This window comes from Rhizobium sp. AN80A, from assembly GCF_030053015.1.
Taxonomy (GTDB): Bacteria; Pseudomonadota; Alphaproteobacteria; order Rhizobiales; family Rhizobiaceae; genus Rhizobium; species Rhizobium metallidurans.
On the sequence record NZ_JASJPX010000003.1, the window covers coordinates 283,655 to 396,065 of the forward strand.

The 112,411-nt window shown below is 63.2% G+C and carries 101 protein-coding genes and 6 pseudogenes (2 of these 107 cut by a window edge); 46 read left to right on the forward strand and 61 right to left on the reverse strand.

The window, feature by feature from the left end; translation table 11 throughout:
• Positions 1-2, reverse strand: partial view of a TIGR00645 family protein gene (locus P3R82_RS12970; protein WP_283194133.1) — a 2-nt sliver only. It extends 511 nt beyond the left edge of the window; only 2 of the gene's 513 nt are visible here; its start codon straddles the left edge of the window (only 2 of its three bases are visible, at positions 1-2); its stop codon lies off the left edge, out of view.
• Between the two features lie 149 nt (positions 3-151).
• On the opposite strand from P3R82_RS12970, the gene P3R82_RS12975 reads away from it, so the two are divergent.
• Entirely contained in the window at positions 152-1,831 is a 1,680-nt protein-coding gene (locus P3R82_RS12975; protein WP_283194134.1) for a formate--tetrahydrofolate ligase, read from the forward strand.
• Between the two features lie 73 nt (positions 1,832-1,904).
• Here the strand turns inward: P3R82_RS12975 and P3R82_RS12980 are convergent, their stop codons facing one another.
• Complete coding sequence (locus tag P3R82_RS12980) at positions 1,905-2,894, reverse strand: extensin family protein (protein ID WP_283194135.1); 990 nt, start codon at positions 2,892-2,894, stop codon at positions 1,905-1,907.
• 250 nt (positions 2,895-3,144) lie between these two features.
• On the opposite strand from P3R82_RS12980, the gene P3R82_RS12985 reads away from it, so the two are divergent.
• Together P3R82_RS12985 and P3R82_RS12990 are read left to right on the forward strand one after the other, a co-directional pair.
• Positions 3,145-5,430 (forward strand): TonB-dependent hemoglobin/transferrin/lactoferrin family receptor, encoded by a 2,286-nt coding sequence (locus P3R82_RS12985; RefSeq protein WP_283194136.1) that lies wholly within the window; start codon positions 3,145-3,147, stop codon positions 5,428-5,430.
• 249 nt (positions 5,431-5,679) lie between these two features.
• A complete protein-coding gene (locus P3R82_RS12990) occupies positions 5,680-7,869 on the forward strand; it encodes an anthranilate synthase (protein ID WP_283194137.1) in 2,190 nt (729 codons plus the stop codon).
• Positions 7,870-8,103: 234 nt separating this feature from the next.
• Here the strand turns inward: P3R82_RS12990 and P3R82_RS12995 are convergent, their stop codons facing one another.
• The gene (locus tag P3R82_RS12995) at positions 8,104-8,784 is read right to left on the reverse strand and encodes a GNAT family N-acetyltransferase (RefSeq protein ID WP_283194138.1); all 681 of its coding nucleotides are present in this window, start codon (positions 8,782-8,784) and stop codon (positions 8,104-8,106) included.
• 278 nt (positions 8,785-9,062) lie between these two features.
• On the opposite strand from P3R82_RS12995, the gene P3R82_RS13000 reads away from it, so the two are divergent.
• Both P3R82_RS13000 and P3R82_RS13005 read left to right on the forward strand, forming a co-directional pair.
• Complete coding sequence (locus P3R82_RS13000) at positions 9,063-9,299, forward strand: hypothetical protein (protein WP_183899375.1); 237 nt, start codon at positions 9,063-9,065, stop codon at positions 9,297-9,299.
• Positions 9,300-9,309: 10 nt separating this feature from the next.
• Positions 9,310-9,993 carry a DUF2161 family putative PD-(D/E)XK-type phosphodiesterase gene (locus tag P3R82_RS13005; protein ID WP_283194139.1) on the forward strand — a complete coding sequence of 228 codons (684 nt, stop codon included), beginning with the start codon at positions 9,310-9,312 and terminating at the stop codon, positions 9,991-9,993.
• Positions 9,994-10,060: 67 nt separating this feature from the next.
• Here P3R82_RS13005 and P3R82_RS13010 read toward each other — a convergent pair whose 3' ends face one another.
• Positions 10,061-12,604, reverse strand: a complete 2,544-nt coding sequence (locus P3R82_RS13010; RefSeq protein WP_283194140.1) for an autotransporter outer membrane beta-barrel domain-containing protein — start codon at positions 12,602-12,604, stop codon at positions 10,061-10,063.
• A gap of 492 nt (positions 12,605-13,096) precedes the next feature.
• Entirely contained in the window at positions 13,097-13,501 is a 405-nt protein-coding gene (locus P3R82_RS13015; protein ID WP_283194141.1) for a hypothetical protein, read from the reverse strand.
• 282 nt (positions 13,502-13,783) lie between these two features.
• Between P3R82_RS13015 and emfA the strand changes: the two genes are divergently transcribed.
• Both emfA and queF read left to right on the forward strand, forming a co-directional pair.
• Positions 13,784-14,698, forward strand: coding sequence for a CDF family cation efflux transporter EmfA (gene emfA, locus P3R82_RS13020; protein ID WP_283194142.1), 915 nt, complete (start codon positions 13,784-13,786; stop codon positions 14,696-14,698).
• Entirely contained in the window at positions 14,699-15,163 is a 465-nt protein-coding gene (queF, locus tag P3R82_RS13025; protein ID WP_283194143.1) for a preQ(1) synthase, read from the forward strand.
• Between the two features lie 2 nt (positions 15,164-15,165).
• On the opposite strand, the gene P3R82_RS13030 is transcribed toward queF, so the two are convergent.
• A complete protein-coding gene (locus P3R82_RS13030) occupies positions 15,166-15,957 on the reverse strand; it encodes a glycosyltransferase family 25 protein (protein ID WP_283194144.1) in 792 nt (263 codons plus the stop codon).
• Positions 15,958-16,082: 125 nt separating this feature from the next.
• Positions 16,083-16,895 (reverse strand): DUF2076 domain-containing protein, encoded by an 813-nt coding sequence (locus tag P3R82_RS13035; protein ID WP_283194145.1) that lies wholly within the window; start codon positions 16,893-16,895, stop codon positions 16,083-16,085.
• A gap of 252 nt (positions 16,896-17,147) precedes the next feature.
• Here P3R82_RS13035 and P3R82_RS13040 point away from each other — a divergent pair.
• The 3 genes and pseudogenes from P3R82_RS13040 to leuA all read left to right on the forward strand — a co-directional run bounded on the left by P3R82_RS13040 (position 17,148) and on the right by leuA (position 21,191).
• Positions 17,148-17,731 (forward strand): annotated as a pseudogene (locus P3R82_RS13040) (ATP-dependent Clp protease proteolytic subunit).
• Between the two features lie 244 nt (positions 17,732-17,975).
• Positions 17,976-19,158 (forward strand): annotated as a pseudogene (locus P3R82_RS13045) (benzoate/H(+) symporter BenE family transporter).
• 323 nt (positions 19,159-19,481) lie between these two features.
• Positions 19,482-21,191 (forward strand): 2-isopropylmalate synthase, encoded by a 1,710-nt coding sequence (gene leuA / locus P3R82_RS13050; RefSeq protein WP_283194146.1) that lies wholly within the window; start codon positions 19,482-19,484, stop codon positions 21,189-21,191.
• A 219-nt stretch (positions 21,192-21,410) separates the two neighbouring features.
• Here the strand turns inward: leuA and P3R82_RS13055 are convergent, their stop codons facing one another.
• The 4 genes from P3R82_RS13055 to P3R82_RS13070 all read right to left on the reverse strand — a co-directional run bounded on the left by P3R82_RS13055 (position 21,411) and on the right by P3R82_RS13070 (position 24,542).
• The gene (locus P3R82_RS13055; protein ID WP_283194147.1) at positions 21,411-22,256 is read right to left on the reverse strand and encodes an anti-sigma factor; all 846 of its coding nucleotides are present in this window, start codon (positions 22,254-22,256) and stop codon (positions 21,411-21,413) included.
• Position 22,257: 1 nt separating this feature from the next.
• Positions 22,258-22,764 carry an RNA polymerase sigma factor gene (locus P3R82_RS13060; RefSeq protein WP_283194148.1) on the reverse strand — a complete coding sequence of 169 codons (507 nt, stop codon included), beginning with the start codon at positions 22,762-22,764 and terminating at the stop codon, positions 22,258-22,260.
• A gap of 163 nt (positions 22,765-22,927) precedes the next feature.
• Positions 22,928-23,488 (reverse strand): tetratricopeptide repeat protein, encoded by a 561-nt coding sequence (locus tag P3R82_RS13065; RefSeq protein WP_283194149.1) that lies wholly within the window; start codon positions 23,486-23,488, stop codon positions 22,928-22,930.
• Between the two features lie 145 nt (positions 23,489-23,633).
• Complete coding sequence (locus P3R82_RS13070; protein WP_283194150.1) at positions 23,634-24,542, reverse strand: metallophosphoesterase; 909 nt, start codon at positions 24,540-24,542, stop codon at positions 23,634-23,636.
• Positions 24,543-24,664: 122 nt separating this feature from the next.
• Between P3R82_RS13070 and P3R82_RS13075 the strand changes: the two genes are divergently transcribed.
• Positions 24,665-25,102, forward strand: coding sequence for an NUDIX domain-containing protein (locus tag P3R82_RS13075; RefSeq protein ID WP_283196335.1), 438 nt, complete (start codon positions 24,665-24,667; stop codon positions 25,100-25,102).
• Positions 25,103-25,123: 21 nt separating this feature from the next.
• Here the strand turns inward: P3R82_RS13075 and P3R82_RS13080 are convergent, their stop codons facing one another.
• Positions 25,124-26,110: a glutathione S-transferase family protein gene (locus P3R82_RS13080; protein ID WP_283194151.1), complete on the reverse strand. Its 987-nt coding sequence runs from the start codon at positions 26,108-26,110 to the stop codon at positions 25,124-25,126.
• Between the two features lie 117 nt (positions 26,111-26,227).
• Positions 26,228-27,118 (reverse strand): LysR family transcriptional regulator, encoded by an 891-nt coding sequence (locus tag P3R82_RS13085; protein ID WP_283194152.1) that lies wholly within the window; start codon positions 27,116-27,118, stop codon positions 26,228-26,230.
• Positions 27,119-27,213: 95 nt separating this feature from the next.
• Between P3R82_RS13085 and P3R82_RS13090 the strand changes: the two genes are divergently transcribed.
• From P3R82_RS13090 to P3R82_RS13105, 4 genes are all read left to right on the forward strand, one after another.
• Positions 27,214-28,317 carry an aldo/keto reductase gene (locus tag P3R82_RS13090; protein WP_283194153.1) on the forward strand — a complete coding sequence of 368 codons (1,104 nt, stop codon included), beginning with the start codon at positions 27,214-27,216 and terminating at the stop codon, positions 28,315-28,317.
• 211 nt (positions 28,318-28,528) lie between these two features.
• The gene (locus P3R82_RS13095; RefSeq protein ID WP_283194154.1) at positions 28,529-29,029 is read left to right on the forward strand and encodes an N-acetyltransferase; all 501 of its coding nucleotides are present in this window, start codon (positions 28,529-28,531) and stop codon (positions 29,027-29,029) included.
• Positions 29,030-29,103: 74 nt separating this feature from the next.
• Positions 29,104-30,417 (forward strand): MFS transporter, encoded by a 1,314-nt coding sequence (locus P3R82_RS13100; RefSeq protein WP_283194155.1) that lies wholly within the window; start codon positions 29,104-29,106, stop codon positions 30,415-30,417.
• Between the two features lie 67 nt (positions 30,418-30,484).
• Complete coding sequence (locus P3R82_RS13105) at positions 30,485-30,883, forward strand: hypothetical protein (RefSeq protein ID WP_283194156.1); 399 nt, start codon at positions 30,485-30,487, stop codon at positions 30,881-30,883.
• An 18-nt stretch (positions 30,884-30,901) separates the two neighbouring features.
• Here the strand turns inward: P3R82_RS13105 and P3R82_RS13110 are convergent, their stop codons facing one another.
• The 5 genes and pseudogenes from P3R82_RS13110 to P3R82_RS13130 all read right to left on the reverse strand — a co-directional run bounded on the left by P3R82_RS13110 (position 30,902) and on the right by P3R82_RS13130 (position 38,274).
• Positions 30,902-31,348 (reverse strand): GNAT family N-acetyltransferase, encoded by a 447-nt coding sequence (locus P3R82_RS13110; RefSeq protein ID WP_283194157.1) that lies wholly within the window; start codon positions 31,346-31,348, stop codon positions 30,902-30,904.
• Positions 31,349-31,352: 4 nt separating this feature from the next.
• A pseudogene (locus P3R82_RS13115) lies at positions 31,353-33,423 on the reverse strand (hypothetical protein).
• Between the two features lies 1 nt (position 33,424).
• Positions 33,425-36,235, reverse strand: a complete 2,811-nt coding sequence (locus P3R82_RS13120; RefSeq protein ID WP_283194158.1) for a DUF4159 domain-containing protein — start codon at positions 36,233-36,235, stop codon at positions 33,425-33,427.
• A complete protein-coding gene (locus tag P3R82_RS13125; RefSeq protein WP_283194159.1) occupies positions 36,232-37,188 on the reverse strand; it encodes a DUF58 domain-containing protein in 957 nt (318 codons plus the stop codon). The genes P3R82_RS13120 and P3R82_RS13125 overlap by 4 nt, the downstream gene beginning before the upstream one ends.
• Positions 37,189-37,263: 75 nt before the next feature.
• Positions 37,264-38,274 carry a MoxR family ATPase gene (locus P3R82_RS13130; protein WP_183899347.1) on the reverse strand — a complete coding sequence of 337 codons (1,011 nt, stop codon included), beginning with the start codon at positions 38,272-38,274 and terminating at the stop codon, positions 37,264-37,266.
• Between the two features lie 163 nt (positions 38,275-38,437).
• Here P3R82_RS13130 and P3R82_RS13135 point away from each other — a divergent pair, with 163 nt between their 5' ends.
• From P3R82_RS13135 to P3R82_RS13145, 3 genes are read left to right on the forward strand one after another with little or no spacing between them, the layout of a single operon-like run.
• Positions 38,438-39,061: a DUF1285 domain-containing protein gene (locus P3R82_RS13135; protein WP_283194160.1), complete on the forward strand. Its 624-nt coding sequence runs from the start codon at positions 38,438-38,440 to the stop codon at positions 39,059-39,061.
• Positions 39,058-39,708 carry a CoA pyrophosphatase gene (locus P3R82_RS13140; RefSeq protein ID WP_283194161.1) on the forward strand — a complete coding sequence of 217 codons (651 nt, stop codon included), beginning with the start codon at positions 39,058-39,060 and terminating at the stop codon, positions 39,706-39,708. Before P3R82_RS13135 ends, P3R82_RS13140 begins: the two co-directional genes overlap by 4 nt.
• Positions 39,705-40,958, forward strand: a complete 1,254-nt coding sequence (locus P3R82_RS13145; RefSeq protein WP_283194162.1) for a CCA tRNA nucleotidyltransferase — start codon at positions 39,705-39,707, stop codon at positions 40,956-40,958. Before P3R82_RS13140 ends, P3R82_RS13145 begins: the two co-directional genes overlap by 4 nt.
• A 14-nt stretch (positions 40,959-40,972) precedes the next feature.
• Here the strand turns inward: P3R82_RS13145 and P3R82_RS13150 are convergent, their stop codons facing one another.
• The 3 genes from P3R82_RS13150 to hemF form a co-directional block, all read right to left on the reverse strand.
• Positions 40,973-41,158 (reverse strand): DUF1059 domain-containing protein, encoded by a 186-nt coding sequence (locus P3R82_RS13150; RefSeq protein ID WP_018897362.1) that lies wholly within the window; start codon positions 41,156-41,158, stop codon positions 40,973-40,975.
• A 194-nt stretch (positions 41,159-41,352) separates the two neighbouring features.
• Positions 41,353-41,613 (reverse strand): hypothetical protein, encoded by a 261-nt coding sequence (locus P3R82_RS13155; protein WP_283194163.1) that lies wholly within the window; start codon positions 41,611-41,613, stop codon positions 41,353-41,355.
• Between the two features lie 114 nt (positions 41,614-41,727).
• On the reverse strand, positions 41,728-42,642 hold the full coding sequence (hemF, locus tag P3R82_RS13160; RefSeq protein ID WP_283194164.1) for an oxygen-dependent coproporphyrinogen oxidase: 915 nt from the start codon (positions 42,640-42,642) through the stop codon (positions 41,728-41,730).
• A gap of 175 nt (positions 42,643-42,817) precedes the next feature.
• On the opposite strand from hemF, the pseudogene P3R82_RS13165 reads away from it, so the two are divergent.
• Positions 42,818-43,079 (forward strand): annotated as a pseudogene (locus P3R82_RS13165) (hypothetical protein).
• Positions 43,080-43,082: 3 nt separating this feature from the next.
• Here P3R82_RS13165 and P3R82_RS13170 read toward each other — a convergent pair.
• Positions 43,083-44,729 (reverse strand): Na/Pi cotransporter family protein, encoded by a 1,647-nt coding sequence (locus P3R82_RS13170; protein ID WP_283194165.1) that lies wholly within the window; start codon positions 44,727-44,729, stop codon positions 43,083-43,085.
• Positions 44,730-44,924: 195 nt separating this feature from the next.
• Positions 44,925-45,386, reverse strand: a complete 462-nt coding sequence (locus P3R82_RS13175) for a tRNA (cytidine(34)-2'-O)-methyltransferase (protein WP_283194166.1) — start codon at positions 45,384-45,386, stop codon at positions 44,925-44,927.
• Positions 45,387-45,768: 382 nt separating this feature from the next.
• Between P3R82_RS13175 and P3R82_RS13180 the strand changes: the two genes are divergently transcribed.
• Positions 45,769-47,625 (forward strand): ABC transporter ATP-binding protein, encoded by a 1,857-nt coding sequence (locus P3R82_RS13180; protein ID WP_283194167.1) that lies wholly within the window; start codon positions 45,769-45,771, stop codon positions 47,623-47,625.
• 85 nt (positions 47,626-47,710) lie between these two features.
• Here the strand turns inward: P3R82_RS13180 and P3R82_RS13185 are convergent, their stop codons facing one another.
• Positions 47,711-47,953: a hypothetical protein gene (locus P3R82_RS13185; RefSeq protein ID WP_183899338.1), complete on the reverse strand. Its 243-nt coding sequence runs from the start codon at positions 47,951-47,953 to the stop codon at positions 47,711-47,713.
• Positions 47,954-48,115: 162 nt separating this feature from the next.
• On the opposite strand from P3R82_RS13185, the gene P3R82_RS13190 reads away from it, so the two are divergent.
• Positions 48,116-49,984 (forward strand): ABC transporter ATP-binding protein, encoded by a 1,869-nt coding sequence (locus P3R82_RS13190; RefSeq protein ID WP_283194168.1) that lies wholly within the window; start codon positions 48,116-48,118, stop codon positions 49,982-49,984.
• Positions 49,985-50,018: 34 nt separating this feature from the next.
• On the opposite strand, the gene P3R82_RS13195 is transcribed toward P3R82_RS13190, so the two are convergent.
• Positions 50,019-50,951 carry an endonuclease/exonuclease/phosphatase family protein gene (locus tag P3R82_RS13195; RefSeq protein ID WP_283194169.1) on the reverse strand — a complete coding sequence of 311 codons (933 nt, stop codon included), beginning with the start codon at positions 50,949-50,951 and terminating at the stop codon, positions 50,019-50,021.
• 287 nt (positions 50,952-51,238) lie between these two features.
• On the opposite strand from P3R82_RS13195, the gene petA reads away from it, so the two are divergent.
• From petA to P3R82_RS13215, 4 genes are all read left to right on the forward strand, one after another.
• Entirely contained in the window at positions 51,239-51,817 is a 579-nt protein-coding gene (gene petA, locus P3R82_RS13200) for a ubiquinol-cytochrome c reductase iron-sulfur subunit (RefSeq protein ID WP_183899335.1), read from the forward strand.
• 13 nt (positions 51,818-51,830) lie between these two features.
• On the forward strand, positions 51,831-53,108 hold the full coding sequence (locus tag P3R82_RS13205) for a cytochrome b N-terminal domain-containing protein (protein WP_183899334.1): 1,278 nt from the start codon (positions 51,831-51,833) through the stop codon (positions 53,106-53,108).
• A gap of 26 nt (positions 53,109-53,134) precedes the next feature.
• A complete protein-coding gene (locus tag P3R82_RS13210; RefSeq protein ID WP_183899333.1) occupies positions 53,135-54,004 on the forward strand; it encodes a cytochrome c1 in 870 nt (289 codons plus the stop codon).
• A 113-nt stretch (positions 54,005-54,117) separates the two neighbouring features.
• The gene (locus P3R82_RS13215; RefSeq protein ID WP_183899332.1) at positions 54,118-54,660 is read left to right on the forward strand and encodes an adenine phosphoribosyltransferase; all 543 of its coding nucleotides are present in this window, start codon (positions 54,118-54,120) and stop codon (positions 54,658-54,660) included.
• 45 nt (positions 54,661-54,705) lie between these two features.
• Here P3R82_RS13215 and P3R82_RS13220 read toward each other — a convergent pair whose 3' ends face one another.
• Positions 54,706-55,170, reverse strand: coding sequence for a MaoC/PaaZ C-terminal domain-containing protein (locus P3R82_RS13220; RefSeq protein WP_283194170.1), 465 nt, complete (start codon positions 55,168-55,170; stop codon positions 54,706-54,708).
• Positions 55,167-55,649: a MaoC family dehydratase gene (locus P3R82_RS13225; protein WP_283194171.1), complete on the reverse strand. Its 483-nt coding sequence runs from the start codon at positions 55,647-55,649 to the stop codon at positions 55,167-55,169. The genes P3R82_RS13220 and P3R82_RS13225 overlap by 4 nt, the downstream gene beginning before the upstream one ends.
• 80 nt (positions 55,650-55,729) lie before the next feature.
• Between P3R82_RS13225 and P3R82_RS13230 the strand changes: the two genes are divergently transcribed.
• Entirely contained in the window at positions 55,730-56,821 is a 1,092-nt protein-coding gene (locus P3R82_RS13230; protein ID WP_283194172.1) for a hypothetical protein, read from the forward strand.
• A gap of 123 nt (positions 56,822-56,944) precedes the next feature.
• Here the strand turns inward: P3R82_RS13230 and ychF are convergent, their stop codons facing one another.
• Complete coding sequence (gene ychF, locus P3R82_RS13235; RefSeq protein ID WP_283194173.1) at positions 56,945-58,048, reverse strand: redox-regulated ATPase YchF; 1,104 nt, start codon at positions 58,046-58,048, stop codon at positions 56,945-56,947.
• Positions 58,049-58,238: 190 nt separating this feature from the next.
• On the opposite strand from ychF, the gene clpS reads away from it, so the two are divergent.
• Positions 58,239-58,550, forward strand: coding sequence for an ATP-dependent Clp protease adapter ClpS (gene clpS / locus P3R82_RS13240; protein ID WP_283194174.1), 312 nt, complete (start codon positions 58,239-58,241; stop codon positions 58,548-58,550).
• A gap of 37 nt (positions 58,551-58,587) precedes the next feature.
• Here the strand turns inward: clpS and pth are convergent, their stop codons facing one another.
• The 4 genes from pth to P3R82_RS13260 form a co-directional block, all read right to left on the reverse strand.
• Positions 58,588-59,364 (reverse strand): aminoacyl-tRNA hydrolase, encoded by a 777-nt coding sequence (gene pth, locus P3R82_RS13245; RefSeq protein WP_283194175.1) that lies wholly within the window; start codon positions 59,362-59,364, stop codon positions 58,588-58,590.
• A gap of 152 nt (positions 59,365-59,516) precedes the next feature.
• Positions 59,517-60,236, reverse strand: a complete 720-nt coding sequence (locus P3R82_RS13250; protein WP_283196336.1) for a transporter substrate-binding domain-containing protein — start codon at positions 60,234-60,236, stop codon at positions 59,517-59,519.
• Positions 60,237-60,258: 22 nt separating this feature from the next.
• Positions 60,259-62,616 (reverse strand): EAL domain-containing protein, encoded by a 2,358-nt coding sequence (locus tag P3R82_RS13255; protein WP_283194176.1) that lies wholly within the window; start codon positions 62,614-62,616, stop codon positions 60,259-60,261.
• A gap of 187 nt (positions 62,617-62,803) precedes the next feature.
• A complete protein-coding gene (locus tag P3R82_RS13260; RefSeq protein ID WP_283194177.1) occupies positions 62,804-63,415 on the reverse strand; it encodes a 50S ribosomal protein L25/general stress protein Ctc in 612 nt (203 codons plus the stop codon).
• Positions 63,416-63,814: 399 nt separating this feature from the next.
• Here P3R82_RS13260 and P3R82_RS13265 point away from each other — a divergent pair, with 399 nt between their 5' ends.
• Together P3R82_RS13265 and P3R82_RS13270 are read left to right on the forward strand one after the other, a co-directional pair.
• Positions 63,815-66,595 (forward strand): EAL domain-containing protein, encoded by a 2,781-nt coding sequence (locus P3R82_RS13265; protein ID WP_283194178.1) that lies wholly within the window; start codon positions 63,815-63,817, stop codon positions 66,593-66,595.
• A gap of 82 nt (positions 66,596-66,677) precedes the next feature.
• Entirely contained in the window at positions 66,678-68,129 is a 1,452-nt protein-coding gene (locus tag P3R82_RS13270) for a hypothetical protein (RefSeq protein WP_283194179.1), read from the forward strand.
• A 63-nt stretch (positions 68,130-68,192) separates the two neighbouring features.
• On the opposite strand, the gene P3R82_RS13275 is transcribed toward P3R82_RS13270, so the two are convergent.
• The 7 genes and pseudogenes from P3R82_RS13275 to lgt all read right to left on the reverse strand — a co-directional run bounded on the left by P3R82_RS13275 (position 68,193) and on the right by lgt (position 74,805).
• Positions 68,193-68,702 carry a Kazal-type serine protease inhibitor gene (locus tag P3R82_RS13275; RefSeq protein ID WP_283194180.1) on the reverse strand — a complete coding sequence of 170 codons (510 nt, stop codon included), beginning with the start codon at positions 68,700-68,702 and terminating at the stop codon, positions 68,193-68,195.
• An 87-nt stretch (positions 68,703-68,789) separates the two neighbouring features.
• Positions 68,790-69,721, reverse strand: a pseudogene (locus tag P3R82_RS13280) (ribose-phosphate pyrophosphokinase).
• 106 nt (positions 69,722-69,827) lie between these two features.
• Positions 69,828-70,673, reverse strand: a complete 846-nt coding sequence (locus P3R82_RS13285) for a hypothetical protein (protein WP_283194181.1) — start codon at positions 70,671-70,673, stop codon at positions 69,828-69,830.
• 112 nt (positions 70,674-70,785) lie between these two features.
• Complete coding sequence (locus P3R82_RS13290; RefSeq protein WP_283194182.1) at positions 70,786-71,937, reverse strand: Xaa-Pro peptidase family protein; 1,152 nt, start codon at positions 71,935-71,937, stop codon at positions 70,786-70,788.
• A 5-nt stretch (positions 71,938-71,942) separates the two neighbouring features.
• Positions 71,943-72,737, reverse strand: a complete 795-nt coding sequence (pgeF, locus tag P3R82_RS13295) for a peptidoglycan editing factor PgeF (protein WP_283194183.1) — start codon at positions 72,735-72,737, stop codon at positions 71,943-71,945.
• A 95-nt stretch (positions 72,738-72,832) separates the two neighbouring features.
• Positions 72,833-73,933 (reverse strand): class I SAM-dependent methyltransferase, encoded by a 1,101-nt coding sequence (locus P3R82_RS13300; RefSeq protein WP_283194184.1) that lies wholly within the window; start codon positions 73,931-73,933, stop codon positions 72,833-72,835.
• Positions 73,934-73,956: 23 nt separating this feature from the next.
• Positions 73,957-74,805: a prolipoprotein diacylglyceryl transferase gene (gene lgt / locus P3R82_RS13305; RefSeq protein WP_283194185.1), complete on the reverse strand. Its 849-nt coding sequence runs from the start codon at positions 74,803-74,805 to the stop codon at positions 73,957-73,959.
• A 192-nt stretch (positions 74,806-74,997) separates the two neighbouring features.
• On the opposite strand from lgt, the gene P3R82_RS13310 reads away from it, so the two are divergent.
• The 4 genes from P3R82_RS13310 to P3R82_RS13325 all read left to right on the forward strand — a co-directional run bounded on the left by P3R82_RS13310 (position 74,998) and on the right by P3R82_RS13325 (position 77,339).
• Complete coding sequence (locus P3R82_RS13310) at positions 74,998-75,306, forward strand: accessory factor UbiK family protein (protein WP_283194186.1); 309 nt, start codon at positions 74,998-75,000, stop codon at positions 75,304-75,306.
• A gap of 356 nt (positions 75,307-75,662) precedes the next feature.
• Complete coding sequence (locus tag P3R82_RS13315; protein WP_183899313.1) at positions 75,663-76,163, forward strand: YbjN domain-containing protein; 501 nt, start codon at positions 75,663-75,665, stop codon at positions 76,161-76,163.
• Position 76,164: 1 nt separating this feature from the next.
• Positions 76,165-76,986, forward strand: a complete 822-nt coding sequence (gene proC / locus P3R82_RS13320; protein ID WP_283194187.1) for a pyrroline-5-carboxylate reductase — start codon at positions 76,165-76,167, stop codon at positions 76,984-76,986.
• Between the two features lie 11 nt (positions 76,987-76,997).
• The gene (locus P3R82_RS13325; protein ID WP_283194188.1) at positions 76,998-77,339 is read left to right on the forward strand and encodes a tRNA-binding protein; all 342 of its coding nucleotides are present in this window, start codon (positions 76,998-77,000) and stop codon (positions 77,337-77,339) included.
• 48 nt (positions 77,340-77,387) lie between these two features.
• On the opposite strand, the gene P3R82_RS13330 is transcribed toward P3R82_RS13325, so the two are convergent.
• The 5 genes and pseudogenes from P3R82_RS13330 to P3R82_RS13350 all read right to left on the reverse strand — a co-directional run bounded on the left by P3R82_RS13330 (position 77,388) and on the right by P3R82_RS13350 (position 81,585).
• Positions 77,388-77,969 carry a DUF1349 domain-containing protein gene (locus P3R82_RS13330; RefSeq protein ID WP_283194189.1) on the reverse strand — a complete coding sequence of 194 codons (582 nt, stop codon included), beginning with the start codon at positions 77,967-77,969 and terminating at the stop codon, positions 77,388-77,390.
• Between the two features lie 7 nt (positions 77,970-77,976).
• Positions 77,977-79,353 (reverse strand): ATP-binding protein, encoded by a 1,377-nt coding sequence (locus P3R82_RS13335; RefSeq protein ID WP_183899309.1) that lies wholly within the window; start codon positions 79,351-79,353, stop codon positions 77,977-77,979.
• Positions 79,354-79,385: 32 nt separating this feature from the next.
• Positions 79,386-80,087, reverse strand: coding sequence for a response regulator transcription factor (locus P3R82_RS13340; RefSeq protein WP_283194190.1), 702 nt, complete (start codon positions 80,085-80,087; stop codon positions 79,386-79,388).
• A pseudogene (locus P3R82_RS13345) lies at positions 80,088-80,598 on the reverse strand (MarR family transcriptional regulator). It lies immediately after the preceding gene.
• A gap of 375 nt (positions 80,599-80,973) precedes the next feature.
• Positions 80,974-81,585 (reverse strand): DUF1236 domain-containing protein, encoded by a 612-nt coding sequence (locus P3R82_RS13350; RefSeq protein ID WP_283194191.1) that lies wholly within the window; start codon positions 81,583-81,585, stop codon positions 80,974-80,976.
• 196 nt (positions 81,586-81,781) lie between these two features.
• On the opposite strand from P3R82_RS13350, the gene P3R82_RS13355 reads away from it, so the two are divergent.
• Positions 81,782-82,432 (forward strand): MBL fold metallo-hydrolase, encoded by a 651-nt coding sequence (locus P3R82_RS13355; RefSeq protein WP_283194192.1) that lies wholly within the window; start codon positions 81,782-81,784, stop codon positions 82,430-82,432.
• Between the two features lie 79 nt (positions 82,433-82,511).
• Here P3R82_RS13355 and P3R82_RS13360 read toward each other — a convergent pair whose 3' ends face one another.
• The 4 genes from P3R82_RS13360 to P3R82_RS13375 all read right to left on the reverse strand — a co-directional run bounded on the left by P3R82_RS13360 (position 82,512) and on the right by P3R82_RS13375 (position 85,963).
• Positions 82,512-82,952: a BA14K family protein gene (locus P3R82_RS13360; RefSeq protein WP_183899304.1), complete on the reverse strand. Its 441-nt coding sequence runs from the start codon at positions 82,950-82,952 to the stop codon at positions 82,512-82,514.
• A 136-nt stretch (positions 82,953-83,088) separates the two neighbouring features.
• Complete coding sequence (locus tag P3R82_RS13365) at positions 83,089-83,304, reverse strand: cold-shock protein (RefSeq protein WP_018897410.1); 216 nt, start codon at positions 83,302-83,304, stop codon at positions 83,089-83,091.
• Between the two features lie 462 nt (positions 83,305-83,766).
• Positions 83,767-84,681 carry a DMT family transporter gene (locus P3R82_RS13370; RefSeq protein ID WP_283194193.1) on the reverse strand — a complete coding sequence of 305 codons (915 nt, stop codon included), beginning with the start codon at positions 84,679-84,681 and terminating at the stop codon, positions 83,767-83,769.
• A 109-nt stretch (positions 84,682-84,790) separates the two neighbouring features.
• A complete protein-coding gene (locus tag P3R82_RS13375) occupies positions 84,791-85,963 on the reverse strand; it encodes a PQQ-dependent sugar dehydrogenase (protein ID WP_283194194.1) in 1,173 nt (390 codons plus the stop codon).
• Positions 85,964-86,321: 358 nt separating this feature from the next.
• Between P3R82_RS13375 and P3R82_RS13380 the strand changes: the two genes are divergently transcribed.
• From P3R82_RS13380 to P3R82_RS13390, 3 genes are all read left to right on the forward strand, one after another.
• A complete protein-coding gene (locus P3R82_RS13380) occupies positions 86,322-87,524 on the forward strand; it encodes a pyridoxal phosphate-dependent aminotransferase (protein WP_283194195.1) in 1,203 nt (400 codons plus the stop codon).
• A gap of 105 nt (positions 87,525-87,629) precedes the next feature.
• Positions 87,630-87,914, forward strand: a complete 285-nt coding sequence (locus tag P3R82_RS13385; protein WP_283196337.1) for a type II toxin-antitoxin system prevent-host-death family antitoxin — start codon at positions 87,630-87,632, stop codon at positions 87,912-87,914.
• Positions 87,911-88,297 carry a type II toxin-antitoxin system VapC family toxin gene (locus P3R82_RS13390; RefSeq protein WP_283194196.1) on the forward strand — a complete coding sequence of 129 codons (387 nt, stop codon included), beginning with the start codon at positions 87,911-87,913 and terminating at the stop codon, positions 88,295-88,297. Before P3R82_RS13385 ends, P3R82_RS13390 begins: the two co-directional genes overlap by 4 nt.
• A 74-nt stretch (positions 88,298-88,371) precedes the next feature.
• On the opposite strand, the gene P3R82_RS13395 is transcribed toward P3R82_RS13390, so the two are convergent.
• Positions 88,372-89,469, reverse strand: coding sequence for a calcium:proton antiporter (locus P3R82_RS13395; RefSeq protein WP_283194197.1), 1,098 nt, complete (start codon positions 89,467-89,469; stop codon positions 88,372-88,374).
• A 233-nt stretch (positions 89,470-89,702) separates the two neighbouring features.
• Between P3R82_RS13395 and P3R82_RS13400 the strand changes: the two genes are divergently transcribed.
• A complete protein-coding gene (locus P3R82_RS13400; protein WP_183899299.1) occupies positions 89,703-89,984 on the forward strand; it encodes a DUF2188 domain-containing protein in 282 nt (93 codons plus the stop codon).
• 28 nt (positions 89,985-90,012) lie between these two features.
• Here P3R82_RS13400 and P3R82_RS13405 read toward each other — a convergent pair whose 3' ends face one another.
• The gene (locus P3R82_RS13405) at positions 90,013-90,924 is read right to left on the reverse strand and encodes a LysR family transcriptional regulator (RefSeq protein ID WP_283194198.1); all 912 of its coding nucleotides are present in this window, start codon (positions 90,922-90,924) and stop codon (positions 90,013-90,015) included.
• 78 nt (positions 90,925-91,002) lie between these two features.
• On the opposite strand from P3R82_RS13405, the gene P3R82_RS13410 reads away from it, so the two are divergent.
• A complete protein-coding gene (locus tag P3R82_RS13410; protein ID WP_283194199.1) occupies positions 91,003-92,013 on the forward strand; it encodes an SDR family NAD(P)-dependent oxidoreductase in 1,011 nt (336 codons plus the stop codon).
• Between the two features lies 1 nt (position 92,014).
• Here P3R82_RS13410 and P3R82_RS13415 read toward each other — a convergent pair whose 3' ends face one another.
• From P3R82_RS13415 to trxB, 5 genes are all read right to left on the reverse strand, one after another.
• Positions 92,015-92,818 (reverse strand): aminoglycoside phosphotransferase family protein, encoded by an 804-nt coding sequence (locus P3R82_RS13415; protein WP_283194200.1) that lies wholly within the window; start codon positions 92,816-92,818, stop codon positions 92,015-92,017.
• A 96-nt stretch (positions 92,819-92,914) separates the two neighbouring features.
• On the reverse strand, positions 92,915-94,036 hold the full coding sequence (locus tag P3R82_RS13420) for an alkene reductase (RefSeq protein WP_283194201.1): 1,122 nt from the start codon (positions 94,034-94,036) through the stop codon (positions 92,915-92,917).
• A 126-nt stretch (positions 94,037-94,162) separates the two neighbouring features.
• Positions 94,163-94,456, reverse strand: a complete 294-nt coding sequence (locus P3R82_RS13425) for a metalloregulator ArsR/SmtB family transcription factor (RefSeq protein WP_183899294.1) — start codon at positions 94,454-94,456, stop codon at positions 94,163-94,165.
• 541 nt (positions 94,457-94,997) lie between these two features.
• A complete protein-coding gene (locus tag P3R82_RS13430; protein ID WP_183899293.1) occupies positions 94,998-95,894 on the reverse strand; it encodes a LysR family transcriptional regulator VtlR in 897 nt (298 codons plus the stop codon).
• A gap of 22 nt (positions 95,895-95,916) precedes the next feature.
• Positions 95,917-96,891, reverse strand: a complete 975-nt coding sequence (gene trxB, locus P3R82_RS13435) for a thioredoxin-disulfide reductase (RefSeq protein WP_283194202.1) — start codon at positions 96,889-96,891, stop codon at positions 95,917-95,919.
• A gap of 228 nt (positions 96,892-97,119) precedes the next feature.
• On the opposite strand from trxB, the gene P3R82_RS13440 reads away from it, so the two are divergent.
• Positions 97,120-97,587, forward strand: coding sequence for an Lrp/AsnC family transcriptional regulator (locus tag P3R82_RS13440; protein WP_018897428.1), 468 nt, complete (start codon positions 97,120-97,122; stop codon positions 97,585-97,587).
• A 6-nt stretch (positions 97,588-97,593) separates the two neighbouring features.
• On the opposite strand, the gene P3R82_RS13445 is transcribed toward P3R82_RS13440, so the two are convergent.
• Positions 97,594-98,646 (reverse strand): glycosyltransferase family 4 protein, encoded by a 1,053-nt coding sequence (locus P3R82_RS13445; protein WP_283196338.1) that lies wholly within the window; start codon positions 98,644-98,646, stop codon positions 97,594-97,596.
• A 29-nt stretch (positions 98,647-98,675) separates the two neighbouring features.
• Positions 98,676-99,152, reverse strand: coding sequence for a transcription elongation factor GreA (greA, locus tag P3R82_RS13450; protein WP_018897430.1), 477 nt, complete (start codon positions 99,150-99,152; stop codon positions 98,676-98,678).
• A 247-nt stretch (positions 99,153-99,399) separates the two neighbouring features.
• Here greA and P3R82_RS13455 point away from each other — a divergent pair, with 247 nt between their 5' ends.
• Together P3R82_RS13455 and P3R82_RS13460 are read left to right on the forward strand one after the other, a co-directional pair.
• Positions 99,400-100,632 carry a putative DNA modification/repair radical SAM protein gene (locus tag P3R82_RS13455; protein ID WP_283194203.1) on the forward strand — a complete coding sequence of 411 codons (1,233 nt, stop codon included), beginning with the start codon at positions 99,400-99,402 and terminating at the stop codon, positions 100,630-100,632.
• Entirely contained in the window at positions 100,632-102,110 is a 1,479-nt protein-coding gene (locus tag P3R82_RS13460) for a UdgX family uracil-DNA binding protein (protein WP_283194204.1), read from the forward strand. The genes P3R82_RS13455 and P3R82_RS13460 overlap by 1 nt, the downstream gene beginning before the upstream one ends.
• Here P3R82_RS13460 and P3R82_RS13465 read toward each other — a convergent pair.
• The gene (locus P3R82_RS13465; protein WP_283194205.1) at positions 102,095-102,706 is read right to left on the reverse strand and encodes a hypothetical protein; all 612 of its coding nucleotides are present in this window, start codon (positions 102,704-102,706) and stop codon (positions 102,095-102,097) included. The two genes, P3R82_RS13460 and P3R82_RS13465, sit on opposite strands and share 16 nt — an antisense overlap.
• 191 nt (positions 102,707-102,897) lie before the next feature.
• On the opposite strand from P3R82_RS13465, the gene P3R82_RS13470 reads away from it, so the two are divergent.
• The gene (locus P3R82_RS13470; protein WP_283194206.1) at positions 102,898-103,275 is read left to right on the forward strand and encodes a VOC family protein; all 378 of its coding nucleotides are present in this window, start codon (positions 102,898-102,900) and stop codon (positions 103,273-103,275) included.
• Here P3R82_RS13470 and P3R82_RS13475 read toward each other — a convergent pair.
• From P3R82_RS13475 to P3R82_RS13485, 3 genes are all read right to left on the reverse strand, one after another.
• Complete coding sequence (locus P3R82_RS13475; protein ID WP_283194207.1) at positions 103,259-104,551, reverse strand: DUF2235 domain-containing protein; 1,293 nt, start codon at positions 104,549-104,551, stop codon at positions 103,259-103,261. The two genes, P3R82_RS13470 and P3R82_RS13475, sit on opposite strands and share 17 nt — an antisense overlap.
• Before the next feature lie 156 nt (positions 104,552-104,707).
• Positions 104,708-108,196, reverse strand: coding sequence for a carbamoyl-phosphate synthase large subunit (gene carB / locus P3R82_RS13480; RefSeq protein ID WP_018897435.1), 3,489 nt, complete (start codon positions 108,194-108,196; stop codon positions 104,708-104,710).
• Positions 108,197-108,357: 161 nt separating this feature from the next.
• Positions 108,358-109,386 (reverse strand): zinc-dependent alcohol dehydrogenase family protein, encoded by a 1,029-nt coding sequence (locus P3R82_RS13485; RefSeq protein ID WP_283196339.1) that lies wholly within the window; start codon positions 109,384-109,386, stop codon positions 108,358-108,360.
• A gap of 231 nt (positions 109,387-109,617) precedes the next feature.
• Here P3R82_RS13485 and P3R82_RS13490 point away from each other — a divergent pair, with 231 nt between their 5' ends.
• From P3R82_RS13490 to P3R82_RS13500, 3 genes are all read left to right on the forward strand, one after another.
• A complete protein-coding gene (locus P3R82_RS13490) occupies positions 109,618-110,727 on the forward strand; it encodes a phosphatase PAP2 family protein (protein WP_283194208.1) in 1,110 nt (369 codons plus the stop codon).
• A 95-nt stretch (positions 110,728-110,822) separates the two neighbouring features.
• The gene (locus P3R82_RS13495) at positions 110,823-111,740 is read left to right on the forward strand and encodes a neutral zinc metallopeptidase (protein WP_283194209.1); all 918 of its coding nucleotides are present in this window, start codon (positions 110,823-110,825) and stop codon (positions 111,738-111,740) included.
• A 95-nt stretch (positions 111,741-111,835) separates the two neighbouring features.
• Positions 111,836-112,411: the 5' portion of a LysR family transcriptional regulator gene (locus tag P3R82_RS13500; protein WP_283194210.1), read on the forward strand. 333 nt of this gene lie beyond the right edge of the window; 576 of the gene's 909 nt are visible here — the first part of the coding sequence; its start codon is at positions 111,836-111,838; its stop codon lies beyond the right edge, outside the window.

Consider the following 112,411-nt stretch of genomic DNA (forward strand, 5'->3'; position numbering starts at 1 on the left):
ATGGTTTATCCCCGTAAGTGCTAAATCAACGCCTGGTGATAGAGGCTGCGGGTGTCCGTGCGCAACGGGCGGGGTCGCAAACTTTCGGTATATTTCACCAGGCCATTGGCATAAACGTGACGTTCGAACGACGAAAAGGTCCGGGGGCGGCATGGCTGAGTATAAAACCGACATCGAGATCGCGCGCGCCGTGGTGAAAAAGCCGATCTACGAGATCGGTGACAGGCTCGGAATTCCGGCGGCTCAGCTCTCGCCCTATGGGCACGACAAGGCGAAGATCAGCGCCGAATTCACCACCGCGCAGGCGGGCAAGCCAGACGGCAAGCTTATTCTCGTCACCGCCATCAATCCGACGCCTGCCGGCGAGGGCAAGACGACCACGACCGTCGGGCTCGGCGACGGGCTGAACCGGATCGGAAAGAAGGCCGTCATCTGCGTGCGCGAGCCCTCGCTCGGGCCGTGCTTCGGGGTCAAGGGCGGGGCGGCCGGCGGCGGATATGCGCAGGTCGTGCCGATGGAGGATATCAACCTCCATTTCACCGGCGATTTCCACGCGATCACGGCGGCCCATAACCTGCTTTCGGCGATGATCGACAACCACATCTACTGGGGCAACGCGCTCGATATCGACGTGCGCCGTATCACCTGGCGGCGCGTGATGGACATGAACGACCGGGCGCTGCGCGAGATCGTCGCCTCGCTCGGCGGCATCTCCAACGGCTTTCCGCGCGAGAGCGGCTTCGACATCACGGTCGCCTCGGAGGTGATGGCGATCCTGTGCCTGGCCTCCGATCTTCAGGACCTTGAAGAGCGCCTCGGCAACATCATCATCGGCTACCGTTTCGACAAGACAGCGGTTTTCGCGCGCGACCTGAAGGCGGACGGCGCCATGGCCGTGCTTCTCAAGGATGCGATGCAGCCGAACCTGGTGCAGACGCTGGAAAACAATCCGGCGCTGGTGCATGGCGGCCCGTTCGCCAACATCGCCCACGGGTGCAACTCCGTCATCGCCACCAGGACGGCGCTGAAGCTTGCCGACTACGTGGTGACGGAGGCCGGGTTCGGCGCGGATCTCGGAGCGGAGAAGTTCTTCGACATCAAGTGCCGCAAGGCCGGGCTGAAGCCCGATGCGGCGGTGATCGTGGCGACCGTGCGCGCGCTGAAGATGAATGGCGGTGTCGGCAAGGGCGATCTCGGACGCGAGGATGTCGGCGCAGTGACGCGCGGCTGTTCCAACCTCGGCCGCCATGTCGCCAATGTGCGCAAGTTCGGCGTGCCGGTCGTGGTCGCCATCAATCACTTCGTTTCCGACACGGATGCCGAGGTGCAGGCGGTGAAGGCCTATGTCGCGCATCTCGGCGCCGAGGCGATCGTCTGCCGGCACTGGGCGGAAGGGTCTGCCGGTATCGAGGAACTGGCGTGGAAGGTGGTGGAGATGGCGGAATCGGGCGATGCCAGGTTCGCGCCGATCTATCCCGACGCCATGCCGCTGATCGAGAAGATCGAGGAAGTGGCCGCCCAGATATATCATGCCAGCGAGGTGAGCGTGCCGAAGACGGTGCGCGACCAGTTGAAGGTCTGGGAAGAGCAGGGCTATGGCCATCTGCCGGTTTGTATCGCCAAGACGCAATATTCGTTCTCGACCGACCCGAACCTGCGCGGCGCGCCAGAGGGGCATGTGGTTTCGGTGCGCGAGGTCAGGCTGTCGGCGGGCGCCGGCTTCGTCGTCGTCATCACCGGCGAGATCATGACCATGCCCGGCCTGCCGAAATCGCCTGCCGCCGAGCGCATCCATCTCAACGAAGAAGGCGCGATCGAGGGGCTGTTCTGACCTTCCGCCTGGATTGAAGACGCTCGGATTCCGATTCACGTCGTCCCGGCAAGCCACTGACATGTCTCGATTTTCACCGGCAGTAGCGGTAGCCGCCATTGCGTTGCAGGACGTCGAGATGGAAGTGCTTCTCGTGGGCGGCGTCGCTTTCGGGATCGAGCACGGTGGTGAAATACAGACAGCCGGCGGCGCTGACTGCGCGCTGGAAGGCGCCGATCAGGGTCAGATCCTCGCGCCTCGGCTTGACCGCGACACCCTCGCCCTTCTCGAAGCCGAAGCTGGCGATATCGACGGCGTTGCCGCGCGCGTGTTCGGAAATCTTGCCGGTTTCGGCGCTGTTGCGCAGGCGGCAGATATAGGTCGAGGCCTGGTTGATGGTGGTGATGCGGCCCTGATTGGGGGCGGCGACGGCGGCCGCCGGGACCACCGTCTGCTTCATCCAGCGGGCAAGCGCCAGCGCGGCCGGGCAGCGCATGACGCCATCCGGCTTCAGCTTGATGCCGGGCAGGGCTTCACTGACCTTGATCGGCTTGTCGATGCCGCAGCCGTTGCCGTCGTCGATGCGGTCGAGATCGGTGAAGACGACGCCAAGGCTCTCCAGTTCGTTGACGCATGCCGAGTGGTCGGCATCGCTTTCCGGCTCGATCGTCAGGTTCTGCGCCTCGAGCGTCTGCTTTTCGGGCAGGTTCGGTCCCTGTACCTCGCGCTTGGGGACCTCGCCCTTGGTGACGTCGCTCTTGGAGGGGGCGGCGTCCTTGCTCGTCGTGTCGGAGGAGGGCTGTTCGCCTTCGGTGGTGTTCGCGCCGGGCTTCGACATGTCAGACTTCGACGTGTCGGGCTTCGCGTCTGACTCGTTACGGTCGGGCTCATCGGTGTCGGGTTTGGGAAGCGGCTTGGGCGCGACCTCAACTTTCGCCGGGTCCTCGGACTGCTGTTCCAAAGGCTTGTCGCCGGGTTTCACTTCGGGTCTCGGACCGGTCTGGGGCAGGCCGGCGCCGGTCAAGATGATGAGGCATAACAGTGCTGTCGCGATCTGGCCCGTCTTGTTCACGCTTCCATCCATCGTTTCATGCCCAGCGGGATAACAACGTATGGGAGCGGATTTCGTTGCAATTTCGCAACGTTGATCGCCATGATTAAAACATGACTGCTTATATCATGATATGTGGGCGGAATATATTGACAACCATACTCATGTTTTTTATGCGGCAAGAAGTAGGCGGAATTCTTCGCCGAGACACCTAGCCAGCCCCTCCAAGCGCGGATGCGCGACGACCAGCCAGCCCGGTACTTTTTTCATTGAGGGGTTGATTATGGTTATCCGACATTGGCGCGCGGCGCTTTTGGTGGGCACGGCGTTCGTTCTTGCCGGTCCGGTCTCGCAGACGCTGGCGCAGAGCGCGCAGACGACGACGCCGGCCGCGACGAGCGACGGCGAAACGACGCTGCAGAAGATCGTGGTGAAGGGCAAGCGGGTCTCCGCCGCGCCGGAGCCGGGCAGCGTCACCGACACGCCGCTCGCCACCGAGACGACAGCCGCCGAGATCGAGAACAAGCAGATCACCAGCATCAGCGATCTTGGCCGCATCGCCGAGCCGGGCGTCAACTTCAACCGCAGCACGGGTGGCGTCAACATTCGCGGCCTCGAGGGCAGCCGCGTGCTGACGACCGTCGACGGCATTCCGCTGACCTTCCTTTCGGATGCGACGCGCAGCGCCACGGGTGGCGTCGATACCTTCGATTTCTCGTCGCTTTCGGCCGTCGACGTCCTGCGTGGCGCCGATTCCAGCCGTGCCGGGGGCGGCGCGCTCGGCGGTGTTCTCGCCGTGCGCACGCTGGAGCCGGAAGACCTGATCGAGGAAGGCCGGGACTGGGGCGGCATCGTCAAGTACACCTACGACAGCTCCGACCGCAGCTCCGCGCCATCCGCGGCGATCGCCAAGCGCATCGAGAACACCTCGATCATGTTCCAGGGCGGCTACAAGGCCGGCAAGCAGACCGACAGCCAGGGAACCGTCGATACCTACGGTGCGACCCGCACGGCCCCCAACCCTTCCGACTATCAGCAGCACAACCTGCTGTTCAAGCTGCGCCAGCAGCTCGAAGGCGGCCACACGATCGGCCTGACGGCGGAGAGCTACCGCAAGGATCGCGATACCGACGCGAAGACGAACCAGACACTGACCGGCAACTACCGTCCGGGCAATTACGAAACCAACGACGCCACCGCGCGCGATCGCGTTTCGCTGGACTACAAGTTCCAGTCCGAGAGCGACGACAGCCTCGTGGATTCCGCCTGGGCTTCGCTCTACTGGCAGGATCAGACGCGCGGCACCGGATATACCGGCTACCGCTCGACATCGGTCGTCGGCCCGATCGGTCGCCTGAACGAGTATAACGAACGCACGATCGGTCTCGTCGGCGCGCTGGAAAAGAACGTCGATACCGGTTACCTCGACCACAATTTCGTCTTCGGCTTCGACATTGCCCGCAGCATCGACGAGCAGTATTCGTCGGGTTACGACAGATGCCCGGCACCGCTTGCGAACGGCTCTTATCCGGCCGGATACACCGCGTGCGCCAACCTGCATACCAACCAGGCCGATACGCCGAAGGTGGACAGCGGTCGGATCGGCCTCTATGTCGACGACAAGATCAATTTTGGCGATACAGGCTTCTCGGTTACGCCCGGCGTGCGCTTCGACTGGGTGAAGCATGATCCGAAGATGACCGATGCCTTCGCCGAGAACGCCAATAACCCGGCGCTGCCGAACAGCTTCGATGACACGGCGATATCGCCGAAGGTCCGGCTGGAGCAGGAAGTCAACGACCAGGTTCTGCTCTACGGCCAGTGGGCGATGGGCTTCCGCGCGCCGACGGCCGGTGAACTCTACAGCAACTTCGGCGGACCGGGCACCTACCTGCGTATCGGCAACCCCAACCTGAAGTCGGAAACCAGCAATGGTTTCGAAGTCGGCGCCAAGCTCGGCGACGATGAATTCGGCGGCCGCGTCAACCTGTTCTACAACCGCTACCGTAACTTCATCGACACGACGAGCGTGAACGCCGCTCAGGCAGCCGCTCTCGGCTACAACCTGGCACAGTATCCGCAGGGCATCACGACCTACAACAATGTCGCCAACGCCGAGATCTACGGTACCGAAGTCTCCGTTCACAAGCGGTTTTCGAACGGCTTCCGCGCTCTGGCCGGCTTGGCCTACGCGGAGGGCAACAACCTCGACACGAATACGTTCCTGCAGTCGGTCGCGCCGCTCAAGGCCGTGATCAGCGTCGGATACGACACCGAGACCTGGGGTGTCGGCCTGGATTGGACCGGCGTCAAGCGTGCGCGTGGCCAGACCATCGGAACCGCGACGTCGATGAGCTACTTCAGCACGCCGGGCTACGGCATCGTCGACCTGACCGCCTGGTGGGAGCCCGAGCAGATCAAGGGCCTGAAGATCAACGCCGGCATCTACAATGTCTTCGACAAGACCTATTACGACTACGCCTCGGTGCGTAACGGTGGTTCGCAGCCTCGCGAATACTACTCCGAGCCGGGCCGTACCTTCAAAATCTCGCTCACGCAGCGCTTCTGACACGATCGAAAGGGCGGCCTCCGGGTCGCCCTTTTTCGTTGCCGCATTCGCCTCTTGCGCTCTCCTTGAACTCACGCTAACAATTCCGCCCATGAACATGTCCTTGAACATTGCAATCTGGTGGTGGGCTCGCTGAGGCGGCCTCGACCAATCGTGTCCAAAGACGACGATGAGCCGCCCGGAAAACACCAGGCGGCTTTTTTTGTTTTTAAGGCCGCCTGTCATCCGGGCCGATAACGGAGTGAAGCAATGGTAACGATCATCAGGGATGACGGAGCGGAGATTTACGAGACCAAGGGTGGCATCACGGTCACGCGGCAGCGCCGGGCGATCCCTTATGCCGACGCGGTCTCCTCCTATATCGACAAGCTCGACGAGCGCCGCGGGGCGGTATTCTCGTCGAACTACGAATATCCGGGCCGCTACACGCGCTGGGATACGGCCGTGGTCGATCCGCCGCTCGGCATTTCCTGCAACGGCCGCAAGGTCTGGATCGACGCCTATAACGAGCGCGGCGAGGTCATTCTCGGCTTCGTCACCGAGCGGCTGAAGACGATCTCCGAACTGGAACTGGGTGCGGCGACCAGGCGGCGGCTCGATCTCACCGTCAAGGCGCCGGACCGGGCGTTCACGGAAGAAGAGCGCTCGAAGATCCCGACCGTCTTCACCGTGCTGCGCGCCGTTACCGATCTCTTCTATTCGCAGGCCGACGCCAGCCTCGGCCTCTATGGCGCCTTCGGCTACGATCTCGCCTTCCAGTTCGACGCCATCAACCTGAAGCTGACGCGTCCCTCAGACCAGCGCGACATGGTGCTTTATCTCCCTGATGAAATTCTGGTCGTCGACAATTATTCGGCCAAGGCCTGGATCGACCGCTACGATTTCGAAAAGGGCGGGTTGACCACCGAGGGCAAGGCCGGCGACATCCCGGCCGAGCCGTTCCAGCGCACCGACACGATCCCGCCGAAAAGCGATCACCGCCCCGGCGAATATTCCGAGCTGGTGGTCAAGGCCAAGGAAAGCTTCCGCAAGGGTGATCTGTTCGAGGTCGTGCCCGGGCAGAAGTTCATGGAGCGCTGCGACAGCAAGCCTTCGGATATTTCCAAGCGGCTGAAGGCGATCAATCCGTCGCCCTATTCCTTCTTCATCAATCTCGGAAACCAGGAATATCTGGTCGGCGCATCGCCGGAGATGTTCGTGCGCGTGTCGGGCCGCCGCATCGAGACCTGCCCGATCTCGGGCACGATCAAGCGCGGCGAAGATCCGATCGCCGACTCGGAGCAGATCCTGAAGCTGCTCAACTCGAAGAAGGACGAATCCGAGCTCACCATGTGCTCTGATGTTGACCGCAACGACAAGAGCCGCGTCTGCGAGCCGGGTTCCGTCAAGGTCATCGGCCGCCGGCAGATCGAGATGTATTCGCGCCTCATCCACACGGTCGATCATATCGAGGGACGCCTGCGCGACGATATGGACGCCTTCGACGGCTTCCTCAGCCACGCCTGGGCCGTCACCGTGACCGGCGCGCCGAAGCTTTGGGCCATGCGCTTCATCGAAAGCCATGAGAAGAGCCCGCGCGCCTGGTATGGCGGGGCGATCGGCATGGTCGGTTTCAATGGCGACATGAACACGGGGCTGACGCTGCGCACCGTGCGTATCAAGGACGGGATCGCCGAAGTCAGGGCAGGGGCAACGCTCTTGAACGATTCCATCCCCGAGGAAGAAGAAGCCGAAACCGAACTGAAGGCATCCGCCATGCTCTCCGCCATCCGCGATGCCAAGGCCGGCAATACGGCCAAGGCCAGCCGCGACGTCGCCACCGTGGGCAAGGGCGTCAAGATCCTGCTGGTCGACCACGAAGACAGCTTCGTGCATACGCTCGCCAATTACTTCCGCCAGACGGGCGCCGAGGTTTCGACCGTGCGTTCGCCGGTGCCGGAGGAGATCTTCGATCGGCTCGATCCCGATCTCGTCGTGCTCTCGCCCGGCCCAGGGAACCCGAAGGATTTCGACTGCAAGGCGACGATCAAGAAGGCGCGCGCCCGTGACCTGCCGATCTTCGGCGTCTGCCTCGGCTTGCAGGCGATCGCCGAGGCCTATGGCGGCGAGCTCCGTCACCTGGCGCTTCCCATGCACGGCAAGCCATCGCGCATCCGCGTGCTGGAGCCGGGCCTGGTATTCTCAGGCCTCGGCAAGGAAGTCACCGTCGGCCGCTACCACTCGATCTTCGCCGACCCCTCGACCCTGCCGCGCGATTTCATCATCACGGCGGAGAGCGAGGACGGCACGATCATGGGTATCGAGCACGCCAAGGAGCCGATCGCGGCCGTGCAGTTCCACCCGGAATCGATCATGACGCTCGGCGGCGACGCCGGCATGCGGATGATCGAGAACGTGGTGGCGCATCTGTCTCGCAAGCGCGCGACGCGGGCGGCTTGAGGTCGGCTGCTAGTTGTTTGCTAGGTTGGTGGGTGTGATACCCCCCCTCTGCCCTGCCGGGCATCTCCCCCACAGGTGGGGAGATCGGCTGGGAGCGGCCGCTCGTTCAAACCTCAACGTCTGCGAAAACCTGACCACGAGTCGATCTCCCCCCTTGTGGGGGAGATGCCCGGCAGGGCAGAGGGGGGTAATCCTGGCGACAATGCCGGCGAAGTCCCCAGCCCCGCAGAAACCTCACCCCCGCCGCTGCACGATCTTCACATTCATCCGGCTGCGCAGCTTGAAACCCAGCTGCTCGTAGAGCGCGATCGCCGATGTATTGCTGGCATAGGCGTGCAGGAACACCTCTTCATCGCGCGCCGTGATTTCGCCGGCGACGAAGCGGAAGAGCAGGGTGCCGAGGCCGCGTTTCTGGAAATCGGGGTGGGTGCAGAGGCCGCTCAGTTCGGAGAGGCCGGGATGGCGCATGCGCTGGCCGGCCATGGCCGCAAGGCGGCCGTCGATCTTGACGCCCCAGAAGGTGCCGAGGCGCTGGGCGCCGAGCGTGAAGGGGCCGGGTTTCGTCAGCGTCGCCAGCGCCAGCATCTCCTCGGCATCGTCGGGTGTGAGCGGCTCGATGCTCATGTCTTCGATGCGTTCATATGGCCGGCCGCCGATCATCTGCACCAGCGTGCTTTCGATCAGCACATCGTGGCCATCAGGCACGGTGATTGGGTCGGCCTCGACCAGCGCCATGATCTCGCCCGGCGCGGTGAGGGCCGCCAGCGCTTCCAGGCTCTCGGGCGTGTCGTCGCGGGGCGCGGCGAAGGGGACGATGGAGGTCGGATAACGCATCGCAAGCGGGCCGCCTTCAGCGAGATCGGCATGAACGGTCAGAAGCGCGTTCCAGGCGGGGCGGTCGAGGCTGTGGGTCACTGGTGGTCTCCTGCCTGATTGCGTTGCTGGCGTATCCGGGACGCAGGCCGGTCCGACGCAATAATTCCTTCACTCAATTTAGAGCCGTTTGACGGTCAATGCCATGATGCCGATCGCTTCAATTTCCGCTCTTTGGGTCTGTTGGGAAGGATCGCGGCTCGGTTTGCCAGGGCTGAGGGGGGTAACGCAGCCTCGACCCATGCTTTCACCCGCCCAGACCATTGACATCCGCCCTCAAATCAGAACGTTTCAGGAACGATCAATCGGGAATCCTGCGCGTGTCCACTGGTGAAAAGTTTATCGTGATCCCTTACCGCAGCAATCGCGGCAAGCTGGTGCCCGGCGAGATGCGGCAGGCGTCGAACCCGATCAGCGCGGAGAAGATCGCGTCCGCCATGGCGGAGCGCTTCGCGGGCGTGGCGGCCTATGCGATCACCGTCGACGAGGAGACCGGCGACATGCTGTCGCCACGGCTGCTGGCCCAGTTCGGCGAGATCGCCGATCTCAATCCGTAGAGCCCGCGCGATGGAGACCTCGCTCTATCCGCCGGTGAAGGCCTTTCTGGAGGCGGCCGGCTATGTCGTGAAGGGGGAGGTCGCGAGCTGCGATGTCGTGGGGCTGAGCGACGGCGAACCGCCGGTCGTTGTCGTCTGCGAATTGAAGATGTCGTTCAATCTCGAGCTTATCCTGCAGGCCGTCGACCGGGCGGCGATGGCCGATGAAGTCTGGATCGCGGCGAAGGTCTCGGCCAAGGGCCGGGGGCGGGAGGCGGACAGGCGCTACCGCGATCTCTGCCGGCGGATGGGGATCGGCATGCTGGGGATATCCGATACCGGCGAGGTCAGCGTCATCGTCAGCTCCGTATCGCCGATGCCGAGGACCAACCCGAAGCGGCGCACACGGCTTGTCAGGGAGCATCGGAAAAGACAAGGCGATCCGGCGCTCGGTGGCGCCACGCGCTCGCCGATCATGACCGCCTACCGGCAACAGGCGCTGATCTGCGCCTCTGCGCTGCAACAGGGGTTGGCGCGGCCGCGCGACATGAAGACATGGGCGCCGCAGGCGGGCCGCATCCTGCTCGACAACGTCTATGGCTGGTTCGACCGGCAGGGAAAGGGCGTCTATGCGCTGAACGAGGCAGGCGAGGCGGCCTTGCTGCGCTGGCCGCAGACGGTGGTGGTTGGTGATGCGGGTGAGGGCGGGGAATAGCGGCGCGGCGCCGGTTCTGCTTCCGGCCCATTGCGAACATTTCCGCAATGGGCCGACAAAACGCGCACTACCACTTCACTCGCAGGCCTGCCGTGCCGCCGACAGTGTAGCTGTCGCCGACATTCTCCAGCGACGAGCGCGCGATCACCTCGCCATAGACCGACGTGCGGCCATCGTTCCAGCTATATTCACCGCCCAGCGTGATGCCAGCGGCCAGTCGGTCGTTCTCGCTTCCGAAGACGAGATCCGCCACGTTGACGGCGGAGCCATCGAGGAACTCGTAATAGAGATCGGCCGAGCCATAGAGCTTGGCATTTGCCGTCTTGCCATCGGCGCGCTGCCAGCTCGCGTCGTGATCCAGCGCCACGCCGATGCGACCATTCAGGCTGTCACCACGATCGAGCGAAACGGCGGCGCCGAAGCGATCGCGGAAGTCATTGAAGTTTACCGAGGAATAGACGAGCTGGGCCTGCGGGGTGATGGTCCATGCGCCCGAGGTCGCGAACCGCCGTCCGGTCTCGATGCTCAAGGCATAGCCGAAGCCGCTGTTACCATCAGTCAGGGAGCCGTCAAGCAGATCGGATTTCAGGTCGGTGTCGTAGAACGTCGCCTGGCTCTGGGCATCCGCGTAGAAGCCGTCCTCGCCATACCAGGTCAGTGTCGCGCCCACGCCGTATCCCAGCGTGTCGACCTTGCCGTTGCCATAGATCGAGCTGATGTCGCCCGAGATCGTGCCAAGGTGAGCGGAAACACCACCGATCAGGCGGCCACTATCGTTCTGGAACAGCTCGCCATCGACGCCACCCTCGGATTTCCAAAGGTTGTAGTCATAGCTGCCGCCGCTGGTGCTGAAACCGGGATCGACGCCACCATGCATGCCGCCGGTGCGGAACCAGACGCCATCGGGGCCGCTTGCCGCAACCGGATCGGTTGCCGTGCGCCAATAACGATCGCCGACGCGCTGCTTCAACGTGCCGAGCCCGTTCAGCGCCTGCAGCATTTCGGGATATGCTTCATAGATCGCGACGCCTGGCTGATAGAGCGGCGTGGTCGTGCCCAATGCCGGATCGAGAAGCACCGAGCGCAAATACCAGTCGCCATCGACCGGCGTTGAAACGCCGTTCTGGTAGAGGCGGTATGCATAGGCACCGCCGACGACGGCCTGCTCGCCATTGTAGACGTAGTCGCCGGCGAGCGTGAACGTGCCAGCGGAAATGCCGCCGACATCGATGATCTTGATACCCTCGACCGTCTGTGCACCGCTGCCACCAAGATTGGTGACACGGACGGTGCCGGTGCCGGCAGTATCGCCCGTGACGACGAGCCGATCGGTGGTGGACGCGTCACCCGCAAGCGCCGCGTCGATGGCAACGGTGCCGCCACCGCCGATGTAGTCGCCGGAGATGGTCAGTGTGCCGATGGGCGCTACGGTGCCGGAGTTCGTGACATTGCCGACGATGGTGCCACTGCCGCCGAGGGTGGCCCGGTTGTCGATGTTGCCGAGAATGCTGGCCGTCGTGCCGGCGTCGCCGACAAGCAGCGTGCCGTCATACACCGTCCAGTCCGTGGCGGACGTGGCCGCCCCGGTGAGAGTCCAAGTTCCGGTGCCCGTTTTCTCGAAGACGTCGAAGTTGCGATACTGATAGGCGAGCGTGTTGCCAACTTGTGAGATGTCGAAACTGTCGGTCCCGGACCCACCGAGGCGCAGTCTATCCGACACGGTGGCGCTTCCGATGACATAGCCGGTGATATCGGAGCCCTCGCGAAGCTCCAAGGTCAGGCTTGCTCCCGGACTTCCAATGCCAATGGCGTTGGTGGCACCAGCCCCGCCTCGAATAATTCCGCTGTTTACGATATAGGTATTGGCGATGGTGAAGGTGATCCCGTTGGAGCCGGTGCCGCCGATGATCGTGCCGTTGTTCTCGAGATAGGTTGCGCCAGTCGCGAGACGGACACCTGTTCCGCCACCTGAAGCCCCGGTGCCACCGATAATCGTGCCGTTGTTGATCAGTGACGCTGGGACAGCGGCTGTCGCGAATCCACCAAGATTCACGCCTATCCCGCCAGCGCTAGACGCGCTGTTGCCACCTTGGATCAGGCCGTTGTTTGTAATGGCCATGGCTCTCTGGGCAACAATTCCGCTGCCACCGCCGACGCCGGCCGATATGTCTTCACCGCCGGTCACCGTTCCATTGTTGACAAAGGTGCCTGTGCCAGCAAACGAGATACCCGAGCTGGTCGTAGCACTTCCATCGGCACCGCCGGTTATCGAGCCGTTATTGACGAAGTTCGTCGCCACGGTCGTGGCAGTGAAGTAGAATCCACGCTGTGCAGTGCCTCCAACCGCGGTGCCGGAAAAGACCAGCGCCTGGCCGTTGGAGCTCAGTGCCTGGAAGCCTGAAAGTGTAAAGCCCTGCGTGTCGATCGTGATTGGCTTCGAGGGCGATGGCATCACTCCGGTGGTTGCAAGGTTGCCCGTCAGCTTAATTGTCGCATTGGCATCGCCGTCGGCGTTGGCACCGGCAATGGCGCTGCTCAATTCCGCTTCGGTGCCGGCCGTATAGGTGGCGGCCAAAGCAGGAGAGAGCGTGGCACCAACACCTAGCGCCAAAACGCTCACCCCAGCAAAAAACACGGATTTTCGAGAATTCAGGATACCACGCACGCCGCCTACCTCGTCGCTATAAAGTTGTTTTTTAAAAACGAAATTTAGTTCGCGCGGATGTGTCGCCGGTTCGTGTGTCAATCGCAAGAAGGTAAATTAGGAATTCCGGGCCGCAGCCAACTTCACCGCGACTTCGTGTCTCTCCGGCAACATATATTATTGATTTATATCAGTAATTTAATCTGTTTTTAGCGGATTTCTATGAACTGTCGCGGGCAAGAAATCAGGGAGGGGTGATCGAGAAGGCATTCTACCCCGTCTCTCGGCCTCTTCCCCAAGGCAGAGCCCGCCAATTATCTGGAGCAAGAAAATCACGTTATGGTGGTGTTTGTGAGCAATCGAGGCCGCTACGCGGTCGGGGTTCAAGTCGATAAGATTGGTTGCAGCCAGATGTCCGCTTCTGGCGCGAAGCGGAAGGCAGCAGTCGACCCTAAGCAGTCATGCCCTCCGATTTTTGGATTTGGGCTCCACCCGTTCGAAGATGATCTTGTACTCCGTGGAGCCACCTTCATCCTTCGGCGTTACAAGCAGATACAGGCGGTCGTTACGATATCCTACAGTGACGCGTACGTTCGTAGGGGGGCTGTTGGCGGTGATTGTCCATTTTCCCTCTCCCAATGCCAGCACGCCGCCAGTCTCAGGCTGTAGAGACGCCATCGCCCATCCTGCTTTACTGAAAATCGCAGTAGTCTCACCGTACTGGATGATCCGGATAGTCTCCGGCGCTCCTTCAGATTTTTGCCACTGTCCCTCAAACAATCGGTCAGCCGCATTGCCGGAGAGTGGGACTGCAAGGGGCGCAAGTAGGCCGACAAAGATCATCTTCCCGTAGAAGCGCGGCATGAGCTATTTTCCGTTGGAGCGGGGGCGCTTTGCCGCCCTCGGTTCGATGACCCCAGGCCAGAGAACGTTTTCGCGACGCGGAGGCCGCATCCGCTCTAGACAAGCGTGACGCCTCGCCACCCAAACACTTCCACTTTGACAAATCGCCATTTTGGGCGCATATCCCCAGCAATGGCCGCCTGCGCGATTTTCGCGCGGGCGGTTTTGCGTTTGAACGGCATTGTTTCTGCAATTCGTTCGCATCCGCACCGGTTTGGACATCGCACAGACGGAGGGAGAGAGATGAGCGGACAGGGCAACCTCACGGTTCGGAAGCTGGCATTCTGGAGCATCCCGATGTCGCTCGGCGTCATGGGGCTGAAGCTGGTGGCCTGGTGGGTCACCGGGTCGGTGGCGCTTTTGTCGGACGGGCTGGAATCGTCGGTCAACGTCGTTGCCGCCTTCATCGCCTTCTTCGTCATCCGCTACGCGCAGCGGCCGGCCGATCATGATCATCATTTCGGTCACCACAAGGCGGAATATCTTTCGGCCGTCACCGAGGGTGTCCTGATCGTCGTCGCGGCGCTGCTGATCGTCCAGGCGGCGGTCGGCCATCTCGCCAATCCGCGCATGCTCGATGCGCCGGTGCTCGGCCTTGCCATCAACTTTCTCGCCGCCGTGATCAATGCCGTTTGGGCGCAGACCCTGATCCGGACCGGGCGCAAGTATCGCTCGGCGGCGCTGACGGCCGATGGCCAGCATGTCATGTCCGACGTGATCACCTCCATCGGCGTTCTGATCGGCCTTGTTCTGGCGCTGGCGACGGGCTATGCGATCTTCGACCCGCTTCTCGCCATTCTCGTCGCCATCAACATCCTGTTTCAGGGCTGGAAGGTGATTTCGCATTCGATCGGCGGGCTGATGGACCAGGCGGTCGAGCCTCAGGAGGAGGAGGCGATCAAGCAGGCGATCGCCACCCATGCGACGGGCTCGCTCGGCGTGCACGACCTGAAGACCCGGCGCGCCGGCACCGTCACATTCGTCGATTTCCATCTTGTCGTGCCGGCCGCAATGTCTGTAAGGCAGGCGCACGATATCTGCGATTGCCTCGAGGATGCCATCCGCGCCGTGCATCCGGGCGCCAGCATCGCCATTCACGTCGAGCCGGAGGGCGAAACCGACCACGGCATCCGCGTCAAAGTCATCAAGGAGGCTTGAATGCCCAATACAGACGTCTCCAGCCTGTCCATGCTGGGAAAACAGACCGAAGCGCCGAGCTCGCCGGAAACGGCGGTGCTCGAGAAGGTGCCCGCCAGCAATGCCGGCACCGATTACGTCGTGCGCTTCACCGCGCCCGAGTTCACCTCGCTCTGCCCGATGACCGGGCAGCCGGATTTCGCCCATATCGTCATCGATTACATTCCCAACGAATGGCTGGTGGAATCCAAGGCGCTGAAGCTCTTCCTGCATTCCTTCCGTAACCACGGCGCCTTCCACGAGGACTGCTCGATCTACATCGCCAAGCGTATCGTCGAGCTGCTCGATCCGAAGTGGCTGAGGATCGGCGCCTACTGGTATCCGCGCGGCGGCATACCGATCGATGTGTTCTGGCAGACCGGCAAGCCGCCCGAGGGCGTATGGTTGCCCGACCAGGGGGTCGCGACCTATCGTGGTCGCGGCTGAAATCAATCGGCAGGCTTGGCGGGATCGGCGGGGAAACTCGCGCGGTCCATGCGCAACGGCCGCCTCTCGCTCCTGAGCCAGCCACGGATCAGGTTGCGGGCCCTGATGCCCTCGATCTTCAGCCTGAGCAGGTTCTTGCGCAGCTTGCCCGGCTTGAAGGCGCGGTCGATCGACTTGCGGATGAAGGCCGCCTTGTCGGCGCTGCCGTCGAGGAACTGCATCTGGATGACGGGGGCGGGCTCGATCTGGTAGGCTTTCAGCCAGGCGCGGTGCCAGATATAAGCGTCGAGCAGGCCGTAGGTTTCGGTATCCTTCAACATGCGCGCGGCGGCACCCGGACCGACGACATAGCCTGCCAGGCCAACCCGGTTCTGGAACACGCGCCGGGCGCAATAGATGCCGTCGGTCCAGAGCGGCCGTTTGGCCAGGATATGATCGCGCGGCGCGAATTCGAGATCATAGGCGATGTCGTCTGCGTCCGGGCGCGCCTCGATGCCGGCAAGGGCATCGACGATGCTTTCCGACAGCACCGCGTCGTCCTCAAGGATCAGCATGCGTTTTCCGCCGTCGATGACCCTGCGCCAGGCGATGCGATGTGAGGTGAAGCAGGCGATATCCTCGCGCAGCGTCGGGCTCGGCCAGCTGTTTGCCGCCTTCTGGCACTCCTCCGGCGTCAGGTCGCGGGCCTCGAAGGCATCGAGAAACTCGAAATCGAGGCCGAGCGCCTGCATCTGCCGCGTCTGAAAGCGCCGCCTGGTGTCCTCGGCCTTGCGGCTGATGATGAGGGTCTTCACTGCTGTCCCGCCCGATATGGTCTTCTGTTCGATGATCGGGGCGGACCTTACCGATGCGGCAAGCGCTTATCAATCGGCCGGCCCGCGCGCTCACCGAAACTTGCCATAGGCATATCCTATCCAGGCTAGGCGCTGGAGCTGTCGTCGCCGCCGAAGTCGGACTGATCGTCGAAGCCGTCGTCGCTGTTGTCGTAATCGGCCTGCTGGAGGCCGCTGTCGTCGTTGTCGTTGTCGTTGTTATCGGCGACCTGGCGCGTAGTGTCGGCGTCGCCGGAGGCCTGCTGGCCGCCGTCATTGCTATAATAGTTGTTGATGACGGTCTCTTCCGTGGGCGCGCTCGCGGGCGAGGCGCCGGAGCCGAGGCCGAGCGAGGCCATATGGTTGCCGCCGAAGATGCCGCTCAGCGAATTGGCAAGCAGCATGCCGCCGGCGACGCCGGCCGCGGTGCCGAGCGCGCCCTGCAGGAAGCTGCCGCCGGCCGATGGCGACGACATCTGCGGGTTCCAGGGGCCGGAAGGTTGCTGCTGCATGCGCGGGGCGGTGTCGAAGCCCTGGTTCTCGCGGATCTGTTGGCGCGGGGCGCTGCCCCAGGGGCCAGACACGCCTTCCGTCGGCGCTGGCTGTTGCCGCTGCTGCGGCGGCTGGCTGCTGCCGAAGATCGAGGAGAGAAAGCCGCCGCCCTGCTCGGCCTTGTGGCTGTCGCTCTGGTCCGCCTCCAACTGGCGGACGCGGTCCTCCAACTGCCTGATCCTGTCGGCGGCGGCCTCGAGGCCCTTCTCCTGCACGATCACGGCCTGGGCCAGATAATAGGCTGAATAGGGCTGCTCGCGGGTGCTTTGATCGACCAGCTGTTCGGCCTCGCGGTCGCGCGGGGTCGAGGCGGCGGTGCGGACGCGCTCGAAAAGGGCGGTCAGGAGTTGGCGTTCTTCGGGTGACATCGGCTGTCTCCTTTGCTGCGTGTTCGCATGCGGTTCCTGGGGGCGGGTCCGCATGGACGCTTGAGAAGGACGTAGGTGCGGATTGAGACTTTTCAAAGCCTCGACGGGTTACATTTCAGTAAGCCCGGCCTGCGAACATCCGGGCCTAAACCATATCTTCACCCGTTCCGTGGCTTGTCTTTTTCACGCATTGTTTTACGCATTGAGTCGCACTATGTGCGGGGAACCCGAATTTACGTGAGAGAGGTTCGAATGAACGACGAAGACCAGGACGACAAGACGAAGGAACTGCCGCTCGGCAAGGAAACGGAGGCGAACCTTTTCAAGTCGCGTTCCATCTTCATCTATGGACCGATCAACCAGGAACTGGCGCAGAAGGTCTGCTCGCAGCTCGTGGCGCTTGCCGCGCCAGCGACGAGGACATCCGCATCTACGTCAATTCGCCCGGCGGCCACGTCGAGTCCGGCGATTCGATCCACGACATGATCAAGTTCATCAAGCCGAAGGTCTGGATGATCGGAACCGGCTGGGTCGCTTCGGCCGGCGCGCTGATCTACGTCGCCGCGCCCAAGGAGCAGCGCCTTTGCCTGCCCAACACCCGCTTCCTGCTGCACCAACCCTCGGGCGGCACGCGCGGCATGGCGTCCGACATCGAAATCCAGGCACGCGAGATCATCAAGATGAACGAGCGCCTCAACAAGATCATGTCCGCCGCCACCGGCCAGCCCTACGAGAAGATCGCCGCCGACACCGACCGCGACTACTGGCTGTCGGCCGAGGAAGCCAAGGCCTATGGCCTGGTCTCGCGCATCGTGACGTCGCAGAGCGAAATCTGATCGAACGAGACGAAGCGCCCTCGGCTGCCGGACGGCGGGCGAGGGCGCTTTTTTTGTTTGTGGGGGTGCTTCAAGGTGCCCCTCATCCCGGCCTTGTGCCGGGAAGAGTCTTTCGCCGCGCGGACGCGCGTCGGCTGGATTCCCGCCACAAGGGCGAGAATGAGGGCAGTGGGTGTATCTGGCCTTGCGCCAAGGTTTGCGATACGGCTGCATGACGCGTCATCCTCGCCCCCGAGACCTTCTCATGCTTAAAGACTTCTCCGTGCAGGCCCTGTTCATGGGCGTCCTCACCGCTTTCGTCGGTTTCGCCAGTTCGTTCGCCGTCGTGCTGCATGGGTTGCAGGCGGTTGGGGCGAGCGAGGCTCAGGCGGCTTCGGGGTTGATGGCGCTGTCGGTCGCGCTCGGGATTTGCGCGATCGTGCTTAGCGCAACCTCCAGGCTGCCGATCAGCATGGCCTGGTCGACGCCGGGGGGCGCTTCTGGCTTCGACCGGGGTGGTCGAGGGCGGGTTCAATGCAGCGGTCGGGGCCTTCATCGTCTGCGCGCTTCTGATCGTCATCGCCGGGCTGTTTCGGCCGCTCGGGCGGGCGGTGGCGGCGATACCGGCGCCGCTGGCCAATGCGATGCTGGCGGGGGTGCTGATCGGGCTCTGCTTCGCGCCGGTCAAGGCGATCGGGTTCAATCCGCTGCTCGGGCTGCCGATCGTGCTTGCCTGGATCGTCGTCGGCGCGTTCAAGCGCCTGTGGGCGGTGCCGGCGGCGCTGGCGGCCTTCGTGCTGGTCGTGGTCTTCGGCGTCGATGTGCCCGAGGGCGCGCTCGATACGGTTCGCCAGTCGCTGGTGCCGACGGTCGAATTCGTCATGCCGGTGTTCAACGTGCCTGCCTTCGTGTCGATCGCGCTGCCGCTCTTCATCGTCACCATGGCCTCGCAGAATATTCCTGGCATCGCGGTGATGAAGGTCAATGGCTATGAGACCAAGCCCGGGCCGCTCTTTGCCTCGACCGGTTTCTTCTCGCTGCTCTCGGCCCCCTTCGGTGGCCATGCCGTCAATTTGGCGGCGATCACGGCTGCGATGTGCGCCGGACCGGACGCGCATCCCAATCCAAAGCGACGCTACTGGGCGGTCATCGTCTGCGGCGTCTGCTATCTGATCCTCGGGCCGCTCGCGGGTGCCGTGACCGCATCGGTGGCGCTCGCTCCGCCGATCCTGATCCAGGCGGTGGCGGGGCTGGCGCTGGTCGGCGCCTTCTCCGGCTCCGCCATGGCGGCCTTCCAGGCGCCCGATACGCGGGAAGCGGCTGCAATCACATTCCTGGTGACAGCGTCCGGCGTCTCCTTCGGCGGCATCTCCGGCGCCTTCTGGGGGCTGCTGGCCGGTGGGCTGATGATGGCGTTGCAGCGATTTGTGCAAACGCGGAAAAAATAGCCGGCCACTTGCCAGTTTTTCGCGCGGCGGCTATACAGGCCGGCATGAAGAGCACGGGCATCATGATTTCTGAGCAGATTGCACGCGGGCGTATCGCCCTGCGCGACAATACGCGCGCCCTGACCTCGCTTCTTCTCCTCGGCCTTACGCGCGGTTGCCGGGTCCGTTGAGGAGCGCCCGGCGGCCCAAAGCCTGCCGGCCATAGCTCCTCTTCACATATCCCAAAAATCGATCAACCGGACGCCTTGCGCCGGATTCGTCATCGCCAACAGGCAGGCCATGCGCTATGACGCGGCCAGATGACGGGAATAGGAAGAGAAGACATGGACACGAAGACCCGCTCCCACGGCATGCCTGACGCGGCGATGAAGTATCGCCCTTATCCGCAGGTCAACATCCCCGATCGCACATGGCCGACCAAGACGCTGACCAAGGCGCCGATCTGGTGCTCGGTGGATCTGCGCGACGGCAACCAGGCTCTGGTCGACCCGATGGGTCACGACCGCAAGGCGCGGATGTTCCAGCTGCTGCTCGACATGGGCTTCAAGGAAATCGAGATCGGCTTCCCGTCGGCCTCGCAGACCGATTTCGACTTCGCGCGCTGGTGTGTCGAGGAGGGCAACGTTCCCGACGACGTGTCGCTGCAGGTGCTGGTGCAGTGCCGTCCCGAGCTGATCACGCGCACCTTCGAGGCCTTGCAGGGCGCCAACAAGCCGATCGTTCACTTCTACAACTCGACCAGCGAACTGCAGCGGCGCGTGGTGTTCGCCAAGGACGTCAACGGCATCAAGCAGATCGCGGTCGATGCGGCGAAGATGATTTCCGACATGGCGGCAAAGGCCGGTGGCGGCTATCGCTTCGAATATTCGCCGGAGAGCTTCACCGGCACCGAACTCGACGTGGCGCTGGAGATCTGCAATGCGGTCATCGAGGTGATGAAGCCGACGCCCGACAACAAGCTGATCATCAACCTGCCGTCGACCGTCGAAATGGCGACGCCGAACATCTATGCCGACCAGATCGAATGGATGTGCCGCAATCTCGACAATCGCGAGAACCTGATCATCTCGCTGCACCCGCATAACGACCGCGGCACCGGCATCGCCGCCGCCGAGCTGGCCTTGCTGGCGGGCGCCGACCGTGTCGAGGGGACGTTGTTCGGCAATGGCGAGCGCACCGGCAATGTCGACGTGGTGACGATGGCGCTCAACATGTTCACGCAGGGTGTGGATCCAGAAATCGACTGCTCGGATATCGTGCGCATGAAGGACGTGTTCGAATATTCCAACCAGATGCCGATCGGCGAGCGCCATCCTTACGTCGGCGAACTGGTCTATACGGCTTTCTCCGGCTCGCACCAGGATGCGATCAACAAGGGCATGAAGGCGATCAAGGTCGCCAACCACCCGGTCTGGGAAGTGCCGTATCTGCCGATCGATCCGCAGGACGTCGGGCGTAGCTACGAGGCGATCATCCGCATCAATTCGCAGTCGGGCAAGGGCGGCATCGCCTATATCCTGCAACAGGATTACGGCCTCAACCTGCCGCGCAACCTGCAGGTGGAGTATCGCGAGGAGATCCAGCGGATCACCGACGAAGAGGGCAAGGAACTGCCGTCGAAGCGGATCTACGACCACTTCATCGAGCGCTACGTGACGCAGCCGAAGGGCCGCATCAAGTTCGTCGATCACCAGACCTTCGCCGATCCCGAGCGCCGTGGCGTTCGCGTGGTTTCCGCCGAGATCACCGACAATGGCGTGACGAAGACGATCGAAGGCCGCGGCAACGGCCCGATCGACGGCTTCATCAATGCGCTCTCGGAGTATCTCGGGGTCGAGATGGCGGTGCAGGATTATTCCGAACACTCGCTGCAGCACGGTTCGAACGCCTCGGCGATCTCCTACGTCGAGACGTCCTATCCCGGCGGCAAGCTCTTCGGCGCCGGCATCAGCACCAATATCGTCGGCGCGTCGCTGGAAGCGATCGTCTCGGCGGCGAACCGGGTGCTCGACGTGAAGGCCGGCAAGGCTTGATCGGCGGCTGCTTGGCGGCCTCATTCCCATCGTTTCCTCATCCCGGCCTTGTGCCGGGATCCAGCCGACGCGCGTCTGTGCGGCGAAAATAGTCTTTTGCGATCAAGGACTTGATCGCGCTGGATCCCTGTGACGAGCACAGGGATGAGGGTGGAGAGGTTTGCGGCGAGACACTAGGCGGCGAGCACGTTGACCGCCACCGTTGACGGCACCTTGCCGTCAAATCGCGGTGGCGATCTGCATGGCGAGTTGGCTGAGGGATGCGTCGGAGGAGGGGCCGATCAGCATGTAGGAGGTGCCGGCATTGTGCCAGGTGACAAGGCCGATCTCATCGCGGATGGTTTCCTTGAAATCCTCAGCATCGTCGGGCTGGTTGTCCTTGCGGAAGGCGATGGTGGCCAGATCGCCGTCGTTGCTGGTGTAGATCAGCTGACCGACGGGGCGGTTGCCGGCGAGCGTCACGCGTGCGCCCTGGAAGGTCCATCCCTCGGCCACCAGATCGGGGACGCGGAAGGCGACGCCGACGGACGTCGTCAGCCAGGTGGAGATTTCCTCCGGCTGCGTGGCCGGGACTTCGAAGATATGGCGCGGCTGGCGGGCGAGCAGCCGCTGGTTGGCCAGCATGTCGCCCAGCCACTCCGTGGCGTCGTTGGCCTGCTGGGCGGCATCGACGGCCTGCGCCGTCTGCGCGGCGGTCTGGCCGGTGCCGACGATATAGCCGATGCCGCAGCCGGCGATGAGGAGCACGATGGCGCCGACCAACGCCTGGAGACCCGTCGGCGCGAATTTGAACGGCTGGCGCGAAACGCGCGGCGCGACGGCCGCCTTGGGCGGCTGCACGCTCTTGATCGAGCGCACCAGCGCCAACGGAACCGGTTCCTTCAGGATGTCTTCGAGCCGGCGCTTGCCGAAATCGGCCCCGTGGCGCAGCTTGTCGAATATCCGCCGCGCGCCGTCGTCGGTTGCCAGGCGCTGTTCCAGCTCATGCTTCTGCTCGGGCGTCGTCTCGCCGTCGAGGAGGGCGGTCAGCTGGGCGTCGAGCGGCAGTTTCTTGAAATCGGGCAAATCAGAACCTGTGGGAGTGGTCGTCGGCGAGGCTGGCGAAGTGCATTTTCGCCTGCGCCAGCTGCGACATGATGAGGGTGGGGGCGACGCCCATGATGTCGCCGGCCTGCTGGTAGCCATGCCCTTCGATCGAAACCAGCAGGAAGGCGCTGGCGATGCCATCGGGCATGTCCGATATCATCCGGTGGATCGCGTCGGAATCGACGATGGCGGCGCGGTCGCGCGTGGCCGTGCGAATGTCGGTGACGTTGGTCTTGTTGACGGCGTGCGGCCTGCGCCTGCGGTGATCCTCGGCCCATTGCTGGCGCATCAGCGTGTAGACCCAGCTGTCGAGCCGGCCTTCGCCCTGCCACTGGCTGCTCTTGGCGATCGCGCGCTGACAGGCGACCTGGACGAGTTCGTCGGCGCCCGCCGCATCACCCGCGAGCGTCATCGCGAACCGCCGCAACCGAGGCAGAAGCCCCACGAGATCGCGTCTGATATCGATGGTCGTCACAGGTTGACGCATGGTTTTCCCAAGATGAATGCCGGGTATCGTAAGCCTTTACCCGGCGCAGGTGCGAATTATCTCTTCTCTGTGTCCTTTATGAAACAAGTCGCCGCTGCTTCGCAAGCAAAAGGCCGCTTATCTCACGGGTTCCCAAAGCTTTTTTCCGGGTGATCCGGCAGGCTCAATAGGTTCTGTAGCCGTTGAGCGACTGCAGAAGCGAGCGATAGGCCCAGCTGTTCTCGCCGCCACGGTCGCGGATCTCGACGAGCTGAACGCGCGCGCCCTCGACATCACCCTGTTCCATCAAAGCCTGGCCCATATATGACCGCGCGAGAATATAATTCTCGTCCGCCTGCAGTGCCTTGCGATAATAGGACATCCCAAGCTCCATCCGGCCGGCCTTGCGGTTGGCGTAGCCGAGGTAATTCAGGATGCGCGGATCATCCTGGTTACGGGCGAGCTTCAGCACCGTGATGGCGGTGTCGTACTGGCCGGCATAGGAGAATTCGCGGGCGGCCCTGTAGAGATCGTCGTCGTTGAAGCTCTGCTTGTTCGGCGTGACGCATTCCTTCTTCTTCTTGTCCCAGACCTTGCCGCCGGTGCACTTCGTCGTGGTTTGGGTCTTCGGCGGCGGCTTGGTTTCGTCGGTCTCCTCGCCGGCGGCGAAGGCAGTGGCCGAGAAGCTCAGCGCGAGGCAGCCGGCGAGCGCCAGGCCGCGCAGCGTGGGGATCGTGGATGGCATGCGACATCTCCTGGTATGGATCGCTAATATAGCGAGTGTACGCCTAGATCCGGAAATACCAAGAGGCGACGGGGTCCGATCGGTGGTTTTTCGCCGTCTTCGCGCGGTGATTCAACTTGCCGCGAAACTGATTCCGGAAACGCCGCTAAAGCCTGAAGATATCGACGCTTTCCGGGTTGATGTCGTCGCCCGACGGGCTGAGGCTGAAACGTTCGCCCTTCAGGCTCCAGGCGCCGGGGGAGCCGTCGATGCTGAAAAGATTGTATGCGGCGGGCGGCTTGGAGCCGCCGGGACCCTGCGAGCCGGAGGCGATGCCGACGACCGGGACCGGTCCGGTCTGGCCGCGCAGCCAGTGTACCGTGTTCAGGTGCGTGTGGCCATGCAGCACGAGTTCGGCGCCGCCGGTGGAGATGACGGCCGCGAAACGTCTAATGCCGATCATGCGCTTGTGGAAGGAGGTGGCGCCACGGATCGGCGGATGGTGGATCATGACGACGCGAAACAGCCCGGCTTCGCCGGCGGCGCGCAGCATGTTCACGGTCTCGCGGGCCTGTCTTTCGCCGAAGAAGCCGCTGGCGGCGAAGGGCGGGGTCGCAACCGCCGTCGAGCAGCCGACGATCGCCACTTTGTCGCGAATGCGCAGATAGGGGAAGATGTGCTTGTTTTCCTGCCATTCGGCGGGGGCGAGGTCGCCGCAGACGTTGTGATACCACGCGCGCATCGACTTTTCGTAGGCGCCGGGCACATAGGCATCGTGATTGCCGGGAACGACGGAGTAATCCCTGGGATCGCCGAGTTCGCGCAGCCAGCCGGCCGCGGCGCGGATCTCGAGGCCGCTCGCGAGATTGACGAGATCGCCCGTAATCGCCAGGTGATCCGGCTGCCTTTCGCGGATATCGTCGAGCAGGAGATCCAGCGTGCCGCCGAAAAGGTGCTTGCGCCGATTGCGATGCCAGTTCACAAAGCCGGTGATACGCTTGGAAAAGAGTTCGCGGAACGAGAGATGGGGCAGCGGGCCGAGATGGATGTCTGAGATGTGCGCGAGCTTGAACATGGGTGCACACATAGCTCACGGCCGCCGTATTTCAAACACATCTCCTCGCACATCTGCTTGAACGGATTGATGGAATTGGAAGACGCGTGAAAGAAATCCGCCATTGGCAATCGCGCCTCATGATGCGCGTGGTCCATTTTTACTTCGCCTGGGCGCGTGGAATGACCATGGGCGTGCGCGCCGCCTGCTTCGATGACAGGGGCTACGTGTTTCTCGTGCGGCACAGCTACGTGCCCGGCTGGCACATGCCGGGCGGCGGCATCGAACGCAACGAGACGGCCGAGGACGCGCTGGTCAAGGAACTGCGCGAGGAGGGCAATCTGGTGATTGTCGGACGGCCGGCGCTCGTGCAGGTCTACTTCAACAAGGCGGCGACGCGGCGCGACCATGTCGTGTTCTACCGCGCCAATGTGCGGCAGACGGCACCGAGGGCGCCTGACCGCGAGATCGTCGAATGCGGTTTCTTCGCGCTCGACGCGCTCCCTGAGGGAACGACGGGGTCGACCCGCCGTCGTCTTGCCGAAATCGCCGGCGAGCAGCAGCCCGACCAGGTCTGGTAGGCCGGGCCGGATTGCCTTTGCTTAGGCGGCGGCGCGTTCGCCGCGGCCGTGCGGGCGGTCGAGATCCTGCGCCGGGCCCACGGGGACGATACCCGTCGGGTTGATCGTCTTGTGGCTGCGGTAGTAGTGGTCCTTGATGTGACGGAAGTCGACCGTCTCCTTGATGTCAGGCGTCTGGTAGAGATCGCGCAGATAGGCCGAGAGGTTCGGATAATCGGCGATGCGGCGGATATTGCACTTGAAGTGGCCGACATAGACAGGGTCGAACCGCACCAGCGTGGTGAAAAGCCGCCAGTCGGCCTCGGTCAGCCGGTCGCCGAACAGATAGCGGCCCTTGCCGAGGCGATCTTCCAGCATGTCGAGCGTTTCGAAGAGCGTGACCACGCTTTGCGAATAGGCGTCCTGCGTGGTGGCGAAGCCGGCCTTGTAGACGCCGTTGTTGACGGTGTCGTAGATAAGCGCGTTCAGGTCGTCGATCTCGCCGCGAAGGTCGTCGGGGTAGAAATCGGCGGTCGAGCCGGTCAGCGCGTCGAAGGCGCTGTTGAACATGCGGATGATCTCGGCCGACTCGTTGCTGACGATGGTGTCGGTCTTCCTGTCCCACAGAACGGGCACGGTGACGCGGCCGGAATAATGCGGATCGGCCTTCACGTAGATGTCGGACAGCGTCCTGGCGTTAAACAGCGGATCGCCGGTGGCGCCGTCGCCGACATTGAATTCCCAGCCTTTTTCCAGCATCAGCGGATCGACGACGGAAACCGTGATAAGGTCCTGCAGCCTTTTCAGCTTGCGGAAAATCAGCGTGCGGTGCGCCCAGGGACAGGCAAGCGATACGTAGAGATGATAGCGCCCGGCCTCGGCCTTGAAGCCTGCCTTGCCCGACGGACCGGCGCCGCCATCCGGCGTGATCCAGTTGCGGAACTGCGAGGCGGCGCGCTTGAAGTGACCCTTGGTCTCCTTCGTATCGTACCAGACGTCCTGCCACACGCCGTCGACCAGCATACCCATGGTGTCTACTCCTTCGATCCTTCGTTGCCCTTGTAGATATCGCGTTCGGGCCGAATTTGCAGTGGGACAATGATTGAACAGTGCGTCACGCGCCGATTGGGCATCGCTCCGCGACTGCTACTTGACGATCAAGGCCGCGATCAGCGCGCGCAGCGCCGGCGGCGACTGGCGGCGGCTCGGGTGATAGAGGTGGAAGCCCGGGAAGGGCGGGCACCAGTCGTCGAGCACCTGCACCAGCGCGCCGGAGGCAATCTCGTCGGCGACGTCGTGCTCCATCAGATAACCGAGCCCGACGCCTTCTCGCACGGCGGCTGCCGGAAGCTCGCCGTCGTTGACGACGAGCGGGCCGCTGGTGCGGATCTTGATCTCCTTGCCGTCCTTTTCGAACTCCCAGGGGAGCAGCCCGCCGGAGGTCGTCAGGCGGTAGCCGATGCAGGCGTGGCGCTCGAGATCATAGGGCGTCTCGGGCGGCGGGATGCGGGCGAAATAGGCGGGCGTGCCGACGACGACGGTGCGCAATTCCGGCCCGACGCGCACCGCGATCATATCCTTGTCCACCGTTTCCCCAAGGCGGATGCCGGCGTCGAAGCCTGAGGTTACGATATCCGTCAGCCCGTCCTCGATGATCACCTCGACGCGGATATCGGGGTGGGCGAGCAGGAAAGCCGGAAGTTTCGGCACCAGCACCATTCTGGCGGCATAGGCGAAGGTGGTGATGCGGACCGTGCCGGACGGGTTGTCGCGCCATTCGGCCAGCGCTTCCAATCCGCCTTCGATATCCGCAAGCGCGGGGTTGAGCGATTGCAGAAGCCGCTCTCCGGCCTCGGTCGGCGCCACGCTGCGGGTGGTGCGGGCAAGCAGGCGGACGCCAAGCCGCTCCTCCAGTGCGCGCATCGCGTGGCTGAGTGCCGAGGGCGACATGCCGAGGACGGCTGCTGCGCGCGTAAAGCTGCGCTCGCGGGCGACGGCGGCGAAGGCGAGGAGATCGTTGAGTGTTCCGCGTTCCATTGCTGCAACTTGCTCACAAGTTCATGCGGCCGGCAACCGCTAATCCCGTGGCTCGTGTCGGCCTAGATGGTGGGGTGTGAACAAGGAGCACGGATATGGACCTTACCAGTTATCGCACCCTCGGCCGCTCGGGACTGATCGTCAGCCCGCTGGCGCTCGGAACCATGACCTTCGGCGCCGGGCGATGGGGCGCCAACGAGCAGACCTCGCGGGTGCTGTTCGACGCCTATGTCGATGCCGGCGGCAATTTCATCGACACGGCCGACATCTATTCGGCGGGGCAGAGCGAGGAGATGCTCGGTGCGTTCCTGGCCGATAGCGGACGGCGCGACCGGCTGGTGATTGCCACCAAGTCCGGATTTCCACGCGGCCAGGGCACGCCGCTCTGGGGCGGCAACGGCGCGAAGAACATCCGTCTCGGCATCGAGGGATCTCTGGAGCGGCTGCGCACCGACTATATCGACATGTACTGGATGCATGTCTGGGACCAGACGACGCCGGCCGATGAAGTCCTGCAGACGCTTGCCGATGCCGTGCGGGCCGGCAAGATCCTGCATTACGGATTCTCCAATACGCCGGCCTGGTATGTGGCGCGGATCGCGACGCTTGCCGAGGCGCACGGGCTGCCGAAGCCGATCGGCCTTCAATACGCCTATTCGCTGATCGATCGCGGCGTCGAACTCGATCTCATGCCTGCCGGCGCAGAGTTCGGCCTTGGAATGGTGCCCTGGAGCCCGCTTGCGGCGGGCCTGCTGACGGGGAAATACGGTCGGGAAATGCTGGCCGAGGCCGGGCGCGCCACGGCCTTGCCCGACAAAACCTCGGAGACATCGGAGAGCGGCAGCGACGGCCGGCTCAACGGCGACAATCCGTTCGGCGGCATGCTGTTTACCGAGCGCAATTTCGATGTGGTCGATGTCGTCATCTCGGTCGCGGCGGAGACAGGCCGCTCGGCGGCCGAGGTGGCGCTTGCCTGGGTGGCGCGGCGCGCCGGCGTTTCCTCGGTGCTGATCGGCGCCAGCCGGATGGAGCAGCTGCAGCAGAACATCGCTTCGCTGGATGTAGAGCTCGACGAGGCGATGCTGGAGCGGCTGGAGCAGGCGAGCGCGCTGCCGCTGCTCAACCCCTATTTCATCTTCCAGATGCCGACCAGCCGGCTGTTCGGCGGCCAGACGGTCGAGCGCTGGCCGAGGGGGTGATTCCAGCCGCCATCGCCGTTTCCGCGGCGGTGGCCTCCTGCGTGACGTTTTCCCGTAGACGACCGATTTTTTTCCTGCTATCGGCCTTTCCACGATTTCAGGAACCCGATTGATGTCCGCATACAGAACCCTGCGACGACGCTGATGCTCCCGAACGCCCAAGGGCGTGTTCGAGAACCCATCATTTTGTCTATCCGGTTTCTGTCTCTTCATGCACAAGCACGATCTGGTCTACCTCACTGAGGACGCGTCGCACGACGCCGCTATCGAACACATCAACGAAGAAGCATTCGGCCCAGGCCGGCACACGCGCGCCGCCGCTCGCATCCGCGAGCAGGGGCCGCATGATCTCGCGCTGTCCTTCATCTGCGCCGATGACGGCGAGACGATCGCTTCCGTTCGGATGACGCCCGTCATGGCCGGCGACGTGCCCGGCCATCTGCTCGGCCCGCTTGCCGTTCGCCCCTCGCACAAGAACCGCGGCATCGGCCGGGAACTGGTGCGGATCGCGGTGGAGGCGGCCAAGCGCAAGGGGTCGCAAGCCGTCATCCTCGTCGGCGATCCGCCCTATTACGGGCCGCTCGGCTTCGAGAAGGTGGCCTATAACGCGCTGACCTTTCCGGGGCCGGTCGATCCGGGCCGGGTGCTGGTGGTGCCGCTCGGCGCGGACGTGCATGGCCGGCTGAAGGGCACGATCGGCTGGCGCAGATAGGCCATCTGTTCTATTGAGCTATGACAAGGACCGTGCTTTTCGTGGTTTTTCGCAGGGCTTGAGGGGGAGAAGGCATGGGTCGCATTTCAATCGACGAGGCGCTCGATCGCGCCGGGACCGGACCGTTCCAGCGGCGGCTTCTCGGCATTTTCGGTCTCGTCTGGACGGCGGATGCGATGCAGGTGCTGGCGGTCGGCTTCACCGCCGCGTCGATCGCCGCGAGTTTCGGGCTGACGGTGCCGCAGGCGCTGCAGACGGGCACGCTGTTCTTCCTTGGGATGCTGATCGGCGCCTACGCCTTCGGCCGGCTGGCCGACAGGGTGGGGCGGCGCAACGTGCTGTTGCTGACGGTCGCCTGCGACGCGGTGTTCGGGGCGCTTTCGGTCTTCGCGCCGAGTTTCACCATCCTGCTCGCTCTCAGGTTTCTCACCGGCGTGGCCGTCGGCGGCACCCTGCCGGTCGACTATGCGATGATGGCGGAATTCCTGCCGTCGAAAAGCCGTGGCCGCTGGCTGGTGGCGCTCGAGGGGTTCTGGGCGATCGGAACGCTGATCGTGGCGCTTGCGGCATGGGCGGCCAGCGTCGCCGGGGTCCAGGATGCGTGGCGCTACATCTTCGCGGTGACGGCGCTGCCGGCGATCCTCGGGCTCGGCCTGCGGCTGTTCGTGCCGGAATCGCCGCTTTACCTGCTGCGCGGCGGTCGCGGCGAGGAGGCGAAGACGACGATCAACCGGGTGCTGGTGGCCAACGGCAAGCCGGCGCTCGGCGCCGACGAAGAGCTGGTGTCGCCGCCGCATGCGGCCTCCGAAGGCGTCTTTTCGGGCGCGCTTCGCCGCCGCACGGCGATGATCCTGGTGATCTGGTTCCTGGTGTCGGTCTCCTATTACGGCGTCTTCACCTGGATGCCGGCGAAGCTCGCGGGCGATGGCTTCGGCTTCGTGCGGGGCTATGGCTTCCTTGTTTTCGTGGCGCTGGCGCAGATCCCCGGCTACGCGCTCGCCGCCTACGGTGTCGAGGCCTGGGGCCGCAAGCCGACGCTGATCGGCTTCTGCCTGCTGTCGGCGGCGGGGTGCCTGCTGTTCGTCGTCTCCGGGGTCGATATCATGGTCGGCGCGTCGCTTCTGATCATGAGTTTCGCGCTGCTTGGGACATGGGGCGCGCTCTATGCCTATACGCCGGAACTCTACCCGACCGCGGTGCGGGCGACCGGCATGGGCACGGCGGGCGCCGTTGCGCGGCTCGGCGGACTTCTCGCGCCGTCGCTGATGGCGCTGGTCGTTTCCGAAGGGCTTGGGGTTGCGATCGGCCTCTTCGCCGGCTTCCTCGTCGTCTCGGCGCTGGCGGCGGTGGCGATCGATTCAGAGACCCGTCAGGCGTCGATCGCCTGAGGGGCAGGCTTTCTTGTTGTTTGCGTGCCGTAATGCCATATTGAACGAGAACGGAGGATCGAGGCGCGTGGGCGACAGCGAGACGGCAAGAATGCTGGCGATGATGGAAGCCATGTTCAATGGCCAGAAGCGGACCTTGGGCATGGTCGAAGCCGCCATCGACAAGTTTAGCACGGTCGAGACCGAGATCTCTAAGCTCAATCGCAAAATGAACAGTTTGCACGAGCTCGCGCTTCGGCATCACAGCGAGACGTCAGGTCGGCTTGAGGCGATCTCGACGAGGCTTGAAGAGACCGAAAGGCTTCTCGACGACCGCGCCCATGACCTCAAGCGGATGCAGATCGATGTGGTCGGGCAGTACAATGAGGTGCTGACAGCCTTGCGCGATGCATCGCATGCCTCTCGCATCGCGGAAGAGGTTCAGTCGCGACTGACTGAGGTCGAGGCCAAGATCGCTCATCTCTAAAGCGGGCGACAGGCTCCGCTATTCAGCGCCGGTCCGACACGGCCCAGGCGTCAGCGTCTTGCGCAAAAACGTGCGCGTGCGGCCCTTCGGGAATTCCGGCAGTTCGCCGAAGATCTCGTATCCCTGTTTCCGATAGGCTTGGAGCGCCTTTGGGCTGAAGGTGTCGATCCAGGCGCCGTGGCAGCCGCGGGTGGCTGCTTCCTGTTCGGCCATCGAGAGAAGCCTTCCGGCGAGGCCGGTGCCGCGATGGTTTTCGGGGATGAACAGCAGCTGCGTGAAGAGCCAGCCCCAGGCTGTGTAGCCGGAGAGGCCGCCTAGCACCGTTCCCTCCTCGTCGCGGATCAGCACCGCCAGCGTCCGGCGATCGGCCGGGCCGACATCGGCGTGGTTGAAGGCGGTGAGGCTCTCGCCGATGACCGCGAGGTCATCGGGGGAGGGCGTGGCGGTCAGTTCGAGTTGCGGCATCGGGTCAGCGACCCTCGCGCCACCACATGGCGCCGAAGGCAAGCAGCAGGATGCCGACGCCGGCAAAGCCCGCGAAGAGCGGCAGCGTGTTGATGCCCTTCAGCACCGTCTCGTTGGTCAGGCGGATCTGCATGCGGTCGTCGTCGGCGACACGGATCTGGCCGCGCACCGGCAGGATCGGCGGGATCGTGACGTTGCCGTCCTCGCTGGAGACCCGGGTGACGAGGCCCCTGGTCTTGTCCGATATCGGCTTCAGCACATCGGGCGTCGAGATCATTGCCTTGAATTCCGGCGCATCGACGGCGCCGACATGCACCATCGTGCTCATCTCGCCGTTGCGGATCTCGAAGAGACCGATTTCGTCCATGCGTTTCTCGGCCTTGAAGAGGCCGGGCTCGGACTGGACGAGCGGCAGCGTCTCGGTCTTGCCCGAGGGGTAGCGGACGGTGGCGTTGCCGGGATTGTCGCCGATGGTCTGGCGGGTGATCTCGAGCGTGCGGCCGGAAGCGCGCGCGGTCAGCGCCTCTTCTTCCAGAGCCGGTTCCTTCATCAGCCAGTGGGCCATGCGGCGATAGAGCGATACGTGCGGACCGCCGCCTTCGAAGCCGCGCGCCCAGAGCCAGCCCTGATCGGACAGGAGCATGGCGACGCGACCCTGGCCGGCGCGGTTGAGCACCAGCAGCGGGTTGTTGTCGGCGCCGACCATGACCGTATCGCCCTGAGGCTTTTCGACGCCGACGCTGCGGAACCAGCGGCCCCACCGCGGCGGCTCTTCGGTGGAACCATCAAGGCCACGGGTGACGGGGTGCTTCTTTCCGATGTCGGAGAGGCGGGGATAGAACGCTTTTTCGATCATCTCGCCGGTGGGCGCGGCGGGCAGCACGGAGGAGAGCGGCGTCAGCGCGATCGAGATCCGGACCGGCCTGTTCCGGACCCGCCGCGATCAGCAGCGCGCCGCCGTTTTGGACATATTGCGCGATGTAATCGTAATAGAGGATCGGCAGCACGCCGCGATGCTGGTAGCGGTCGAAGATGATCAGGTCGAAGTCCTTGATCTTGTCGACAAAGAGCTCGCGCGTCGGGAAGGCGATCAGCGACAGTTCGTTGATCGGCGTGCCATCCTGCTTTTCCGGCGGACGCAGGATGGTGAAGTGCACGAGATCGACGGATGCGTCGGATTTCAACAGGTTGCGCCAGGCGCGCTCGCCAGCGTGCGGTTCGCCGGAGACCAGCAGCACGCGCAGGTTCTGGCGGATGCCGTCGATGACGTGGACGGCGCGATTGTTGGCTTGCGTCACCTCTCCCGGCAGAGCCGCCACGGAGAATTCCAGCACGTTGCTGCCGCCGCGCTCGACCTTGAAGGAGAAGGGTGTGTCGCGACCGGGTGTTGCCTGCAGCGTCGCGATCTCGTTGCCGTTCAGCTTGACCGTGACGTCGGCGGTGCCGCCGGGGCTCGGGCCATCGTCGAAGACGCGCAGCACCAGTTGCTGCTCTTCGTTGACGATGCCGAAGCGCGGCGCCTTGATCACCTCGATGCGGCGGTCGAACTCCTTGGCCTTGCCGGTGATGAGACCGTGGATCGGGGCGTCGAAGCCGAGCGCCTGATTGACGCCGGGCACGTCGTGGATCTGGCCGTCGCTGATCATGATGGCGCCGCCGATGCGGGCGGGCGGAACGTCGGCGACGGCGGCCGACAGAGCGTTGAAGAGGCGTGTCGAGGGCGCGTCGGAATCTTCCGGCTCGGTGGCATCGACATAGCGTGCCTCGACGTTCGGGAAGCGGGCCAGACGGTCCTTGAGCTGCGCCAGCGCGTCGTCGGTCATCTTGACGCGCTCCGGCGTCTGCTGGCTCTGGCTGCGGTCGACGATGACGGGGACGATCGTCGAGAGCTGTTCGCGATCCTCCTGCATCAGAAGCGGATTGGCGAGCGCGGCGAGCAGGGCCAGGGCGGCGATGCTGCGTATCCAGGCGCCGCGTACGCCCCTGAAGATAGCGAGCGCGGCGATGGCGACGACGATGACGGCGAGGCCTGCCAGAAGCGGCCAGGGGATGAAGGGCGCGAAATCAACCGTCATGTCACTGCCCCAGCCGTTCGAGGAGGGCGGGGATATGGACCTGGTCGGTCTTGTAGTTGCCGGTGAGCATATACATCATGATGTTGACGCCGCTGCGATAGGCATATTCGCGCTGCGCCTCGTCCGGGGGGACGGTGGGAAGGATCGGGACGCCATTGTCGTCCACGGCCCAGGCGCCGGCGAAATCGTTGCCAGTGATGAGGATCGGCGAAACGCCGTCGGCCGTTGCCGCCGACTTGGCGTTGCCGGAGCGGTTGTCCTGACGCGCCTCGATCCAGAGCGGGCTGCCGGCATAGCGGCCGGGGAAGCTCGACAGAAGGTAAAAGGACTTGGTCAGCACGTGATCGGAGGGAACCGGCTCCAGCGGCGGTATGTCGAGATTGGCGAGGATCTGCTGCAGGCGCTCGCCATTGGGGCTGGTGCCGCCGCTGTTGTCGAGGGCGCTGAACTGGTCGCGGGTGTCGAAGAGCACGGTGCCGCCAGAGCGCATGTAGGCGTCGATCCGGTTGATCGAGGCGGCCGACGGCATGGGCGCGGTGGCCGAGATCGGCCAGTAGATGATCGGATAGAAGGCGAGCTCGTCCTTGGTGATATCGAGGCCGACGGGAGCGGACGGTTCGAGCGTGGTGCGGAATGTCAGATATTGCGTGAGACCCTCGAGCCCGCGCTCGGAGATGCGGTCGACCTCGGGCTCGCCGGTGACGACATAGGCAAGGTGGGTGTTGTCGAGCCGCTGGAAGATCTGGTCATCGCCGGGCTTGCTGTCGTCGGCGCGCGACTGGCCGGGCTGGACGAGGAAGGCGGCGCCGGCCGCCACCGCGATCATCGCCGCCGTGCGCGCGGCTGGGCGCAGGCGCGAGAAGGCGCCGCTCATGAGCATGACGATCAGGCTATCGGCGAGCAGGAGCAGGAAGGCGATGAGGAAGAGCGAGGGTTTGGCCGACCATGTCTCGCCGCCGATCAGGCCCTCGCGCACCAGCGTCACGCCCGAGGCGTCGAGGGGCTTGAGTTCGGCGTTCTGGGGCAGGACGTTCAAGGCGGTGAACCCTTCTTCGGAGCCGTAGAGGCCCGGCGGATTTTCGAAGCCGGCCACGGGGGCGGCCTTGGCGTTCTGGATCAGCGGCCGCGCGGCGCCGGTTTCGGTGGTGAGCGCGCCCTTGGCGGTCAACAGCCGGAAGGGCGGCAGCGCGTCTGCGGTCGTCGCGCCGCCGGATTGCGAGGTGACGCCGCCGGACCGCGACAATTGCACGATGCGGCGCAGCATCTCGACGAAATTGCCCGAGATCGGAAGATCCGACCAGGTGGCCTCGGCGCTGACGTGGAAGAGCACGATGCGGCCGGCGTTCATCGGCTTCACGGTCACCAGCGGCGTGCCGTCGGCGAGGCTTGCCCATGTGCGTTCCGCCAGGTCCGGCGTCGGCTCGGCCAGCACCTGGCGCTTCACCGTGACGTCGGTCGGGCGCGCCATGCCGGCGAAGGGGCCGAAATTGGGGAATTCGGCCAGCGGCTGCGGCTCGGCCCAGGACAAGGCGCCGCCGAGCGCGCGTTCGCCCTGGCGCAGCGTGACCGGAACCAGCGGATCGTCGGCGGGGGCGGCGGCCAGGCGCGGGCCGGCGAAGCGGATCAGCGTGCCGCCATTGTTGATCCAGCGCTGCAGCGGCTCGTAGGTCTCCTGCGGCAGGCGGCCGATATCGGCCATGACGATGACCGAGGGGTTCTGCGCCAGAAGATCGGGGATGGAGGTGGCGAGATTGGTGGCGTTCGGCTCGATCAGATCGGCATAGGGCTGCAGGGCGCGCTGGATGTAGTAGAGCGGCGACAGCAGCGGCTGCAGGCTGTCGCTTGCCTCGCCCGACAAGAGCACGACGCGGCGGCGCTTGAAGCCGTCGTCGAGAAGCTGGACGGCACCGGCCGTCGGGTGATTGTCGATGCTGACGCGGGCGAAGTCGTTGCGCATCTCGAAGGGCGCCGTGATCGAGCCCGATGCCACGGACTGGCCGGGCTGGAAAGAGACGGAGCCCGAGGCGATGGCGCGGCCCTGCGCGTCCTGGGCGGTCAGCGGCAGGGTGGCGGCGGAGGCGCTGTCGAGGCGTGTGGCCGTGACGGTCATGGCGTCGGCGGCGTTGTTGGCGTCCGTTATCGCCACGGTTTGCGTCGCGTCGGAGGCGATCAGCCGAAGCTGCGCCGGCTGCAGGTCGGCCAGCTGGCGAACGGTGGCGTCGTTGTCGTTCGCGGCGGCGCCGTCGGTCAGGAAGGCGAGCGTGCCGGGCTTGACGCCGTCAAGCGCCGCGCGCAACGCCACGAAGGCGCGCTGGCGGTCGGGCACCAGCGGCCGCGGTTCGGCGGCGCGGAGCCTCTCGCGGGCAACGGCTGCGGTGCCGGCGAGCGCATCGTTGCTCGGGTCGGCGGTAAAGGCGATGGATACCGGCAGGCTTGCCGAATCCGCGTCGTCGATCAGCGCCTCGGCGGTCTGAACGCGGCGTTCCCAATCGGGTGCGGTCGCCCAGCCATTGTCGATGAAAAGCACGAGCGGACCGCCCGGGGCGATCGAACTCGCGCGCGGATTGAACACCGGATCGGCGATGGCGAGAATGACGGCGGCGGCGAGAAGCATGCGCAGCAGCGTCAGCCACCAGGGGCTCTGCGCCGGCGTTTCCTCGCGTTTCAGCACGGTGGCGAGGATGCGCAGCGGCGGGAAGACTTCGGCCTTCGGGCGCGGCGGGGTCAGGCGCAGCAGCCACCAGATGACGGGAAGCGCCACGAGGGCGCCGAGAATGGCCGGATAGGCGAAGGCGAAGGGAAGCGCGCTCACAGCTGGCCTCCTTGCGTTGCCTTGCCGGGCAAGCTGGCCTTGCCGGGCAAGCTCGTCTTGCCGGGCATGCCGGACAGATGCATGTGGACGGCGACCAGCGCCTCGGAGGCGAGGTGATCGGTGCGGTGGCTGATGAAGGTCCAGCCGAGATGGCGCAGGCTCTGGCCAAGGCCGTCGCGGCGGCCGAGATAGGCGCGCGTATAGGCTTCGCGGATATTTTCGGCGCGGCCGGAGGTGAGCTTCGAGCCGGTCTCGGGGTCGGTGAACTCGGTGCGGCCGGTATAGGGGAACAGCTCCTCGGCGGGATCGGCCACCTCGATGACGTGGCCGCGCAGGCCGCGCCGGGCGAGCGGGCCGATGCGGGCCATCACGGCGCCGGCATCGTCGAGGAAATCGCCGATCAGCACGAGGTCGCTCGAGCCGCGGATCATCGCGGTATCCGGCAGGCCGCCGGTGAGCGGCGCGTGCATCAAGGCCACCGCCAGCCGTTCGGCGGCGTTGCGGGCGGAGATCGGCTCCATGACGCCGGGGCAGCCGACGCGCTCGCCCGAGCGGGCGAGGATTTCGGCGAGCGCCAGCATGATGACCAGCGCGCGGCTTTCCTTGGAGGCGTTGCCGAAGGTCGACTTGTACATCATCGACGGCGACATGTCGGCCCAGAGCCATATCGTGTGGGCGGCTTCCCACTCGCGGTCGCGGATATAGGTGTGGTCGTCGCGAGCCGAGCGGCGCCAGTCGATGCGCGCCAGGCTTTCGCCTTCGCTATAGGGCCGGAACTGCCAGAAATTCTCGCCGATCCCACGCTTGCGGCGGCCGTGCCAGCCGGCGATCACGGTGTTGGCGATCCGCTTGGCCTCGACGAGGCAATCCGGCAGCAGGCTGGCGCGCTGCCTTGCTCGTGCAAGGGCATCGCTGCCTGGGGTCGGAGTGACGGTCTGTCCGATCGATGCCACGCGTGAGGCTTCCTTCCTGATCCTTGTTGGCCTGATCCTTGTCGGCCTGATCCTGTTCGCTCAGCCCTTGTCTGCCTAGCCTTGGGCCTGCTTCACCAGCCCGGCGATCACGTCACGCACCGACATGCCTTCGGCGCGGGCGGCGAAGGTCAGCGCCATGCGGTGCTGCAGCACGGGCTCGGCCAGCGCGTGGACATCGTCGAGCGACGGAGCGAGGCGGCCCTCATAGAGCGCGCGGGCGCGGGCGCAAAGCATCATCGCCTGGCCAGCGCGCGGGCCGGGGCCCCAGGCGACGTTCTTGTCGGTGGCGGCGTTGCCCTGGCCGGGACGGGCGGAGCGGACGAGCGCCAGGATTCCATCGACCACCTTGTCGCTGACGGGCATCTGGCGGATCAGCGTCTGGATCTCGATCAGCCGCTCGGCGCTCAGCACGGCCTGCGGCCTGGTTTCGGCCAGGCCCGTCGTGTCGAGCAGGATCTGTCGTTCGGCGGCGAGTTCGGGGTAGTTGACATCGACCTGCAGCAGGAAGCGGTCGAGCTGCGCTTCGGGAAGCGGATAGGTGCCTTCCTGCTCCAGCGGGTTCTGGGTGGCGAGCACGTGGAAGGGCGTCGGCAGATCGTAGCGCTGGCCGGCAACGGTGATGTGGTACTCCTGCATCGCCTGCAGCAGCGCCGACTGGGTGCGCGGCGAGGCGCGGTTGATCTCGTCGGCCATCAGGAGCTGGGCGAAGACGGGGCCCTTGACGAAGCGGAAGGAGCGGCGGCCGGTCTCGTCCTGGTCCATCACTTCCGAGCCGAGGATATCAGACGGCATCAGGTCGGGCGTGAACTGGATGCGGTTGGCGCCGAGGCCGAGCACTTCGCCGAGCGTGGTGACCAGCTTGGTCTTTGCGAGGCCGGGGACGCCGACGAGCAAGGCGTGGCCGCCCGAGAGCACGGCAAGCAGCGTGTTCTCGACGACGCTCTCCTGGCCGAAGATCACCTTGGAGACCTCGCTCCTGACCGTGGCGATATCGGCAAGCGCTTTTTCCGCCGCGGCGACGATCGCCTTTTCATCGAGGGGGGCTTCGGTCTTCATCATACCCATCAGGCATCTCTCCAGCGGCTGATCTCATTCGTCGCGGATCGTCGGACTTTTACACGTGTGCCTCATACCCGATAGAGTTATGAAGATGTTGCGGGCTGACAAGTTCGTTTCGAATGACTATCTCGTGACATTTCCTGGGTTAAGTGCAAACAGAGACGGAACAATGGCAACCGAAGAGATCAAGGCAGCGACCGATGCCGCGGATCTGGCCGCGCTGATTTCGCGCGCCGCGGGTGATAATGGCGACGCGAAACGCGGTCTTCCGCCCGTCGAGAAATGGAATCCGCCCTTCTGCGGCGATATCGACATGGAAATCCGCGCCGACGGGACGTGGTTCTACATGGGAACGCCGATCGGTCGCGCGCCGCTGGTGCGGCTGTTTTCCACGGTTCTGCGCAAGGATGAGGACGGCAAGACCTACCTCGTAACTCCTGTGGAAAAAGTCGGCATCCGGATCGTCGATGCGCCGTTCCTGGCTGTCGAGATGAACGCCTCGGTGAAGGGCGGGCAGGCCGTGCTGACCTTCCGCACCAATGTCGGCGACGTCGTGGAGGCTGGCGGCGAGCATCCGCTCCGGTTCGTCATTCACGGCGATAACAACGAATTGAAGCCATACCTGCATGTGCGTGGCCGGCTGGAAGCGCTGGTGTCGCGGGCCGTGATGTACCAGCTCGTGGAACTCGGCGAGACGATCGATGTCGACGGGGTCGCGATGTTCTGCCTGCGATCGGGCGGCGAGACCTTTCCCGTCATGCCGGCCGCCGAACTGGATGCGCTGTCGCGATGACAAAGGTCCATACCAGGGAGGTCGCGCTTTACTCCGCCGCTGAATTCAGACGCCGGGCGATGCACCAGATGGGCGGGCCGGTCGATCTGTCGTGGCGCGAGCATGGCGACCATATCCTGAACCCCGAGATCGTCGCCAAGGTGGAAACGTTCAAACTCAGGGACGCGGCCGTCTTGGTGCCTGTGATCGACGACGGTGACGAGGCGCGGGTGATCTTCACACAGCGCACCTCGACGCTGCGCAAGCATTCCGGCCAGATCGCCTTTCCCGGCGGCAAGATCGACGGCGAGGACGAGACGCCGGAGCAGGCGGCGGTGCGCGAGGCCGACGAGGAGATCGGGCTCAAGGGTTCCTTCGTCGAGACCGTCGGGCGGCTGCCGAACTATCTGGCCTCGACGGGATTTCGCATCACGCCCGTGCTGGCCGTGGTGCGCCCGGGCTTCGATCTCACGCTCAATCCCGACGAGGTCGACGACGTGTTCGAGGTGCCGCTCTCCTTCCTGATGGCGCCCGGCAACCATATCCGCGACAAGCGGATGGTCGACGGGCTCGACCGACATTTCTATCGCATGCCCTATGAAACGAGGATGATCTGGGGCATCACCGCCGGGATCGTCCGCACGCTCTATGAAAGGCTCTACGCATGACCAACCTTGCTCACGAAGCATGGTTCAACGACCCGGCGCTGAAGCGCGTTTTCTCGCTGCTGAATGCCGATGGCGGCGAGGGGCGCGTGGTGGGTGGCGCCGTGCGCAACAGCCTGATGGGGCTCGGTGTCAGCGATATCGACGTGGCGACGACGCTTACGCCCGACGTGGTGATCGAGCGCGCCAAGGCAGCCGGGATCAAGGCGGTGCCGACGGGCGTCGAGCATGGCACGGTGACGCTGGTGATCGACCGCAAGCCGTTCGAGGTGACGACGCTGCGCGCCGATGTCGAGACCGACGGGCGGCGGGCGACGGTGGCGTTCAGCAAGGACTGGCAGACGGATGCCGAGCGGCGCGACCTGACGATCAACGCGCTCTATGTCGGCGAAAGCGGCGAGGTGGTCGATCTCGTCGGCGGGCTTGCCGATATCGAGAAGCGCAACATCCGCTTCATCGGCGATGCCGCAACCAGGATCAAGGAAGACTATCTGCGCATCCTGCGCTTCTTCCGCTTCTTCGCCTATTACGGTTCGGGACGGCCGGATGCGGATGGGTTGCGGGCGGCGGCGGCGGCGCGCTCCAAGCTCGCGACGCTGTCGGCAGAGCGGGTGTGGTCGGAGATGCGCAAGCTGTTGTCGGCGGAAAATCCGGGGCGGGCACTGTTGTGGATGCGCACGGTCGGCGCGCTGACGGAAATCCTGCCGGAAACGGAGAAGTGGGGCATCGATGCGATCCCGGCGCTTGTCGCCACCGAGAAGGCGCTCGGCTGGACGCCCGATCCGCTGCTGCGGTTGGCCGCGATCGTGCCGCCCGACGCCAAACGGCTCGAGGCGATGGCGGCGCGGCTGAAGCTTGCCAATGCGGAAGCCACGGTGCTCAAGGCCTGGGCGAACGCGGCTCCCATCAACGACGAGATGTCCGTCGCGGCCTTCGACCGCCTGCTTTATCGCAACGGTTCGCAGGGCATCACGACGCGGCTGCGGCTGGCGCTCGCGGTGGCGCGCGGCAAGGCCGAGGGCGACATGGCGGAGATGGCGCGATCAGCGCGGCTGAACAAGCTGCTCGACCATGCCAATGCCTGGGTGAAGCCGAGTTTTCCGGTGAATGGCGGGGATGTGATGGCGGCAGGGATAGCCGCCGGCCGGCAGGTCGGTGAGACGCTGGCCGCTCTGGAGCATCAGTGGGTGGAGGAGAACTTCGCCTCCGACCGGGCGACATTGCTCGCCCGGCTTTCAGATCGCGTAAAATAGGCAGATCGCCAAGATCAGGCCGCGTTCGCTTCGTTGCGGATGCGGGCCTTGATGTTGTCGACCATGTTTTCGCGGATGATGGTTTCACCATGCGCGGACTTCATATGATCGACGGCGCGGCGCACGACTTCGGCGTCGTCGCTTGCGCGGGTGTGCCAGCTGCATCCGGGGACCAGCGTTCCACATTCGAAAAGTCTCATCGTCTCCTCCTGACTTGAGTTCCGCTCTTGCGTTCTGTGGGAATGCTCCAGGGACAGGAAGGTTCCGGCCGGTTGCCGCACCGGCCGTAGGGATCGCCATTTCGCGATCATCGATGTGTCCGGTCCCCGGACTGTTCAGGCCACATCATCAAAAGCGTGTGGGCCTGAATCCTCAACCCGATTATTCGGGCCGATTATTCGGGCATCGCCCATGCACGGTAGCAATCCGTGCGTGCGCTGCTGTGCTGGCTCCTGGCGCGGCGCGACGGCTCCTCGGCGGAAAGGCCGCCGGCGAGTTGAAGCTTTACCTGTTCCACGAAGCAGGAAAGGGGCAGGTCGGAGCCGCTCTTGGCTTTCAGCGCCTCGGCCAGCCTTGTGAGCAGCTCGGGCGTATCGATTGGGCGGGGTGGCTGTTGGACACCTGTCGCCGCCGGTGTTCCACTCTGTATCGTCATTACAATCCTCCTCCGATTGTTAGGCGCGTACATGCATGAAATGGGTATCCGGTCCGCTTATTAAAAGCCTCTCACGTGCAATTTACCAAGCTTGCTGCCGATCTTTCCTCCCAGTTACGGCCAGCGAACGGCGGGGGGCAGCGATGAGAGAATGGACTCGACATTCCCACCCGTTTTCAAACCGAAGATCGTTCCCCGGTCATATAGCAGATTGAACTCGACATATCGCCCACGGCGAATCAATTGTTCTTCACGATCTTGTTCTGTCCACTGTTTATTGAAGTTGGAGCGAACAATCCGTGGATAAACCATCGCGAAGGCGCGGCCGACATCGCGGGTGAAGGCGAAGTCGGCGCTCCAGCCGCCGGCTTCCTCGGCCGAATGCAGCCAGTCGTAGAAGATGCCGCCGATGCCGCGCGCCTCGTTGCGGTGCTTGAGGAAGAAGTATTCGTCGCACCACTTCTTGTAGGCGTCGTAATCGGCGACGCCGGCGTGGCTGCGGCAGGCGATCTCCATCGCCTTGTGAAACAGCCTTGTGTCGTCGTCTTCCTGGGTGCGACGGCGGTCGAGCACCGGCGTCAGGTCCGCGCCGCCGCCGAACCAGCGGCTCGAGGTCACCACCATGCGGGTGTTCATGTGCACGGCGGGGACATTGGGATTGACCGGATGGGCGATCAGCGAGATGCCGGAGGCCCAGAAACGCGGATCGTCCTTGGCGCCCGGCATCTGGGCGCGCAGGTCGGCGCTAAACTCGCCATAGACGGTGGAGGTGTGGACGCCGACCTTCTCGAAGACGCGGCCTTCCATCATCGACATGCGACCGCCGCCACCCGCACCGTTCTCGCGCTGCCAGTCCTTGGCGACGAAGCGGCCCGGTTCACGATCGGAAAGCGGTCCTGTGAGTTCATCCTCCAACGCTTCGAAAGAGGCGCAGATCTGGTCGCGCAGGCCCTCGAACCAGGTGCGGGCCAGCTCCTTCTTGTCCTCGATATCCGCGGGCAGGCCGATCGGAAGTTCGGGTCGTTCCATAGTCGTCGTCTCCGGTACGCGCGCGGGCCAATTTCGAGTCGTGCCCGCTTCAATCGCCCCTGATAGCAGGTCGTCCGGCGGAGCGCCAACCGCGCCAGCGCGTTGGTGAGCAGGCTTCAGATTCGACTCGCAATGTTCAGGCTTCGATACTACCTTTCCATTAGAGGTAGGTTGTATGACGAAGATCCCAGGACCGCCGTCATTTGACGGTTTGAAGCGAAGGATTGCCACGCACCGGGCCGAGGGGCACGCCGCGCAAGAACGACCGGTTCGTGCGGCAGACCTATTGCCTGGCGCTGCTCGATGCGCGCGCCAAGGCCCGCGAGTGGTTCGACGAGTACCCCAAGGCCGCCTACTGGACCGAGGTCGAGAGCTGGCGACAGCTCGACGGCGACCAGATCGAGTTCACCATGCGGCGCCTGCCATCGGCCGATTGACGTCTATTCGGCGGCGTTGCGCAGGCGGCTTTCAATCAACAGGCCGCTTTCATCCAGGATCGGGTGCGCCACGGAGACGATGTGGGCGTTGATGCGCTTCAGGTCGCGCAGCATGTCGAGATGCAGCGAACTGGTCTGCAGGCTGTCGGCGCGGCCGTCGCGCAGGCGTTCCAGATGGCGCTCCGAGGACTGCTTCTCCATGCGGCGCACTTCCACCTTCACTTCCATCAGCTGCCGGGCGAGATTGAAATCGCGGGTGACGAAGATCGTCTGGGCGATGCGCAGGTTTTCCAGCGTCAGGTGGAAGAGCTTGCTGAGCTCCTCATAGCCGTCCTCGGAGAATTTCAGGCCGAGCGAGACCTTCTTGGCGACCTGCGGCAGCAGGCCCTTCTCGATGATGTCACCGATGTGCTCGAGGTTGATGGCGTAGTCGATGATGACGATGGAGCGGCGTCCGTCCTCTTCGCTGAGGCCGCCGCGGCCGAGCTTGGAGAGGTAGATCTTCACGTCCTGCTGCAGGCTGTCGACACGCTTCTCCAGCGCTCCGATCTCCGTCAGCTTCGCCATGTTGTTGCGTTCGAAGGCATCGGCGGCGCGATGCAGCATGCGCTCGATCAGGTCTCCGACGCCAAGCACTTCGCGGGTGGCGCTGGCGAGCGCCACGACAGGCGTGGAGAGTTCCTGCGGATCGAGATAGCGCGGGGCGTTGTCCGCCTGCTCGTCCTCGGGGACCATCTTCAGCATCAGGCGCGACAGCAGACGCGAGAAGGGCCAGGCAAGCGCCGCGAGCAGGAGGTTGAAGCCGAGATGGGCGTCGACCGGGAGCTTGGCCGGAGACAGCGGCAAGGTTTCCAGGAGCTCGGCGGCGAAGCCCGCGAGCGGCAGCGCGATCAGGCAGCCGATGGCGCGCACGATCAGGTTGCCGAGCGTGACGCGCTTGACCGAGGCGGGGCCTGAAAGCGAGGCGATGACCGGCGGGATGGCGCCGCCGAGATTGGCGCCGAGCACCAGCACGATCACGAGGCCTGCCGACAGGATGCCCGTCGAGGCGAGCGACAGGATCAGGACGACGGCGGCGAGGCTGGAGGAGGAGATGAAGGCGATCCCGGCCGAGAAGGCGAGCGCCACCGGCCAGGCATTGTCGAGCAGGCCGATGAAGGCCGAGAGCGCCGGCGACTGGCGCATCGGCTCCGTGGCGCTGCTCAGGAGATGCAGCGACAGCAGCATGAGGCCGATGCCGATCAGCGCCTGACCGCCGCCCTGGCGGGAGGTCGAGCCGCCGCGATAGAGCACGATGCCCGCGAGGATGACCAGCGGCGACAGCCAGGCGATGCCGGTTGCGACGATCCAGGCGGTGACGGCGGTGCCGACATTGGCGCCCAGAAGCACGATCTGCGCCATGCGCGGCTTGACCAGCTCACGCTCGACGAAGGAGGCGACCATCAGGGCGGTCGCGGTGGAGCTTTGCAGGGCGATGGTTGCGAGGAAACCGGAGAGGAAGGAGCGCAGGCCGCTCTTGGTGCCTGATGCAAGCCCGGTCCGCAGTCGCGCGCCGAAGGCCCGGTTGACGCCATCCTTGACCTGCGACAGGCCGAACAGCAGCAAGGCCACGGCGCCGAACAGGTTGATCATGACGATGGTGGATTCCATGCGGGCCGGTCTTTTTCTATCTCTTGGCGTCCTAAGTGGCGCGTTCTGCGACTCTTTCCTGATGGCAAATCATTGAAATATCGGCACATCGTCCGATTTTTTGTTTGCCCGGCTAAAAATTATACGCCTGATCGGCGATTTCACAACGCCGTTCGCGACATTATCCGCCGCCGAACCGGCATTTCGATGGCGGGATCAGGACCAGACGGTCTGGCGCATGGCTTCGCCCGTGATCATCGCCGCCGAGACGGCGACATTGATCGAGCGCTGTCCCTCGACCATCGGTACGAGGATGCGGGCATCGGCGGTGTCATGCACATGATCGGGAACGCCGGCGCTTTCGCGGCCGAAGAGCAGGATGTCATCAGGGCGGAAGCGGAAGTCGGTGTAGCGGCCGGAGGCCTTGGTGGAGGCGAGCACAAGGCGGCGGCCGGTGGTTTTGCGCCAGTCCTCGAACCGCTCGAAATTGATATGGCGGGTGAGGGCGGCGGCAGCGATATAATCCATGCCGGCGCGCTTGAGATTGCGGTCTGAGATGTCGAAACCGGCGGGCTCGATGATGTCGACGGCGAAGCCGAGGCAGGCGGCCAGCCGCAGGATGGTGCCGGTATTGCCTGCTATATCGGGCTGATAGAGTGCTATTCTGAGGTCCGCCATGATCGCCGCCGTTTGATCGCTTCCGTTCGGCCTGACCTAGCGCGAGTGCGGTTTTGGTGCAACAGCCTGGTTTTTGGGCGTGAATCTTCGACATTCGGCAAGTAGGGGCTGGAATTCCGGCCGATTTCGCGTTATCGGTGCATATCTTCAATCGCCAACAAGGGAGCGCCAAGATGAATGCATTGCCGTATGTCAGCCTCCCGTCCGTCATCGTGCGGATCATGGCGACCCGACGCTCCTAAGCGTCTTCTTCTTTCTGATTTCCCATCGTTAATCCATTGCGCGGCCATATTGGCCTCGTCCCTTGAACGTCCGCTGCCCATATAAGCCGTTGCGCGTCCGCGCCGGCCAGGGCCGGAACGCTGAAGTTCGGAGCATTTTCATGTTTGGCTGGTTTGAACAGCGCCTCAATCCCTTCCCCGACGAGGAACCCGGCGTTCCTCCCAAGGGGCTCTTTGCCTTTTGCTGGCACTATACGAAGCCGGCGGCGCCCTGGCTTGCCGCCATGGCGGTGCTGACGATGCTGATCGCGGTCGGCGAAGTCGCCTTGTTCCGGTTCCTCGGCAACATCGTCGACTGGCTGACGCAGGCCGATCCGAAGACCTTCCTCGATACCGAGGGCTACAAGCTCTACTGGATGGGCGCGCTGATCCTGATCGGCCTGCCCGTGGCGGCGGTGGCCGATTCCGTCATCATGCACCAGGTGCTGATGGGCAACTACCCGATGATCGCCCGCTGGCAGATGCACCGTTTCCTGATGCGTCACAGCATGACCTTCTTCGCCAACGAGTTCGCCGGACGCGTGGCAACCAAGGTGATGCAGACGTCGCTCGCCGTGCGCGAGACGGTGATGAAGATCCTCGACGTCTTCGTCTATGTCGTCAGCTATTTCATCTCGATGATCATCGTCATCGCGGCGGCCGACTGGCGGCTGATGATCCCGATCCTGGCATGGCTCGGCGTCTACATCGCCATCGTCGCCTACTTCGTGCCGCGGCTGCGCAAGATCGCGGCGATGCAGGCGGACGCGCGTTCGCTGATGACCGGCCGCGTCGTCGACAGCTACACCAACATCGCGACGGTGAAGCTGTTCTCGCATGCCGGCCGCGAGGAGACCTACGCCAAGGAGGGCATGGACCAGTTCCTGCAGACCGTGCACCAGCAGATGCGCAAGGTCACGATGTTCCACGCACTGGTCTACTTCAACAACTGCGTGGCGTTGTTCGTGATCTCGGGCCTGTCGATCTGGTTCTGGCTGAACGGCGGCATTTCGGTCGGCGCGATCGCGATCGCCATCGGCCTTGCCATGCGCGTCAACAGCATGTCGCAGTGGATCATGTGGGAAGTCTCGGCGCTGTTCGAGAATATCGGCACGGTCTACGACGGCATGGAGATGATGGCGAAGCAGCACGACATCACCGACAAGCCGGGCGCCTCGTCGCTATCGGCCAAGAAGGGTGCGATCCACTACGACCGGATCGGCTTCCACTACGGCAAGGGCAAGGGCATCATCGAGAACCTGACGCTCGACATCAAGGCGGGCGAGAAGGTGGGCCTGGTCGGCCGCTCCGGCGCCGGCAAGACGACGCTGATGAACCTGCTTCTGCGCTTCTACGATCTGGAAGGCGGCCGCATCACCATCGACGGCCAGGACATCTCGCATGTCTCGCAGGAAAGCCTGCGCGAACTGATCGGTGTCGTCACGCAGGACACGTCGCTGCTGCACCGCTCGATCCGCGACAACATCGCCTACGGCCGTCCGGATGCGACGGATGCGGAGGTGATCGAGGCGGCCAGGCGGGCGAACGCCTGGGACTTCATCGAGGGTCTCGTCGACATGCAGGGGCGCAAGGCGCTCGACGCGCAGGTCGGCGAGCGCGGCGTGAAGCTCTCCGGCGGCCAGCGCCAGCGTATCGCGATCGCCCGCGTGTTCCTGAAGGACGCGCCGATCCTGGTTCTCGACGAGGCGACCTCGGCGCTCGATTCCGAGGTCGAGGCCGCGATCCAGGAGAACCTGTTCGCGCTGATGGAGGGCAAGACCGTCATCGCCATCGCCCACCGGCTGTCGACGCTGACGGAGATGGACCGGCTGGTCGTGCTCGACAAGGGCAAGATCATCGAGGCCGGCTCGCACAACGAGCTGGTGGGGCAGGGCGGCGTCTATGCCGATCTCTGGAACCGCCAGTCGGGCGGCTTCCTCGCCGATCACTCGGAGGAGGCGGAAGCGGCCGCCGAGTGACCACGCCCGCCATCAATTGAAAACGCCCTCCCTGGGATATCGGGAGGGCGTTGTTGTTTCCAATCAGTCGCTTGGCTGTGTCTGTTCAGTGCCTGTCGGCACTCAGGCTGTCCGCCCAGTCGATGACGCGATGGCCTTCGACCGCCATGCTGCTGGCGAAGGCCAGCGTGCGCAACGCCATGAGCCGACGCTGCTCTTCCGTATCGATCCATGCGGCTACGGCTTCCGCCACGACCTGGTCGTGCGGTACGCCTAGCTGCTCCGTGACCGCATCGAGTCTTTCCGCCAAAGGCAACGGTATGCTCGACACGAGTGTCCTCTTTTGCATTGTGGCCGTCTCCCGTGAAATCTCATGCTATTCCCACATTGTGGCGGGACATGTCTCATTCAACGACGATGCCGTCGATGTTACCAATCATTACGAAAATATAAGGTTGGTCCGGCGAGCGGATTGCTTTCCCCATCCGGCGGATAAGCCTATATCGCAAATATGCTCCTAAATCGACTCTTTCGTGCCTTTGAGACCTGGATCGACCCCTTCCAACCGCGCGACAACATCCAGCCGCCGCGGTCGACGAGCGGCTTCGTCTGGTTCTACATCGGCCAGGCGAAACTGCCCTTCATCGCCATGCTGGTTCTCGGCGGGATGTCGGCCGCGATCGAGGCGGCGCTGTTCTGGTTCGTCGGCCGGGTGGTCGACATTCTCGCCAGCATCACGCCTGAGGTCGGCTGGAACGGGCTCCTGGCGACCTACGGCTTCGAGCTGTTCGGCATGCTCTTCCTCATCGGCCTCGTGCGCTTCGTCGTGCAGCTGTTGATCGCGCTGGTCGACCAGCAGGTGATCACGCCCGGCTTTTACAATCTGGCGCGCTGGCAATCCTATCTGCATGTGTCGCGGCAATCGCTGTCGTTCTTCCAGAGCGATTTCTCCGGGCGGATCGTCACCAAGGTGTGGTCGGCGGGGCAGGCGACGGGCGATCTCGTGACCTCGCTGATGGAGAGCGTCTGGTTCGTCGGCATCTATGCGGCGACGACGCTGGTTCTCGTCGCGCGTCTCGATCTGTCGCTGGCGATCGTGGTGCTCAGCTGGCTCGTCGCTTTCGGCATTCTCGCGCGCTACTTCGTGCCGCGCATCCGCCGCCACTCGCGCGATACCGCCGAATCCGCCTCGATGCTCAACGGTCGCATGGTGGATGCCTACAGCAACATCCAGACGCTGAAGCTGTTTGCCAGGGACGAGGAGACCGATCGCTACATGCGGCAGGGCTTCGACACGTTCCAGGCGACGGTGCTGCTCTTCACCCGCTTCATCACCGGCGTGCGCGCCTCCATGGCACTGCTTTCGGGCATCATGATCGTGACGATGGCGGGCCTCAGCGTGCATCTCTGGCTACAGGGGCTGATCAGCTCGGGCGCCGTCGCGTTCTCGCTGGCGCTGGTGCTCAGGCTGAATTTCCTGCTCGGACGCCTGATGACGCAGTTCAACGGCATCATGCGCAATCTCGGCACCATCCAGAATTCGGCGGAACTCATCTCCAAGCCGCTCGCCCTCGTCGACAAACCGGATGCGCCGGATCTCGTCATCGCCGAGCCCGGCATCCGTTTCGACGACGTGTCCTTCCACTATGGAAAGGGAAGCGGCGTGATCGACCGTTTCTCGCTCACCATCGCACCCGGCGAGAAGGTCGGCATCGTCGGACGCTCAGGCGCCGGCAAGTCGACGCTGGTAAACCTTCTGCTCCGGCTCTACGACCTCGAGGGTGGCCGCATCCTGATCGACGGGCAGGACATCGCCAATGTCCGGCAGGAGTCGCTCAGGATGCAGATCGGCGTCGTCAGCCAGGACACCTCCCTGCTGCACCGCTCGGTGCGCGACAACATCCTCTTCGGCCGGCCGGATGCCGGCGAGGCGGGGTTGATCGAGGCGGCGCGGCGCGCCGAGGCGCTGGGCTTCATCCAGCGGCTGGAGGACCAGCAGGGGCGCAAGGGGTTCGACGCGCATGTCGGCGAACGCGGCGTCAAGCTTTCGGGCGGGCAGCGACAGCGGATCGCCATCGCCCGGGTGATGCTCAAGGATGCGCCGATCCTGGTGCTCGACGAGGCGACGTCGGCGCTGGATTCCGAGGTCGAGGAGGCGATCCAGACCAACCTCAACCGGATCATGGACGGCAAGACGGTCCTGGCGATCGCGCACCGGCTGTCGACGATCGCGGCGCTCGACCGGCTGATCGTCGTCGACAGGGGACGCATCATCCAGGAGGGGACGCACGAGGCGCTGCTGCGCGATGGCGGGCTCTATGCCGAACTGTGGGCACGGCAATCTGGCGGCTTCCTGGCGGCCGATCTGGAAGAGGTTTAGGCGGCGAGGATCATTCGCGGTCGGCTGCCTGTCGTCAGCGATCGATGGCGATCTCGGCGATCAGGCCGTAGTGGTTCGAACCGACATTGTCCGCGACCTGGCTGACCGACATCAGACGCAGCGGCGGGCGGGCCAGCACGTGGTCGATGGCGATGCCGAGCTTGCCGGCCCTGACCGGCCATGTGGAGGGTTGCGGAAACGCCGCGTTCAGGCCGGTGGCGCGGACGAAATCCTGGATGCGCGGCGCGATGATGGCCGAGTTGAAATCTCCGGCGACGATGAGCGGCCCGTCCACCGACTTCACGGCGTTGCGCAGATCCCAGAGTTCGCCGACCTGGAAATCGTCGAAATAGGGTTTGGCGAGGTGGACCGAGGCGAGGTGAACAGGCGTGCCGTCGACATCGATCGTTACCTGGACGAGACGGTTTGGCCACAGATCGCCCAATGTGCTGACCGCCTGATCGATAAAGGGCCGCTTGGAGAGTACCAGCGTATCGCAGCCAGGCGTGCCGACGCCGCAGCCGATGCGGTAGGGGTAGGTCGCCGAGATGCGCGAGAGTTCCCGAAGCAGCGGCGCGGCCTCCAGTATTGTGACGAGATCGGCGCCGGAGGCGATCACGGTCTCGGCGATGCGGCCGCTGTTTTCGATATTGTCGTTCTCGATGTTGAAGGACATCAGGCGCAGCAGCGGGCGCGATGCGGCGGTCGCCGGGGCGGCCTCGAATTCCTTCATCATCAGTATGCCATGGGCGGCGAGCACCAATGAAACGGTGACCAGAAGATAGGCGTACCAGTGGCGCTTGATGAGGATCAGGACGAGGCTCGCGGCGAGGCCGGCGAGCGCGAAGTGGACCTGAAAGCTGTAGACGAAGGCAAGCAGCCAAGTGTGCGTGACGTAACGTAAAGAAATGGCGGCAAGTAACAGCGAGACTAGAACACTTCCCACGCAGAATAAAGTGTGTCTCATTGGCTGGTACCGGGCGTGAGCGAGTATTCGTCCGGCCACCTAACACGCAGCTTGATATGTTGCAATGCAACACTGTTGCGGCGGCGCGATTGTCCTAAAGAATCAACTCTCAAGGGCCGCGACATTGTGCCATCTTGCCTTGCCAAGGCTGGACATAATTGATGATCAATAATAGAACGCGGCTTAGTGGGTGGGGAATCTAAGTTCGAATATATGTAAGACAGATTCGTCGCCTTGGAGGGATGGCGTGGAAAATTCCGCGAAATTTGGGCAGAGGATGTTAAGCCGTGAGCGAACACGAAACGACAGGCGGGGTCTCTAGCGAGCCCACACGCCGAGATTTCCTTTATTTAACCACGGGTATGGCAGGCGCCGTCGGCGCCGTCTCTGTCGCATGGCCGTTTATCGACCAGATGCGTCCCGATGCCTCGACGCTCGCGCTCGCTTCGATCGAAGTCGACGTATCGAGCCTCGAGCCTGGCATGTCGCTCACCGCCAAGTGGCGCGGCAAGCCGATCTTCATCCGCAACCGTACACCTGAGGAAGTGAAGGCTGCGAATGATGTTCCAATGGCGGATCTCAAGGATCCGGTCGCGCGCAACGCCAACCTCGCCGCCGACGCGCAGGCGACGGGTGTCGACCGTTCGGCCGGCAAGGACAAGGAGAACTGGATCGTCATGATCGGGTCCTGCACCCATCTCGGTTGCGTTCCGCTCGGCCAGGCCGGCGAATACAACGGGTGGTTCTGTCCCTGTCATGGCTCGGTCTACGATACGGCCGGCCGCATACGCAAAGGCCCGGCGCCGCAGAATCTCGCGATTCCGACCTTTTCGTTCGTTTCCGACAAAGTTATCAAAATCGGTTGAGGGGGACTGATTTATGAGTGGCCAATCCAGCTACGAGCCATCAACCGGCCTTGAGAAGTGGATCGATGCGCGCCTGCCGCTGCCTCGTCTCGTCTATGACAGCTTCGTCGCCTATCCGGTTCCGCGCAACCTGAACTACGCCTACACCTTCGGCGCAATGCTCTCGGTCATGCTCGTCGTGCAGATCATGACCGGTGTCGTGCTCGCCATGCACTACGCGGCGGAAACGTCGGTTGCCTTCAATTCCGTCGAAAAGATCATGCGCGACGTCAACTATGGCTGGCTGCTGCGCTACATGCACGCCAACGGCGCGTCGTTCTTCTTCGTCGCGGTCTATCTGCACATCGCGCGTGGCCTCTACTATGGCTCGTACAAGGCGCCGCGCGAAATCCTCTGGATTCTCGGCGTCCTCATCTATCTCCTGATGATGGCGACCGGCTTCATGGGCTACGTGCTGCCCTGGGGCCAGATGTCCTTCTGGGGCGCCACCGTCATCACCGGCTTCTTCTCGGCATTCCCGCTGATCGGCGAATGGGTGCAGCAGTTCCTGCTCGGCGGCTTCGCGGTCGACAATCCGACGCTGAACCGCTTCTTCTCGCTGCACTACCTGCTGCCGTTCGTCATTGCCGGCGTGGTCGTGCTGCACATCTGGGCGCTGCACGTCACCGGCCAGACAAACCCGACCGGCGTCGAAATCAAGACCAAGACCGACACCGTGCGGTTCACGCCGTACGCCACGCTCAAGGACGCGCTCGGCGTTTCGGTCTTCCTCCTGGTCTACGCCTATTTCGTCTTCTACCTGCCGAACTATCTCGGCCACGCCGACAACTACATTCCGGCTGATCCGCTGAAGACGCCGGCGCATATCGTGCCGGAATGGTACTTCCTGCCGTTCTACGCGATGCTGCGCTCGATCACCTTCAACATCGGCCCGATCGATTCCAAGCTGGGCGGCGTGCTCGTCATGTTCGGCGCGATCATCGTCCTTTTCTTCCTGCCATGGCTCGACACGTCGAAGGTCCGCTCGGCCGTCTATCGTCCGTGGTACAAGATGGCCTACTGGCTGTTCGTGATCAACGCGATCATCCTCGGCTGGCTCGGTTCGCAACCGGCGGAAGGCCTCTACACCACGATCTCGCAGATCAGCACGCTGCTCTACTTCGCCTTCTTCCTGATCGTCATGCCTGTCCTGGGTCTCGTCGAGACACCGCGCCGGCTGCCGAACTCGATCACCGAGGCGGTGCTGGAGAAACGCAACAAGTCAGTCGCTGCCCAAGCGGCCAAGGCATGAGCGGGCGGCGAGAGGGAACACACATCATGAAAAAGCTTGTTGCAAGCATACTGTCACTGGCATTCGCCGGCTGTCTCGGGACCGCGGCGCTCGCACAGGACCCAAAGCCCGGCGCACAGCAGGAGACCGCGGCCGCCCCGCACTATCCGATGAAGGAGCCCAAGGAGGTCGATTGGACCTTCGCCGGGCCTCTCGGCTATTACGACAAGGGCCAGTTGCAGCGCGGCCTGAAGGTCTACAGCGAGGTCTGCGCGGCCTGCCACTCGATAAAGCTGGTGCCGTTCCGCATGCTCGGCGACCTCGGCTATTCGGACGCGCAGGTCAAGGCGTTCGCCGCCAACTACGAAGTCCAGGACGGACCGAACGCGGCGGGCGACATGTATACGCGCAAGGCCGTGCCATCCGACTACTTCCCGTCGCCGTTCCCCAATGCGGAAGCGGCAGCGGCCTCCAACAACGGTGCGGCGCCGCCTGACTTCTCGCTGATCGCCAAGGCCCGTGAGATCGAACGCGGCTTCCCGAAGTTCATCTTCGACATCTTCACGCAGTACCAGGAAGGCGGGCCGGATTACATCTACTCGCTGCTGACGGGCTACGAGAACCCGCCGGCCGGGACGACGGTGTCGCAGGGCCAGCACTACAATCCCTATTTCAATGCCGCCTCGGTTCTGGCCATGCCGCCGCCGCTGTCCGACGGGCAGGTGACCTATGACGATGGCACTCCGGGGACGGTCGATCAGTACGCCAAGGACGTTGCCTCGTTCCTGATGTGGGCCGCCGAGCCGCATCTGGTCGATCGCAAGCAGACCGGTTTCATGGTCATGGTGTTCCTCTTGATCTTCACCGTCCTAATCTACCTCACCAAGCGGTCGGTCTACGCCCGCAAGGAGCAGTAGGGTATCGCAAAGGCTTGATTGGAAAGGCGCTCCCCGGGGCGCCTTTTTTGTTGGTTCCCGTGGATGCAGTTGATAGGGTGCAGCCGATTTCATGCCTACACACTGGACATTCCATGACCGACACGACCTCGGAGCTCGCCGCCGCCATCCGCTCCATCCGGGACTACCCGAAGCCCGGCATCATCTTCCGCGACATCACCACGCTGCTCGGCAATGCGCGGGCTTTCCGGCGCGCGGTGGACGAGCTGGTGCAGCCTTATGCCGGGACGAAGATCGACAAGATCGCCGGCATGGAGGCGCGTGGCTTCATTCTCGGCGGCGCCGTGGCGCATCAGCTTTCGGCGGGTTTCGTGCCGATCCGCAAGAAGGGCAAGCTGCCGCATGAGACCGTGCGCATCGCCTACAGCCTGGAATACGGCGTTGACGAAATGGAAATGCATGTCGATGCGGTGAAGCCGGGCGAGAAGGTGATCCTCGTCGACGATCTGATCGCCACGGGCGGAACCGCCGTCGGCGCCACCCAGCTTCTGCGCCAGATGGGCGCCGAGGTGGTGTCGGCCTGCTTCGTCATCGACCTGCCGGATCTCGGCGGGCGGGCGAAACTGGAAGCGCTCGGCGTCGACGTGCGCACGCTGGTCGAATTTCCGGGTCACTGAGCGGGCCTCCACGAAAGGCTCTGGTCTAGAGCGCGATCCGACGCCCTATTCGAATTCCAGCACGCTGCTTTCGAACCTGACAACCGGGACGCCCGCGACATGGCCCTCGCAGAGGATGGTGTTGAGGATGCGTCCCGGGCGCGAGGCCAGTGGCCGGCTCGACAGCAGGGTGACGGCGTAATCGACGGTTTCGCCCGCGAAGACCGGGCGTATCCATTGCAGGTCCTTGAAGCCGGCGGCCGGGCCGAGCTTGGGCGGCGTGTGGCCTTCGCTCGCCAGTTTCCTGCTTTCGGCGATCCAATAGGCGACGAAGGTCGTCATCCAGCCGGCGCATGTATGCCAGCCCGAGGCGCAAAGGTCGCCGAACAGGCTTTCGCGCGCGGCTTGCCTGTCCACATGGAAGCGCTGCGGATCGTAGCGCGTCGCGAAGCGGATGATGTTTTCCTCGGTGAAGGCGTAGCTTCCCGTCTCGGTCCTTTCACCGAGCGCGTAGCGATCCAGCATCCTCATGCGCTTGCTCCCGTGCCTGTCTGCGCCGGGGCGGCCATGCGGAACATGATCGCGTTTTCCGACAGGCATACCAGTTCGCCGCGCTGGTTTTCCAACTCGTGGCGGAACTTGACGATGCCGATCCCGGGACGCGAGCGCAACGCGCGCGCCTCGAGCACGGTGGAGTGGCCGGCGAGCGTGTCGCCGGCGATGACGGGTCTGCGCCATTCCATGATGTCGATGCCCGGCGAGCCTTCCGACAGCGAATGCAGCAGGTAGCTGTCGATCATCATCCGCATCAGCATCGCCGATGTGTGCCAGCCGGATGCGGCGAGCCCGCCGAGAATGCTCGCGCGCCCGGCCGCTTCGTCCGTATGCATCGGCTGCGGGTCGAACTCGCGGGCGAATTCGACGATTTCCTCGGCGGAGACGGCTGTCGGTCCAAGCGGGAAGCGGCGACCGGGTTGAAAATCCTCGTAGGCCAGTATCTGATCGGACAAATTCGTCTCCACGTCATAGGCGTTTCGTCATGATTACAATAGCATGCGGCGTCACTCAACGATTCCAGCGAGAATTCCGCATGTCCGAACTGAAGTCGATCCTTGACGAGGCCGAGCGCGAGGGGATCATCCCGTCGCAGGCGTCCGAGCGCCTGTTGTCGTTTCTCGTCGCCCGCGGCGTGCGCGCGGATGCCACGGTGTCGGCGGTACGGGACCGGGCAACGGGAGGGGCGGCATTTTCGGATACGGAGACGCCGAGCTTCGTGCGCGGCTTTCACGACGTGCTGATCACCATCGGTATCGTGGTGGCGCTTGCGGGGCTCTGGGGCGTCGGCTCCATCTACGCGGTCCTGCCGGCCATCATCGTGCTCGCGGAAATCCTCGTGCGCCGCCAGCGGCTGGCGTTGCCGGCGGTGGCGCTGACCATCGCGCTGGCCTTCTGGACAGCGTCCGTCTCGGCCCTGCTGCTGCAGGGATCGCATCAGATCGTCGGGCTCGGCGACAACAACGAGGGGCTGCAATACACGCTGGCCTTCCCCGTCGTGCTGGGGCTTTTCTATCTGCTCTACCGGATACCGCTTGCCTTCGCGCTGGCGATCATGGGGGCGGTGGTCGTGGCGCTGCAGCTCGTCCTGCGCCTGCTCGGCTGGCTGAGCGGCGATCCGCTCTTCGCCGTCACCCATGGCGGCGTCCTGTCGGTGCTGGCGGTCGTCTGCGCGGTCGGGCTGTTCGCGCTGGCGATGCGCTTCGATCTGATGGACCCGCTGCGCCGCACGGTCAATTCCGACATTGCCTTCTGGCTGCATCTCGGCGCCGCGCCGGCGCTTTTATACAGCATCCTGTGGCTGTCGGGCGGCGGAGGAGGGGCGCTCGGCGGCCTCGACACGGTGTCGATGCGCACGCCCGTGGTGGTCGTTACCGTGATGGCGCTGATGCTGGTGGGGCTGATCATCGACCGACGCGCCTTCGTGACGTCGGGGCTGGTATCGCTGGGCGCCGCGCTCTACGGGATCTTCCGCCAGGGCAATGCGCAGGTCGATACCTACATCTTCATCACGCTGCTCGCGGTGGGCGTGATCGTTCTTGTCATCGGCACGGGGTGGATGCCGCTTCGGCGTTCCGTCGTGCGCCGTCTGCCTGATGGCATTCGAAAAAGACTGCCGCCGGCCTAAAGCGTGCCGCGATCCTTCGGATTCGTTCATCACGCTTCAAGTCTTTGTTCTGTCGCATGTCGCGCAAGACCGCTGAACAGTCTTGCGAGACACGCTCCAGGCGGCAATCTTCTCGTCTCGAAATCAGGTGTTGAAGCGGAAGTGGATGACGTCGCCGTCCTGGACGACGTATTCCTTGCCTTCGTCGCGCCCCTTGCCGGCTTCCTTGGCGCCGACTTCACCCTTGAAGTTGATGTAGTCGTCGTAGCCGATGGTGAAGGCGCGGATGAAGCCGCGCTCGAAATCGGTGTGGATGACGCCTGCCGCCTGCGGGGCCTTGGTGCCGCGGCGGATGGTCCAGGCGCGGGTTTCCTTGGGGCCGACCGTGAAGTAGGTGATCAGGTCGAGCAGGTGGTAGCCGGCGCGGATCAGACGGTCGAGGCCTGCTTCAGACAGACCGAGCGCCGAGAGGAACTCGGTTGCTTCCTCTTCCGGCAGCTGCGCCACTTCGGCTTCGATCGCCGCCGAGATGATGACGCATTCCGCGCCCTGCTTCTCGGCCATTTCGGCAACCGCCCTGGTGTGCTCGTTGCCGTCGACGGCGTCGCCCTCGGCGACGTTGCAGACGTAGAGGACCGGGTGCGAGGTCAAGAGGTTGAGGCCCTTGAGGATCTCGATCTCCTCGGGCGCCAGCGTCTTCAGGAGAAGACGGGCGGGCTTGCCTTCGTTGAGGAGCTTGATGACCGCTTCCATGACCGGGAGCTGAGCCAGCGATTCCTTGTCCTTGCTGGTGGCGCGCTTGCGGGTCTGCTCGACGCGGCGCTCCAGGCTTTCGAGGTCGGCGAGCATCAGCTCGGTCTCGATCGTGTCGGCGTCGCCGACCGGGTTGATGCGGCCTTCGACGTGGGTGATGTCGTCATCCTCGAAGCAGCGCAGCACGTGGACCACGGCGTCGACTTCGCGGATGTTGGCGAGGAACTTGTTGCCGAGGCCTTCACCCTTGGAGGCGCCGCGCACGAGGCCGGCGATGTCGACGAAGGAGATGCGCGTCGGGATGATTTCCTTCGAGCCGGCGATGCCCGCCAGCTTCTGCATGCGCGGATCGGGAACGGCGACTTCGCCGGTGTTCGGCTCGATCGTGCAGAAGGGATAGTTCGCCGCCTGCGCCGCCGCCGTCTTGGTGAGTGCGTTGAAGAGGGTCGACTTGCCGACATTCGGCAGACCGACGATACCGCATTTGAAGCCCATGGCTGAAACCTGCTGTTCTTGAATTCCTTGGCCGTGCGTATGGGGTAAAAGCCGCCTCCGGGTCAAGCTTTTCGAGCGATCTTGCGTGATCAAAGCGGCTTTGGCTTGAAAGCGGCGCTTGCAGTGCAATATATTAAGCGGGCTGAGCACAGGCTCGCCCCTTTCCTGTCATCAACGGATGGACTGCCCGATGAGTGACAACGACGTCGCCCTGACACCGAAAGTGAAGGCCAAGCCGAAACTCGATCGGCCGAAGCTTTACAAGGTCATTCTCGTCAACGACGACTTCACGCCGCGCGAATTCGTGACGGCGGTGCTGAAGATCGTCTTCAGGATGAGCGAGGAAGCCGGATACCGGGTGATGATGACCGCGCACAAGCTCGGCACCGCCGTCGTGGTCGTCTGCGCCAAGGATATCGCCGAGACCAAGGCGAAGGAGGCCATGGATTTCGGCAAGGAAGCGGGGTTCCCGCTGATGTTCACAACCGAGCCCGAGGAATAGGCTCAGCGGTGCGGATCGCAAGAGGCGAGGGCGCTTCTCAGTCTTCCTTCTTGCCGAACATCTTCTTCAGCATCTCGGCCATCGGTCCCGTCGTCGGCAGCTTCTTCGGCTGGGCGCTGTTGCGGGCCTGGTGGATGTGCGACTTGCCGGCGGGCTTCTGGCCATCGGATTTCTGTCCGGCAGGCTGCTGACCGGCCGCGTTCGCACCCGACGGCTTGGCGGGCTTCGGCTTGTCCTCGTCTTCCTTGCCACCGACGGCGAGCGCCAGCTTGTTCATCAGCTGCAGATCCTCGCGCCTGACCAGCATGTCGAGATTGTCGGCGAGCGCGTCGAGCATCGGTTCCAGCCAGGTCTGGTCGACCTTGGCGAAATCGCCGAGCACGTAGTTGTGTACCAGATCCTTGTTGCCGGGATGGCCGATGCCGAGGCGCAGGCGCCGGTAGTCCTTGCCGCAATGGGCGTCGAGCGACTTCACGCCGTTGTGGCCGCCATGGCCGCCGCCAACCTTGATGCGGGCCTTGGCGGGCGAAAGGTCGAGTTCGTCGTAGATGGCGACGATGTCGGACGCCTGCAGCTTGTAGAAGCGCATGGCCTCGCCGACGGATTCGCCCGACAGGTTCATGTAGGTCTGCGGCTTGATCAGCAGCACCTTTTCGCCCGCGATCTCGCCTTCGGATATCTCGGCCTTGAACTTCTTCGACCAGGGCGAAAACGAGTGGCGGCGGTGGATGGCGTCCACGGCCATGAAGCCGATGTTGTGGCGGTTGCCGGCATATTGTCTGCCGGGATTGCCGAGGCCGGCGATAACAAGCATGGCGCGTTCATTCCTGAGCGTTTCGATTTCCCGAGCACGTTCACCACCGCGAAACGGCGCCGAAGTCAAGCGCGCGCGTGCCGATGAGGGCCAGAATCAATCAAGCTAGATCGGGCGCGCGAGATTGGGCCAGCAAGATTTGGAGCGCGCGATCAGGGGCGCGGGCGCAGGCCGTATTTCTCGAAGATCGCCCGCTGGGTGCCGTCGGCGATCAGTTCGTCGAGCGCCTGCTGCATCCTGGCCCGCAAATCCTCGGGGAAGCTCTTCTCGCAGGCTATCCCGAGCGATTGGGAAGAGAGCGTCGCGATACGCACCAGGGGGTGTTCGAGCTTGAGTTTCTCGAAATAGATCGACGAGATGGGCATGAGGTCGATGCGGCCGCTCAGCAGCTTGCGCAGCGTCGACGGGAAATCGCTGGCGACATCGATCCTGGTGAACCCCTTTTCCTTCAGCAGTTTCTCGGTGTAGTCGCCGCGATGCGTGCCCACGACGTAACGCCGGGTGCTGTCCGGATCGGTTTCGGGGATGCCCGACGAAGCCGTCGCCACAAGGATGTTGTCGTCCACAAGCAGCGGCTCGACCCACTTGAACAGCTGGTCGCGCTCGGGGCTGTGCGCGGTCGTGAAGAGGCAGGTCATCGAGGTGGCCTGGGTGGCGGCGTAGGCGCGGCTCCAGGGCATGATCTCGACGCTCATATCGATCCCGGCCTTCTGCATCAACATCCGCACCTGCTCGATGGCCGCGCCTTTCAGGTCCTTGCCTTCGTGGTAGCTGAAGGGCGGGTATTCCTCGGTCACGAAATTGACGGTGGCGCCACTTGCCGGGCCGGCGAAGGGCAAGCTCAGGAGAGCGAGAAGCAGCAGCGGTTTTATCATCTCGGCTTCTCTCTTGCGTCTAGGAGGCGCGGGCGAGCGTTTGAGCATCCGCCAGCCGGATCATCAGCTGATCGACGGTCTGCGGCCGGTGGAAGAGATAGCCCTGTCCGTAGTCGAGGCCCATCTCGCACAGCGTATGGCACTCCTGCTCGGTCTCGATACCTTCGGCGATCACGTTACAGCCCATCTTGTGCGAGAGCGTCGTGATGCTCTCGACGAGCGTGCGGCTCTTGCGCCTTATATCCTCGTTGGCGTCGTTGATCGAGCGGGTGAAGGACTGGTCGATCTTGATGATGTCGACAGGGAAGCGATTGAGATAGCTGAGCGAGGAGTAGCCGGTGCCGAAGTCGTCGAGCGCGATGCGGCAGCCGAACTGGCGGATATCGCTGACGATCTTGCGGATTTCGGGGTTGTTGTGCATCAAGACAGCCTCGGTGATCTCGACGACGATCCGCTCGGGGCGGATATTGTGGCGCATCAGCAGCGATGCCAGCCGCGCGGGCAGCGCCGGCTCGAACTGCAGCGGCGAGAAGTTGATGGCGAGGTAGCTGCTTTCCAGACCGGGAAGCGCCGAAAGCGCCGCCAGATGCTCGATCGCCTTTTCCATGATGACGTTGCCGACGCGGATGATCTTGCCCGTCTCCTCGGCGACGTTGATGACGCCGGCCGGCGCCATCAGGCCCTTGACGGGATGATTGAGGCGCATCAGCGCCTCGAAGCCGGCGACGCCCCGGCCGTTGAGATTGACGATCGGCTGGAGGTAGGCCTCGAACCAGTCCTCGATCAGGCCGATCTCGATGCAGCTTTCGATCTCGGCGCGGGCGCGGGCATGGTCGACCATTTCGTTGTCGAAATGCTGGGCGCCGTTCTTGCCGTCGCGCTTCTTGGCATACATCGCCATGTCGGATTTCTGCAGCAGCTCGGCGGCATTGTCGGCGTGGCGCGGATAGATGGCGATGCCGACGCTGGCGCTCAGATGCATGTCGGTACCGAAAGGCTCGTCGAAGATCGCGGCGAGCATCTCGGCCATCAGATCGGCGCGCCGGGCGGCGTCTTGCGATGGCAGCAGGATCGCGAACTCGTCACCGCCGAGGCGGGCTGCCACGTCCGATGGCGCGAGCTTGCTCTTCAGGCGGCCGACGAACTCGCGCAGCGCCTTGTCGCCCTCGGCGTGGCCGAGATTGTCGTTGATCCATTTGAAGCGGTCGAGATCGACGAACAGGCAGGCGAGCTCCTGTTTGGCGGCGTCGGCCTCGCGGATCTTGCCGTCGAGCACGGTCTCGAAGCCCTGGCGATTGAGAAGTCCGGTCAGGTGGTCGGTGATCGCCTGCTTGTGGTTGCGGGCTTCCGAGGCCTTCAGCGCCGTGACATCGGTCATGACGGAAAGCGAAAGGAAGTCCTGGCCGCCGGTCGCGGCCTTCGATTCCAGGATCAGCACGTCCATGACGCAACCGTCGGCACACAGGAACTTGACGGTGACATCGACGGTCACGCCGCCGTTCAGGTCGTCCTTGCGCTCGAGGAACGCGCCGCGCGTGTCGGTCGTTACGAGATCGGCGAAGCGATTGCCGACGATGTCCTCGCGCTTGTAGCCGGTGGCGGCGAGCCAGTAGTCGCTGACGGCGGTGATGCGGTCGTCCTCGTCGAGGGAGAACAGCATGGCCGGCGTCAGATTGTAGATGTCGATCGCGCGGCGATGCGCGAGTTTCAGTTCCTGCTCCTCGCTTTCCAGCTTGGACTGCATGGTGTTGAAGCTGCGGGCCAGGCGGCCCATTTCGTCGTTGGAGCGCCAGTCGACATGATGGCGAGAACCGAGCTGGCCGGTGGCCTCGATGGCCGCGATCAGGCGCATCAACGGTCTGATAAGGACGATGCGGTTGCCGATGAGCCCGGCGCAAAAGACAATGAGAACGGCGAAAACAAAGATCGACAGGAAGATGATCTCTTCGTTCCTCAGGCCGGAAAACAGGTCCGGCGCGGGATAGAAGACCGAGATGGTCCCGAGCTTCTTCGGGCCGTCCAGCGTGGTGTAGGTGATGGCGCGCGATACCTCGACCAGTCCGCCCCGGTAGGATGCCGGGATGGTCGACTGGCTGACGTCGAGCTGGCCCGAGCCGTCGCGGACCTGAACCTTGACGATGCTGCCCTGCGAGACGACGGCGGCGCTGATCTGCGTGACGCTGTCTTCGTCCAGATCCCAGAGCGGCTTTGCAAGCGCCTGCGCGTTGGCGACGAGAAGAACGGAGATGCCGTCGCGGATTTCCTTTTCGGCGCGTTCCGAGGAGAGGAAAAGGAAGAGAACGAAGAGCGGGGTTACGAGCAGAAGAAGCGCGGCGAACACAATTCCTAGAAATCTGTTCTGGACGGAATTATGCATTTTCCTGCGTTTGCCCCTTGCCGCGCAATGTCTTCGCTCGGAACGGAACCTGTTCTGAAACGATGGGGCATGCTTCCACGAAATGTCTTAATCGAAGTTGAAATGCTTCGGCCGGCGGAAATGAAAAGACCCGCTTTCCGGAGAAAGCGGGTCTTATACTTTACAAAGCGTTCAAGCGATCAAAGGATCAAGCTTCAGCTTCGCCAGCTTCTTCTTCGTCTTCCGATACGCCTGCTGCCGGAGCAACGATCGTGGCGATCGTGAAGTCGCGGTCGATAACCGTGGTCACGCCCTTCGGCAGGGTGACTTCGGAGATGTGGATGCTGTCGCCGATCTTCTTGCCGCTGAGGTCAACGTTGAAGAATTCCGGGATCGCATCGGCCGGGCAATGAACTTCGACTTCGTGACGAACGATGTTCAGAACGCCGCCGACCTTGAGGCCCTGGGACTTCTCTTCGTTGATGAAGTGAACCGGGATCTGGACGGAGACCTGAGTGTTGCCGGATACGCGCAGGAAGTCCACGTGCATCGTGAAGTCGCGGACCGGATCGAGCTGGTAGTCCTTCGGCAGAACCTTGTACTTCTTGCCGTCGACGTCGATCGTTGCGATGGTGGTCATGAAACCGCCAGCGTGGATGCGCTTCGTTACCTCATTGGTGCTGAGGGAGATCGAAATTGGGGCCTGCTTGTCACCATAGATGACAGCCGGGATGAGACCATTGCGGCGAAGTTCACGGGCGGACCCCTTACCAACCCGTTCGCGCGCCTCGGCCTTGAGCTCGTAGCTTTCGTGGCTCATGACTTTTCCTTCCGAGGTTATTTGGAGAGCTCGGCGCAGGCATCGCCTGTCGCTGAACTGGAGGCGGGTTTCCCCATCCTCATCCGCATTGCCTCCAAGGGTGTCTGTGCGGACGCGTGCGCTATAGTCTAGTTGCGGTGGAATGGCAAGGGTCGTCGTCCGGCGGGGCATAGACGCAGGCAAGACCGCCCTGTCTTTTTGCGTGAGTCTTTTAGCATAAGCTGATGCAACTTGGGCATTCGCCGCGAAAGCAAATCGAAACCCAGGATCACCCACCGTTGACGCGGCATTAATAACAGTCGCGATTAGCCATCGTCAGGACCGCGCGGACCGTCGTCATTATCGCTTTCTTAAGCCGCCGCGTATGAAAGCGGAACGGCAAATTGGTCCGGATAAGTCATGTTTACCGTTTTTAACTGCATTGCCCAAATGCACGATCTCAGGCTGGTCGTGCTGGCCGCGTGCCTTTGCTTCCTGTCCAGCCTTGCCGCGCTGACGCTGCTGCAGCGGGCGCGAAACACCGTCAAGGTGGCGCGCCTGATCTGGCTGTTGATGGGTGGCGCCGCCGGCGGTTTCGGGATCTGGGCGACGCATTTCGTGGCGATGCTCGCCTATAGCGGCGGCGTGGTCGTCACTTACGATACATCCGGAACATTGACGTCGCTGGCGCTGGTGCTGGTTGCCACGCTTGCGGCCGTGACCTTCGCGGCCGGGGCCGAGAGCAGGGGGCGCAGGGCGTTCGCCGGGGTGCTGTTCGGCATCGGCGTCACGTCGATGCACTTCCTCGGCATGGCGGCGATGCGGTTTGCCGGCAGCATGACATGGGACCGGTCGTTCGTCATCGCCTCGATGACCCTTGCCGTCGTCATTTCGGCTATCGGATTCTATCTACTTCCCGATATCAAGGCCGCGGGCCGCAAGCTGCTCGTGCCGGCCGCCACCGTCTGCGCAGCGATCGTCGCCATGCATTTTACCGCCATGGCGGCGCTGACGATCGTACCCGGTCCCGGCCCGACGGTCGATCCGAGCGAAACCATGTCGACGGGCTTCATGGTCGTCACTCTTCTGTCCGTGTCGCTGTCGATGATCGCGTCCGGCTTCGCCGCGGCTCTGTTCGCGATGCGGGCGGAAAGCTCGACCAAGGAGAGCGAGGCGCGCTTCGAGATGCTCGTGCAGGGCGTGACCGATTACTCGATCTACATGCTCGACAGAGACGGCCGCGTCACGAACTGGAACGTCGGCGCGCAGCGCGCGAAGGGATACACCGCCGATGAAATCATCGGCGAGGATTTCGGACGATTCTACTCCGAGGAGGAGCGCGCCGCCGGCCTGCCGCAGCGTGCCCTGCTGAAGGCGCGTACGGAGGGCAAATTCGAGGCGGAGGGCTGGCGTTTCCGCAAGGATGGAACCTCGTTCTGGGCTCACGTCGTGATCGATCCCATCTGGGCCGCCGACGGCGAGATCGCCGGCTACGCGAAGATCACCAGGGACGTGACCGAGCAGAAGGCCGACCGCGACCGCATCAAGCAAGTCTCGCGCAATCTCGACCTCGCGCTTGAGAACGTCTCCCAGGGCATCTGCCTGTTCGACGCCGAGGAACGCCTCGTTCTCGCAAACCGCCGCTATAGCGAGATCTTCGAATTCCAGCCGGGAACGATCCGTCCCGGCATGAGCTACAGGCAGATCATCGCGCTCGGATACGAGATCCACTTGTCCGATCCCGAGGTCGTGGCGACGCGCTCGTCCGAGCATTACGACAAGCTGAAGCGCGCGTTCAGGCTGGGTGAACACTCGATCATTCACAAGATCGCGCATGGCCGGTCGATCCAGTTGAACCTCAACGAGCTTCCCGATGGCGGCTGGGTCGCGACCTACGAGGACATCACGGAGCGACTGCTTTCGGAAGAAAAGATCGCGTTCATGGCGCGCCACGACGCGCTGACGGGATTGCCCAACCGCTCGGCGTTTTCCGAGCGCCTGTCGCAGGACCTGGCGGTCGCCAAGCGCGCGGGAATGCAGGTCGCGGTCATCGGCATCGATCTCGACAAGTTCAAGGAGATCAACGATCAGCGCGGCCACAGCGCCGGCGATCAGGTGCTGGTCACCCTGTCGGAGCGGATGAGCCGGCATCTCGGCGAAGACGAGTTCGTCGCCCGCTTCGGCGGTGACGAGTTCGCGGCGATCAAGCAGTTCTCCGACATCGCGGACCTGCATGATTTCGTGGCGCGGCTCGAGGCGAGCCTGACGGATGACTTCAAGATCGACGGCTTCGACATCAATCCCGACGCCAGCATCGGCGTCGCCATCTATCCGCAGGACGGATCGACCGGCGAGATGCTGCTGGCCAATGCCGATCTGGCCATGTACCGCGCCAAGGCGACGCTCAGCGAGCGCATCTGCTTCTATGAAGTGGCCATGGACGAGGCGGCGCGCGACCGCCGCAAGATGGCGAGCGATCTGTGGTCGGCCATCGATCGAAACGAATTGCATCTGCACTATCAGGTGCAGAAATCGGTCTCGACCGGTGACATAACCGGCTACGAAGTTCTGCTGCGCTGGGAACATCCGACACGCGGGAACGTGCCGCCGGGCGACTTCATCTCGGTCGCCGAGGAATGCGGCGCGATCGTGCCGATCGGCGAGTGGGTGCTGCGAGAGGCCTGCAAGGAGGCCGCCGGATGGGCCGAGAAGCACAAGATCGCCGTCAACCTGTCGCCAGTCCAGATCGGCCACCAGGATATCGCGCATCTCGTGCATTCGGTCCTGTTCGAGACCGGGCTCGAGCCATGGCGCCTTGAGCTCGAGATCACCGAATCGTCGATCATCGTCGACAAGGACCGGGCGCTGCTGACGCTGCGCCAGGTGAAGAACCTCGGCGTATCCATCGCCATCGACGATTTCGGCACGGGCTATTCGTCGCTGGAGACGCTGCGCTCCTTCCCGTTCGACAAGATCAAGCTCGACCGCAGTTTCATGAACGAGGTCGAGACCAGCGAGCAGGCAAAGGCGATCATCCGCGCGATCCTGGCGCTCGGGCAAAGCCTCAGCATTCCGGTGCTTGCCGAGGGCGTCGAGACGGATGTCCAGCTGGGCATACTGCTCGACGAAGGCTGCGACGAGGCGCAGGGCTATCTTCTCGGCCGGCCGATGCCGATGCGCTCGCGCAGGATCGCCGCCTGAAATCGCGCATGCAACTGCCGGGTTGACAGGGCGGGGCCCGAGCCTTCACATGCGACCTCAAATGGTACGGGAGAAATTCAGCATGCAACTCAAGACCCTAACGGCGACCGCTGTCGTTCTTCTCGGCTTGATCTCGACGGCCCAGGCGGTCGATATCAACCAGCAGGGCGCCAAGGAAATCGAGGCGAACCTGTCGCGGCTTCTGCCGAAGGACGCGGCCAAGGGCTTCGTGACCGTCAACCCGGCGGGCACGCGCTACGAGATCATCTATGACTTCGCGGCGCTCCTGAAGAAGGCCGATCCGAAGAACTTTTCCATCAAGGGCCTGAACCCATGGTCGATCTTCGCAACGCCTGAAGAAAGCGGCCTGTGGACGATCGAGGGCAACAACTCGCTCGACGTCACCGGCGCGTTCAAGGCACCCGGCCAGCCGAACACCGAGTTCACCTATGTCATCGATTCCCTGATTTCCAACGGCGTCTTCGATCCGGCGATCAGCTATCTCAAGTCTGGCGACTTCTCCAGCAAGGCGCTTCGCTTCTCGTCGAAGACGGAGAAGGAAGAGGTGAGCGTCGAGACCGGCCCCTCGACCTACAAGATGACCTCGTCTGATGCCGAGTTGAAGGGGCGGACCAATTTCGCCGGCAGCGGCACGATGAACGCCTTCGTCGAGACGATCAGCGGCAAGGAAGTACCGGCCGTCGAGATCCGCGCCGACTCGGTGGATTTCGCCGCCGCGGTGAATGGCGTTTCCATCAACGATTTCCGCGAGATCCTCGCCTTCGTCATCGAGCACGCCGACGACAAGAAGCTCAAGCGCGCCGACAGTGAGAAGATCAAGGAGCTGCTGCGCAAGTCGTTCCCGCTGCTGACGAGCCTGAACGAGACGATAACGCTGAACAAGGTGAGCGTATCGAGCGTAGCCGGCAGCGGCGGCGCCGACAGCATCGATTATACGATCGGCGTGAGCGGTCCGAGCGACGCGATGCGGTTCGATGTCGGCATGGCGGCAAAGCGGATCAGTCTTGACACCGCGTTGCTGCCCGAGATGTACGCGCCCTTCGTTCCCGAGGAGCTGGAGCTCCAGTTCGGCTTCCCCGAGCTCAACGTCGCCGCACTCGGCGAAGAGCTGATGAAGGTCGACTATACCGACGAGAAGAAGAGCAGCGAGGAAAGCGACAAGGCTTTCGCAAAGCTCATGACCAATGGCGAGATGGTCGTTGCCTTCCCGAAGATTTCGGCGCGTTCCAGCGTCTATGATGCCGAAATCTCAGGTGAGGTTCGCGGCGTTCCGAAGTCGACCACGGAATATTCGATGACCGCATCGATCCTCGCACGCGACTTCGACAAGACGATCACCGCCATCCAGGAACTGGCCAAGAGCAATCCCGAGCTCAACCAGGTGTCGTTCGGCCTGATGATGGTCAAGGGCTTCGGCAAGACCGATCCCGACGGCCGTCAGCGTTGGGACGTCAGCGTTGCTCGCGACGGTTCGATCACGGTCAACGGCCAGGTGGTCAAGGGCGCGAACTGAGCCCCCAGTCATTTCCGGCCCCATTCGCGGGCCGGAAACCCGACGTCCGCCAAGGTCCCGCCATCAGCGGCGGCATTCGCCCTGGCCGACGATGCGGAAGCCGGCATTGCCCGCCTCGCATGAATTCGAAAATGTCCTGATCTCTCTGCCGCGCTCGCCGCAAACGGGGCGGTACTCGCGTGTGCAGATGCCACCGGGCCGCTGGGGCGGCATCGGTTCCTCGCGTGGCGGACGCGGGCGAGGGCCCGGCCCGGGTCCCGGCGTCATCGGCGGGCCGGCGCGGCACTCGCCTCGGCCAACGATCCGGAAACCGCTGTTGTTGGCCTGGCAGGCATTGCCGAATGTCTGCGTGCGGCCACCGCGCTCACCACAGACCGGCGCGTATTCCATTGTGCACATTTGCGGCTGCGGCGGGCGAGGGCGCGGCGGCGGAGCCGGACGGACCGGGGCCGGCCCGGTTCCGTAAGCTGGACCTGGCCCATAGCCGGGACCGACATCCGCGGTGCAGGCGGAGAGGGCTGGAAGGATGACCAGCATCGCCAGTCTGATCGGAGATTTCACGATTTTTGCCATGCTTCTTCCTCCCGTCGGCCGGATATCATTGAAATCCTAACCGAATTGGGATGCGGGAGAAAGGGCGGACAGGGATTCCGTCTTCACTCAGTCGAAGAGGCTGGAGACGGATTCTTCCTGGCTGGTGCGGTTGATGGCTTCGCCGATCAGCGTCGCGGTGGTCAGCACGCGGATATTGTGCGCCGACTGGACGGCCGTCGTCGGCTGGATCGAGTCGGTGATGACGAGCTCCCGCAGCTTGGAATTGGTGATGCGGGTCACCGCGCCGCCCGACAGGACGCCATGGGTGATGTAGGCGGTGACGCTGGCTGCGCCCTTGGCGAGCAGCGCGTCGGCGGCGTTGCAGAGCGTGCCGCCGGAATCGACGATATCGTCGATCAGCAGGCAGTCCTTGCCGGTGACGTCGCCGATGATGTTCATGACTTCGGATTCACCCGGGCGGTCGCGGCGCTTGTCCACGATCGCCAGAAGACAGTCGAGGCGTTTGGCAAGCGCGCGTGCGCGCACGACGCCGCCGACGTCCGGCGACACGACCATGACGTTGGAGATGTCGTAGTTGGCCTTGATGTCGCGCGTCAGGATCGGCACGGCATACAGATTGTCCGTCGGGATATCGAAGAAGCCCTGGATCTGGCCGGCGTGCAGATCGAGCGTCAAAACGCGGTCGGCCCCGGCTTCGGTGATCAGGTTGGCGACGAGCTTGGCCGAGATCGGCGTGCGGCCCGAAGCGCGGCGGTCCTGGCGTGCGTAGCCGAAGTAGGGAAGGACGCGGTGATGCGGCGGGCCGACGAGCGGCGCATCGCATCGATCATGATGAGCAGTTCCATCAGGTGGTCGTTCGTCGGGAAGGACGTCGACTGGACGAGGAACACGTCCTCGCCGCGTACGTTTTCCTGGACTTCCACGAAGATTTCCTGGTCGGCAAATCTTCGGACCGTTGCTCTGCCCAAGGGCACATTAAGATAGTTGCAGATCTCTTCGGCGAGGTGCCGGTTCGAATTGCCTGCGAAAACCTTCATCTTGGTCCGCCTGTTGCCTGCTGATAGCCGCGCTTTTTAGCCAGCTTGTTCCCGAATGCAAGGGCAAAGGCGACTCGCGCCTTTATATTTCCAAAAAGCTTGTGGCTTAACCGCCACGGGCATCCCGCCACGACGAGAATTCGCTGATCGTCTTGGACGCAATCTGCTGCATGACGGAGGCCGGAACCACGGCCCAGGGATCCTGCGCTTCGGACGGAACGCTCTCCTGTCCCTGGATGCGATGCAGCCGGGCGCCGCTGTTGTCGAGCACGTCCCAGACATAGACCACCGTTACCTTGCCGCTGTCGGTGAAGGCCGAGAGGTAACCCTTGAGGATGTAGGCGCTGCTGTTGTCGTTGGAGCTCTTGATCGCGAGGCCGTGCGAGCGCGCTTCGGCGCCGAGTTGCCGCGACAGGGGCGTGACGGCCTGAACCGGCGCGCCGATGATCGGCAGGAAGCGTACGCTCGATCCGCCCGATGGCGCCAGCATTGCGGTGCGCTTCGGCTCGGCCACCTTGTCCTTCGCCTCTGCGTCGGCGATGTCCTGCTCTTCGGCCTGCGCGTTCGATACCGGCTCCGAAGCGGGCTCGGAGACCGGCTCGGAAAGGGGCTGGCTCTCGATGGCGGCGGAGGCTCGCGGCTGCTCGGTCTGGCCGTCGAGCGCATAGGCCTGCGCCTGCATGGTCGTCGGCGGTGCGCCGGAGCCGGGCCGGGCGTCCTGTTCCACATAGGCCGGGTGATAGCCGCCCTCACGCGGCGGAGACGAGAAGGTCTGGCCGCGTCGCGGCGTGCCTGCCATGCGCTCGACCTCGCCCTGGGTGACCGGCGTCGAACGGATGCTGCCCGAGGTTTCGCCGATGTCGACGAGGGGGGTCAGGGCATCCGTGGTGTTGCAGGCGGAAAGCAGGGCAAGGCAGGCGATGAGCGTGGACGCTGTCGCAAGTCGCGTCATCCCTCGTGTCATCCTTCTTCAGTGCGCGTGTCGCCACGCGGCATATGCCCCGGCCAACTTTATGGCGGTCGGGGCATGGAGATGTCAATTGCCGATTATAATCGGCTGTCACTCATAGGTTGATGAAGTCGAGCGGATGACGCGACAGCGCCTTCGGCTCGTCGTCGGTCGTCAGGTAGGTTTGCCCGAGAGTCATGGCCGTGCCGCTGTCGGAATCCATGATGATCATGTGGACGAAGAGCGGCATGCCCGGCACGATCGGCTGTGGATTGCCGACGTGGAACATCTGGTGTTCCATCCAGGAGGGCGAGAAGCGGGCGCCGAGCGAATAGCCGCAGGCGTTCAGGCGGTGACGCGAGAGGCCGCGCTCCTCCATGATCTTCGAATGGACGTCGAAGACATCGCCGAACGTATGTCCCGGCTTCAGCACCGTTTCGATGGCCTGGATGTTCTCGAGGCAGGCATTGTAGAGTTCGCGGTGGCGATAGCTCGGTTCGCCGATGACGATCGTGCGCATCATCGCGGCGTGGTAATGCGCATAGGCGCCGGCCCATTCCAGCGTCAGCTGGTCGTTGGCGTCGAGCCTGCGGCGGCCGGCCTTGTAGCGGCAGAGCAGGGCATCGGCGCCGGAGCCGATGATGAATTCGTTGGCGGGGTAATCGCCGCCGCCGGCAAGGACGGCACCCTGCATGGCCGCAAGGATCGCGGCCTCGTCGGCGCCGGCTTTCGTCAGCGAAAGGGCCGCATCCAACGCGTCGTCGGCAAGGGCCGCCGCGCGCTCGACATAGGCGATCTCCGTCGGGCTCTTGATGAGGCGCAGACGGCTGACGAGATAGGATGCGTCGGAGATCTGGCCGAATGCCATCAACTGCGTGTCGAGAAGCCGGGCGATGCGACCGGTCATGCCATGCGTGTCGTATTCGACGCCGATGCGCGCGCCGAGCAGGTCCATCTCGACCAGAAGGTTCTTCAGATCAACGGTCGGATCGGCGTTGACGCGATCGACCCAGATATGAATGTTTTCGATGATCGACGTCTGCCGCGCCTGACGCAGATCGGCCGAACGGGTCAGAAGCGCCATGGTGCCGTCGGCCTTGACGACGAGCGTCTGGAAGAAGCAGTAGCCGAAGGTGTCGTAGCCGGTCAGCCAGTACATGCTTTCCTGGGCGAAGAGGAGGAGGGCGTCGAGCTTCTCCTCCTGCATCTGCTGCGTCAGCCGCGCGAGACGGTCGGCGAATTCGGAGGTTTCGAAGTGTAGGCCCATACCGGTCACATCTCCCTTATGGCAATCGCCGAAATCTGCCGGCCGTAGTCCGGTTCCTGGCTGTGTGTCGTCCGTCGGTAGGAAAAGAAGCGTTCGCTGTCGGGGTAGGTGCAGACGCCGAGGCTTTCCGCCTTGACGCCGGCGGCACGCAGCCGATCGATGGTGAATGCGGGCAGGTCGAACATCGCATGTCCGGGCTTCTGAGACGGGGTGAAATAGCGCTGATAATCGCTGTTTTCGCTGACGAAGCGCTCGACGAATTCGGGACCGACCTCGTAGCTCGCCTTGCTGATCGACGGGCCCAAGCAGGCGACGATCGCCTCGCGCCGGGCGCCGAGCCCGATCATGGCGTCGATGGTGTTTTCCAGCACGCCGGTGAATGCGCCCTTCCAGCCGGCATGGGCGGCGCCGACCACCTTGTTTTCCGGATCGGCGAACAGGATCGGGCCGCAATCGGCGGCGAGCACGCCAAGCGCGATGCCGGGTGTCGCGGTCACCAGCGCGTCGGCCGGCTGGCGCGTGCCGTCATAGGAGGCGTCGACCACCACGACATCGGGCGAATGCACCTGGTGCACGGTTGCCAGCCGCTCGACCGGCAGGTCGAACCAGCCGGCGACGCGCCTGCGGTTTTCCTCGACCTTGGCGCGTTCGTCGCTGGAGCCCAGGCCGACATTAAGGCCTCGATAGATGCCGTCGGAGACGCCGCCCTGGCGGGTGAAATAGCCGTGCTGGATGGTGTCGCCGGTCGCTTCGTTCAGCAGCGCGCTTTGGATCGGTTCCGGGGAGGGCGCATGTGTCATCGGTCATTCCACGATTTGTTTTAGCGACGCCCAGACGGTGTGCCGGACGAAGCGCTGTCGATTGCGGCGATGTTGACCCCGCCGCGCGCGCCCTGTCAATCCACGGAACGGAACGGCATCAGATCGATGGCGGGATGGGAAACGGCCATCACCTTGAAGAGTTCCCCCATCTTTCCCTCGCCTTCGCCGGCCAGGCGGTCGACGGCGGCCTGGATGATCTGCTGGGTGCGGGGTTCGCGATCACGTCCGAGGGCGGCGGCGCGTTCGAGGATGCCGAGGCCCACCAGGAAGTCGCCCTGATGCAGCTGGCCGTTGACGTGGAGCCCGGCTGCCACGGCGGTCTCGCCGAGAGCCTGGAAATCGACGTGACTGGTGAGATCGGCTTCGCCAGGGTGGGCGAGCGGTGGGTCGAATTCGTGCATGCGTACCGCCTGCAGCGTATCGCCGAAGCCGGTGATCAGGTGGCCGTAGTCGAGCGCCAACGCCGTGCCGCCGAAGGCCTTGAGCCGATCGGCGATGGCGACCATCACGGATTCGCGCGCGGGGGCGATCTCGAAAAGCGTGCCGAGGGGAACGCTCGCGGCCTGCTCGGGAAGCAGCCGCGGGTCGATCCCGGCGACGCCGGTTCCAAACGAGAGCTCGTCATCGACGTCGAGGCCGACCATGCGTTCGCGAAAGCCGGTCGCGGTCTTGACGAACTGGCGGATCGGGATGGCGTCGAAGAGTTCGTTGGCGGCGATCAGGGTGAGGCCGGGCGGGATCTCGTCGAAGCCGTCGTGCCAGCTGATCCTGCCCTGATGGGCGGCGAGCGTTTCCTGCTGCACCTCGCGCAGGCGCGGGCTGGTCTCGACGAGGTGGATGGTCATGGTTTCGAAGAGCGGCGGCGCCAGACGCTCGATGACGCGCAGCATGTCCGACATCATCGTGCCGCGTCCCGGGCCGATCTCGACCAGCTTCACGCCCGGGGGCGTGCCGTGGCGCTGCCATGCGTGGACGATGAAGACGCCGATCATCTCGCCGAAGAGCTGGCTGACCTCCGGCGCGGTGACGAAGTCGCCGGAGCTGCCGAAGGGTTCCCTGGTCTTGTAGTATCCGTATTCGGGATCGGCGAGGCACAGCGAAAAGAAGTCGGTGACGCTGATCGGACCGTTCGCCTGGATGATCGCCTTGATCTTCTCACCGAGTGCGGTGGTCATGTTCTCCTCCTCCGGAGCCGCGATCAGGACTGCGGAGCAGCCTGAAGGCGGGCACGGATCATGGCCCAGAGGCCGAGCAGGATCATCGGCGACGACAGGACCATCCCCATCGTCAGCCAGTTGGTGCCGAGAAGGTAGCCGAGTTGTACGTCCGGTTCACGGAAGAACTCGACGAAGATGCGCGAAAGGGCGTAGCCGCAGACGAAGACGCCGGTGACGAAGCCGGGGGTCTTCAGCGCCCGCACGCCATAGATGAGGGCGGCCAGCACGAGGAGTAGCACGATGCCTTCAAGGCCCGCCTCATAAAGCTGGCTCGGGTGGCGCGCGAAGGGGCCGCCGGTCGGAAAGACCACGGCCCAAGGCACGTCCGTCAGCCGGCCCCAGAGTTCGCCGTTGATGAAATTGGCGATGCGGCCGAAGAACAGGCCCACGGGAACCACGGCGGCGACGATGTCGAAGAGGTTCCAGAGCGGGATCTTGTTGCGCTTGGCGAAGATGATCATGGCGATCGTCGTGCCGGCGAGGCCGCCATGGAAGGACATGCCGCCGTTCCAGATCTGGATGGCGCGGATCGGGCTCTCGATGATCGATGCCATGTCGTAGAACAGGATGTAGCCGATGCGGCCGCCCAGGACGACGCCAAGCGCCACCCAGACGACGAAGTCGTCCAGCTGCGCCTTGGTGATCGGCGAGGCATTGCCGGGCCAGAGGCTGTCGTTTCCGGCGATGATGCGGGCGTAGTACCAGCCGATCATGATGCCGGCGACATAGGCCAGGCCGTACCAGTGGATCGCCACGGGTCCGATGGCGAAGGCGATCGGGTCGATATTGGGAAAAGGCATGATAGCCATGAAGTTGGCAGCTGTCGGCAAGGTCGTCCCATCCGTTGATGTGGGCGGAAGATGGCCTTGCGACACCAGCCGGTCAAGTTGATTGTTAGTGATGCGAGATAGGTGCGACCGCTTATCCAGTGCAAAGCGCTTGCATCCTTAACGGCGAAGCCCTACCTCAGTGCCGAGGGCCGAGAGCGGCCGAAAGCATTCTTTCAAAGGGAGTAAACCGCCATGACGACAGGCACAAACCGCATCATGGACGAGTTCGCCAAGCTGATGACCGATGCCGCGGGCGCCGCCCAGGGCGTGCGCAAGGAAGTCGAAACGATGTTCAATGCCCAGGCCGAGCGCTGGCTGAACAGCATGGACGTGGTCAAGCGGGAAGAGTTCGAGGTCGTGCGCGAGATGGCGATCAAGGCGCGCGACGAAAACGACGCGCTTCTGGCACGTATCGCCGCGCTCGAGGCGAAGCTCGAGATCCAAGCCCGCCGCCAAGGGCAAGTAATCCCGTTTAGGGACATGGCGCGGTGTGGCCTTTGAGAGACACACCGCTGCTTCGGCTAAAAAAGCGGGTGTGTTTTTCCACCTGTGGACACTGCCAAAAAAGCCAATGGGCAGAGTCGTTTATACCCTCCTTCTGAATCCAATTCCCAACACCTTTCCACAGTGGCGTTCCCGAAAACGGCCCTCAGGGGGCTGGCACACCACCGGGTGCGTTATACACTGATTTTAAATGATGATTCGAAGCAGTTGGTAAGCTCCGGGCAGGTTCGCTGCGTAAGTCTGGTAGCGGTTCAACGGTCATCTGGGTTGGTGGTTTCCGGGTTTTGCGTGTGTTCGCTTGTGTCTCGTTGGACGAAGTCGTTACGCATTCACTCCGGTCAAGAAGGTGCTGCATGAGCCTCATGGAATTGGAAGTCGAGCGTCAGTCGAACCCGGTCGATACGATCGAGTACGTCGCCGCCCACAACGACTGGGCTTTCGAGCGGTCGGGTGACGACGAAATCGCGATGACGGTCGAGGGCAAGTGGACGGATTATCACGTCTCCTTTTCCTGGATGGAGGAATTCGAGGCGCTGCATCTCGGCTGCGCCTTCGACATCAAGATTCCCGAACAGCGCATGAATGAAGTGACGAAGCTTCTGGCCGGTATCAACGGCCAGGTGCTGATGGGCCACTTCGACGTCTGGCGCCAGGAGGACGTGGTCATCTTCCGGCAGTCGCTGCTGCTGGCCGGCGGCGCCGAGCCGACGAACCGCCAGGTCGAGGTGCTGCTCGCCAGCGCGCTCGATACCTGCGAGGCTTATTATCAGGCATTCCAGTTCGTGATCTGGTCCGGCATGGACGCCAACCGCGCCATGGAAGCCGTTCTGTTCGAAACCGTGGGTGAAGCGTAACATGTCCGGTCTGTCGTCCTCGGGTCCAATCGTTCTCGTCGGCGCCGGCAACATGGGGGGCGCGATGCTCTCCGGCTGGCTCAAGAACGGTGTGCCCGGTGCTTCCGTGGTCGTCGTCGATCCGGGCCCCTCGGCCCAGATGATGGCTGTTATCAGCGAGGCGGGCGCCAGGCATGTGACGACGCTTCCCTCCGAATTGAAGGCCGGCGTGCTGTTTCTGGCGGTCAAGCCGCAGGTCATGGACGCGGTGCTTCCATCCGTCAAAAGCGCCGTCGGCGCCGATACGGTCGTGGTTTCGGTCGCGGCGGGCAAGACGCTCGGCTTTCTCGAAACGCATCTCGGCGAAGCGGCGATGGTTCGCGCCATGCCGAACACGCCCGCCATGGTCGGCCGTGGCGTCACCGGCGCCTACGCCAACCAGCGCGTCGGCCAGAACCAGCGCGATCAGGTGCACGCGCTGCTCAGGGTCTCCGGACCCGTGGAATGGGTGCCTTTGGAATCCGATATCGATGCCGTTACAGCCCTTTCGGGCAGTGGTCCTGCGTATGTGTTCTATCTCGTGGAGTGCATGGCAGAAGCAGGCCGCAAACTTGGCCTGCAGGCGGACCTTGCCATGCGGCTTGCACGGGAAACTGTCGCGGGGGCTGGTGAGCTTTTGCACCAGTCCCCCGACGACGCATCGAAGCTGCGCCAGAACGTGACGTCGCCCGGCGGCACGACGGCGGCGGCGCTCTCCGTGCTGATGGCTGACGATGCGATGCAGCCGCTGTTCGACAAGGCGCTTTCGGCCGCGCGCAAGCGCGCCGAGGAACTCGCGGGCTGAGGCTGATTTTCATGACCGAAGAAATTACCTACGGCGATTTCGAGCGGGTCGACATCCGTGTCGGCACAGTGATCGAGGCCAATCCGTTTCCCGAGGCGCGCAAGCCGGCCTTCAAGCTGCTGATCGACTTCGGGCCGGAGATCGGCGTCAAGAAGTCCTCGGCGCAGATCACCGTGCACTATACGCTCGACGATCTCGTCGGCCGACAGGTCTTGTGCGTCGTCAACTTCCCGCCGCGACAGATCGGGCCATTCCGCTCCGAGGTGCTGACGCTCGGTTTCGAGGACGAGGCCGGCGCCATCGTGCTCGCGGCGCCGGACAAGCCGGTCCCGAACGGAAAGAAGATCATGTGATCGGCGCAGCGCCGAGGCCTTGCGCCCGGCGTTTCGGTGCCGGTGTCTTCAGTGAATGTCGCGCGAGAGCGGGTCCGACAGGCCGAAATCGTGAAACGTGGCTTCGAAGCCGGCGCGCTGCGGCGAGCAGAAGACCGGGCCCACCATCAATTCCTCAAGCTTCGGGTCGAACCAGGCGAGGCGCGCCATGCGCCAGTCCGCCATCATGTCCGTCCTGTACTGGATGAACAGCGCATCGCCATTGCGCGTCACGCGCACGGCGATCCTTTCAAAATCATGGTCGATGCTAAAAGCCGACCAATCGGAATTGCCATTCGTGACGACGACGCTGAAATGGCGGGCACCGTCGGTATATTCGATCCCGCACTTCATCCAGTGCGTCGCATCGGCGCGCAGCATGATGCCCGCCTGATCGTAGAGCGCCTGGTAATTTGCCGAAAAACTGACCTCGGCGGTAAAGTCGCCGCGGCGGGGGCGATGAAGGAAATGGCCATCGTCGCGGTGAAAGCCGTAATAGGTGCCCTGCCAGAAGTCGGTCTTCTCGCCGGAGCGCACAAGCAGGCCGTCTTCGCGCTGCTCGGCGAAAGGCGGCGGGTTGAGCCAGGTCATGTCGGTGGTATCGATCGCCATCGTGATCTCAGGCCGGGACGCGGATAATGGCGCGCAGGCCGCCGAGCGGGCTATCGCCAAGCGTGACGTTGCCGCCGTGGCTGCGGGCGATGTCGCGGGCGATCGCGAGGCCGAGACCGGTGCCCGACGCATCGAGATTGCGGGCTTCGTCGAGGCGGAAGAAGGGCTTGAAGACGTCTTCGCGGTTCTTTTCCGGAATGCCGGGGCCATCGTCGTCGAAGGTGATGGTCAGCCACTTGGCGCCGTGCTTGGCCTCGATGTTGAGGGTGCCGGCGTAGCGGCGCGCATTGGAGGCTAGGTTGGTGACGAGACGGGTGAACGCGTTCGGCCTGACCTGGATGTCGTCGTCGCCCTCGATCGAGTGGGTGAGCGTCTTGCCGTGCAGGGCGAAGTCGGGCTCGAGCTTCAGCAGCAGTTCGCTGAGCTTGAGCTCGCCGACATCTTCCTCGACCTCGCTGCGGGCGAAGGCCATGTAGGCCTCCAGCATCGACTGCATGTCGTTGACGTCGTCGCTCATGCCCTGAAGATCGGGATTGTCACCGGCAAGCGCCAGCTGCAGCTTGAAGCGGGTCAGGATGGTGCGCAGGTCGTGGCTGACGCCCGTGAGCATCGCCGTCCGCTGCTCCATCTGGCGCTCGATGCGCTCGCGCATGAGGATGAAGGCGAGGCCGGCGCGGCGGACTTCGTCGGCGCCGCGCGGATAGAAGTTGTCGGCCTTCTGGCCCTTGCCGAAGCTTTCGGCGGCGGCGGCGAGTTTCTGGATCGGTCTGATCTGGCCCCTGAGGAACAGGATGGAGATGGTGATCAGCACCAGCGACGCGCCGACCATCCAGACGATGAAGATATGGGTGTTGGAGGCGTAGGTCCGGTTGCGCTTGGCGAGCACGCGCAGGATCTTGCCGTCGAGCTTCACCCTGATCTCGACGAGGTTGGAATCGCCCACCGTGTCAATCCAGAAGGGGCGCTTGATCTGATCGCGGATCTCGTCGCTGAGAATGCCGTCGAGAATGGAGAAGAACGGCTTGATGCGGGGCGGGGGCAGCTCGCCGTCAGGCTCGATCGAGATCTGCAGGCTGAGCTGGTCGCGGGCGATGCGGGTGATTTCGCTGTAGTCCGTATCCTGCGGATAGGTGTCGATCATCTGGATGATCGCGGCGATATCGGCGGTCACGGCCATCGACAGGCGCTGGGTGACCATCTGCCAGTGACGTTCCATGAAGACGGCGGCTACGACGGACTGCAGCAGCACCATCGGCATGATGATGATGATCAGCGAGCGGACATAAAGGCCCTTGGGAAGCTGGCGGCGCAGCAGGCGGGTAAACCAACGCCAGCCGGAAACCGGCGAGCGGTCCTCGCGTCTCAAGGAGTCGAATGTCACCATCTAATCTTAGAGCCTTTCGGGGTCCCGGATCTTCAATCGATGCTCAGCCGGTATCCTATACCACGAACCGTTTGGAGCCAGACCGGATTTGACGGATCGTCCTCGATTTTGCGGCGCAGTCGGTTGATCTGCACGTCGATGGTGCGTTCGCCGACATCGACATCGTTGCCGATCAGTTCATGGCGCGGAATGGTGTCGCCGGCGCGCTTGGCGAAGAGCAGCATGATTTCCTGTTCGCGATCCGTGAGGCGCACGATTTCGGCCGCCTTCTTCAGTTCGCGACGGGTCAGCGAAAACGTGTAGGGGCCGAACATCACCTGCTCGATCTTCGGCGCGTCGCCGGAGACGTTGCGGCGCAGGATATTGTTGATGCGGAGAACGAGCTCGCGCGGGTCGAAGGGCTTGGGGAGGTAATCGTCGGCGCCGGCCTCGAGGCCGGCGATGCGGCTGTCGGATTCGGCGAGCGCCGTCAGCATGATGATCGGCACGTTCTTGATGATGCGCAGATCCCTGGTGACGTCGATGCCGGATTCGCCGGGCATCATCACGTCCATGATGATCAGATCGAAATCGAGGCCGCCAAGCTTGCGGCGTGCCTCTGCGCCATCGGCCGCGACCGTCACGCGGAAGCCGTTCTCGCTCAGATAGCGGTTGAGCAGCGCGCGAATACGCGTGTCGTCATCCACAACGAGCAAGTGTGCCGCATCGTCCGAAATCAGTATCTTCGCCGCCATTCAGTCCGCTTTCGAGTTTTGTCTGTTCTGCATGCCACTCAGGAAGGCCTTGACGCCGGCCCTTACTTCCGGAGACGCTCCGTCGAATGCTCTCTCAATACGGCGCGATTGCGGCTCGGCGAGTGCAAGCGCAAGATCCCGCCCGGTCGCGGTGGGATAGAGCTTGCGCTGGCGCCGGTCCTCAGGCCCCGCTTTTTGTTGAATATACCCCGAGATCGATAAGCTGTTTGAGTACCCTTGCGAGACTCTGTTTGGTTATCTTCAACGTATCCAGGAGATCGGCAACGGTCATGCCGGGGTTTCGGTTAACGAAATGCACCACGCGGTGATGGGCGCGTCCGAAACCGCTTTTGGCGAGGATCGCATCAGGATCGGAGACGAAGTCCCGATAGGAGAAAAACAGGAGCTCGATGATATCGAAGTCGATGGTTTCGGTGTTTTCCAACGGCTTGGTCAAAGGCTCCGGCCTGGGCTCCCGCCTGCCGGCTTTCGGGCTGCTCTGTCGTGCCAATTCGGCATTTCCTTTCCTGCTTGTCGCCGCGTGCCGGGACGCGGGAATATATGTCAGCAATCATGACATATATTCCGGTGCCCGTCGGCGTCCGGCTTTCGCGCGTGCAAAGATATCGGCGTTGTTACGAAAACCGAGTTGCGCCCGCGCAAAATTCCCCATGCGATACGCAATTCCCCTGCGTGATCGGATTAAGAGGCATATTTGCGGCAACAATCAACAGGCATGACGCAAGCGCCGTCGCGAGTTCACAATCGCGTCGCATCCGGCTGCTCGTCGGGAGAGGCGTACGGGTGAGTTGCGTCGCGCAAAAGCGTGCATGGAAAAGGCGGCCGGGTGGCCGCCTCGCTTGGTGAATTCAGGTCTCGTCACGTCTTAGTTGTAGACGTAGACGATACGGCGCGTACCCGGATCGACAAGAACCGGACGGTCGTTGATACGGGCGTAACGGTACTGATAGTCAGGGATCTCCTGGAAGGTCACGGTACCGGGCACCTGCGCGCCGACGACGACGTCACCGCCGACCTCGACCGTGCTGCCGGGGTTGCTCTCGATGTAGGTGGTGACCGTCTGTGGCGGTTCGATGGTCTCGACCGATCCGACCGGGCCGAGCAGTTCGTCGCCCGGAGCGGGTTCGGCGGGGCCGGTCGCGGCCGTGGTTTCATAGGTCACGACGGGAATATCGAGATCGGCTTGGTTCTGATCAACGATCACCTGGGTGCCGCCACGGTCCATCTGCAGATACTGCGCATAGACCCAGCCGCGCATGCCGTTGACATCGACGCGGCACCACTGGCTGCCGGCGACACAGCCGTCGAGGATGGTTTCGGAACCGCGCGTCGCAACGCCGACGGTGGGATACTGGGTGCCGGGGCCGGCGTGAATGGTCAGATCGTTGATGGCCGTTGCGGCCATTTCCGCGCGGGCGAGGCCGGCGGAAGCCAGAACCATTGCGCCTGCCAGGAAAAGATTTCGCTTCATGGTCATCGTGGGTCTCCTTTTATAGACGGGTTGGTAACGCCCGGGAAAAGGGGAGGTTCCGCCGGAGGCGATCACAGCACATTACACTTGTCGTTGCAGCGTGACGGGCCCCTGCGGAAAATCGAGGCTGCATGCGCCGGAATTTGCGACTATACCCGGTTCAACACCGACGAACTGCGCAAGACATAAAGCGAGGCACCCCATGAGCATGCTCCAGGCCGGGATCATTCCGGTGACAGCGTTCCAGCAAAACTGCACGATCTTTTTCGATCAGGACACGAAGGAAGGGGTGGTGATCGATCCGGGCGGGGATGTCGCGAATATCCTGCAGGGGATCGAGCAGAATGGGCTCAAGATCAAGGCCATCTGGCTCACCCACGGCCATCTCGACCACGCCGGCGGCGCCAAGGAGCTCAAGGAAGCGCTTGGTGTCGACATCATCGGTCCGCACGAGGACGACCTGCCGCTGCTGCAGCGGATCGAGACGCAAGCGGAGAAGTACGGGCTGCCGGCCGGGGGCATGCGCAATGTCGAGCCTGACCGCTGGCTGAAGGATGGGGACACCGTGTCCTTCGGCGAACATGTGTTCGAGGTCTATCACACGCCGGGCCACGCGCCGGGCCATGTCATCTATTTCAACCGGGCGCAGAAGTTCGCGCATGTCGGCGACGTCCTGTTCAACGGCTCGATCGGCCGGACCGATCTGCCCGGCGGAAACCACCAGCAGTTGCTCGATTCCATTCGCGACAAGGTGCTGCCGCTGGGCGACGAGGTCGGTTTCATCTGCGGCCACGGCCCGGGCAGCCGGATCGGCGACGAGCGGCGCGGCAATCCCTATCTGCAGGGTCTTTGATCAGGCCGGCAAAAGACGTCGCGCAAAACAAAAGCGCCGCTGAAAAGCGGCGCTTCGTTCATTCCCGATCTCAGTTCGATCAGTTGGCGACGCAGAAGTGGCTGCGACCGTCGTTGCCGATGAAGGTGCCGCTGCGCGGATCGAAGGACCGGTAGCGGTAAGAGCAGTAACGCTCCCACTGCGGGGTCCACGGCTCGACGCCGACGCGAACCGGAGCAGGCTGGTAGTAGCGCACCGGAGCGGGTCTGTAATAGCGGGGAGGTGGCGCACGATAGACCGGCACGTCGTCATAGGCGTAGGGCGGATCGATATAGCGCGGTTCGTCGTAACGCGGCGCATTGGCGATCGCCGAGCCGACGATCAAACCGGTTGCAAGGCCAACGGCACCACCGACCAAAGCGTCGTTGTTGTTGTTGTGGCCGCGATAGCGCCAGTCGTTAGCCGATGCGGCGCCGATCGACGAGAAGGTGATGGCAGCCGCGGTTGCCGTCAGAAAAAGGGTCTTGGCAAGGCTATTCATGTGTTCTGTCCTGTTCAAACTCTTAGCCGGTTTTGCACCTTGATGATGGCAAGTTAGCGGCTGGCGTCTGAATGCAGGCTGAACGATAAAACCCGGCGACCCGCCGGGCTTCAACGCGATTGGAAGGCTTGCTCTATCAGCCGTCGATCTGCAGGTTGACGGCCTTCGGGCCCTTGCCGCGACGATCCGGTTCGGTGTCGAAGCTTACCTTCTGGTTCTCCGTCAGCCCGGCCAATCCGGAAGCCTGAACGGCGGAAATATGAACGAAGATGTCCGCGCCGCCCTTGTCAGGCTTGATGAAGCCGAAGCCCTTGTCGGTGTTGAAGAATTTTACAGTCCCAGTCTCGGCCATGCGTCAGGTCCTTTGATCTCTGCCCGCCATCCACACGGGCAGCATACTGATATTGCCTCCTCACGGAGACGCTAGCAGGCAATTATTGAATGGTGAGAAAAAGGTCCCCTCTAAATCAGCCCGGTTCTCCGCAGAACTTACGCCTGCTTTCTGGACCCAGCCGACCGGAGTATTAGCGTCTCCGGCGCGCACATTCTTAAGGACTTCCCATGCTCGCAAAATGCCCGAACGCCACGAGATTGCTGCGATTATTCACTTTTGGCAAGCAAAAGTTTTCTGACGCAACGCAGCCCCGCGCGCCAATTCCGGGTGGGTTTTGCGCTCTAACGAAAAAAAACGCTCATCAGCCGCCGCTGATCAACGTTTTGTATCGTGAGCAATATATTTTAGGAGCAGATTTTGCCAAAATTACAACGTGCGCGCGACCTCGCGAATGTTAAACTTTTTTTCACTTTTTCTGTTTCAGCCCGGATTCTGGCTGATAAGCAGGCCGTTTTGACGACGTCGGCGAGCTATTTCGGGGACGATTTCAACTAGAAGCATTGCCGCGAACATCAGCGCGCAGCCGACATAGCCGAGAGTGGAAATCTTCTCGCCCAGCACCACGGCGCCGAGTGCCGCGCCGAACAGCGCTTCCGACGACAGGAAGATCGCCGCTTGCGAGGAGGTGGTGTAGCGCTGGCCGATGATCTGCAGCGAAAAGGCGATGCCAGACGAGAAGATGCCGACATAGAGGATCTCCGGCGCCGCGTCCCGGATCGCAGCCCAGCTGATCGGTTCGACAATGACGGCCGCGGCCAGCGCCACGACGGCGGTGACGGCAAACTGCGCCATCGAAAGCGTCAAGGCCCGGCCGGTCTCGGAGACGATGATGCCGGCAAGCGTGATCTGCCCGGCGGAGAAGACGGCGCAGAAGATCGTCAGGATATCGCCGCGCGACAGGGCCGACATGTCGCCACCCGACAGCAGATAGATGCCGGTCAGGGCCATCAAGGCGCCCGGCCAGACGATCCAGTGCGGCGCCCGGCGCAGGAACACCACGGCGATGATCGGTACGATCACGACGTAGAGCCCGGTGAGGAAACTTGAATTGGTGACGGTCGTCGTCTGGAGGCCGATCTGCTGGGTGATCATGACGCCGAAGAGGGTCAGACCGATCAGAAGATAGAGCATTCCATGCCGCCTGGTGGTCTTGACCTCGCTCTTGCGCGCCTCGAGCAGTGCGAAGGGGAGCACGGCGATGGTGGCAATGGCGAAGCGGAGACCGACGAACCAGAGCGGACCGATCGTGTCCATCGCCGTCGACTGCGCGACGAAGCCGCCGCCCCATATGGCGCCAGCCAGCAATAGAACAAGGTTCGCCTGTATGCGCGTCATCATCATCTCGATGTCGGGAGGCTTGACCTTCACGAAGAGGGCAAGCGGTCTGATATGACGCGACCGTTAGCAGTTGCTTCTAAAGAGGGCAAGGCAGCCGCCCGACAGATCAGCCGTTGTCGGCAGGTGCCCTGGAGACACGCAGCAGCGCGCCGTCATCCTCGTCGGTGACGATCAGGAGCGCGCCATCGGGGGCGACCACGACGTCGCGCATGCGGCCATAGGCGCCGTCGAACATGCGCTCCTCGGCCACGAAGGCGCCGCTGTCATCGCGCTGCATGCGCGACAGCATCTGGAACTTCAGGGCGGCGACCAGGAAATCGCCATCCCATTCCGGAAACATCTTGCCGCGATAGATGGCGAGCGCGCCCGGCGCGATCGAGGGATCCCAATAATAGAGCGGCTGCTCCAGCCCCTTCTTGGCCGTGCCTTCGCCGATCTCGACGCCGGAATAGTCGCGGCCGTAGGTGATGATCGGCCAGCCGTAATTCTTGCCGGGCTCGATGCCGTTGATCTCGTCGCCGCCGCGCGCGCCGTGCTCGACGGTGTAGAGCTTTCCGTCTGCGGCGTCGAAGGCGATGCCCTGCGGGTTTCTGTGGCCCTTCGACCAGATTTCCGGCAGCGGCTTCCCGCCGTCCTTGAGGGGGCCTCCGTCCTTGAAGGGATTGTCGGCGGGGATGCTGCCATCGGCATTGATGTGGACGATCGAGCCGGCATCGTCCCCCCAGTCCTGGGAGCGGTCGCGATCGCCGCGGTCGCCGACGCTGATGAAGAGCGAGCCATCCCTGGCGATGGCGATGCGCGAACCATACTGCAGGCCGGCGCTGGTGAACTTGCGCATCTTGAAGATCGACTTGACGTTCTCTAGCGCCGTTCCATCGTCGGAAAGCGTGGCGCTGAAGGCTTCGGTGCCCGAGCCGCCGTCGCCGACGGTCGCGGCCGTGAGATAGAGAACGCGCGACGTCGCGAAATCGGGCGCCAGTTCCACATCCAGCAGGCCGCCCTGGCTTCTGGCGCTGACCTTGGGTACGCCCGATATCGGCGCGGAGAGCTTGCCGTCCCTGACGATCCGCAAACGCCCCGGGCGCTCGGTCACCAGATAGCCGCCATCGGGAAGGGCCGCCACCGCCCATGGATTTTCCAACCCCGAGGCTATCGTTTCGACCTGAACCCGCACCTTTTTGGTGTCGACCGTGTCGGCCGCCATGGCGGGGATCGACTGGGCGACAGCCGCTACCGCCGCCAGCATCACACCGAGCCGAAGTGTCGAAACTGCTGTCATCGTCCATCCCACCAATGCAAATCCATCATCGCTGCCTGAGACTTGGGGGCGGGGCGCCTGGCTTCAAGCCTTAAAGGGTGGGGGATAACGGCATTGTGTTTGCGGCCTGAACCGCGCCGGTCGTTCGCGAAAGGGCCGATCCGGCGAAGGTTTTGATTTCAGGGCGTAAATCGGGATGGTGCCGGGCAGGCGAGGTTCGACAACGCCAATCTCGATCCCGATGACGCGAATGATCACGAAGAATCATCGTTTTCATCACGCGTTTGGCCTTGAAAAGCCTGCCTACATTGGACATAGACCGTAGCGCAGAATTCTGGCCCCGGCCGTCTGCTAAAATCAACCGTATAGGACCGATATCATGGCCTTTCTTGCCGATGCTCTTTCCCGTGTGAAGCCTTCAGCCACCATCGCCGTTTCCCAGAAAGCGCGCGAGTTGAAAGCAAAAGGCCGTGACGTGATCGGTCTTGGCGCCGGCGAGCCGGACTTCGATACGCCCGACAACATCAAGCAGGCGGCGATCGACGCGATCAACCGCGGCGAGACGAAGTACACGCCGGTTTCGGGTATCCCGGAGCTGCGCAAGGCGATCGCCGCGAAGTTCAAGCGCGAGAACGGCCTGGATTACTCCTGGGAGCAGACGATCGTCGGCACCGGCGGCAAGCAGATTCTTTTCAACGCCTTCATGGCGACGCTGAATGCCGGCGATGAAGTCGTCATCCCGGCGCCCTACTGGGTGTCGTATCCCGAGATGGTGGCGCTGTGCGGCGGTACGCCCGTCACGGTGATGACGACGCAGGAAAACAACTTCAAGCTCCAGGCTGAAGATCTCGACAAGGCGATCACGCCGAAGACGAAGTGGTTCATCTTCAACTCGCCGTCCAACCCGTCGGGTGCCGCCTATACGCATGACGAACTCAAGGCGCTCACCGACGTGCTGCTCAAGCATCCGCATGTCTGGGTTCTGACCGACGACATGTACGAGCACCTGACCTATGGCGACTTCAAGTTCGTCACGCCCGTCGAAGTCGAGCCGAAGCTCTATGACCGCACGCTCACCATGAACGGCGTTTCCAAGGCTTACGCGATGACCGGCTGGCGTATCGGCTACGCGGCCGGCCCGATCCAGCTGATCAAGGCGATGGACATGATCCAGGGCCAGCAGACCTCGGGCGCATCGTCGATCGCGCAGTGGGCCGCCGTCGAGGCGCTCAACGGCACGCAGGCGTTCATTCCCGAGAACAAGAAGATCTTCGAAGGCCGCCGCGACCTCGTCGTGTCGATGCTGAACCAGGCCAAGGGCATTTCCTGCCCGAACCCGGAAGGCGCCTTCTACGTCTACCCGTCCTGCGCCGGCCTGATCGGCAAGACGGCGCCGACGGGCAAGGTTATCGAGACGGACGAGGACTTCGTGTCCGAGCTTCTGGAAGCGGAAGGCGTCGCCGTTGTGCACGGTTCGGCCTTCGGTCTCGGCCCGAACTTCCGCATCTCCTACGCGACCTCGGAAGAACTGCTGGAAGAAGCCTGCAAGCGCATCCAGCGCTTCTGCGGCGCCTGCAAGTAAGCGTCCGACAGACGACGGAAATCACAAGGCCCGCCAGCAATGGTGGGCCTTTCGCGTTCAAGCGGCCACGTTGACCGTGAGAGCGGCCGGACATATATTTTCTTCATGAAGACGATGTCCATCCGTGAAGTCCAGGACCGTTTCGAAGAGCTTGCCCATGATGTGGAGCAGGGAGAGACCGTGACCGTCACACGAGACGGTCGGCCGGTGTTTGATATCGTGCCGCGAAGCATGGAGCGCGCGTCTCAAAAGAAGGGCGGGATAGATTGGGAAGCCGGTCAGGCCTATCTTCGCTCAATCGGCGTCACGGATGCCGTTCCCTACATTGCGGATGACTTCGATGATCCCTTGCCTGAAGACTTCCTGTTGAGGCCGCTGCCGGACAAATGAAGCTCCTCCTCGATACTCATTTTGTCCTCGCTTTCATGCGGCAGGAGTTCGAGGTCAGATATCCGCGATATTACAGTCTGTTTTCACAGGGGAGAGAAGATGCTTTTGTCAGCGTCGTGAGCCTCTGGGAAATCTCGATCAAGACGAGACTTGGTAAACTTGAACCTGGAATGCCCCTGGAGAAAATCCCGCGCTTCCTGCAGGAAGCCAAGCTGGCGATTGTCTGTATCGATATCCCTCATGTCATCACGGCAGCCGAGCCGGAACCGCTCACGCGCGATCCCTTCGATCGCCTGCTTCTGGCCCAATGCCAAGTCGAGGGGCTGCAACTCGTGACGATCGACCGGCTGCTTGTCGACCATCCCATGGCATTCCGGATCTAGTGGACGCGCTCGATCAACATCGGGTGTCTTGCCAAATCGATTCCGATCTTTCACCCAATCTGTTGAATTTCATACTATAATCCCAGGCTGGTCAGCATCAGGAACGTTGCGAACAGGATGAAATGGGTCATGCCCTCGATGGCATTGGTCTCGCCGTCGTTGAGGTTGATGGCGGCGGCGATCAGGGTGATCGTGACCATCACCGTCTGCACCGGCGTCATCGCCATGATGAAGGGCTGGCCGGTATAAAGCGCGATTGCCTCCATGACCGGCACGGTCAGGATGACGGTCGAGAGCGAGGCGCCCATGGCGATGTTGACGGTTGCCTGCATGCGGTTCCTCAGCGCGGCGCGGAGCGCGGTCAGGATCTCGGGCGCGGCGGATATGGCCGCGACGACGAGGGCCATAAGGCCGAGGGGCGCGCCTGTGTCCTTGAGGCCTGTCGTCATGAAGGCCGACATGAATTCGGCGAGCACGCCGATGATGACGACGCCCGCGAGAATGGTGGCGATCGATACGGCCGTCGATCCTTCGTCGGGATGAGGCGCCGAAGCCTCCGCCTTTCGCTCGCTGCGCGGGTAGCTGTAGCTGAAGAAATAGCTGTGCTGGCCGACCTGCATGCGCAGGAAGAGGGTGTAGAGCGCGATCATCGCGACGATGGTGAAGGCCGAGTAGTAGTGCCACTTGTCCGATGGCACGAATTCCGGGACGATCATGGAAATGCCGATGGCCGTCAGGATCATGACGCCATAGGTCTTGCCGGAATTGTCGTTATAGGGTTGTTCGCCGTGCTTCAATCCGCCGAGCAGGGCGGCGAGGCCGAGAATGCCGTTGATATCGAGCATCAGCGCCGAGTAGATCGTGTCGCGCACCAGCGTCGGCGAGCTTTCGTCGGCCACCATGATGGCGAGGATGATGACTTCGACGGCGACCGCCGAAAGAGTCAGGATCATCGTGCCATAGGGATCGCCGACCTTGATGGCGAGGATCTCGGCGTGATGGGCGACACGCATGGAGGCGAGCACGATGGTCACCACGAGCGCGACCGCGGCAATCAGCGCCGCCCCTCGGCCCATCTCCATGATCGCCTGTTCGGACAGAAAGGCGAACAGACCGATGGCAATCGCGATGAGCAGGTACCGTTCGGTTTTCAGGCGTGACGCGATCCCCAAGGTCCGGCTCCGGTCTTGATTCATGTATCAAGTCTAAGGCGATGATTTCACATATCAAGTCGGCGGTCCCCCGGGGCAGGTTTGCAGTCTTGGACATTTAATGGAATACTGCCTCATCGGTCAGCCGGAAGCATATCGCGGCGCCTCTCGTCTTTTTGCCAGATGGCACCGCGCGGAACCGGATCCAATCCGGTCGCTCCGGGTGTTGAACAGGCAAAAGAGGAGTGAAGTGCATGGTCAAGGTGGTCTATGAAGTTGTCCAGCACGATGGCGGCTGGGCCTACCGGCTTGGTGACGTGTATTCCGAGGCCTTTCCGACACATTCGGAAGCGCTGGAGGCGGCCCGTATCGTCGCGGCCGAGCAGCAGGTCGGCGGCGATTCGGCCGAGATCAGCTGGCAGGACGACAAGGGCAAGTGGCACGAGGAATATGCCGAAGGTGGCGACCGTCCGGAGACCGAGGTGGTCGACGGCAACTGGAAGACCCACCAGCCCGCCACGTCGCCGCGCGCCTGACCGATCACACCCTTCATGAGGCGTTCCGTCAGTCCCGGCGGACGAGCGCTTTCTCCCCGATATAATCGAGCAGGCCCGCGACCAGTGCATCGAAAGTGACGCGGTAGCGCGGCGAGGTCTTGATCGCCTCGTGCATCACCACCCAGGTCGCAAGCGGGATTTGGAACGCCCGCGGCAGGACGTGGACAATATCCGGGTCCGACGCCATGAGCCCCGTCTGGCACATTCCTATCCCCAGACCCGACCGTATCGCCGCCAGCTGCGCCAGCGTGCTGTCGGCCTTGAAGTCGAATGAGAGGTCGGCGAAGACGGGATAGCGTTTCAACATCGTCCTGACATAGCCGGTTTGCCGGTCGAAGCCGATCAGGCGGTGGCCCTCGAGATCGGCTAGCGTTTGTGGTGTTCCGCGATGGTCGAGATAGCGGCGATGGGCGTGAAAGCCGAGCGGGATGTCACCGATGCGGCGCACGACGAGCGCGTCCTGCGCCGGCTCGCTCATGCGCACGGCGATGTCGGCTTCGCGGCTGAGCAGATCCTCGACGGCGTCGGAGGCGGAAAGCTCGATCTCGAGTTCCGGGTATCGCCGCATCACAGGTGCCAGGATCGAGGGCAGAACCTCGACGCCAATCACTTCGCTGGCGCTGATGCGGACCGGTCCGGCGACGCGGTCGCGGTGGCCGGAGGCGGTGCGCAGAAGGGCGGCGGACGTCGATGCCAGCGTTTCGGCGTAAGGCCTGAGTTCAAGGGCGGCTTCGGTCGGCATCAGGCCGCTTTGCGAGCGGACGAAGAGGGGGAAGCCGACGATCTCTTCCAATGCGTCGACATGGCGACCGATGGTCGGCTGCGTCAGCCCGAGTTCGCGGGCGGCGGCCGATAGCGAGCCGTGGTCGAGCACGGCGAGAAGCGTGCGGTAGAAATCCCAGCTTGGCTCTGTCGTCATTCAAATATGTATAGAGGAGATACGAATTTCGTCAATTTCGTTTATTGGCGCTTGAGCGCATCATCACATCATCAAACGATGGAGACGATGATGACACAGCAGATCGCACTTGTTCTCGGAGCAACCGGCGGCATCGGCGGCGCGGTTGCCCGCAAGCTCTCGGCTCGTGGCTGGCATGTCCGGGCGCTCAACCGCAATGCGGAGAAGGCGCGCGCCGCCGAGCCCTGTTTGAACTGGGTTCAGGGAGATGCGATGCGTGCGGCCGATGTGATGGCCGCCGCGAAAGGGGCGAGCCTGATCGTGCACGCCGTCAATCCGCCCGGCTACCGCGACTGGGAAAAGCTGGTGCTGCCGATGCTCGACAATACGATTGCTTCCGCCAAAGCGGTCGGAGCAACGGTCGTGCTCCCGGGCACGGTCTATAATTTCGGGCCGGATGCGTTTCCCGTGCTTCGCGAGGATAGCCCGCAGCATCCGCTGACCAGGAAGGGTGGCATCCGCGTCGAGATGGAGAGGCGGCTGGAGGCCGGATCGCGGGATGGGGCTCCCGTGATCATCGTCAGGGCCGGCGATTTCTTTGGGCCGGGCGCGGGGAGCAGCTGGTTCTCGCAGGGCATGATCACGCCGGACAAGCCCGTGTCCACCGTAACCAATCCGGCGCGCAAGGGGGTGGGGCATCAGTGGGCCTATCTGCCCGATGTCGCGGAAACCATGGTGCAATTGGTCGAGCGCCGCGACCGGCTGCCTGAGTTCGCCGTCTATCATATGGACGGCTTCTGGGATCGTGACGGGCAAGAGATGGTCGAGGCGATCAGGCGCGCCGCTGGCGGGCGAGTGAAGGTGCGGAGCTTTCCCTGGTTCGCCGTGCCGCTGGCCGCACCCTTCGTGACCTTCATGCGAGAGCTGAAGGAGATGCGCTATCTCTGGCGCGAGCCGGTCCGGATGAGCAATGACCGGCTGGTGGCGGAACTCGGTGTCGAGCCGCGCACGCCAATCGATGAGGCCGTGAAGGCGACACTGGGCTCGCTGGGTTGCCTTGAGGGGCCGACGTCTGGTGAGACCGAGGAAGCGGTCGCGCCGCGTGGCTAGACTAGCGTCGGCTCAATTCCGCGAGTGCGATGCGGGCGACCGTGAGCGGACTCTCCGCTTCCGATGACATGGCGTCGCCGAGAAACCAGGCGGCGGAGAGGCCGCAATAAGCGGCGATCCAGCGCAGTAGGCGCTCGGGCTCGAGACTCGCGGCAGCGGATATGACCAGCAGTTGGCGTCGCAGCCGATTGGGGTCGGTGACCGTCGAAAGTTCAGGGTTGGCGAAGATGTTGGCGTAGTCGAAGCCGCGTTCGCCGGTGAGGCCCTTCGGATCGATCGCCAGCCAGCCGTGTTCCTCGAAGTCGAGGATATTACCGTGGTGGATGTCGCCGTGCAGGACGGTCTCGTCACGGGGGTCGGCGAGCATGGCGGCGGCGATGTCGTGGCAATCGGTGAGCACGCCGCCGTATCTGCAGGCGGCCGGAGTCAGGTCGCGGAACCATCGGGCAAGGGGAATGAGCGGCGGCTTCGGTGTCTGGCGCGGCGCGTGCAGTCTGGCAATGGTGTCGCAAAGGATGCGGCTTGCCTCGTCGTCTTGTCCGCACGAGGCCATGGCGAGCAGCGAGCGGTCGCCTTGGGCTCGCTCAAGCACGATTGCGTCGGTGTCGTGGCGATAGACCTTCGCCGCACCGTGACCGCCCCACCAGTGCATCACCGCGGCGCCCGATCGCTCGGCTTCGTCGGCGCTGAGCTTCAGCATGGCCGGCTTGTCGCGCCACAGGACGGGCAGGAGGTGGCTGGAGTGGGTGACGATAGGCTCGCCGTCAGGGGTGAGATGCCAGCGGTCGAGATAGGGCTTGAACATGGCGGGATGCTAGCCGGTCGCGGCCGGAAAGGGAAATGACGTGGGCCAAAAGAGAAATCCCGCCGGGTGGCGGGATTTCGAAGGCTTTGGTGATGTTCAGGCGACCTTTTCGAGGGCCGGGTAGTCGATGTAGCCCTTCGGGCCACCGCCGTAGAGTGTGGCCTGGTCGATATCGTTGAGCGGGGCGTTGGCCTTGAGACGCTCGACGAGATCGGGGTTGGCGATGAAGGGCTTGCCGAAGGCGATCAGGTCGGCCTTGCCGCTCTCGGCGGTGTCGATGGCGAGCTGGCGATCATAGCCATTGTTGACCATCCAGCTTGCCTTGCCGCCAGCCTTTTCATAGGCGGCGCGCAGGCCGGCATAGTCGAAGGGCTTGTCGCCCTGCTGGAAGTTGCGGTCGCCGCCGGTGGCACCTTCGATGACGTGGATGAAGGCGAGGTCGTATTTCGCGAGGCCCTCGACGACATAGCCGAAGAGCGGCTGCGGGGCGGCGTCGGATGCGTCGTTGGCGGGAGTGACCGGCGAAATACGGATGCCGGTGACGCGCGGGCCGATTTCCTTGGTGATCGCATCGACCACTTCGAACAGGAAGCGGGCGCGGTTTTCGATCGAGCCGCCATACTGGTCGGTACGGTCGTTGATGTCGGCGCGCAGGAACTGGTCGATCAGGTAGCCGTTGGCGGCGTGGATCTCGACGCCATCGAAACCGGCGTCGATCGCGGCGCGGGCGGCCTTGCGGTAGTCCTCGACGATGCCAGCGATTTCGGCGGTTTCAAGCGCGCGCGGCTCGGAGGTCTCGGCGAAGGAACCGGTGCCGTCTGAATTGACGAGGTAGGTCTTCGACTTGGCGGTCTTGTTGCTTGATGAGACCGGCTTGCCGCCGTTCGGCTGCAGCGTCGTGTGCGAGATGCGGCCGACATGCCACATCTGGACGACGATCTTGCCGCCATGGGCGTGGACGGCGTCGGTCACCCGCTTCCAGCCATCCAGCGCTTCCTTGCTGTAGAGGCCGGGGACGTCGGCATAGCCCTGGCCCTGGTGGGTGATCGCCGTCGCTTCGGTGACGATCAGGCCGGCGGAGGCGCGCTGCGTGTAATATTCGACGTTGAGGTCGTTCGGCACGGCGCCCGGCGAGCGGTTGCGGGTCAGCGGGGCCATGACGATGCGGTTTTTGACGGTGATGTCGCCGACCTTCGTCGGTTCGAAGAGCTTGCTCATGGAAAGTCCTTTCGGTGGTGGTTTGGGGGCTCAGGAAGACAATCGGTCGACCAGATCAGGCGTTGCGGCTCTGCTCGCGGTCGAGGGATGGGGGCGCTTGATGGGAGGAAAGCACGGGCGCATGGATCAGAGATCCCGCGCCAGTTGCTTGAGGAAGGCAGCGATGGTTTCCTCGTTGCGCTTGTAGAAGATCCACTGGCCGACCCGGCGCGTGGTGACGAGGTTGGCGCGGCTGAGCGTACCCAGATGGGCGGAGACGGTCGATTGCGAGAGGCCGCAGCGCTCGAACTGGCTGGCGCAGACACCCATTTCGAGCGGGTGCTCTTGCGAAGAGAAATGCTCCTCGGGATTCTTCAGCCAGTTCAGGATCTCCATCCGCTTGGGATGGGAGAGCGCCTTGAGGATTTCGTCGTTGTCCATCGTCGTTTGCCGAACCGTAAATCGCTTCTGGTCGATATATGGATCGTCAGTTTTCGATGTTCAAGATATGCGCGAACGGCGCCTGTGATTTTTTGCGTGGTTAAATTTTAAGCAAAAAAAGAGGGCCACCGAATGAACGGGGCCCTTTAAGGTGTGAAGGTTATTCAACCTCCAGAGGGGAACAGCTAATGCAGCGGCACTGGGAGAGAACCGCCATGTGCATCAACTGAGTGCGATATGATGCTTTGGCGGGCAGATTTCAATGCCCTTTTGCGCATGCCTGCTATGCAATGCAGCATTTTTTGCTGCATTGCGGAAAATCAGGGCAAAAAAAGAGGGCCACCGAAAATTCGGGGCCCTTTATAGGTATGAAGGTCTAAACCTCCAGAGGGGAACAGCTAATGCGGTGGAACTGGGAGGAAAAGCCACCGTATGCATCAGCTAAGGTTGATATGGTGTTTTAATGTGCAGTCGGCAACCAATTTTTGTGCATGTCAGGCATGCGCGCTTTGCACGGCTGCCAATGTCGCCACGAAAACAGTTAGAAGCTCCAGTTTCTGGCCTTGCTGACGATGAAGTCGCGGAAAGCCTTGAGCTTGGCGGCGTTCTTCATTTCGTCGGGATAGCAGAAATAGGTGTCGAAGGACGGCACGTCGGCATTGATCGGCAGCTGAATCAGGCCAGGGTCGCGGCCGACGATATAATCGGGCAGGCAGGCGACGCCCATGCCGAGCAGGCAGGCGCGCTTGATCGAGGTCTGGCTGTTGATCTGCAGGTGCGGAATACGCTTGTTGTCGGACGAGCGGCCGGCGACTTCCAGCCAGTTCACGTCGAGCAGGTAGTTCGGCGCCGGTTCGCCGAAGGTGATGATTCGGTGGTTGTCGAGATCCTCGACCGCCTGCGGCTCGCCAAATCGATTGATGTAGGAGGGGGCCGCATAGACGTGCATGTGCACGGTGAACAGCTTGCGCTGGATGAGGTCGGATTGCTGCGGCTGACGCAGGCGAATCGCGCAGTCGGCATAGCGCATGTTCACATCCACTTCCTCGTTGTCGAGGATGAGCTGGATCTGCACATCGGGATAGAGTTGCATGAACTCCTGAATCTTGTCGGTGAGCCAGCCCTGGCCGAGGCCGACGGTGGTCGTGACGCGCAGCTTGCCCGACGGCGTTTCCGTCGTCTCGGTCAGCTGCATCTTCACGGTTTCGAGCTTCAGGAGCACGTCGTGGGCGGTGCGGTAGAGCAGTTCGCCCTGTTCGGTAAGGATGAGGCCGCGGGCATGGCGGTGGAACAGCTTGGTGCCGACATCCTGCTCCAGGGCGCTCACCTGGCGGCTGATCGCGGATTGGGACAGGTGCAGCTTGTCGGCCGCGTGCGTGAACGAACCGGCTTCGGCGGCTGCGTGGAAAATACGCAGCTTGTCCCAGTCCAACGGCATTCCACCACCTCTCATGCCGATCTTACTCCGCAGCTACTGCGACGGGCATGTGACCCGTGAGATAACGTTCGGCCTCGAGCGCTGCCATGCAGCCCATGCCGGCGGCGGTGATCGCCTGGCGGAAGGTGTCGTCGGTGACGTCGCCGGCGGCGTAGATGCCCTCGACCGACGTCGCGGTCGAATCCGGCGCCGTCCAGAGGTAGCCATTGTCCTTCAGCTTCAGCTTGCCCTTGAAGAGCTCTGTCGCCGGCGCATGGCCGATGGCCACGAAGACACCGTCGATCGTGTGGTCGGCAACAGTGCCGGTGCGGGTGTCGCGCAGACGAACGCCGGAGACGGACGGCGGCATCGGCGGCTTGGCCGGCGCGCCGGTGATCTCGGCGATCTCGGTGTTCCAGAGGATCTTGACGTTCTCCTTGGCGAAGATGCGTTCCTGCAGGATCTTTTCCGAGCGGAAACTGTCGCGACGGTGCACGACGGTCACGGTCCTGGCGATGTTGGAGAGGTAGAGCGCTTCCTCGACGGCCGAGTTGCCGCCGCCGACCACGATCACGTCCTTGTTGCGATAGAAGAAGCCGTCACAGGTGGCGCAGGCGGAGACGCCGAAGCCCTGGAAGGTCTGCTCGCTCTCGATGCCGAGCCACTTGGCCTTGGCGCCGGTGGCGATGATCAGCGTGTCCGCTGTCCAGACCTGGCCGCTATCGGTGCGTGCCACGAAGGGGCGCTGGTTGACCTCGACCTCGGTGACGATGTCGTTGACGATCTCGGCGCCGACGTGCTTGGCCTGCTGCAGCATCTGGTCCATCAGCCAAGGGCCCTGGATCGGATCGGCGAAACCAGGATAGTTCTCGACGTCGGTGGTGATCATCAGCTGTCCGCCTTGCTCCATTCCTGCGATCAGGACCGGCTTCAGCATCGCGCGCGCCGCATAGACGGCAGCGGTATAGCCGGCGGGGCCGGACCCGATGATGAGCACCTTGGTGTGGCGGGCGGACATGAGACTTCCTTTCAACTGGCTGGACGCGCTGGATATAAGGCGAATGCGGCCATCACGCGTCCATGCGTATTTATGAACGACCAATGCTTTTATTCAAGGGCAGCCTTGCGTTACCAACAAGGCATTCGGTGTGGATGTGCAAGATTCCGTCATCTCAGGGAAAGATTCTTGCGTATTGTGCCGCTTTATATAGAAGCTGGATTCGGGAATTTAAAGAAAGGCACTCGCTTGGTTCGCGCTGAACTGGACGCCATCGATATCAAGATCTTGCGTGAGCTGCAGGCGGATGGCCGCATGACCAACGTCGAGCTCGCCGACCGGGTCGGCATTTCGGCGCCTCCCTGTCTTCGGCGCGTGCGCAAGCTGGAAGAGTCCGGCGTCATCGAAGGCTATCACGCGATGCTGAACAGCCCGAAGCTGGGCTTCGATCTCGTCGCCTTCTGCATGGTCGGGCTCAAGCATCAGTCGGAAGCCAACCTCAAGGCGTTTGCCGCGGCAACCACGCAGTGGCCGCTGGTGCGCCAGGCGTGGATGGTCTCTGGCGATAGCGATTTCCTGCTGCATTGCGTGGCCGAAAACCTGACGCGCTTCCAGGATTTCGTCATCGAGGTGCTGACCGCCAACGAGCATGTCGATACCGTGCGCACCATGCTGACGATCCGCCAGATCAAGAAGCTCGGCCTGACAGAGGTCTGATTTGTCTCAGCCGAGGCTGTCGTAGACGGCCTTCAGCTTCGTGGCCTCGCCTTCGATCCGGAAGTTTTCCATGACATGCGCCTGTGCATTGGCCGCGAGCCGCGCCAGGCGGGTTTCATCATCCATGAGTTCCGAAACGGCCTTTGCCATTGCGTCGAGATCGTCGCGGGCAATCAGCAGGCCCGCGCCTTGGTCGCCCGTCGTGACGATCTCGGGAAAGGCGCCGACATCGGTCGCGACGACAGGCACGCCGGAGGCCATGGCTTCGAGCGGGGTGAGGCCGAAACCTTCCCAGCGCTGAGGCGCGACGAACAGATCGAGCGCGCGGTACCAGTCGTTGATGTTCGTATGCTCGCCGACGAAGAGGATGCGGTCCGAGAGGCCGGCGGCGGCGACCTTGGCCTTCAGGCCGTTCTCGAACTCGACATGCTGGGCCGTGGCGCGGCCGGCGATGATGGCGCTCCACCGAGGGTGATCAGGAAGCAGCCGCAGCATGGTGTCGACGAAGAGGTCGGTGCCCTTCTGGTGGCGCACGCGGCCGAAGCAGCCGGCGATCTTCTTGTCCGGATCGAGGCCGCATTCGCGCTTGGCTTGCGCCTTGTTCGAGGGCGGCGAGAAGCGGGCGGTGTCGATGCCGTGCAGGATCACGGTGTTGGGGACCTCGAGATAATTCGCCGTCTTGCCCGATGTCGCGATCACCGCGTCCATTTTCGAAACGAGGAACTTCGTCCAGCCGCTATGCTTGCGCTGCGAGGCGGAGGTGAAGACGATCTTCAGCTTCATGCGCAGGAGGTCGCGCATGATGAGGGCAGGGAGCATCTCGATATTGCGGCGGGCGTGCCAGACGCGGAACGGCCGGGCCGAGGGCGCGCGCCACAATTTCAAGAGATCGCGGAAGCGGATATGCGGGATCGACGCCGGCAGGCCCGGCCCGAGCGCCGCGATCTTCTGACCGAGCGCTCGCTGAACCGGAACAAGCTGGATGATCGTCGATGTGACGCCGGACAGACGCTTCTTGAAGTTCGGCGCTATGATTTCGACGTCGGCTATATCGACGATGTGCGATCGGCCGCGATCCACCAAGATCCTCAGCCCCAGGTGATGGCCAGAACTTCGTAAGCCTTGGAGCCGCCTGGCGCGTTGACTTCGATGGAATCGCCGACTTCCTTGCCGATCAGCGCGCGGGCGATCGGGGAGGAGATGGAGATGCGGCCGGCCTTCACGTCGGCTTCCTGGTCGCCGACGATCTGGTAGGTCTTTTCTTCCTCGGTGTCCTCGTCGACGAGCTTCACCTTGGCGCCGAACTTGATCGTGCTGCCGGACATCTTGGAGAGGTCGATCACTTCAGCGCGCGCCGTCAGATCCTCGAGTTCGCCGATGCGGCCTTCGTTGTGGCTCTGCGCTTCCTTGGCGGCATGGTACTCGGCGTTTTCCGACAGGTCGCCATGGGCGCGGGCCTCGGCAATTGCCTCGATGATCCGCGGGCGTTCTTCCTGCTGACGCCAGCGCAGTTCTTCCTGCAGCTTGACGAAACCACCCTGCGTCATCGGTACCTTATCAACCATTTTCCTGTCCTTCAGTCCTTGTGTCGGCTAGGCAGAGACACAAAAGAAAACAGGTCCCGAAGGGGAACTTCGGAACCATGCCAAAACGCTATCTGCTTCGTTTATAGCAGATAGCCTCCGTCGATTTCCAGAGAATTCGATGAAGCGACTTGCAACCCCTCATGGCTTTTCGCGTCAAACTTGAAAAACGACAATTGGAAGCGGCTTTTCTTGACTGTTAGCGATAGAACATATAGTGAACATGGCCATGAAGAAGTCACTCGAAGAGCGGTTGGCCATCCTCTCGGACGCGGCCAAATATGATGCCTCCTGCGCCTCCAGCGGAACGACCAAGCGCGATTCCAGCAAGAGCGGTGGGCTTGGTTCGACGGAAGGTGCGGGCATCTGCCACGCCTATGCGCCGGATGGACGATGCATTTCGCTGTTGAAGATACTGCTCACCAATTTCTGCATCTACGACTGCGCCTATTGCATCAACCGCTCCTCCAGCAATGTGGAGCGGGCGCGGTTCACGCCGGAAGAGGTGATCTGGCTGACGCTGGAGTTCTATCGGCGCAATTATATCGAGGGGCTGTTCCTCTCGTCGGGGATCATCCGCTCCTCCGACCACACGATGGAGGAGATGGTGCGGATCGTGCGCGAGCTGCGCACCACGCATAATTTCCGGGGCTACATTCACCTCAAATCCATTCCCGAGGCCTCGCCGCATCTGATCGAGGAAGCCGGGCTTTACGCCGACCGGCTGTCGCTCAACATCGAGCTTCCGACCGATCGCGGCATCGCGCAGCTGGCGCCGGAAAAGAAGCCCGCCAGCATTCGCCGCTCGATGGGCGATTTGAGATTGAAGATCGAGGCGGCGTCCGAGCCGACATTGCAGACCAAGCGGCGCAAGCGTTTCGTGCCGGGCGGGCAGAGCACGCAGATGATCGTCGGTGCCGACGGGGCCAATGACGCGACCATTCTCGGCACCAGTGCGCAGCTTTACGGAAGCTACGGGCTGAGGCGCGTCTATTACTCGGCCTTCAGCCCCATTCCCGACTCGTCGAAGAACCTGCCACTGATCAAGCCGCCGCTGATGCGCGAGCATCGCCTCTACCAGGCCGACTGGCTTTATCGCTTCTATGGTTTCGGGATCGACGAGATCACGTCCTCGCAGGAGGGCGGCATGCTCGATCTCAATCTCGACCCCAAGCTCGCCTGGGCGCTCGGCAACCGCAACGATTTCCCCGTCGACATCAACAGGGCGCCGCGCGAGACGCTGCTGAGGGTGCCGGGACTGGGGACGAAGACGGTGAAATCGATCCTCTCGGCGCGCCGTTTCAGAAAGCTCAGGATCGAGGATCTGACGCGGCTCGGCGTGTCGATCAAGAAGGTGCAGGCGTTCATTTCGGCCGAGGGCTGGTCGCCGCGCCGGCTGATCGACCGGCCGGATCTGAGGGCGATGTTCGAGCCGAAGCCGGAACAATTGTCGTTGCTGTGATGATGACCGTGTTGCTGGAGGGCCGGGGGGAATTGGCCGAGTGGCGCGACGCTGCGCGGCGGCTGGCTGCCTCGGGTGTCGCGCCCGAGGAGATCGAGTGGCGTGAGCGGTATCGCGAGACCGATCTGTTTGCCGCGCCTGAAGTGTCTTCGAAGCTGCCGGCGCTCGATGCTTCCAAGCCGTTGACGGTGCCGCCCGCCTTTATCGGGCTTGCGGAGGCCGTGATCTGCCATAGCGATCCGATGCGGTTCTACCTGCTCTATCGGCTGCTCTGGCGGCTGCAAGGCGATCGTTCGCTGCTCGACGTCGCCTCGGACGAGGACGTGGCGCGGGCACGCGCGATGGACAAGAGCGTGCGCCGCGACGCCCACAAGATGACCGCCTTCGTGCGGTTCAAGGAGGTCGGCTCGGGGATATCGCTCAACGGGCGGCGGAAGTTTCTTGCCTGGTTCGAGCCGGATCATCACATCGTCGCCCGCAAGGCGCCGTTCTTCCAGAAGCGGTTCAACGACATGGACTGGGTGATCGCGACACCAAGGGGCTCGGCTGCCTGGGACGGCGAGAAGCTGACCGTCAGCCATGATCCTTGCGAGAAGCCCGATCTCACCGATCCGGCCGACCAGCTGTGGCGGACCTATTACGCCAACATCTTCAATCCGGCCCGCCTCAAGGTAAAGGCGATGCAGGCGGAGATGCCGAAGAAATACTGGAAGAACCTGCCCGAGGCCGATCTCATTCCCGGCATGATCGCCGATGCGGAAAGCAAGGTTCTTGATATGGCGAAACGCCAGGCCAGCGAGCCGCTGCCGTTTCACGACCGGCTGCAGGAAGCCGCACGCAGAGTGCCCGCAGCACCTCAGGCGCCCGTGGGCACGCTGGCGGCTCTACGTGAAGAGGCGGCCGTCTGCACGCGCTGTCCGCTGCATGAGAAGGCGACACAGACGGTGTTCGGCGAGGGGCCTGAAAATGCCAGCGTTATGTTCGTCGGCGAGCAGCCTGGAGATCAGGAGGATCTCGCCGGGCGGCCGTTCGTGGGGCCTGCGGGCAAGGTGTTCGACCAGGTGGCCGGCGAGGCGGGGATCGACCGGCAGTCGGTCTATGTGACCAATGCGGTGAAGCACTTCAAATACGAGCCGCGCGGCAAGCGCCGCATCCACCAGCGGCCGAACATAGGCGAGGTTACGCATTGCCGCTGGTGGCTCAATCTGGAGATCGAGCTCGTCAAGCCGAAGCTGATCGTCGCCATGGGCGCCACCGCGCTGACGGCGCTGACGGATACGAAGCACAAGCTGTCCGATATCAGGGGGCAGCCGATCAGGATGGGCAAGGAGCGAACACTGTTCGTCACCGTCCACCCGTCCTATCTGCTGCGCATTCCCGACGAGCGGCTGAAGGCCGAGGAGATGGCGCTGTTTCGGGCGGACATGGTGCGGGTGCGGGAGCTGATGGCCGGGATGGCGCACTATTTTAGCCATTGATCGGTAATGTCGGGCGAGATGTTTTGGAGCTTGCTGTTTAGCTCTTTCAACTTTGATTGACTGGAATTTACTGAGTTACTTACTCCGCCAATATCGCTATCGAATTTCTTGAGATCACTCTCTATGGAGTTCCAGTCGAATGTTGGCTGCGACGTTACACCGCCATCTTTGCAAAGTTCCGGAGAGGCCGCGCAGAATATGGCATTTCCACTTGATTTTGGCGAAGCGGGCCCAGTTGCGGCCGAAGACGCTGCCTGGGCGGCTATAATTCTGTCGACCTGAGTTCTTAACGTAACAAGAGCCTCTTTCAAGCCGTTGATTGCGGTTCGATTTTTGTCCGATGCGCCGGACGCCAGAGCTAGAGCTCCTGCGATTGTTTCGATTTTTCCTTCTTCCTTCCCCCAGGAAATATTCGCGAAGACCGCGGAACCGCATAGTGCTGTTCCGAATGCCACTACGCCAAGAAGGGCAGCCGTTGTCTGGTTGCGGAGAACGGCAATGCAGCACGCGATCAGGATTACCGCGCCAATAATGATTGGTGTCAGGCCGATGAGATATGAGTAATTGGCGGCTAGCCACGATCCGCTAGTGTTCATCTTCGTTCCCCAGTCCCGATTAAATTAGGTGATGCTATTGCAATCTATTGGTGTTTGTCAATTCATCCTCTCGGATAGGGCGCGCCGGAGTGTCGCGCTGGGAAGTCATGACCTGCCTCGTCTTGCGAATTGCCATGGCGCTTCGGCGCGAATGTTGTAGCGTTGCCGACGAAGCAATCTGGAGACCGTTTATGTTCGATCATGTGTCGATTGGTGTGAAGAGCCTTGAGAAGTCGCAAGCGTTCTACGACGCCGCGCTGGCGCCGCTCGGCTATGAGCGGTTGACGAACTTCGGCAATGTCAGCGGCTATGGCGCCGATCGGGTGGGGCTGTGGGTCGGTGAAGTGGCGCGGCCTGTGGCGCCCGATATGGAATCGGGCCTGCATTTCTGCTTCGTCGCGCCGAGCGAGGAGTCCGTCGATGCGTTTTACGCGGCCGGGCTTGCCAATGGCGGAACCGATAATGGTGCGCCAGGCGTGCGGCCGGATTACAGCCAGTTCTATTATGCCGCCTTCGTCATCGATCCTGATGGGTATCGGCTTGAGGCCTATTTCAAGCGGCCGGAGTGATCGGAACAACCTCCGAATCTTCTGATGGTGGCGGGCCGTCGTTGCTCCAGGGCTCCGTCTCAAAGCGCAGCGGCAGGTTTGGCGGGGCGTAGGGCGGTGCTGTCGTCGACGACAATCGGTCGATGACGGATTGGTGCAGCGAGGCGCCGTCGGGGATGAAGCGGCGATCGGCCAGCGGCAGGTAGATGCGCGTCGTGTCGCCGCGCTTGCGCCAGGAGGTGATCGGCACACGCCTCGGCACATATTCGAGCAGTCGCCATGCCCTGTTCATGGAGTCGTGCAGCGGTGCCGCTGGGGCCGGTCGGACATAGCTCTTGGTCGGGTTGTCGCCATGGACGAGTTCGTTGACCGCGTCGTTATTGTAGGTGAGGCCGGTGCTTCGGGTCTCGGCGATCATCCAGGCGAGCGGTATCTTGATCGCGGCGCTTTCCGCTTCCGGATAGCCGCCACCGATATCGCCGTGGACGCCTGAGAACCAGACTTCCTTCACGTTCTGCGGGGACGGGGCGGGTGGCTTGAAGGGGCCGCCCCAATAGTCCTGCCCTTGTCGCCATGGCAGTGGGTTGAACGTGGTTCGCCGCTCATCGATGGCGAGCGCGTGGCGCACCACTTCGACGCTCGGATTGCGATCGGTGAAGGGAAGCGTCAGGAATTGCGGGCGCCATTTTCCCCAGACGATGACCGAGGACACGGTGTCGAAGAGGCCGAGCAGCTTGATCGGCGGGCGGTCGGTCTTCAGCGTGCGCTCGTAGAGGCGCATGGTCTTGAAGGCCGAGGGCGCATCCCAATCGACATCGGCGGCATCCGCTCCGCCCTGCTGCTGCTCGCTTTCGGAGATGCCCTTGTAGGTGTTGTAGGCGTAGTCGATCAGGTTGACGTGGTACTTGCTCATCAGCCCGAGCGAATGCACGAAGCCTGCCAGCACCCGCGCCGTATAGGCGCCGCGGCTGAAGCCGAAGATGTAGATGTTGTCGCGATCCCGGTATTCCTCGTCGTCTCCCGGTTCGCCGGGCTCGTAATTGTCGACGAGGAAGCGGTAGGCCTCCTTGACGTTCTGGTCGAGGCCCCAGCCGGTTGCCAGGCCCCAGAGTTCGACCGTCTTGCGATAGGCGTTGGACCAGGCATTGGCGGCGCCGAAGGTGCCGACGCCGGGATCGTAGTAGACGATCTGTTTGTCGCTGCGGTCGAGAACGCCGAATAGCCTGAGAATATTGGTTCGGTCGGCGGAGATTTCGTTCGACGTGCCATCGAACAGAATGACGATATTCTTGCCCATCGATGCCCCTCACGTGTGGGGATATCGTAACATGATCGCAAAGGGTTTGAAATCTCAGGTGGATTGTCGCGTTTTGCGACACTTCGGCGTGTTGTCACGCTGGCCGTCGTGCGGCGAAAAGGCCGGCCGTGAAGGATCACGGCCGGCTTTGATCTATCAGGCGAAGTAGCTCTGCAGCGGGCGAACCTCGAGGTTGCCGGCCTTCAGCGCCTTGATTGCCTGGGCGGCTGCCTCGGCGCCGGCCATGGTGGTGTAATAAGGCACCTTCTGCATCAGCGTCGCGCGGCGCAGCGACTTCGAATCGGAGATCGCCTTGTTCGAGTCCGTCGTGTTGATGACCAGCTGGACCTGACGGTTGCGGATGGCGTCTTCGATGTGCGGACGGCCCTCGAGCACCTTGTTGATCTTCACGGCCTCGATGCCGTTTTCGGCGAGGAAGCGGGCGGTGCCGCCGGTGGCAAGAACCTTGAAGCCCTGTTCGACCAGCATGCGGATCGCGGGTAGCACGCGCGGCTTGTCGTCGTCGCGCACCGATACGAAGACCGTTCCATCACGCGGCAGTTCGACGCTGGCGCCGAGCTGCGACTTGGCGAAGGCCAGCGCGAAATCGGTGTCGAGGCCGATGACTTCGCCGGTCGAGCGCATTTCCGGGCCGAGCAGCGTGTCGACACCTGGGAAGCGGGCGAACGGGAAGACGGCTTCCTTGACGGCGATGTGCTTCAGGTTGCGCGGATCCGGCTTCTCGCCATAGGCGGCAAACAGCGGATCGAGCTTTTCGCCGGCCATGGCGCGGGCGGCGATCTTGGCGATCGGGGCGCCAATCGTCTTGGCGACGAAGGGAACGGTACGCGAGGCGCGCGGGTTCACTTCGAGCACGTAGACGGTGCCGTCCTTGATGGCGAACTGGACGTTCATCAGGCCGACGACGTTCAGTGCCTTGGCCATCGACTTCGCCTGACGCTCGAGCTCGTCGATCATTTCGGCGGACAGCGTACGTGGCGGCAGCGAGCAGGCTGAGTCACCGGAGTGAATGCCGGCTTCCTCGATGTGCTCCATGATGCCGGCGATGAAGGCGTCCTTGCCGTCCGAGAGGCAGTCGACATCGACTTCGATGGCGTTCGACAGGTAGCTGTCGAAAAGCAGCGGGTTCTTGCCGAGCAGGGTGTTGATCTGGCCGGTCTTGTCGTTCGGGTAGCGCTGCTTGATGTCTTCAGGCACCAGTTCCGGAACGGTGTCGAGCAGGTAGGTCTGCAGCATGCTCTCGTTGTGGATGATCTGCATGGCGCGGCCACCCAGAACGTAGGACGGGCGAACGACCAGCGGGAAGCCGATCTCGGTGGCGACCAGGCGGGCCTGTTCGACCGAGTAGGCGATGCCGTTGTTCGGCTGCGTCAGGTCGAGCTTGATCAGGAGCTTCTGGAAGCGGTCGCGGTCTTCGGCAAGGTCGATCATGTCGGGCGCGGTGCCGAGGATCGGGATGCCGTTCTTTTCCAGCGCTTCGGCGAGCTTCAGCGGGGTCTGGCCGCCGAACTGCACGATGACGCCGACGACTTCGCCCTTTTCCTGCTCAGCGCGCAGGATCTCGATAACGTCTTCTGCCGTCAGCGGCTCGAAGTAGAGGCGATCGGAGGTGTCGTAGTCGGTCGAGACCGTTTCCGGGTTGCAGTTGATCATGATGGCTTCATAGCCGGCGTCGCGCAGGGCGAACGCGGCATGGCAGCAGCAATAGTCGAACTCGATGCCCTGGCCGATACGGTTCGGACCGCCGCCGAGGATGACGACCTTCTTGCGGTCGGAGATTTCGGCTTCCGAACGGGCGGCGCCGACGAAGGGCGTCTCGTAGCTGGAATACATGTAGGCGGTCGGCGAGGCGAATTCGGCAGCGCAGGTGTCGATGCGCTTGAAGACCGGGCGGACATTCAGCGAATTGCGCAGCTCGGCCACTTCCTTCGGGCGCTTGCCGGAGAGGGTTGCGAGACGCGCGTCGGAGAAGCCCATGGCCTTCAGCGTGCGCAGGTTTGCGGCGTCGGTGGGCAGGCCGTGCTCGCGAACGCGGGCTTCCATGTCGATGATCGCCTTGAACTGGGCGATGAACCACGGGTCGATCTTGCAGCCTTCGTGCACTTCCTCGGGGCTCATGCCCATGCGCAGCGCCTGGGCGACCATGCGCAGGCGATCCGGCGTCGGCGTGCCGATGGCGGCGCGAATGGCGTTCTGGCTGCCTTCGCCTTCCTCGACGCCGGGGATCTCGATTTCGTCGAGGCCGGTAAGGCCGGTTTCGAGACCGCGCAGCGCCTTCTGCAGCGATTCGGCGAAGGTGCGGCCGATTGCCATGACTTCACCGACCGACTTCATGGCGGTGGTCAGGACCGGCGAGGCGCCCGGGAACTTCTCGAATGCGAAACGCGGGATCTTGGTGACGACGTAGTCGATCGACGGTTCGAACGAAGCGGGCGTCGCGCCGCCGGTGATGTCGTTGTCGAGTTCGTCGAGCGTGTAGCCGATGGCGAGCTTGGCGGCGACCTTGGCGATCGGGAAGCCGGTGGCCTTCGACGCGAGAGCCGAGGAGCGCGAGACGCGCGGGTTCATTTCGATGACGACGAGGCGGCCGTCCTTCGGGTTGACGGCGAACTGGACGTTCGAGCCGCCGGTTTCAACGCCGATCTCGCGCAGAACCGCGATCGAGGCGTTGCGCATCATCTGGTATTCCTTGTCGGTCAGCGTCAGCGCCGGCGCGACGGTGATGGAATCGCCAGTGTGGACGCCCATCGGGTCGATGTTTTCGATCGAGCAGATGATGATGCAGTTGTCCGCCTTGTCGCGGACGACTTCCATTTCATACTCCTTCCAGCCGAGAACCGATTCCTCGATCAGGACTTCCGTCGTCGGGGAGGCATCGAGGCCGCCGCCGATGATTTCGAAGAACTCCGAACGGTTATAGGCGATGCCGCCGCCGGTGCCGCCCATGGTGAAGGAGGGGCGGATGATGGCGGGCAGGCCGACGACGTCGATCGCCTGGGCGGCAATGGCCATGGCGTGACTGATGTAGCGCTGCTTGCGGTCGGTCTCGCCGAGGTTCCACTGGTTTTCCAGCGCGTCGAGCGCCTTGTCGAGTTCGGCGCCGGAAAGGCTTTCCTTCAGCTTGTTGCGCTCGGCTTCATGCGTCTTGCGGTCGGCATCCTTGATGTCGGTAGCGTTGGCGAGCATCGAGCGCGGGGTTTCGAGGCCGATGCGGTCCATGGCTTCGCGGAACAGCGCGCGGTCTTCGGCCATGTCGATGGCGGCCGGCTTGGCGCCGATCATCTCGACATTGTAGCGGTCGAGAACGCCCATGCGCTTCAGGGAAAGAGCGGTATTCAGCGCCGTCTGGCCGCCCATGGTCGGCAGCAGCGCGTCGGGGCGCTCCTTGGCGATGATCTTGGCGACGACTTCGGGGGTGATCGGCTCGACATAGGTCGCGTCGGCCAGGCCCGGGTCGGTCATGATCGTGGCCGGGTTGGAGTTGACGAGGATGACGCGGTAGCCTTCCTCCTTCAGCGCCTTGCAGGCCTGTGTGCCGGAGTAGTCGAATTCGCATGCCTGGCCAATGACGATCGGTCCTGCGCCGATGATGAGGATCGATTTGATGTCTTGGCGCTTCGGCATGGGCTTTTTCCGTTTCCTAGCTGCGCAGAAAGCCGGCCAGGGTGGGAGGCACCGGCCGGGTCGCGCATATGATGGTCTTTTCAGGCTAGAAGCGGCTTATAGGCAAATGTATCCGTGAACGGAACCCCATAATTTACGGAATCGACAGGAATCGGAAAGGGCTAGCCAAGACCCGGCAAAACGAGGGCGCGAATCTCGCCGGGACGGGCCGGATTGCTGATCGCTTCCACCGCCTCGCGAAGGCCGATGCGGCGCGAGATCAGCGGCTCGACCTTGATCGCGCCCGATACGATCAGGTCCGCAGCGCGCCTGTGCGTGAAGGGATTGATGAACGAGCTGATCAGGCTGACCTCGCGAAACAGAAGGTCGAACGGCTCGATCGATACTTTCGCGCCCTTAGGCATGACGCCGAGGATGACGACCGTACCGCCGCTGCGCGCAAGCGACGGCGCCTGTTCGATGGTCTCCCTGACGCCGGCGCATTCGATGACGACATCGGCGCCACCGGGCAGCAATCCGTCGGCGGAGATCAGGCCTTGCGGGAAGCCGCCGCTGCCGGGATCGATCGAAGCCGTCGCGCCGAGCGTTTCCCCGAGCCGGCGCTTGTCGGCGCTGCGGGTGACGAGGAGGACATCGGTGGCGCCGGCGAGGCGGGCGAGCTGGACTACCAGCAGGCCGATCACGCCGCCACCGAGCACGACGACCGAGGCGCCGGTCTTGATCCCGGCAAGGTCGATGCCGTGCAGGCAGCAGGCGAGCGGTTCGCAGAAGGCGCCGTGGACGGGATCGATGTCATCTGGCAGCGCGAAGGCCTGCTTTTCCGGGATGACGGCATGCTCCGCGAAGCCACCATCCCTGTGGATTCCGATGGCTTGCAGATTCTCGCACAGGTTGATTTTGCCGCGCTGGCACTGCGGGCAGCGGCCGCAGGCGATGTTCGGGTCGACGGTGATGCGCATCCCCTCTCGAAAACCGCCGACACCAGGGCCGACCTGCTCGACGATGCCGGTGAATTCATGGCCGAGCGTCACAGGCGGGCTGGCCGGAAATTCGCCGTGGAACAGGTGCCGATCGGTGCCGCATATGCCGCAGGCTTCTATGCGTATCAGGAGTTCTCCCCCTCCCGGCAAAGGCTTTTCGACCTCCTGCAGGTGAAGTCGGCCCGTCGCTTCGAGCCGCACGGCTCTCATCATGCTTTTCCTCCAGCATTTTCTCCCCATGCGCAGAAGAAGTGAAAGCCGCAACCGCGTCAAGCGGCTTGTCCCTTCGCGCCGGCAATCGATCGGTTCGGCTATACTTCGCTCTTTTCCAAGTGCAACTTCTGAATACATAGTCTTCAGTAAATATTAATGGTTAGTAGGCTTTCTATTGTCGGTGAAACGATGAGGGTCAGCGTTTCTCTCTGGATGGGCGGGTCTGTGATGACTACAGGGGCGAGGACGGCTATCACGGCCAGGCAATGGCATGCGCGGCTGATCGCGGCCGTCGGAGCGCGCCTCGTCGAGGACCTTTGGCTATACATGGCCATTGGCGCCTATTGTCTCGTCGGCCTGACGCTGATGGTCGTCAGCGGGCAAGGCGCCCAGATGGCCTACAGCATTTACTTCGGCCAGTGGACCTATCTGTTCCTGCTGTTCATGCCGGCGGTGACGCTTCTTGCCGCCTGGGCCTGGGCGGTCGTGCGCAAGAACGAGCCGCGCATGAGCGCCATGCAGGCGATGCTGATGCCGGAGCGGGTCGCGCACCTTCTGTCGGGCATGGCGCTGATGATGGCGCTGATGTTCTTTCAAGGCACGTTCACCTCGATCAAGAATATCCTGCCCTTTCTGCGCGGCGGTTTTCTCTACGATCGCACCCTGGCCGATGTCGACCGATGGCTTTCTTTCGGAACGGATCCTTGGCTGTTTCTCGAAAGTCTTTCCGCAAGCGCCGTCCTGCGGTGGCTTATCGACTGGAACTACGGCGCACTCTGGTTTCTCATCTGCTTCGGCATATTGTTCTATGTCGTGACGTCGGCCGCGGCCGTTCGCGTGCACTATGTCAGCATGTTCATGCTGGTCTGGATCGTCTGCGGCAACATTCTCGCGGGGTTTTTCACCTCGGCGGGGCCGGCGTTCTACGGTGCCGTGACCGGCGATACGGAGCGTTTCGCCGGCCTGCGCCAGATGCTGGCGTCCGGTGACTGGGCCAGCACCGCCGCGGCCTTTCAACACTATCTCTGGTCGCTCCACGAGAGCGGAATGGCGGGGCTCGGCTCCGGCATTTCCGCCTTCCCGAGCGTGCATGTGGCACTGATTGCCTGCAACGCCTTCTTCATTGCAGAGATATCGCCGAGGGCAGGCGCCATCGCCTTTGCCTATGTGGGCTTGATCATGGCGAGTTCGGTTTTTCTCGGCTGGCACTATGCCGTGGACGGATACGCTTCGATCCTGGTGGTGGCGTTGCTGCACTACGGCTTGCGCTGGCTGATGAGCCCCGCGCCCGAGGTGTCGATGAGGACGCCTTCCGGCGGCGTGACGCTCGGCGCCTGATCGGCTAAGGCCGATGGCTGAAATCGGCTGGAATTTCCCGTTTCCCCGGATATATAAGGGATGAGAGAGAAAGCAGCCTCTGCGGGGAGATCAACATGGAATGGAAAGGCCGGCGTCAGTCCGACAATATCGAGGATCGTCGCGGTGATCCTTCCATGGGGGGCCTTGGAAGAGGGGGCGGCTTCAGCTTCCCGTCCGGCGGCGGAATGGGCCGGCGCGGCGGCGGGCTCAGCATCGGCACCATCATCTTCCTCGTCGTGCTCTATCTGATTTTCAAGGCCATGGGCATCGATCTGCTGCAGGTGATGGATGGCGGCATGTCCAGCGGGCCTGGCTACGAGCAGAGCCAGTCCAGCGGCGGCCAGGCGCCCGCCAACGACGAGATGACCGCCTTCGTGCGGACGGTGCTCGCCGAAACGGAGGACACCTGGAACGGCATCTTCCAGTCGATGGGCAGCAATTACGAGGAGCCGCGTCTCGTTCTGTTTTCCGGCCAGACGCAATCGGGCTGCGGCTTCGCGTCGGCCGCGACCGGACCGTTCTACTGCCCGAGCGATCGCAAGGTCTATCTCGATACGGCCTTCTTCAACGAACTCAGCCGCAAGTTCGGCGCATCCGGCGATTTCGCCGAGGCCTATGTCGTGTCCCACGAGGTGGGCCATCACGTGCAGAACCTGCTCGGCATCCTGCCCAAGTTCAACGAGGCGCGGCAGCGCATGAGCGAGGCCGATGCCAACAAGATGTCGGTGCGCGTCGAACTGCAGGCCGATTGCTACGCCGGTATCTGGGGCAAGTTCACCCAGCAGAAGGGCATATTGGAAGCGGGCGACCTCGAGGAGGCGTTGAACGCCGCGCAGCAGATCGGCGACGATACGCTGCAGAAGCGCAGCCAGGGCTATGTCGTGCCGGAAAGCTTCAACCACGGTACTTCGGCGCAGCGCATGAAGTGGTTCCAGCGCGGCTTCGACAGCGGCCAGCTCCAGGCCTGCGACACCTTCTCCGGTCCCGTCTGACGGATATCTGCCGGCCAGGTCCCACGCCTTTCGTCCTGCGCGCCGTTGTGCGATGGTTCGGCTCAATGCGAACCCATCGTGCGGGACAATGAACAATGGATGATCTTCCGCTCAGCGAGCTCGACGCCTTCACGGCGATCGCCAGGGAGCGCAGCTTTCGCGCGGCGGCGCGCAAGCGCGGCGTTTCGGCCTCGTCGCTCAGCGATCCGCTGAGAAGGCTGGAGGAGCGGCTGGGGGTCCGGCTTCTCAACCGGACGACCCGCAGCGTGACGCCGACGGAGGCAGGGCAGCGGTTGCTCGAGAGACTGGCGCCGGCGTTGGGCGAGGTGGCATCGGCGCTCGGACAGCTCGACAGCTTCCGTGACGGACCTTCGGGCACGCTCAGGCTCAACGTGCCGACGATCGTGGCGCGCACCTTCCTGCCCGGTATCGTCAACCGCTTCCTGACGCTCCATCCGAAGGTGCGGATCGAGGTGATCGCCGAGGACAGCTTCATCGACGTTCTGGCCGCCGGCTACGATGCCGGCATTCGCTACGACGAGCGGCTGGAGCGCGACATGATCGCGGTGCCGATCGGTCCGCGGCGGCAGCGCTATGTGACGGCCGCGTCGCCCGATTACCTCGAGCGTCGCGGAATGCCGCGGCATCCGCGCGATCTCATCGACCACGAT

What these genes read in the sequence shown, in the direction of transcription:
- P3R82_RS13155 (WP_283194163.1), bottom strand. Translation starts at nt 41,613, where the DNA reads ATGACGATACAGAGTGGAACACCGGCGGCGACAGGTGTCCAACAGCCA.
- P3R82_RS13175 (WP_283194166.1), bottom strand. Translation starts at nt 45,386, where the DNA reads ATGGCGGACCTCAGAATAGCACTCTATCAGCCCGATATAGCAGGCAAT.
- P3R82_RS13130 (WP_183899347.1), bottom strand. Translation starts at nt 38,274, where the DNA reads ATGGGTATGATGAAGACCGAAGCCCCCCTCGATGAAAAGGCGATCGTC.
- P3R82_RS13300 (WP_283194184.1), bottom strand. Translation starts at nt 73,933, where the DNA reads ATGACCACCGCACTCGGTGAGAAGATCAAGGCGATCATCCAGGCGAAC.
- P3R82_RS13265 (WP_283194178.1), top strand. Translation starts at nt 63,815, where the DNA reads ATGTTTACCGTTTTTAACTGCATTGCCCAAATGCACGATCTCAGGCTG.
- carB (WP_018897435.1), bottom strand. Translation starts at nt 108,196, where the DNA reads ATGCCGAAGCGCCAAGACATCAAATCGATCCTCATCATCGGCGCAGGA.
- P3R82_RS13490 (WP_283194208.1), top strand. Translation starts at nt 109,618, where the DNA reads ATGACTACAGGGGCGAGGACGGCTATCACGGCCAGGCAATGGCATGCG.
- P3R82_RS13460 (WP_283194204.1), top strand. Translation starts at nt 100,632, where the DNA reads ATGATGACCGTGTTGCTGGAGGGCCGGGGGGAATTGGCCGAGTGGCGC.
- P3R82_RS13205 (WP_183899334.1), top strand. Translation starts at nt 51,831, where the DNA reads ATGAGTGGCCAATCCAGCTACGAGCCATCAACCGGCCTTGAGAAGTGG.
- P3R82_RS13465 (WP_283194205.1), bottom strand. Translation starts at nt 102,706, where the DNA reads ATGAACACTAGCGGATCGTGGCTAGCCGCCAATTACTCATATCTCATC.
- clpS (WP_283194174.1), top strand. Translation starts at nt 58,239, where the DNA reads ATGAGTGACAACGACGTCGCCCTGACACCGAAAGTGAAGGCCAAGCCG.
- P3R82_RS13340 (WP_283194190.1), bottom strand. Translation starts at nt 80,087, where the DNA reads ATGGCGGCGAAGATACTGATTTCGGACGATGCGGCACACTTGCTCGTT.
- P3R82_RS13180 (WP_283194167.1), top strand. Translation starts at nt 45,769, where the DNA reads ATGTTTGGCTGGTTTGAACAGCGCCTCAATCCCTTCCCCGACGAGGAA.
- P3R82_RS13375 (WP_283194194.1), bottom strand. Translation starts at nt 85,963, where the DNA reads ATGACAGCAGTTTCGACACTTCGGCTCGGTGTGATGCTGGCGGCGGTA.
- P3R82_RS13210 (WP_183899333.1), top strand. Translation starts at nt 53,135, where the DNA reads ATGAAAAAGCTTGTTGCAAGCATACTGTCACTGGCATTCGCCGGCTGT.
- P3R82_RS12980 (WP_283194135.1), bottom strand. Translation starts at nt 2,894, where the DNA reads ATGGATGGAAGCGTGAACAAGACGGGCCAGATCGCGACAGCACTGTTA.
- P3R82_RS13060 (WP_283194148.1), bottom strand. Translation starts at nt 22,764, where the DNA reads ATGCGTCAACCTGTGACGACCATCGATATCAGACGCGATCTCGTGGGG.
- P3R82_RS13270 (WP_283194179.1), top strand. Translation starts at nt 66,678, where the DNA reads ATGCAACTCAAGACCCTAACGGCGACCGCTGTCGTTCTTCTCGGCTTG.
- P3R82_RS13410 (WP_283194199.1), top strand. Translation starts at nt 91,003, where the DNA reads ATGGAGACGATGATGACACAGCAGATCGCACTTGTTCTCGGAGCAACC.
- P3R82_RS13365 (WP_018897410.1), bottom strand. Translation starts at nt 83,304, where the DNA reads ATGGCCGAGACTGGGACTGTAAAATTCTTCAACACCGACAAGGGCTTC.
- P3R82_RS13470 (WP_283194206.1), top strand. Translation starts at nt 102,898, where the DNA reads ATGTTCGATCATGTGTCGATTGGTGTGAAGAGCCTTGAGAAGTCGCAA.
- P3R82_RS13330 (WP_283194189.1), bottom strand. Translation starts at nt 77,969, where the DNA reads ATGGCGATCGATACCACCGACATGACCTGGCTCAACCCGCCGCCTTTC.
- P3R82_RS13455 (WP_283194203.1), top strand. Translation starts at nt 99,400, where the DNA reads ATGAAGAAGTCACTCGAAGAGCGGTTGGCCATCCTCTCGGACGCGGCC.
- P3R82_RS13495 (WP_283194209.1), top strand. Translation starts at nt 110,823, where the DNA reads ATGGAATGGAAAGGCCGGCGTCAGTCCGACAATATCGAGGATCGTCGC.
- P3R82_RS13095 (WP_283194154.1), top strand. Translation starts at nt 28,529, where the DNA reads ATGCACAAGCACGATCTGGTCTACCTCACTGAGGACGCGTCGCACGAC.
- P3R82_RS13015 (WP_283194141.1), bottom strand. Translation starts at nt 13,501, where the DNA reads ATGCCGCGCTTCTACGGGAAGATGATCTTTGTCGGCCTACTTGCGCCC.
- P3R82_RS13385 (WP_283196337.1), top strand. Translation starts at nt 87,630, where the DNA reads ATGAAGACGATGTCCATCCGTGAAGTCCAGGACCGTTTCGAAGAGCTT.
- P3R82_RS13260 (WP_283194177.1), bottom strand. Translation starts at nt 63,415, where the DNA reads ATGAGCCACGAAAGCTACGAGCTCAAGGCCGAGGCGCGCGAACGGGTT.
- hemF (WP_283194164.1), bottom strand. Translation starts at nt 42,642, where the DNA reads ATGGAACGACCCGAACTTCCGATCGGCCTGCCCGCGGATATCGAGGAC.
- greA (WP_018897430.1), bottom strand. Translation starts at nt 99,152, where the DNA reads ATGGTTGATAAGGTACCGATGACGCAGGGTGGTTTCGTCAAGCTGCAG.
- P3R82_RS13275 (WP_283194180.1), bottom strand. Translation starts at nt 68,702, where the DNA reads ATGGCAAAAATCGTGAAATCTCCGATCAGACTGGCGATGCTGGTCATC.
- P3R82_RS13140 (WP_283194161.1), top strand. Translation starts at nt 39,058, where the DNA reads ATGACAAAGGTCCATACCAGGGAGGTCGCGCTTTACTCCGCCGCTGAA.
- P3R82_RS13315 (WP_183899313.1), top strand. Translation starts at nt 75,663, where the DNA reads ATGAGCCTCATGGAATTGGAAGTCGAGCGTCAGTCGAACCCGGTCGAT.
- P3R82_RS13220 (WP_283194170.1), bottom strand. Translation starts at nt 55,170, where the DNA reads ATGAGGATGCTGGATCGCTACGCGCTCGGTGAAAGGACCGAGACGGGA.
- P3R82_RS13135 (WP_283194160.1), top strand. Translation starts at nt 38,438, where the DNA reads ATGGCAACCGAAGAGATCAAGGCAGCGACCGATGCCGCGGATCTGGCC.
- P3R82_RS13080 (WP_283194151.1), bottom strand. Translation starts at nt 26,110, where the DNA reads ATGGGTATGCTGGTCGACGGCGTGTGGCAGGACGTCTGGTACGATACG.
- P3R82_RS12985 (WP_283194136.1), top strand. Translation starts at nt 3,145, where the DNA reads ATGGTTATCCGACATTGGCGCGCGGCGCTTTTGGTGGGCACGGCGTTC.
- P3R82_RS13390 (WP_283194196.1), top strand. Translation starts at nt 87,911, where the DNA reads ATGAAGCTCCTCCTCGATACTCATTTTGTCCTCGCTTTCATGCGGCAG.
- P3R82_RS12990 (WP_283194137.1), top strand. Translation starts at nt 5,680, where the DNA reads ATGGTAACGATCATCAGGGATGACGGAGCGGAGATTTACGAGACCAAG.
- P3R82_RS13420 (WP_283194201.1), bottom strand. Translation starts at nt 94,036, where the DNA reads ATGAGCAAGCTCTTCGAACCGACGAAGGTCGGCGACATCACCGTCAAA.
- P3R82_RS13110 (WP_283194157.1), bottom strand. Translation starts at nt 31,348, where the DNA reads ATGCCGCAACTCGAACTGACCGCCACGCCCTCCCCCGATGACCTCGCG.
- P3R82_RS13370 (WP_283194193.1), bottom strand. Translation starts at nt 84,681, where the DNA reads ATGACGCGCATACAGGCGAACCTTGTTCTATTGCTGGCTGGCGCCATA.
- P3R82_RS13230 (WP_283194172.1), top strand. Translation starts at nt 55,730, where the DNA reads ATGTCCGAACTGAAGTCGATCCTTGACGAGGCCGAGCGCGAGGGGATC.
- P3R82_RS13310 (WP_283194186.1), top strand. Translation starts at nt 74,998, where the DNA reads ATGACGACAGGCACAAACCGCATCATGGACGAGTTCGCCAAGCTGATG.
- ychF (WP_283194173.1), bottom strand. Translation starts at nt 58,048, where the DNA reads ATGGGCTTCAAATGCGGTATCGTCGGTCTGCCGAATGTCGGCAAGTCG.
- P3R82_RS13190 (WP_283194168.1), top strand. Translation starts at nt 48,116, where the DNA reads ATGCTCCTAAATCGACTCTTTCGTGCCTTTGAGACCTGGATCGACCCC.
- P3R82_RS13335 (WP_183899309.1), bottom strand. Translation starts at nt 79,353, where the DNA reads ATGGTGACATTCGACTCCTTGAGACGCGAGGACCGCTCGCCGGTTTCC.
- P3R82_RS13485 (WP_283196339.1), bottom strand. Translation starts at nt 109,386, where the DNA reads ATGAGAGCCGTGCGGCTCGAAGCGACGGGCCGACTTCACCTGCAGGAG.
- P3R82_RS13355 (WP_283194192.1), top strand. Translation starts at nt 81,782, where the DNA reads ATGAGCATGCTCCAGGCCGGGATCATTCCGGTGACAGCGTTCCAGCAA.
- P3R82_RS13290 (WP_283194182.1), bottom strand. Translation starts at nt 71,937, where the DNA reads ATGGGCCTACACTTCGAAACCTCCGAATTCGCCGACCGTCTCGCGCGG.
- P3R82_RS13360 (WP_183899304.1), bottom strand. Translation starts at nt 82,952, where the DNA reads ATGAATAGCCTTGCCAAGACCCTTTTTCTGACGGCAACCGCGGCTGCC.
- pgeF (WP_283194183.1), bottom strand. Translation starts at nt 72,737, where the DNA reads ATGACACATGCGCCCTCCCCGGAACCGATCCAAAGCGCGCTGCTGAAC.
- P3R82_RS13070 (WP_283194150.1), bottom strand. Translation starts at nt 24,542, where the DNA reads ATGTTCAAGCTCGCGCACATCTCAGACATCCATCTCGGCCCGCTGCCC.
- P3R82_RS13430 (WP_183899293.1), bottom strand. Translation starts at nt 95,894, where the DNA reads ATGCCGTTGGACTGGGACAAGCTGCGTATTTTCCACGCAGCCGCCGAA.
- P3R82_RS13090 (WP_283194153.1), top strand. Translation starts at nt 27,214, where the DNA reads ATGGACCTTACCAGTTATCGCACCCTCGGCCGCTCGGGACTGATCGTC.
- P3R82_RS13100 (WP_283194155.1), top strand. Translation starts at nt 29,104, where the DNA reads ATGGGTCGCATTTCAATCGACGAGGCGCTCGATCGCGCCGGGACCGGA.
- P3R82_RS13405 (WP_283194198.1), bottom strand. Translation starts at nt 90,924, where the DNA reads ATGACGACAGAGCCAAGCTGGGATTTCTACCGCACGCTTCTCGCCGTG.
- P3R82_RS13075 (WP_283196335.1), top strand. Translation starts at nt 24,665, where the DNA reads ATGCGCGTGGTCCATTTTTACTTCGCCTGGGCGCGTGGAATGACCATG.
- trxB (WP_283194202.1), bottom strand. Translation starts at nt 96,891, where the DNA reads ATGTCCGCCCGCCACACCAAGGTGCTCATCATCGGGTCCGGCCCCGCC.
- P3R82_RS13170 (WP_283194165.1), bottom strand. Translation starts at nt 44,729, where the DNA reads ATGGAATCCACCATCGTCATGATCAACCTGTTCGGCGCCGTGGCCTTG.
- P3R82_RS13325 (WP_283194188.1), top strand. Translation starts at nt 76,998, where the DNA reads ATGACCGAAGAAATTACCTACGGCGATTTCGAGCGGGTCGACATCCGT.
- P3R82_RS13285 (WP_283194181.1), bottom strand. Translation starts at nt 70,673, where the DNA reads ATGACGCGACTTGCGACAGCGTCCACGCTCATCGCCTGCCTTGCCCTG.
- P3R82_RS13035 (WP_283194145.1), bottom strand. Translation starts at nt 16,895, where the DNA reads ATGTCACCCGAAGAACGCCAACTCCTGACCGCCCTTTTCGAGCGCGTC.
- P3R82_RS13085 (WP_283194152.1), bottom strand. Translation starts at nt 27,118, where the DNA reads ATGGAACGCGGAACACTCAACGATCTCCTCGCCTTCGCCGCCGTCGCC.
- P3R82_RS12975 (WP_283194134.1), top strand. Translation starts at nt 152, where the DNA reads ATGGCTGAGTATAAAACCGACATCGAGATCGCGCGCGCCGTGGTGAAA.
- P3R82_RS13425 (WP_183899294.1), bottom strand. Translation starts at nt 94,456, where the DNA reads ATGGACAACGACGAAATCCTCAAGGCGCTCTCCCATCCCAAGCGGATG.
- proC (WP_283194187.1), top strand. Translation starts at nt 76,165, where the DNA reads ATGTCCGGTCTGTCGTCCTCGGGTCCAATCGTTCTCGTCGGCGCCGGC.
- P3R82_RS13255 (WP_283194176.1), bottom strand. Translation starts at nt 62,616, where the DNA reads ATGCATAATTCCGTCCAGAACAGATTTCTAGGAATTGTGTTCGCCGCG.
- P3R82_RS13195 (WP_283194169.1), bottom strand. Translation starts at nt 50,951, where the DNA reads ATGAGACACACTTTATTCTGCGTGGGAAGTGTTCTAGTCTCGCTGTTA.
- P3R82_RS13150 (WP_018897362.1), bottom strand. Translation starts at nt 41,158, where the DNA reads ATGAGACTTTTCGAATGTGGAACGCTGGTCCCCGGATGCAGCTGGCAC.
- P3R82_RS13065 (WP_283194149.1), bottom strand. Translation starts at nt 23,488, where the DNA reads ATGCCATCCACGATCCCCACGCTGCGCGGCCTGGCGCTCGCCGGCTGC.
- P3R82_RS13380 (WP_283194195.1), top strand. Translation starts at nt 86,322, where the DNA reads ATGGCCTTTCTTGCCGATGCTCTTTCCCGTGTGAAGCCTTCAGCCACC.
- P3R82_RS13005 (WP_283194139.1), top strand. Translation starts at nt 9,310, where the DNA reads ATGGAGACCTCGCTCTATCCGCCGGTGAAGGCCTTTCTGGAGGCGGCC.
- P3R82_RS13215 (WP_183899332.1), top strand. Translation starts at nt 54,118, where the DNA reads ATGACCGACACGACCTCGGAGCTCGCCGCCGCCATCCGCTCCATCCGG.
- leuA (WP_283194146.1), top strand. Translation starts at nt 19,482, where the DNA reads ATGGACACGAAGACCCGCTCCCACGGCATGCCTGACGCGGCGATGAAG.
- P3R82_RS13415 (WP_283194200.1), bottom strand. Translation starts at nt 92,818, where the DNA reads ATGTTCAAGCCCTATCTCGACCGCTGGCATCTCACCCCTGACGGCGAG.
- P3R82_RS13185 (WP_183899338.1), bottom strand. Translation starts at nt 47,953, where the DNA reads ATGCAAAAGAGGACACTCGTGTCGAGCATACCGTTGCCTTTGGCGGAA.
- pth (WP_283194175.1), bottom strand. Translation starts at nt 59,364, where the DNA reads ATGCTTGTTATCGCCGGCCTCGGCAATCCCGGCAGACAATATGCCGGC.
- P3R82_RS13145 (WP_283194162.1), top strand. Translation starts at nt 39,705, where the DNA reads ATGACCAACCTTGCTCACGAAGCATGGTTCAACGACCCGGCGCTGAAG.
- P3R82_RS13475 (WP_283194207.1), bottom strand. Translation starts at nt 104,551, where the DNA reads ATGGGCAAGAATATCGTCATTCTGTTCGATGGCACGTCGAACGAAATC.
- queF (WP_283194143.1), top strand. Translation starts at nt 14,699, where the DNA reads ATGCCCAATACAGACGTCTCCAGCCTGTCCATGCTGGGAAAACAGACC.
- P3R82_RS13400 (WP_183899299.1), top strand. Translation starts at nt 89,703, where the DNA reads ATGGTCAAGGTGGTCTATGAAGTTGTCCAGCACGATGGCGGCTGGGCC.
- P3R82_RS13350 (WP_283194191.1), bottom strand. Translation starts at nt 81,585, where the DNA reads ATGACCATGAAGCGAAATCTTTTCCTGGCAGGCGCAATGGTTCTGGCT.
- emfA (WP_283194142.1), top strand. Translation starts at nt 13,784, where the DNA reads ATGAGCGGACAGGGCAACCTCACGGTTCGGAAGCTGGCATTCTGGAGC.